This is a genomic window from Catenulispora sp. GP43 (assembly GCF_041260665.1).
Lineage (GTDB): Bacteria > Actinomycetota > Actinomycetes > Streptomycetales > Catenulisporaceae > Catenulispora.
Map to the genome: position 1 here is coordinate 230,687 of NZ_JBGCCT010000007.1, position 110,841 is coordinate 341,527.

105 protein-coding genes and 7 pseudogenes are annotated in these 110,841 nt (G+C 71.3%); 65 read left to right on the forward strand and 47 right to left on the reverse strand.

What is annotated here, in order from left to right:
• Window positions 1-425: 425 nt before the first annotated feature.
• The 3 genes from gap to ABH926_RS16835 all read right to left on the reverse strand — a co-directional run bounded on the left by gap (window position 426) and on the right by ABH926_RS16835 (window position 3,168).
• Entirely contained in the window at window positions 426-1,421 is a 996-nt protein-coding gene (gene gap / locus ABH926_RS16825; RefSeq protein ID WP_370366533.1) for a type I glyceraldehyde-3-phosphate dehydrogenase, read from the reverse strand.
• A 101-nt stretch (window positions 1,422-1,522) separates the two neighbouring features.
• Window positions 1,523-2,515, reverse strand: coding sequence for a GlxA family transcriptional regulator (locus tag ABH926_RS16830; RefSeq protein ID WP_370366534.1), 993 nt, complete (start codon window positions 2,513-2,515; stop codon window positions 1,523-1,525).
• Between the two features lie 59 nt (window positions 2,516-2,574).
• Window positions 2,575-3,168, reverse strand: coding sequence for a TetR/AcrR family transcriptional regulator (locus tag ABH926_RS16835; protein WP_370366535.1), 594 nt, complete (start codon window positions 3,166-3,168; stop codon window positions 2,575-2,577).
• 227 nt (window positions 3,169-3,395) lie between these two features.
• Here ABH926_RS16835 and ABH926_RS16840 point away from each other — a divergent pair, with 227 nt between their 5' ends.
• From ABH926_RS16840 to ABH926_RS16855, 4 genes are all read left to right on the forward strand, one after another.
• On the forward strand, window positions 3,396-3,917 hold the full coding sequence (locus tag ABH926_RS16840) for a SigE family RNA polymerase sigma factor (protein WP_370366536.1): 522 nt from the start codon (window positions 3,396-3,398) through the stop codon (window positions 3,915-3,917).
• A gap of 13 nt (window positions 3,918-3,930) precedes the next feature.
• On the forward strand, window positions 3,931-5,208 hold the full coding sequence (gene mltG, locus ABH926_RS16845) for an endolytic transglycosylase MltG (RefSeq protein WP_370366537.1): 1,278 nt from the start codon (window positions 3,931-3,933) through the stop codon (window positions 5,206-5,208).
• 146 nt (window positions 5,209-5,354) lie between these two features.
• The gene (locus tag ABH926_RS16850; RefSeq protein ID WP_370366538.1) at window positions 5,355-6,419 is read left to right on the forward strand and encodes a cobalamin-independent methionine synthase II family protein; all 1,065 of its coding nucleotides are present in this window, start codon (window positions 5,355-5,357) and stop codon (window positions 6,417-6,419) included.
• 2 nt (window positions 6,420-6,421) lie between these two features.
• The gene (locus ABH926_RS16855; protein WP_370366539.1) at window positions 6,422-6,997 is read left to right on the forward strand and encodes a carboxymuconolactone decarboxylase family protein; all 576 of its coding nucleotides are present in this window, start codon (window positions 6,422-6,424) and stop codon (window positions 6,995-6,997) included.
• Window positions 6,998-7,242: 245 nt separating this feature from the next.
• Here the strand turns inward: ABH926_RS16855 and ABH926_RS16860 are convergent, their stop codons facing one another.
• Window positions 7,243-7,611 carry a BlaI/MecI/CopY family transcriptional regulator gene (locus tag ABH926_RS16860; protein WP_370366540.1) on the reverse strand — a complete coding sequence of 123 codons (369 nt, stop codon included), beginning with the start codon at window positions 7,609-7,611 and terminating at the stop codon, window positions 7,243-7,245.
• Between the two features lie 84 nt (window positions 7,612-7,695).
• Here ABH926_RS16860 and ABH926_RS16865 point away from each other — a divergent pair, with 84 nt between their 5' ends.
• Window positions 7,696-9,066 carry a recombinase family protein gene (locus ABH926_RS16865; RefSeq protein ID WP_370366541.1) on the forward strand — a complete coding sequence of 457 codons (1,371 nt, stop codon included), beginning with the start codon at window positions 7,696-7,698 and terminating at the stop codon, window positions 9,064-9,066.
• A 102-nt stretch (window positions 9,067-9,168) separates the two neighbouring features.
• On the opposite strand, the gene ABH926_RS16870 is transcribed toward ABH926_RS16865, so the two are convergent.
• From ABH926_RS16870 to ABH926_RS16885, 4 genes and pseudogenes are all read right to left on the reverse strand, one after another.
• Window positions 9,169-11,535: a putative Ig domain-containing protein gene (locus ABH926_RS16870; protein WP_370366542.1), complete on the reverse strand. Its 2,367-nt coding sequence runs from the start codon at window positions 11,533-11,535 to the stop codon at window positions 9,169-9,171.
• 540 nt (window positions 11,536-12,075) lie between these two features.
• The gene (gene crcB / locus ABH926_RS16875; RefSeq protein ID WP_370366543.1) at window positions 12,076-12,447 is read right to left on the reverse strand and encodes a fluoride efflux transporter CrcB; all 372 of its coding nucleotides are present in this window, start codon (window positions 12,445-12,447) and stop codon (window positions 12,076-12,078) included.
• 17 nt (window positions 12,448-12,464) lie between these two features.
• Window positions 12,465-12,659, reverse strand: a pseudogene (locus tag ABH926_RS16880) (DUF190 domain-containing protein); the annotation flags it as partial.
• The gene (locus ABH926_RS16885) at window positions 12,656-13,258 is read right to left on the reverse strand and encodes a CrcB family protein (protein WP_370366545.1); all 603 of its coding nucleotides are present in this window, start codon (window positions 13,256-13,258) and stop codon (window positions 12,656-12,658) included. The gene ABH926_RS16885 and the pseudogene ABH926_RS16880, both read right to left, overlap by 4 nt.
• Before the next feature lie 246 nt (window positions 13,259-13,504).
• Between ABH926_RS16885 and ABH926_RS16890 the strand changes: the two genes are divergently transcribed.
• Complete coding sequence (locus tag ABH926_RS16890; RefSeq protein ID WP_370366546.1) at window positions 13,505-14,452, forward strand: YihY/virulence factor BrkB family protein; 948 nt, start codon at window positions 13,505-13,507, stop codon at window positions 14,450-14,452.
• On the opposite strand, the gene ABH926_RS16895 is transcribed toward ABH926_RS16890, so the two are convergent.
• The 3 genes from ABH926_RS16895 to ABH926_RS16905 are packed head-to-tail and all read right to left on the reverse strand — an operon-like array spanning window position 14,453 to window position 16,699.
• Window positions 14,453-14,749: a hypothetical protein gene (locus ABH926_RS16895; protein WP_370366548.1), complete on the reverse strand. Its 297-nt coding sequence runs from the start codon at window positions 14,747-14,749 to the stop codon at window positions 14,453-14,455. It abuts the gene before it with no gap.
• Window positions 14,750-14,804: 55 nt separating this feature from the next.
• On the reverse strand, window positions 14,805-15,863 hold the full coding sequence (locus ABH926_RS16900) for a 1-acyl-sn-glycerol-3-phosphate acyltransferase (protein ID WP_370366549.1): 1,059 nt from the start codon (window positions 15,861-15,863) through the stop codon (window positions 14,805-14,807).
• The gene (locus ABH926_RS16905; RefSeq protein WP_370366550.1) at window positions 15,860-16,699 is read right to left on the reverse strand and encodes a patatin-like phospholipase family protein; all 840 of its coding nucleotides are present in this window, start codon (window positions 16,697-16,699) and stop codon (window positions 15,860-15,862) included. Before ABH926_RS16905 ends, ABH926_RS16900 begins: the two co-directional genes overlap by 4 nt.
• A gap of 119 nt (window positions 16,700-16,818) precedes the next feature.
• On the opposite strand from ABH926_RS16905, the gene ABH926_RS16910 reads away from it, so the two are divergent.
• Window positions 16,819-18,357, forward strand: a complete 1,539-nt coding sequence (locus ABH926_RS16910; RefSeq protein WP_370366551.1) for an MFS transporter — start codon at window positions 16,819-16,821, stop codon at window positions 18,355-18,357.
• Window positions 18,358-18,389: 32 nt separating this feature from the next.
• On the opposite strand, the gene ABH926_RS16915 is transcribed toward ABH926_RS16910, so the two are convergent.
• Together ABH926_RS16915 and ABH926_RS16920 are read right to left on the reverse strand one after the other, a co-directional pair.
• Window positions 18,390-18,824: a DUF5709 domain-containing protein gene (locus tag ABH926_RS16915; RefSeq protein ID WP_370366552.1), complete on the reverse strand. Its 435-nt coding sequence runs from the start codon at window positions 18,822-18,824 to the stop codon at window positions 18,390-18,392.
• A gap of 38 nt (window positions 18,825-18,862) precedes the next feature.
• Complete coding sequence (locus tag ABH926_RS16920) at window positions 18,863-20,140, reverse strand: glycosyltransferase (RefSeq protein ID WP_370366553.1); 1,278 nt, start codon at window positions 20,138-20,140, stop codon at window positions 18,863-18,865.
• Between the two features lie 180 nt (window positions 20,141-20,320).
• Here ABH926_RS16920 and ABH926_RS16925 point away from each other — a divergent pair, with 180 nt between their 5' ends.
• Entirely contained in the window at window positions 20,321-20,998 is a 678-nt protein-coding gene (locus ABH926_RS16925; protein WP_370366554.1) for a hypothetical protein, read from the forward strand.
• A 166-nt stretch (window positions 20,999-21,164) separates the two neighbouring features.
• The gene (locus ABH926_RS16930; protein ID WP_370366556.1) at window positions 21,165-22,529 is read left to right on the forward strand and encodes an SIS domain-containing protein; all 1,365 of its coding nucleotides are present in this window, start codon (window positions 21,165-21,167) and stop codon (window positions 22,527-22,529) included.
• On the opposite strand, the gene hypF is transcribed toward ABH926_RS16930, so the two are convergent.
• The gene (hypF, locus tag ABH926_RS16935; RefSeq protein ID WP_370366558.1) at window positions 22,490-24,772 is read right to left on the reverse strand and encodes a carbamoyltransferase HypF; all 2,283 of its coding nucleotides are present in this window, start codon (window positions 24,770-24,772) and stop codon (window positions 22,490-22,492) included. The genes ABH926_RS16930 and hypF overlap by 40 nt on opposite strands.
• A gap of 144 nt (window positions 24,773-24,916) precedes the next feature.
• On the opposite strand from hypF, the gene ABH926_RS16940 reads away from it, so the two are divergent.
• The 12 genes from ABH926_RS16940 to hypE all read left to right on the forward strand — a co-directional run bounded on the left by ABH926_RS16940 (window position 24,917) and on the right by hypE (window position 34,985).
• Window positions 24,917-25,972 carry a hydrogenase expression protein HypE gene (locus ABH926_RS16940; protein ID WP_370366559.1) on the forward strand — a complete coding sequence of 352 codons (1,056 nt, stop codon included), beginning with the start codon at window positions 24,917-24,919 and terminating at the stop codon, window positions 25,970-25,972.
• A gap of 93 nt (window positions 25,973-26,065) precedes the next feature.
• Entirely contained in the window at window positions 26,066-27,850 is a 1,785-nt protein-coding gene (locus ABH926_RS16945) for a nickel-dependent hydrogenase large subunit (RefSeq protein ID WP_370366561.1), read from the forward strand.
• Window positions 27,847-28,431, forward strand: a complete 585-nt coding sequence (locus ABH926_RS16950; protein WP_370366563.1) for a hypothetical protein — start codon at window positions 27,847-27,849, stop codon at window positions 28,429-28,431. The genes ABH926_RS16945 and ABH926_RS16950 overlap by 4 nt, the downstream gene beginning before the upstream one ends.
• Window positions 28,428-29,063 carry a DUF5947 family protein gene (locus tag ABH926_RS16955; RefSeq protein ID WP_370366565.1) on the forward strand — a complete coding sequence of 212 codons (636 nt, stop codon included), beginning with the start codon at window positions 28,428-28,430 and terminating at the stop codon, window positions 29,061-29,063. The genes ABH926_RS16950 and ABH926_RS16955 overlap by 4 nt, the downstream gene beginning before the upstream one ends.
• Complete coding sequence (locus ABH926_RS16960) at window positions 29,060-29,704, forward strand: DUF6084 family protein (RefSeq protein ID WP_370366567.1); 645 nt, start codon at window positions 29,060-29,062, stop codon at window positions 29,702-29,704. Before ABH926_RS16955 ends, ABH926_RS16960 begins: the two co-directional genes overlap by 4 nt.
• On the forward strand, window positions 29,701-31,161 hold the full coding sequence (locus ABH926_RS16965; RefSeq protein WP_370366569.1) for a hypothetical protein: 1,461 nt from the start codon (window positions 29,701-29,703) through the stop codon (window positions 31,159-31,161). The genes ABH926_RS16960 and ABH926_RS16965 overlap by 4 nt, the downstream gene beginning before the upstream one ends.
• The gene (locus ABH926_RS16970; RefSeq protein ID WP_370366570.1) at window positions 31,158-31,670 is read left to right on the forward strand and encodes a hydrogenase maturation protease; all 513 of its coding nucleotides are present in this window, start codon (window positions 31,158-31,160) and stop codon (window positions 31,668-31,670) included. The genes ABH926_RS16965 and ABH926_RS16970 overlap by 4 nt, the downstream gene beginning before the upstream one ends.
• 124 nt (window positions 31,671-31,794) lie before the next feature.
• Window positions 31,795-32,196, forward strand: a complete 402-nt coding sequence (locus tag ABH926_RS16975; RefSeq protein ID WP_370366571.1) for a hydrogenase maturation nickel metallochaperone HypA — start codon at window positions 31,795-31,797, stop codon at window positions 32,194-32,196.
• A 3-nt stretch (window positions 32,197-32,199) separates the two neighbouring features.
• Window positions 32,200-32,475 carry a HypC/HybG/HupF family hydrogenase formation chaperone gene (locus ABH926_RS16980; RefSeq protein ID WP_370366572.1) on the forward strand — a complete coding sequence of 92 codons (276 nt, stop codon included), beginning with the start codon at window positions 32,200-32,202 and terminating at the stop codon, window positions 32,473-32,475.
• Window positions 32,472-32,738: a HypC/HybG/HupF family hydrogenase formation chaperone gene (locus ABH926_RS16985; RefSeq protein ID WP_370366573.1), complete on the forward strand. Its 267-nt coding sequence runs from the start codon at window positions 32,472-32,474 to the stop codon at window positions 32,736-32,738. Before ABH926_RS16980 ends, ABH926_RS16985 begins: the two co-directional genes overlap by 4 nt.
• Window positions 32,739-32,754: 16 nt before the next feature.
• Complete coding sequence (gene hypD, locus ABH926_RS16990) at window positions 32,755-33,879, forward strand: hydrogenase formation protein HypD (RefSeq protein ID WP_370366574.1); 1,125 nt, start codon at window positions 32,755-32,757, stop codon at window positions 33,877-33,879.
• A gap of 23 nt (window positions 33,880-33,902) precedes the next feature.
• A complete protein-coding gene (hypE, locus tag ABH926_RS16995) occupies window positions 33,903-34,985 on the forward strand; it encodes a hydrogenase expression/formation protein HypE (RefSeq protein ID WP_370366575.1) in 1,083 nt (360 codons plus the stop codon).
• A gap of 1,250 nt (window positions 34,986-36,235) precedes the next feature.
• Here the strand turns inward: hypE and ABH926_RS17000 are convergent.
• Window positions 36,236-36,514, reverse strand: coding sequence for a hypothetical protein (locus ABH926_RS17000; RefSeq protein WP_370366576.1), 279 nt, complete (start codon window positions 36,512-36,514; stop codon window positions 36,236-36,238).
• Between the two features lie 56 nt (window positions 36,515-36,570).
• Between ABH926_RS17000 and ABH926_RS17005 the strand changes: the two genes are divergently transcribed.
• The 7 genes from ABH926_RS17005 to ABH926_RS17035 all read left to right on the forward strand — a co-directional run bounded on the left by ABH926_RS17005 (window position 36,571) and on the right by ABH926_RS17035 (window position 41,910).
• Entirely contained in the window at window positions 36,571-36,714 is a 144-nt protein-coding gene (locus tag ABH926_RS17005) for a hypothetical protein (RefSeq protein WP_370366577.1), read from the forward strand.
• A 36-nt stretch (window positions 36,715-36,750) separates the two neighbouring features.
• Entirely contained in the window at window positions 36,751-36,915 is a 165-nt protein-coding gene (locus tag ABH926_RS17010; protein ID WP_370366578.1) for a hypothetical protein, read from the forward strand.
• Between the two features lie 177 nt (window positions 36,916-37,092).
• A complete protein-coding gene (locus ABH926_RS17015) occupies window positions 37,093-37,644 on the forward strand; it encodes a GNAT family N-acetyltransferase (protein WP_370366579.1) in 552 nt (183 codons plus the stop codon).
• A 16-nt stretch (window positions 37,645-37,660) separates the two neighbouring features.
• The gene (locus ABH926_RS17020) at window positions 37,661-37,852 is read left to right on the forward strand and encodes a hypothetical protein (RefSeq protein WP_370366580.1); all 192 of its coding nucleotides are present in this window, start codon (window positions 37,661-37,663) and stop codon (window positions 37,850-37,852) included.
• A gap of 25 nt (window positions 37,853-37,877) precedes the next feature.
• A complete protein-coding gene (locus ABH926_RS17025; protein WP_370366581.1) occupies window positions 37,878-38,063 on the forward strand; it encodes a hypothetical protein in 186 nt (61 codons plus the stop codon).
• Window positions 38,060-39,373, forward strand: a complete 1,314-nt coding sequence (locus ABH926_RS17030; RefSeq protein WP_370366582.1) for an alpha/beta hydrolase — start codon at window positions 38,060-38,062, stop codon at window positions 39,371-39,373. The genes ABH926_RS17025 and ABH926_RS17030 overlap by 4 nt, the downstream gene beginning before the upstream one ends.
• Window positions 39,370-41,910, forward strand: coding sequence for a bifunctional lysylphosphatidylglycerol flippase/synthetase MprF (locus tag ABH926_RS17035; protein ID WP_370366583.1), 2,541 nt, complete (start codon window positions 39,370-39,372; stop codon window positions 41,908-41,910). Before ABH926_RS17030 ends, ABH926_RS17035 begins: the two co-directional genes overlap by 4 nt.
• Window positions 41,911-42,214: 304 nt before the next feature.
• Here the strand turns inward: ABH926_RS17035 and ABH926_RS17040 are convergent, their stop codons facing one another.
• The 4 genes from ABH926_RS17040 to ABH926_RS17055 all read right to left on the reverse strand — a co-directional run bounded on the left by ABH926_RS17040 (window position 42,215) and on the right by ABH926_RS17055 (window position 47,998).
• Complete coding sequence (locus ABH926_RS17040; protein ID WP_370366585.1) at window positions 42,215-44,983, reverse strand: FtsX-like permease family protein; 2,769 nt, start codon at window positions 44,981-44,983, stop codon at window positions 42,215-42,217.
• The gene (locus tag ABH926_RS17045; protein WP_370366586.1) at window positions 44,980-45,714 is read right to left on the reverse strand and encodes an ABC transporter ATP-binding protein; all 735 of its coding nucleotides are present in this window, start codon (window positions 45,712-45,714) and stop codon (window positions 44,980-44,982) included. The genes ABH926_RS17040 and ABH926_RS17045 overlap by 4 nt, the downstream gene beginning before the upstream one ends.
• Window positions 45,711-46,322, reverse strand: coding sequence for a PadR family transcriptional regulator (locus ABH926_RS17050; protein ID WP_370366727.1), 612 nt, complete (start codon window positions 46,320-46,322; stop codon window positions 45,711-45,713). Before ABH926_RS17050 ends, ABH926_RS17045 begins: the two co-directional genes overlap by 4 nt.
• A 107-nt stretch (window positions 46,323-46,429) precedes the next feature.
• Window positions 46,430-47,998, reverse strand: coding sequence for a GGDEF domain-containing protein (locus tag ABH926_RS17055; protein WP_370366587.1), 1,569 nt, complete (start codon window positions 47,996-47,998; stop codon window positions 46,430-46,432).
• Between the two features lie 125 nt (window positions 47,999-48,123).
• On the opposite strand from ABH926_RS17055, the gene ABH926_RS17060 reads away from it, so the two are divergent.
• A complete protein-coding gene (locus tag ABH926_RS17060; protein ID WP_370366588.1) occupies window positions 48,124-51,195 on the forward strand; it encodes a SpoIIE family protein phosphatase in 3,072 nt (1,023 codons plus the stop codon).
• A gap of 12 nt (window positions 51,196-51,207) precedes the next feature.
• Here the strand turns inward: ABH926_RS17060 and ABH926_RS17065 are convergent, their stop codons facing one another.
• From ABH926_RS17065 to ABH926_RS17075, 3 genes are read right to left on the reverse strand one after another with little or no spacing between them, the layout of a single operon-like run.
• Complete coding sequence (locus ABH926_RS17065) at window positions 51,208-51,501, reverse strand: ribosomal protein L7/L12 (protein WP_370366589.1); 294 nt, start codon at window positions 51,499-51,501, stop codon at window positions 51,208-51,210.
• Window positions 51,502-51,542: 41 nt separating this feature from the next.
• Window positions 51,543-52,172 carry an MBL fold metallo-hydrolase gene (locus tag ABH926_RS17070; protein WP_370366591.1) on the reverse strand — a complete coding sequence of 210 codons (630 nt, stop codon included), beginning with the start codon at window positions 52,170-52,172 and terminating at the stop codon, window positions 51,543-51,545.
• Window positions 52,169-53,254 carry an S-(hydroxymethyl)mycothiol dehydrogenase gene (locus ABH926_RS17075; RefSeq protein ID WP_370366592.1) on the reverse strand — a complete coding sequence of 362 codons (1,086 nt, stop codon included), beginning with the start codon at window positions 53,252-53,254 and terminating at the stop codon, window positions 52,169-52,171. Before ABH926_RS17075 ends, ABH926_RS17070 begins: the two co-directional genes overlap by 4 nt.
• A 172-nt stretch (window positions 53,255-53,426) precedes the next feature.
• Between ABH926_RS17075 and ABH926_RS17080 the strand changes: the two genes are divergently transcribed.
• Entirely contained in the window at window positions 53,427-55,637 is a 2,211-nt protein-coding gene (locus tag ABH926_RS17080; protein ID WP_370366593.1) for a hypothetical protein, read from the forward strand.
• A 15-nt stretch (window positions 55,638-55,652) separates the two neighbouring features.
• Here the strand turns inward: ABH926_RS17080 and ABH926_RS17085 are convergent, their stop codons facing one another.
• Genes ABH926_RS17085 through ABH926_RS17100 form a run of 4 tightly spaced genes read right to left on the reverse strand, consistent with a single transcriptional unit; the run spans window position 55,653 to window position 56,943 of the window.
• Window positions 55,653-55,919: an Ig domain-containing protein gene (locus tag ABH926_RS17085; protein ID WP_370366594.1), complete on the reverse strand. Its 267-nt coding sequence runs from the start codon at window positions 55,917-55,919 to the stop codon at window positions 55,653-55,655.
• Window positions 55,916-56,308, reverse strand: coding sequence for a MauE/DoxX family redox-associated membrane protein (locus ABH926_RS17090; protein ID WP_370366595.1), 393 nt, complete (start codon window positions 56,306-56,308; stop codon window positions 55,916-55,918). The genes ABH926_RS17085 and ABH926_RS17090 overlap by 4 nt, the downstream gene beginning before the upstream one ends.
• A 38-nt stretch (window positions 56,309-56,346) precedes the next feature.
• Window positions 56,347-56,649 (reverse strand): hypothetical protein, encoded by a 303-nt coding sequence (locus ABH926_RS17095; RefSeq protein WP_370366596.1) that lies wholly within the window; start codon window positions 56,647-56,649, stop codon window positions 56,347-56,349.
• A gap of 9 nt (window positions 56,650-56,658) precedes the next feature.
• Window positions 56,659-56,943, reverse strand: a complete 285-nt coding sequence (locus ABH926_RS17100) for a hypothetical protein (protein ID WP_370366597.1) — start codon at window positions 56,941-56,943, stop codon at window positions 56,659-56,661.
• 72 nt (window positions 56,944-57,015) lie between these two features.
• On the opposite strand from ABH926_RS17100, the gene ABH926_RS17105 reads away from it, so the two are divergent.
• Window positions 57,016-57,462, forward strand: a complete 447-nt coding sequence (locus ABH926_RS17105) for an SMP-30/gluconolactonase/LRE family protein (RefSeq protein WP_370366598.1) — start codon at window positions 57,016-57,018, stop codon at window positions 57,460-57,462.
• A gap of 17 nt (window positions 57,463-57,479) precedes the next feature.
• Here ABH926_RS17105 and ABH926_RS17110 read toward each other — a convergent pair whose 3' ends face one another.
• Complete coding sequence (locus ABH926_RS17110) at window positions 57,480-57,872, reverse strand: MerR family transcriptional regulator (protein ID WP_370366599.1); 393 nt, start codon at window positions 57,870-57,872, stop codon at window positions 57,480-57,482.
• A gap of 59 nt (window positions 57,873-57,931) precedes the next feature.
• Here ABH926_RS17110 and ABH926_RS17115 point away from each other — a divergent pair, with 59 nt between their 5' ends.
• Window positions 57,932-58,807: an MBL fold metallo-hydrolase gene (locus tag ABH926_RS17115; RefSeq protein ID WP_370366600.1), complete on the forward strand. Its 876-nt coding sequence runs from the start codon at window positions 57,932-57,934 to the stop codon at window positions 58,805-58,807.
• 1 nt (window position 58,808) lies between these two features.
• On the opposite strand, the gene ABH926_RS17120 is transcribed toward ABH926_RS17115, so the two are convergent.
• On the reverse strand, window positions 58,809-59,600 hold the full coding sequence (locus tag ABH926_RS17120) for a BTAD domain-containing putative transcriptional regulator (RefSeq protein WP_370366601.1): 792 nt from the start codon (window positions 59,598-59,600) through the stop codon (window positions 58,809-58,811).
• Between the two features lie 172 nt (window positions 59,601-59,772).
• Between ABH926_RS17120 and ABH926_RS17125 the strand changes: the two genes are divergently transcribed.
• From ABH926_RS17125 to ABH926_RS17140, 4 genes are all read left to right on the forward strand, one after another.
• Window positions 59,773-60,456, forward strand: coding sequence for a hypothetical protein (locus ABH926_RS17125; protein WP_370366602.1), 684 nt, complete (start codon window positions 59,773-59,775; stop codon window positions 60,454-60,456).
• A gap of 159 nt (window positions 60,457-60,615) precedes the next feature.
• Window positions 60,616-60,948: a cupin domain-containing protein gene (locus ABH926_RS17130; RefSeq protein WP_370366603.1), complete on the forward strand. Its 333-nt coding sequence runs from the start codon at window positions 60,616-60,618 to the stop codon at window positions 60,946-60,948.
• 171 nt (window positions 60,949-61,119) lie between these two features.
• Window positions 61,120-61,551 carry an ATP-binding protein gene (locus ABH926_RS17135; RefSeq protein ID WP_370366605.1) on the forward strand — a complete coding sequence of 144 codons (432 nt, stop codon included), beginning with the start codon at window positions 61,120-61,122 and terminating at the stop codon, window positions 61,549-61,551.
• Between the two features lie 3 nt (window positions 61,552-61,554).
• Window positions 61,555-62,463, forward strand: a complete 909-nt coding sequence (locus tag ABH926_RS17140; RefSeq protein ID WP_370366606.1) for a SigB/SigF/SigG family RNA polymerase sigma factor — start codon at window positions 61,555-61,557, stop codon at window positions 62,461-62,463.
• A 24-nt stretch (window positions 62,464-62,487) separates the two neighbouring features.
• Here ABH926_RS17140 and ABH926_RS17145 read toward each other — a convergent pair whose 3' ends face one another.
• Entirely contained in the window at window positions 62,488-62,910 is a 423-nt protein-coding gene (locus tag ABH926_RS17145; protein WP_370366607.1) for a CBS domain-containing protein, read from the reverse strand.
• A gap of 160 nt (window positions 62,911-63,070) precedes the next feature.
• On the opposite strand from ABH926_RS17145, the gene ABH926_RS17150 reads away from it, so the two are divergent.
• Entirely contained in the window at window positions 63,071-65,065 is a 1,995-nt protein-coding gene (locus tag ABH926_RS17150) for an aconitate hydratase (RefSeq protein WP_370366608.1), read from the forward strand.
• Window positions 65,066-65,108: 43 nt separating this feature from the next.
• On the opposite strand, the gene ABH926_RS17155 is transcribed toward ABH926_RS17150, so the two are convergent.
• From ABH926_RS17155 to ABH926_RS17180, 6 genes are all read right to left on the reverse strand, one after another.
• Window positions 65,109-65,480: a hypothetical protein gene (locus ABH926_RS17155; protein ID WP_370366610.1), complete on the reverse strand. Its 372-nt coding sequence runs from the start codon at window positions 65,478-65,480 to the stop codon at window positions 65,109-65,111.
• A gap of 177 nt (window positions 65,481-65,657) precedes the next feature.
• Window positions 65,658-67,166: an amino acid permease gene (locus tag ABH926_RS17160; RefSeq protein ID WP_370366611.1), complete on the reverse strand. Its 1,509-nt coding sequence runs from the start codon at window positions 67,164-67,166 to the stop codon at window positions 65,658-65,660.
• Window positions 67,167-67,267: 101 nt separating this feature from the next.
• Complete coding sequence (locus ABH926_RS17165) at window positions 67,268-67,489, reverse strand: ferredoxin (protein WP_370366612.1); 222 nt, start codon at window positions 67,487-67,489, stop codon at window positions 67,268-67,270.
• Window positions 67,490-67,675: 186 nt separating this feature from the next.
• Entirely contained in the window at window positions 67,676-68,941 is a 1,266-nt protein-coding gene (locus ABH926_RS17170; protein WP_370366613.1) for an NADH-ubiquinone oxidoreductase-F iron-sulfur binding region domain-containing protein, read from the reverse strand.
• Complete coding sequence (locus ABH926_RS17175) at window positions 68,938-69,516, reverse strand: ferric reductase-like transmembrane domain-containing protein (RefSeq protein ID WP_370366614.1); 579 nt, start codon at window positions 69,514-69,516, stop codon at window positions 68,938-68,940. Before ABH926_RS17175 ends, ABH926_RS17170 begins: the two co-directional genes overlap by 4 nt.
• A complete protein-coding gene (locus ABH926_RS17180; protein WP_370366615.1) occupies window positions 69,501-70,481 on the reverse strand; it encodes an FAD:protein FMN transferase in 981 nt (326 codons plus the stop codon). The genes ABH926_RS17175 and ABH926_RS17180 overlap by 16 nt, the downstream gene beginning before the upstream one ends.
• A gap of 584 nt (window positions 70,482-71,065) precedes the next feature.
• Here ABH926_RS17180 and ABH926_RS17185 point away from each other — a divergent pair.
• The 6 genes from ABH926_RS17185 to ABH926_RS17210 all read left to right on the forward strand — a co-directional run bounded on the left by ABH926_RS17185 (window position 71,066) and on the right by ABH926_RS17210 (window position 76,225).
• The gene (locus ABH926_RS17185) at window positions 71,066-72,361 is read left to right on the forward strand and encodes an ATP-binding protein (RefSeq protein WP_370366616.1); all 1,296 of its coding nucleotides are present in this window, start codon (window positions 71,066-71,068) and stop codon (window positions 72,359-72,361) included.
• 3 nt (window positions 72,362-72,364) lie between these two features.
• Window positions 72,365-72,775, forward strand: a complete 411-nt coding sequence (locus tag ABH926_RS17190; RefSeq protein WP_370366618.1) for a roadblock/LC7 domain-containing protein — start codon at window positions 72,365-72,367, stop codon at window positions 72,773-72,775.
• On the forward strand, window positions 72,772-73,119 hold the full coding sequence (locus ABH926_RS17195; protein ID WP_370366619.1) for a DUF742 domain-containing protein: 348 nt from the start codon (window positions 72,772-72,774) through the stop codon (window positions 73,117-73,119). The genes ABH926_RS17190 and ABH926_RS17195 overlap by 4 nt, the downstream gene beginning before the upstream one ends.
• Window positions 73,097-73,690: an ATP/GTP-binding protein gene (locus ABH926_RS17200; protein WP_370366620.1), complete on the forward strand. Its 594-nt coding sequence runs from the start codon at window positions 73,097-73,099 to the stop codon at window positions 73,688-73,690. Before ABH926_RS17195 ends, ABH926_RS17200 begins: the two co-directional genes overlap by 23 nt.
• Window positions 73,687-74,910 (forward strand): cytochrome P450, encoded by a 1,224-nt coding sequence (locus ABH926_RS17205; protein WP_370366622.1) that lies wholly within the window; start codon window positions 73,687-73,689, stop codon window positions 74,908-74,910. Before ABH926_RS17200 ends, ABH926_RS17205 begins: the two co-directional genes overlap by 4 nt.
• A 76-nt stretch (window positions 74,911-74,986) precedes the next feature.
• Window positions 74,987-76,225, forward strand: coding sequence for a cytochrome P450 (locus tag ABH926_RS17210; protein WP_370366623.1), 1,239 nt, complete (start codon window positions 74,987-74,989; stop codon window positions 76,223-76,225).
• Window positions 76,226-76,241: 16 nt separating this feature from the next.
• Here the strand turns inward: ABH926_RS17210 and ABH926_RS17215 are convergent, their stop codons facing one another.
• Window positions 76,242-77,123 (reverse strand): LysR substrate-binding domain-containing protein, encoded by an 882-nt coding sequence (locus ABH926_RS17215; RefSeq protein ID WP_370366624.1) that lies wholly within the window; start codon window positions 77,121-77,123, stop codon window positions 76,242-76,244.
• Between the two features lie 125 nt (window positions 77,124-77,248).
• Here ABH926_RS17215 and ABH926_RS17220 point away from each other — a divergent pair, with 125 nt between their 5' ends.
• Window positions 77,249-78,241, forward strand: a complete 993-nt coding sequence (locus ABH926_RS17220) for an amidohydrolase family protein (RefSeq protein ID WP_370366625.1) — start codon at window positions 77,249-77,251, stop codon at window positions 78,239-78,241.
• Between the two features lie 52 nt (window positions 78,242-78,293).
• On the opposite strand, the gene ABH926_RS17225 is transcribed toward ABH926_RS17220, so the two are convergent.
• Window positions 78,294-79,604 carry an MFS transporter gene (locus ABH926_RS17225; protein WP_370366627.1) on the reverse strand — a complete coding sequence of 437 codons (1,311 nt, stop codon included), beginning with the start codon at window positions 79,602-79,604 and terminating at the stop codon, window positions 78,294-78,296.
• A gap of 98 nt (window positions 79,605-79,702) precedes the next feature.
• Here ABH926_RS17225 and ABH926_RS17230 point away from each other — a divergent pair, with 98 nt between their 5' ends.
• Window positions 79,703-80,800, forward strand: a complete 1,098-nt coding sequence (locus ABH926_RS17230) for a DUF5937 family protein (protein ID WP_370366628.1) — start codon at window positions 79,703-79,705, stop codon at window positions 80,798-80,800.
• A gap of 23 nt (window positions 80,801-80,823) precedes the next feature.
• On the opposite strand, the gene ABH926_RS17235 is transcribed toward ABH926_RS17230, so the two are convergent.
• From ABH926_RS17235 to ABH926_RS17245, 3 genes and pseudogenes are all read right to left on the reverse strand, one after another.
• Window positions 80,824-81,192 (reverse strand): winged helix-turn-helix domain-containing protein, encoded by a 369-nt coding sequence (locus ABH926_RS17235; protein WP_370366630.1) that lies wholly within the window; start codon window positions 81,190-81,192, stop codon window positions 80,824-80,826.
• Complete coding sequence (locus ABH926_RS17240) at window positions 81,189-81,983, reverse strand: hypothetical protein (protein WP_370366632.1); 795 nt, start codon at window positions 81,981-81,983, stop codon at window positions 81,189-81,191. The genes ABH926_RS17235 and ABH926_RS17240 overlap by 4 nt, the downstream gene beginning before the upstream one ends.
• 50 nt (window positions 81,984-82,033) lie before the next feature.
• Window positions 82,034-82,363 (reverse strand): annotated as a pseudogene (locus ABH926_RS17245) (response regulator transcription factor); the annotation flags it as partial.
• A 625-nt stretch (window positions 82,364-82,988) separates the two neighbouring features.
• Here ABH926_RS17245 and ABH926_RS17250 point away from each other — a divergent pair.
• On the forward strand, window positions 82,989-84,680 hold the full coding sequence (locus ABH926_RS17250; protein ID WP_370366728.1) for an FtsX-like permease family protein: 1,692 nt from the start codon (window positions 82,989-82,991) through the stop codon (window positions 84,678-84,680).
• Between the two features lie 140 nt (window positions 84,681-84,820).
• On the opposite strand, the pseudogene ABH926_RS17255 reads toward ABH926_RS17250, so the two are convergent.
• Window positions 84,821-85,945 (reverse strand): annotated as a pseudogene (locus ABH926_RS17255) (FUSC family protein); the annotation flags it as partial.
• Between the two features lie 121 nt (window positions 85,946-86,066).
• Between ABH926_RS17255 and ABH926_RS17260 the strand changes: the two are divergent.
• Both ABH926_RS17260 and ABH926_RS17265 read left to right on the forward strand, forming a co-directional pair.
• Window positions 86,067-86,507 carry a MarR family winged helix-turn-helix transcriptional regulator gene (locus tag ABH926_RS17260; protein ID WP_370366634.1) on the forward strand — a complete coding sequence of 147 codons (441 nt, stop codon included), beginning with the start codon at window positions 86,067-86,069 and terminating at the stop codon, window positions 86,505-86,507.
• 6 nt (window positions 86,508-86,513) lie between these two features.
• The gene (locus ABH926_RS17265) at window positions 86,514-87,053 is read left to right on the forward strand and encodes a GNAT family N-acetyltransferase (protein ID WP_370366636.1); all 540 of its coding nucleotides are present in this window, start codon (window positions 86,514-86,516) and stop codon (window positions 87,051-87,053) included.
• A gap of 52 nt (window positions 87,054-87,105) precedes the next feature.
• Here the strand turns inward: ABH926_RS17265 and ABH926_RS17270 are convergent, their stop codons facing one another.
• Window positions 87,106-88,122, reverse strand: coding sequence for an aldo/keto reductase (locus ABH926_RS17270; protein WP_370366638.1), 1,017 nt, complete (start codon window positions 88,120-88,122; stop codon window positions 87,106-87,108).
• 77 nt (window positions 88,123-88,199) lie between these two features.
• Here ABH926_RS17270 and ABH926_RS17275 point away from each other — a divergent pair, with 77 nt between their 5' ends.
• Window positions 88,200-88,865, forward strand: coding sequence for a TetR/AcrR family transcriptional regulator (locus tag ABH926_RS17275; RefSeq protein ID WP_370366640.1), 666 nt, complete (start codon window positions 88,200-88,202; stop codon window positions 88,863-88,865).
• Between the two features lie 207 nt (window positions 88,866-89,072).
• Here the strand turns inward: ABH926_RS17275 and ABH926_RS17280 are convergent, their stop codons facing one another.
• Window positions 89,073-89,738, reverse strand: coding sequence for a hypothetical protein (locus tag ABH926_RS17280; protein ID WP_370366642.1), 666 nt, complete (start codon window positions 89,736-89,738; stop codon window positions 89,073-89,075).
• A 66-nt stretch (window positions 89,739-89,804) separates the two neighbouring features.
• Between ABH926_RS17280 and ABH926_RS17285 the strand changes: the two genes are divergently transcribed.
• The 4 genes from ABH926_RS17285 to ABH926_RS17300 all read left to right on the forward strand — a co-directional run bounded on the left by ABH926_RS17285 (window position 89,805) and on the right by ABH926_RS17300 (window position 93,898).
• Window positions 89,805-90,713 (forward strand): aminoglycoside phosphotransferase family protein, encoded by a 909-nt coding sequence (locus ABH926_RS17285; protein ID WP_370366643.1) that lies wholly within the window; start codon window positions 89,805-89,807, stop codon window positions 90,711-90,713.
• A gap of 104 nt (window positions 90,714-90,817) precedes the next feature.
• Complete coding sequence (locus ABH926_RS17290) at window positions 90,818-92,233, forward strand: serine hydrolase domain-containing protein (protein WP_370366644.1); 1,416 nt, start codon at window positions 90,818-90,820, stop codon at window positions 92,231-92,233.
• Window positions 92,234-92,315: 82 nt separating this feature from the next.
• The gene (locus tag ABH926_RS17295; protein WP_370366645.1) at window positions 92,316-92,828 is read left to right on the forward strand and encodes a SigE family RNA polymerase sigma factor; all 513 of its coding nucleotides are present in this window, start codon (window positions 92,316-92,318) and stop codon (window positions 92,826-92,828) included.
• Complete coding sequence (locus tag ABH926_RS17300) at window positions 92,825-93,898, forward strand: hypothetical protein (RefSeq protein WP_370366646.1); 1,074 nt, start codon at window positions 92,825-92,827, stop codon at window positions 93,896-93,898. Before ABH926_RS17295 ends, ABH926_RS17300 begins: the two co-directional genes overlap by 4 nt.
• Window positions 93,899-93,978: 80 nt before the next feature.
• On the opposite strand, the gene ABH926_RS17305 is transcribed toward ABH926_RS17300, so the two are convergent.
• A complete protein-coding gene (locus ABH926_RS17305) occupies window positions 93,979-95,742 on the reverse strand; it encodes a cellulase family glycosylhydrolase (RefSeq protein ID WP_370366729.1) in 1,764 nt (587 codons plus the stop codon).
• A gap of 287 nt (window positions 95,743-96,029) precedes the next feature.
• On the opposite strand from ABH926_RS17305, the pseudogene ABH926_RS17310 reads away from it, so the two are divergent.
• From ABH926_RS17310 to ABH926_RS17350, 9 genes and pseudogenes are all read left to right on the forward strand, one after another.
• A pseudogene (locus tag ABH926_RS17310) lies at window positions 96,030-96,696 on the forward strand (GntR family transcriptional regulator).
• 35 nt (window positions 96,697-96,731) lie between these two features.
• Window positions 96,732-97,742, forward strand: coding sequence for a dihydrodipicolinate synthase family protein (locus ABH926_RS17315; protein ID WP_370366647.1), 1,011 nt, complete (start codon window positions 96,732-96,734; stop codon window positions 97,740-97,742).
• Entirely contained in the window at window positions 97,733-99,523 is a 1,791-nt protein-coding gene (araD, locus tag ABH926_RS17320) for an L-arabinonate dehydratase (protein WP_370366649.1), read from the forward strand. The genes ABH926_RS17315 and araD overlap by 10 nt, the downstream gene beginning before the upstream one ends.
• 201 nt (window positions 99,524-99,724) lie before the next feature.
• Window positions 99,725-100,957: pseudogene (locus ABH926_RS17325) on the forward strand (extracellular solute-binding protein).
• Between the two features lie 2 nt (window positions 100,958-100,959).
• Window positions 100,960-102,003 (forward strand): annotated as a pseudogene (locus ABH926_RS17330) (ABC transporter ATP-binding protein); the annotation flags it as partial.
• Window positions 102,004-102,452: 449 nt separating this feature from the next.
• On the forward strand, window positions 102,453-103,220 hold the full coding sequence (locus tag ABH926_RS17335) for a hypothetical protein (RefSeq protein ID WP_370366650.1): 768 nt from the start codon (window positions 102,453-102,455) through the stop codon (window positions 103,218-103,220).
• A gap of 712 nt (window positions 103,221-103,932) precedes the next feature.
• Window positions 103,933-104,286 carry an LPXTG cell wall anchor domain-containing protein gene (locus ABH926_RS17340; RefSeq protein ID WP_370366652.1) on the forward strand — a complete coding sequence of 118 codons (354 nt, stop codon included), beginning with the start codon at window positions 103,933-103,935 and terminating at the stop codon, window positions 104,284-104,286.
• A 160-nt stretch (window positions 104,287-104,446) separates the two neighbouring features.
• Window positions 104,447-105,445 carry a winged helix-turn-helix domain-containing protein gene (locus tag ABH926_RS17345; RefSeq protein WP_370366653.1) on the forward strand — a complete coding sequence of 333 codons (999 nt, stop codon included), beginning with the start codon at window positions 104,447-104,449 and terminating at the stop codon, window positions 105,443-105,445.
• Between the two features lie 137 nt (window positions 105,446-105,582).
• Complete coding sequence (locus ABH926_RS17350; protein WP_370366655.1) at window positions 105,583-107,133, forward strand: hypothetical protein; 1,551 nt, start codon at window positions 105,583-105,585, stop codon at window positions 107,131-107,133.
• A 61-nt stretch (window positions 107,134-107,194) separates the two neighbouring features.
• Here ABH926_RS17350 and ABH926_RS17355 read toward each other — a convergent pair whose 3' ends face one another.
• Together ABH926_RS17355 and ABH926_RS17360 are read right to left on the reverse strand one after the other, a co-directional pair.
• Complete coding sequence (locus ABH926_RS17355; protein ID WP_370366657.1) at window positions 107,195-107,854, reverse strand: GntR family transcriptional regulator; 660 nt, start codon at window positions 107,852-107,854, stop codon at window positions 107,195-107,197.
• A gap of 48 nt (window positions 107,855-107,902) precedes the next feature.
• Window positions 107,903-108,538 (reverse strand): annotated as a pseudogene (locus ABH926_RS17360) (cupin); the annotation flags it as partial.
• 29 nt (window positions 108,539-108,567) lie between these two features.
• Here ABH926_RS17360 and ABH926_RS17365 point away from each other — a divergent pair.
• Both ABH926_RS17365 and ABH926_RS17370 read left to right on the forward strand, forming a co-directional pair.
• Window positions 108,568-108,996 carry a hypothetical protein gene (locus tag ABH926_RS17365; RefSeq protein ID WP_370366659.1) on the forward strand — a complete coding sequence of 143 codons (429 nt, stop codon included), beginning with the start codon at window positions 108,568-108,570 and terminating at the stop codon, window positions 108,994-108,996.
• Window positions 108,997-109,247: 251 nt separating this feature from the next.
• Window positions 109,248-109,703 carry a hypothetical protein gene (locus tag ABH926_RS17370; RefSeq protein WP_370366660.1) on the forward strand — a complete coding sequence of 152 codons (456 nt, stop codon included), beginning with the start codon at window positions 109,248-109,250 and terminating at the stop codon, window positions 109,701-109,703.
• Window positions 109,704-110,003: 300 nt separating this feature from the next.
• Here the strand turns inward: ABH926_RS17370 and ABH926_RS17375 are convergent, their stop codons facing one another.
• Complete coding sequence (locus ABH926_RS17375) at window positions 110,004-110,342, reverse strand: hypothetical protein (RefSeq protein WP_370366661.1); 339 nt, start codon at window positions 110,340-110,342, stop codon at window positions 110,004-110,006.
• A gap of 243 nt (window positions 110,343-110,585) precedes the next feature.
• On the opposite strand from ABH926_RS17375, the gene ABH926_RS17380 reads away from it, so the two are divergent.
• The gene (locus tag ABH926_RS17380) at window positions 110,586-110,714 is read left to right on the forward strand and encodes a hypothetical protein (RefSeq protein WP_370366663.1); all 129 of its coding nucleotides are present in this window, start codon (window positions 110,586-110,588) and stop codon (window positions 110,712-110,714) included.
• Window positions 110,715-110,841 lie beyond the last annotated feature (127 nt).

Genomic DNA, 110,841 nt, shown 5'->3' on the forward strand with positions numbered 1-110,841 from the left:
GTGTTAGGTCGTTGTTATGCGGCCCTGCGATGCTGGGGTCAACCCATCCGGGTGTGTCACCCCCGATTCGACCGTCCGGCATGGTCCCCCGGGCCGTGCGGTGGCCTCCCCGTCGCCGCACGGTCTACTTATCGCACGCGTTTCGCGACGCCGGACTGCGAGGCGCGCTCGATGGTCGCGAGCAGCCGTTGGTGCGCGGCGGCGGTCGAGCTGACCGCCGGGCCCGGCACGCCGTACGGCTGCCTCAGTGTGAACAGCGCACAGGCCTGCGGCCCCGACGGCGAACCGGCCCGCCAGAAGGCACTCGCCGGGCGGATGGCCGGTGAGGCGGCGCTGTGCAGGCGGCGAGCGGCCAGAGCCGCGACCGGCTGGAGCGGGTGGCGGCTCTGGCTTTGCGCGGGTTGTTGGATCTGCTCGGCCGAAGCTCAGCGCGCGAGCAGCTCCAGGGTGTCGACCACCCGGTTGGAGAACCCGAACTCGTTGTCGTACCAGGCGACCACCTTCACGTGCCGGCCCTCGACCCGGGTCAGCGCCGAGTCGAAGATCGACGACGCGGGGTTGCCGACGATGTCGGAGGAGACCAGCGGGTCCTCGGAGTACTCCAGGATGCCGGCGAGCCGGCCCTGGGCCGCCTCGCGGTAGGCGGCCAGCACGTCCTCGCGGGTCACGTCGCGGGCGACCGCGGTGTTCAGCTCGACGATCGAGCCGACCGGGACCGGCACCCGGATCGAGTCGCCGGACAGCTTGCCGTCCAGGCGCGGCAGCACCAGGCCGATGGCCTTGGCCGCGCCGGTGGTCGTCGGCACGATGTTGACCGCGGCGGCGCGGGCACGGCGCGGGTCGCGGTGCGGGCCGTCCTGCAGGTTCTGCTCCTGCGTGTAGGCGTGCACCGTGGTCATGAAGCCGTGCTCGATGCCGGCCAGGTCGTCCAGGACGGCGGCCAGCGGGGCCAGGGCGTTGGTCGTGCAGGAGGCGTTGGAGACGATCGTGTGTGCGGTCGGGTCGTAGGCCTCGGTGTTGACGCCGTAGGCCAGCGTCACGTCGGCACCGTCGGACGGCGCGCTCACCAGGACCTTCTTCGCGCCGGCGGCCAGGTGGGCGCTCGCGGCCTTGGCCGCGGTGAACCGGCCGGTGGCCTCCAGCACGATGTCCACGCCGAGGTCGGCCCACGGCAGCTGAGCCGGTTCCCGTTCGGCCAGCACGGTGATCCGCCTGTTGTCGACGACCAGCACGTTGCCGTCGACGCTCACCGGGCGGCCGAGCCGTCCGGCGGTGGTGTCGAAGGCCAGGAGCCGGGCCAGGGCGGTGGGGTCGGTGAGGTCGTTGACCGCGACCACTTCCAGGTCGCTGCCCCGCTCCAGCAGGGCGCGGAGCACGTTGCGTCCGATGCGGCCGAAGCCGTTGACGGCGATGCGAGTCATGCGTGATGTCCTTTCGGTTTCTCAGTCATCACGAGTCTCGCCAACGCCGCGGCGCCGTGGCAGTGGCGCGGGCGCCATTGTTCGCAAGGATCGCGCCAGGACTATTCGCCCCGGGTGAAGGTGCGCCGGTATTCGCTCGGGGACGTGCCGAGGATGCGCTGGAAGTGCGAGCGCAGATTCGTTCCGGTGCCGAGGCCCACATCGTCCGCGATCTGCTCGATGCTGCGCTGGGACCGTTCCAGCAGCTCGCGCGCCAGATCGACGCGCGCCCGGGTGACCCACTGCATCGGGGTGTAGCCGGTGTCCTCGATGAAGCGCCGCGAGAACGTGCGCGGGGACACCGCCGCGTGCTCGGCGAGGGTCTCCAGGCTCAGGGGATCGCCGAGCCGGTGCAGAGCCCATTCGCGGGTGGCGGCGAAGCGCTCGCCCAGCGGCTCGGGCACGCTGCGCGGCACGTACTGCGCCTGGCCGCCGCTGCGGTAGGGCGCCGCGACCAGCCGCCGGGCCGCATGGTTGGCCGCGGCCACCCCGAGGTCGCCGCGCAGGATGTGCAGGCACAGGTCGATGCCCGAGGCCGCGCCGGCCGATGTCAGGACACTGCCTTCGTCGACGAACAGGACGTTCTCGTCGACGCGGATGTCCGGGTGCCGCCGGGCCAGGATGCGCGTGTAGTGCCAGTGCGTCGTGGCGCGCCGGCCGTCCAGCAGGCCGGTGGCCGCCAGCGCGAAGGCCCCGGTGGAGATCGCGGCCAGCCGCGCGCCCCGGCGGTGGGCGGCCAGCAGCGCCTCGACGACGGCCGGCGGCGGCTCGTCCCGGTCGGGATTGCGGTAGCCGGGGATGAAGGCGATGTCGGCCCACGCCAGCGCCTCCAGGCCGTGCGCCACGTGGTAGGCCAGGCCGTCGCCGCCGGCCACCAGCCCCGGCGCCGCGCCGCACACCCGGACCTCGTACGGCATGCTGGCGCGGGTGGTGAACACCTGCGCCGGGATGCCGACGTCCAGCGGCTTGGCGCCCTCCAGGACCAGGACCGCGATGCGGCGCAGGCGCGCCGGCGCAGCGGCCCGGTCCGCGTCGGACACCTCGCGATCGACCATGAAAGCCAGGTTAGCGCCGTTCGCCCGGCTCCCCGGTGTATGGCGCGGGACCTGAAACGCTAGCGCCCGGCGACCGGCCGCAGACCGTCCCGGATCACGGCGAACATCTGGTCCCGCCGCTCCGGCGGCCAGCCCGCGTCCTGCGCGGACCGGGCCACGCTGCACACGATCATCGCCACGTCCGAGTAGTCGGCGTCGGCCCGCACCTCCCCGGCCGCGACGGCGCGCTCGGTCAGCGACCGCCCGGCCTCCTTCAGCTCCATCAGCCGGGCGTGCAGCCTGGTCGTCTCGTCGCTCTTGAGCGCGTACATCAAGGACCTGAATATTCCGGGGGAGGCGGCGTTGTGCACCATGAACGTGTGCAGCCACGTCATGAGCGCCTCGCCCGGCGGCTCGGCCGTGGCCAACTCCCGCGCCACCGCTGTCAGCTTCTCGTACTCCTCGGAGAACACCGCGTCGGCCAACAGATCCCGGGTCGGGAAGTGCCGGTACAGCGTCCCGATCCCCACCCCGGCCCGCCGGGCGATGTCCTCCAGCGAGAAATCGGCCCCGTGCTCGGCGAACGCCGCTCGCGCCGCGGTCAGCAGCCGCTCGTAGTTCCGTCGCGCGTCGGCGCGCATCGGCCGCGGTTCCGCCGCCTTGGAGGTGGTCATGGGGTCTCCTCAGGAGTCTGATGTGCCGGACCGGGGGAGGCCGAAGTCCTTGCCGCTTGCCGGGCACCATTCTGGCGTACCCGCCGGGGCGCCTCCACCTCGCTTGTGCGCTGTGGAAGAACCCGGCCGCGGCTCTCAACTTCCGCGCCGGCCGGAGGCTCTACCCAGTGAACGTGCCGGGACGGCCGGTGCGTGGGGCGAGGAGAAGGAGAGCGGGGTGCCGCCGAATGGCGCTCACCGAGCGTGAGGAGCAGGAGTTCTGGGATTTCGTGGCGAGCCGCCGGCAGCATCTGGTGCGTACCGCGTATCTGCTCGCCGGGGATCACGGCCATGCCGAGGACTTCGTCCAGGACGCGCTGATCCGCGCCCATCGCAACTGGCGCCGCATCGAGCGGTCCGACCAGCCCGAAGTGTACGTGCGCAGGATCATCGTCAATCTCGCGAATTCCTGGTGGCGGCGCGCGGTCCGGCACCGGACGCACGTCGCCTGGGAGCCGCCGGACCGGCCGGACGAGCACGACGGCCACGCCGCGGTGGATCGCGAGGACGAACTGTGGCGCGCCCTGGCCACGCTGCCCGCGGGCATGCGAGCCGTGGTCGTCCTGCGCTACTACGAGGATCTTTCGGAAGCCGAGACCGCGGCGCTGCTGGGCAAGTCGCTCGGCACGGTGAAGAGCCAGGCCTCGCGCGGACTGGTGCGGATGCGCGAGGCGCTGTCCGAGTCCCGGGCCGACGTCCCGACACGATAGACAGGAGTAACCCATGATCGACGAGGAACCCGGAGGCCTCGGCGGGTTCGAGGAAGAGGTCTCCAGCATGCTTCACAACCGCGCGGCGCGGTACCCGGACCACACCGATCCGGTCGGGATCACCAAGCGGCATCTGAAAGCGGCCAGGCAGCGGCGGTGGACGGTGCTCGGGGCGAGCACCGCGCTGGCGGTGACCGGGGGCGCGGTGTTCGGGCTGTATCCCGGGAACTCGCCCTCCCAGGGCGTCGGCGTCGGCGTCAGCGCCGTCAAAACCCCCGGCGCCGGCCACACCACGGGCACAGGCGACACCTCGGCCATCGACTACACCGCTGGGAACGACTGCCCGAGCAACGAGAAGGTGCCGGTCGACGTCCCGCACGGCGCGACCAGCCAGCAGATCGCGGACGCGTTGGTCAACGCCGGCGTGGTCAAGAGCGCGCAGGCGTATCTCGACGCGGTGAAGCAGGATCAGAACTGGACCGACATCCCGCCTGGCACTTATGTGATCTGTCCGCGGATGTCGGGCTCGAACGCGGTGGCGCAACTGTCGAGGACGTCGAACCTTTCGAACGCCTCGCAGATCGTCGTGACCCCGAACGAGTACGCGAAGGACGTCATCGCCAGCCTGATCGACAAGCGCAAGTGGAGGCAGGCCGACTTCGACACGGCCGTCGCGGACAACACGATCGGGCTGCCGGCGTGGTCTGTCGACTCGACCACCCACAAGTTCACGGTCGAGGGGATGCTGGAGCCGGGCACGTACACGATCGCCGCCTCCGACACCCCGCAGAGCATCCTGCGGCAGATGGTCGCCAACCGGATGGACTTCCTGAAGAGCATCAATTTCGTGATGCAGGCCGGGTTCTTGGACTGCGGCACCGCCAAGTGCACGCCGGAGCAGGTCCTGACCGTCGCCTCGATCGCCCAGGGCGAGCTCCCGAACCCCATCCTGCCCGACGGCGCGCACGTGGCCGAGGGCGTGTACTCGCGCCTGAAGGCCGACGACTACTTGGGAATCGACTCCACGGCGCTGTACTACATCGGCCATCTCCCGGCCGGCCAGCTCCCGACCGCGAAGCAGGTGCAGGACCCGAACAACCCGTACTCGACCTACGCGCCGCACCACGGCCTGCCTCCGACGCCGGTGGCCGTCACCTCGGACGCCATGATCGAGGCGGCTCTGGCGCCGTCGCACGATGGCGTCTACTACTGGTGCTCAACTCACAACGGTACCGAGTTCTTCACGAAGAGCCAGCAGGCGGAGCACGACAAGGACTGCTCTACGCGGTAGAAATCAGTTATCTGATTCGCCGAGCCCGGACTCCCCTCGCGTCCGTCCGGGCTCGGCGGTCGCATACCCTGGAGTTGAGCTCTAGGTAGCTGATTCATCACTTTGGGTTATTGACGGCGTGGTACGGCGTCCCTACGTTTTCGCTTATGCCCATTCCCACTGAGCCGATCGGCAGTATTCCGCGCTCCGCCGAACTCCTGGCCGCCATGTCAGCCCACGAAGACGGAAGGCTGGACGCGCAGGGCCTGGCCGAGGCCGTCGACCAGGCGGTCGCCGTCACCATCAAGACCCTGGAGGCCGCCGGATCGCCGGTGGTCACCGACGGCGAGCAGGGGAAGCCGAGCTTCGCCACCTATCCGATCGCCGGGTTCGACCATCTGAGCCCGGATGGTGTCGTCATCCCCTTCGCCGACGGCCACCAGCGGCAGCTGCCGCACCTGACCTCCGGACCGTTCCGCTACCAGCAGCACGCCGCCGGCTACCTGAAGCAGGCGCTGAAGCACGCCGGCGTCCCGGTCAAGCAGGCCGTGATCGCCCCCTCGGCGCTGAGCCTGCTCTACCCGGCCCAGGGGATCGACGGCTATCCGCGCGAGCAGTTTCTCGCCGACCTCGTTGACCAGGCCGAGGCCGACATCCGCGGCTGTTTGGACGCCGGCGCGCACAGCGTGCAGCTCGACTTCACCGAGGGCCGGCTCTCGCTCAAGCTCGACCCCAGCGGGGGAGTGCTGGAGGACTTCATCGCGCTCAACAACCGCGTGCTCGACCGGTTCAGCGACGCCGAGCGGGCCAAGATCGGCGTCCACACCTGCCCCGGCGGCGACCAGGACTCCACGCACAGCCTCGACGTCGACTACGCCGGGCTCCTGCCCCAGCTGTTCCGTCTCAACGCCGGCTCGTTCTACATCCAGCTGGCCAGCGAGGCCGATCCCGACCGGGTGCTGGCCACGGTCGCCGAGCACCTGCCGGAGCAGGCCCGCGTGTTCGTGGGCGTCACCGACCCGATCGACCCCCGGGTGGAGACGCCGGAGGAGGTCAGGGACCGGATTCTCACCGCCGCACGGCACATCCCGGCCGACCGCCTGGGCACCTGCGACGACTGCGGCTTCTCGCCGTTCGCCGACGACACCTCCACGTCCCGGCAGACCGCCTTCGCGAAGGTCCGCGCCCGCGTCGACGGCACCGCGCTGGCCGCCGAGCAGTTGGGGGTGTAGCGGTGCCGCACATAGACCTGGGCAACGACGAGCCGGGCATCCGGTCGCTGTTCTACTATCGGCCGGAGACCGCCGCGCCGTTGAGCGAACTGGCCGAGATCCTGTTGCGCGGCCCCAACTCCCTGGAGCGCTGGGAACGCGAACTGATCGCCACGCACGTCTCCACGCTTAACGAATGCAAGTTCTGCTCCTCCAGCCACGCCGCCTTCACCGCGGCCCAACTCCCCGAGGGCCTGGACCTGCCGACCATCCGCGCCGACCTCGACGCGGCCCCGATCAGCGACAAACTCAAAGCCCTGCTGGACATCGCGGCCGCGGTCCAGCGGAGCGGGCGCGAGGTCACCTCCGACCTGGTGGAGCGCGCTCGCGCCGCCGGGGCCGGCGACGAGGAGATTCACGACACTGTGCTGATCGCCGCCGCGTTCTGTATGTACAACCGCTACGTCGACGGTTTGGCGACGGTCGCCCCGGACGATCCGGAAGGGTACGCCGCCGGGGCCACAGTGATCGCGGCCCAGGGATACCTGCCCACGATCGACGCCGCCCGGGCCCACCGGGAGAAGGCAGCGACGCGCTGAACGACGGACGCGGGGGGGGGGGGGGGGGGGGGGGGGGGGGGGGGGCGGCGCCCCCCCCGGCCGGGGGGGGGGCCCCCCCCCCCCCGCCCGCCGCGCCCCCGCCCGGCCGGGCGCGGGCGCGGGCCCCGCGAGGGGGGGGGGGGGGGGGGGGGGCCCCCCCCCCCCCCCCCCCCCCGGGGGGGGGGGCCCCCCCCCACCCCCCCCCCCCCCCCGCCGCGTGGTGCCGTCTGAAGAATGGTCGCCTGTTACTCAGGAAGCTGACGGACCTCCAGCGCCGTGCGCAGCGCATGCGACTCCTCGGTGGAGAGCTGCTCCAGGAAGTGGACGAACGAGACCGTCTGGTTGTCACTGGTGGCCAGGGCGTCGCACATCAGGCGCGCCGTGTAGAACTCGCGCGAGCCGACCGCCTCGTAGGCGTACGCCCGGCCGGTGCGCTGGCGGCGGAGCCAGCCTTTGCGGCGCAGCTTCTCCATGACGGTCAGCACCGTGGTGTAGGCGAGTTCCCGGTCCGTGTTCAGGTCGGAGAGGACCTCGCGGACCAGCACCGGTCGCTTGTACCGCCATACGCGGTCCATCACTTGAGCTTCCAATTCACCGAACTGCCGCAGAGCCACGACTGGCAGCGTAAACGAGTCGCGCAGGATTGTCGTGGGTCTTGTGACTTCATTATCTACTAGGTGCGGTAGTAGCTTGGCTGCATGGCTTTGCTGGACGAGGCTGGTGCCGTAGGAGCGTTCTACTGTTGTGTTCCGAGGCGGGGCGACGATGATCAGACTCCCGTCGACGTGCAGGAACGGCAGGGACGCAAGTACGCGGCGTCGATCGGGATCACGGTGCCGGCGCACCTGGTGTTCGCCGACCAGCGCCGCGCGGTGTGGAATCCGGGCGGTGCCCGGCCGGGGTGGGCGAGGCTGCTTACGGCTCTGCGTAGTGGTCGCGTGGCGGCTTTGGTGGTGATCAAACCGGCGATGCTGGTGCGCCACCGGGCGGCCGACGCGGTCGAGTTGCTGATCGCCGCGCAGGAGCACGGCGTGGATCTGTACTCGATGGGCGACGCGCTGGATCTGGCCGATCCCGGCGGCCGCGAGGCGGCGCTGACCCAGGCGCGCCAGCACGCGGGGAAGGCCGCCTCGCTGTCGAAGACGGTGCAGAAGTTGCGGCGTCAGAACGCTGACGACGGCCGGCCCCACGGCGGCGGCCGCCGGGCGTACGGCTACGGACCCGGCATGGACCCGCTGATCGAGGACGAGGCCCGTACGATCCGCGAGATCTACGCGCGCTACCTGGCCGGCGACAGCCTGCGCGCCATCGCCGGCGACCTGAACGCCCGCGCCATCCCGACCGTGACCGGCGCCAGTTGGACCACCGGCGGCGTCACCCGGATCCTGGTCGCCCCGCGCTACGCGGGCCTGCGCGTGTTCCAGGGCGGCGTCGAGTCGATCGACGGCCTGCGCCAGGCGGTCTGGGAGCCCTGCGTCGGCATCGAGGACTGGCAGCGGGCCCAGGCCGAGCGCGCGGCCCGCACCGCGGCCACCGACAACAGGCCGCGCGCGGACTACCTGCTGACCGGCCTCGTGGTGTGCGAGCGCTGCCGCGACCACATGGTGGGCTCGATCGTGGGCGACTACCGGATGTACGCGTGCCCCTCGAAGAACAAGCCGCAGCCCAACCGCTGCAACCGCTACATAGCCGCCAAGTCGCTGGAGCGGTACGTCCAGCAGGCGGCGATCGACCTGTTGCAGAACACCGGCGCGACCCCGGCGCCCTCGGACCTCCCGGTGACGGTCCGGCGCGGGCCGGTCGGGGCGCCTGGTCGCCCGGACCAGTTCCGCACCGGGCACGGCCGGGTCGAGACGCAGAGCGCGAATGTACTGGACGGCGTGGTCACCGGGCCGGAGGCGGGCGAGGCGTGGTCGCGGCTGCCGGAGGCGCGGCGGCGGGCGGTGCTGCGGTTCCTGTTCGCTTCGGTGGAGATCGGGGAGAAGACGACGAGCCGGAGCGTGTTCGATACGAGTCGGATCAACATTCTGCCGGGGGTTTCCTTGGACGAGCGGGTGGTGGGTGGCTGAAGGGTCGGGACCCCAACCGCCTCCGCACATGCCACGGGTGGCGGACCGAGGGAAGGTCCGCCACCCGCAGCTCAGTCAGTCAGGTGCTGACTCAGCCACCCGCTAGTTGACGTTCAGTGCCGTGTCATCCACGACGAACGACGTCTGCAGCGAGACATCCTCGCTGCCGGTGAACTTCAGGGTGACGGTCTGGCCGATGTAGCTGGCCAGGCTGAAGGAGTGCTGGGTGTAGCCGGTGTTGTGGTTGAGGTTGGAGTAGGTGGCCAGGGTGCCCAGGACGGTGCCGGAGGAGTTCAGGACCTGCACCGACAGCTTGTCGTAGGCGGTGCTGGTCGTGGTTTCGGCGGTGTCGATGTGCAGCCAGAAGGCGAAGTTCGCCGTCTTGCAGGTGGACGAGATGCTCACCTTCTGCGCGAGGGTGTCGGTGTGGGTGGTGCCGTAGCCGTCGAGCCAGGCGTCGTAGCTGCCGGAGTGGGCCGGCTCGGAGGTGGTGTCGTTGTTGATGACGCCGGCGGTCGCGGTCCACGGGGAGGCGCTACCGGTCTCGAAGCCGGGGTTGCCCAGCAGTTGGGTCGCGGTGCATCCGCCGCCGCCGGACGGGTTGACGGTCCAGGAGAAGGTGGTCGAGCCCGAGGCGGTGCCCGAGGACGCCGTCACCGTGACGCTGGAGGTGCCGGTGCCGGTCGGGGTGCCGGTGATGGCGCCGGAGCTGCTGATCGACAGGCCGGCCGGCAGGCCGGTGGCCGAGTAGGTCAGCGACTTGCCGGCGGAGTCCGAGCCGGAGATCTGCAGGGTGCTGATCGCGGTGCCCTGGGTCGAGGTCTGGGTGCCGGGGTTGTTGACGGTGACCGTCTCGGTCCCGCCCTGCGGGTTCACCGTCCAGGTGAAGGAGGTCGACCCCGAGGCGGTGCCCGAGGAGGCGGTGACGGTCACGGAGGAGGAGCCGGTGCCGGTCGGGGTGCCGGTGATGGCGCCGGAGCTGCTGATCGACAGGCCGGCCGGCAGGCCGGTGGCCGAGTACGTCAGCGACTTGCCCGCGGAGTCCGTCGCCGAGATCTGCAGGGTGCTGATCGCGGTGTTCTGCGTCGAGGTCTGGGTGCCCGGGTTGGTCACCGAGACGGTCTCGGTCCCGCCGCCGCCGGTCTGCAGGCCGGTGATGCCGTTCGGGGTGCCGATGCCGGTGGGGCCGTCGTAGCCGGTGCCGGCGGTGCACAGGTAGCTGGGGGTGCAGCTGCCGTCGTTGCCGGAGGTGACGTCGTAGAAGTTGCTGGTGTGCTGGTAGACGTCCTGCGCCGGGGTGGCGCCGGCGTTGCCGGCCAGGGCGTACATCGCGGCGACCATCGGGGAGGACGCCGACGTGCCGCCGACCTCGTTCCAGCCGGTGTTGCCGTTGGAGGTGTCGTAGACGGCGACGCCGGTGGCCGGGTCGGCGTCGGCGGCGACGTCGTTGTCGATGCGCTTGGAGCAGCCCGACGGGAGGTTCAGCGCGGTCTGCCAGGACGGCTCCGCCTCGTAGGCCGAGCAGCCCGAGCCGGTGCCCTCCGAGCCGGTGGAGGTGTTCCAGACGGACTCCGTCCAGCCGCGGCTGTTGGAGGCCGTCGCCAGGTTCGTGCCGCCGACCGACACCACGTTGGGCGAGGTCGCCGGGTAGCTGACGCCGTAGTCCGAGTCACCGGCGGACACGGTGGTCACGATGCCGGAGGCGTGGGTGAAGTACTGCGAGTCCATCGAGCTCTCGGTCGAGGACTCCGAGCCGCCCCAGGAGTTGGAGATATAGCCGGCCAGGCTCGCTGCCGTGTTCTGCGCGACGTACAGGCCGTCGCTGGAGTCGTCGTTCGCCTCGACCAGCACGATCTTGCACAGCGGGCAGATCGCGGAGGCCATGTCCAGGTCCAGCGACTCCTCCAGGGTCCAGTCGTCGCCGGCCGGCGGGGCCGAGGGCAGCGGGGAGGCCGCGCCGCTCTGGTTCACCTTGGAGAAGGTGCCCGCGGGCAGGCCGGCCGCCGAGCGGTAGGCCGCCAGGTCGGACGCGGCGTTGGCGTCGTCGTAGGCGTCGACCAGGGCGATGGTGCGCCCGGCGCCGTTCGAGGCCGAGGCCGAGGTCAGGTTGTAGGCCGACTGCAGCTGCGAGGGCCCGTAGCCGACCCCGGACGGGATGGCGTTCGGGGTGACGGCCGAGGGCTGCACCGCGTTCCGCTTCAGGGCGAAGCAGGACTGGTGCCCGACCACTATCACAGCGGGACAGGCGTGCGCCGAGCTCTGGTTCGCGGCCGTGAGGGCCGGCTGCGAGGCGTGCGCCGAACCCGCGGCCTCGGCGGCGATCATCGCGGTGGTCGCCGACGCGACCGAGGACGAGGACTGCGCGGCGGAGGCGGTGGCCCCCGACGCGGAGCCGATCGCGAGCGCGCTGCCCATGGCGACGGCTGTCGCCAGGCCCGCGAACGCGCGCAGACGTGAGCTGATTCTCACTGGGGTGGTTCCCCTCTCGAAGCGTGGGGAGGTGGCAAAGAACCTGTGCGGCCACCTGCGGTAGGGGTGTGGCAGCCCGGGGGGATCTGCAGATGGCGTCGTACGGGTACGCCCGATCCGGCCGTGCCGTGGTGCTAGGCCGTGCTCTGGTGACGGATACTACGGTGCGTAGTGCTGACCGAACGGTCGGTCCCTGAGGCCTCGAGTAGGCAAGTTAGCGCTGCGCACTTGGGAGGTCAACGGCGATTGGGACATACCCTCAAAAGTCTTTATCAGGCCTTCACGTTGGCCCGCGTCCGTGCGGCGCGTCCGTATATCAGACCTCTTACAAAGGACTCGATACCGCGGACCCCGCATGTTTTACGGTCCGTAGTACTGGTGCGCTCTGGACCTCCCGCACACCGGCCAGCCGACAGGGCCGCCAGCCGCCTGCGGACGCTCGATTCGTTCTCGACACCATCGGCGGACGGCATCTCGGCACGGGCGTGGTCGAGCTCTGAGTGTCATCGAGTGCTGAGTGTCATCGAGCTCTGATGCGGCTCACAGCAGCAGGGCGAGGCCGAGTCCGAGTGCCGCCGTCCCCATCCCGGCGACCAGGCTGACCGCGACGTTGCTGCCGGCCTCGGCGATCGAGCCGTCCTCGACCAGGCGTATGGTCTCGTAGGAGAACGTCGAGAAAGTGGTGTAGGCGCCGCAGAATCCGGTGCCGAGCACCAGCACGGCGGTCTTCGGCAGGCCGTGGTGCGCCGCGAGGCCGGTCAGCAGGCCGAGCAGGAAGGCGCCGGTGAGGTTGATGGCCATGGTGCCCAGCGGCAGCGCGGAGCCGCGGCGGGCGGCGATCGCCCGGTCCAGCAGGTAGCGGGCCGGGGCGCCGAGCGCGGAGGCGGCCGAGACGGCGAGCAGCGTGATCACGAGGACCGCCCCACGTAGGACAGCGCCAGGATCCGCGTGGTGTGGATGCGCGAGCTGGCGCCGAAGCCCTCGATGCCGCGGAAGACGCTGGCCCCGGCCAGCCTGGCCTTCTTCGCCCGGGTGACGATCTCGTGGTAGAGCGGGACGCGCCGGTACTGGTCGGTCTCGCTGATGAAGATGCTCAGGCGGCGCGAGGGGCCGGACAGCTTCATAGCCGTCCTCCGATCTCGGCGGGCGCCGACGATGCTGACGTCGCCGTCGCCGTCGCCGTCGCCGATGCCGGCTCTGCGGACGAGGCGTCGGCGTCGGAACCCCCGCCCCCGCCGCGCTTGATCCGCCAGGCGGCCAAGCCCCGGCCCACGCTCAGCCCCAGGCTGGTCGCCGCGATCCCGGCGGCCAGACTGAGCAGCACGTTCACCGCCGCGGTCCCGTACGCCCCGGCCGAGATCAGCCGGTCGGTGTCGACCATCCACGTGGAGAACGTGGTGTAGGCGCCGAGGAACCCGACGCAGAAGAAGGGGCGCACGTACGCGTTCGGCGGCCACACGTCGAGGATCAGCACCATCAGCAGGGCCAGCACGAACGACCCGGTGACGTTGATCGCGAACGTGGTGGCCGGGAAGGTGTGCGGTGCGGTCGGGAACGCCAGGCCCAGGCCGTAGCGCACAGGGCCGCCCAGGGCGCCGCCGGCTGCGATCGCGGCCAGGACCCGCCGCGGCGTACGGGACCGGCGCGGCCCGGGGGAGGGTTCTGCCACATCCGGATCGGTGGGCAGGCCGTCAGCCGGCTTCAGGGAGGCATCGGGGCTCACGGGGCGCGCTCCTACTCGTCGCGGGATGACGGCAGTATGCCGACATCGCAATTTGAGTAGGGACCGTTGGCCAAAAGTGATGGCGGTTATGCGGCGGGCCCCACCGCCGGTGCTACGGCACCACTATAGCGTGCACGGTGCGTTAACCCACATGGCGTACACAACCTGCTGTTTAGACCGCAGATCAGCGGATACCCGGAGCATTCCGAAGCGGCCACGTGGTCTCACCTCGGCGGGAGGACACCCATGCCGGATCTCCAACCGCTCCTGCGCAGGATCGACCGGTTCCAGCAACGTCACCCGGCGCTGGCCTATCCGATCGCGGTGTGGAAGAAGTTCAGCGACGACCAGGCCGGCTATCTGTGCGCCCTGCTGACCTTCTTCGCCTTCGTGTCGCTGTTCCCGCTGCTGCTGGTTCTGGTGACGGTGCTGGGCCTGCTCCTGCACGGCAACCCGGAGCTGCAACACCGGGTCCTGAACTCGGCCCTGGCCGACTTCCCGGTGATCGGGCAGCAGCTGAGGACGAACGTCAACGGCATCGGCCGCAGCGGCCTGGGACTGGCCGTCGGCATCATCGGCTCGCTGCTGGGCGCCAGGGGCCTGGCCGACGCGACCCAGTACGCGCTGAACAAACTCTGGGCCGTGCCCTACACGCGCCGGCCCGGCTTCCCGCACAACTGGCTGCGCAGCTACGGCATCATCGCGGTCCTCGGCCTCGGCGTGCTGGCCACGACCTTCCTGTCCGGCATCGGCGCCTGGGGCGGCCAGGGGGCGTTCGGCGTCGGCGTCCAGGTGGCCTCGGTGGCGCTGTCGCTGATCGTCAACGTGGGCCTGTTCTGGCTGGCCTTCCACCTGGCGACGGCCAGCGAGATCGGCTGGCGCGACCAGTGGCTGGCGGCGGCGCTGGCCGGCGTGGTGTGGCAGATCCTGCAGATCACCGGCGGCCTGATCGTCGCGCACCAGTTGCGCGATTCCTCGTCGCTCTACGGCGTGTTCGGGGTCGTCCTCGGCCTGCTGGCCTGGCTGTATCTGCAGGCGCGGCTCACGGTGTACGCGGTGGAGGCCGACGTGGTCCGGGTCAGGCGGCTGTGGCCCCGCAGCATGTTCCCGCCGCCGTTCACCGATGAGGACGCACGGGTCTACCACTCGTATGAGCGGATGGAGCAGCGGGTCGAGCAAGAGTCGGCGGATTGATTACTTGTTGAATTTCTCGGAGATCCGCGCGGAGGCCTTGCTCAGCTTCCCCCGCATGGTCATGTGGTTGTTCCCACTCGCCGAGCCGATGATTTCCTGAGTCCGGCCCTTGGCGGCCCTGCCCCTGTGTCGGAGCGTGGCCATGCCCTTTCCGGTGGTGTGCTTGATCCGCGCCGTCAGTTGTTCGGTCTTGCCTCGAGACGTCATCCGTCTGTTGCCGACGGCGCGGCCGACGATTTCCTTGACCTTGCCGCTGGCTGTTCGCGTGGTGTGCTTCAGCTTGCCCTGCGTTGTCATAGTCGTCCCTCCTATCTGGGTATCCCTTATAACCCGTTCATCGCAATTCACGCATTCACGACGCGGTCAGACTCCCCGTCCCGCGTGAAGCCGCCACCCAACCGTCGATCCGCGACCAGTTTTCCTCCAGCCAGCGGACCCGTGCCTCCTCCTCGCGCGGTATCTCCGCGGCCGGCACCGTCCACCACGTGAACACCACCGGTAGGCGCAGGGGCAGCGCGCGCCACATGTCGGCGGCCGACTGCACGTGCTCCAGTCCGGTGTGCGCCACGAAGACCACGTCCGCGTCCGGTGCCGCATCGAGGGCGGAGAACAGGCCGTCGGGGTGGGGCGGCAGGACGTGGCGGAGCTGCTCGGCGTGCGAGGCGGCCTTGGCCAGGCCGCGGCGGCGCAGTCGGTGGATGGCGCGGATGCGGCGCCGGGGCGTGAAGTTGCCGCCCTCGGGGAAGATCAGCAGGGCGTCGTCGGCGTCCATGCCCTCGGCCAGGACGCCGATGCGGGCGGCGGTGGCGCCCTGGTCGCCGGGCTGGGGGTCGATGAAGGCGTGCGGGATGCGGCTGAGGAGCGTGTCGATCAGCGGGTCCCAGGCCAGGGTCTGCTTCAGCACCACCCGGGGGAGACGCCCGAAGTCGGCGAGCAGGATCTGCGCCAGCAGGAATGCCCCGCCGACGCCGCCGTGGCGGCCGCAGACGATCAGCGGTCCGGCGGGGAGCGTCAGCGTGCCAGGGCCGTGCGATGCTGAATCAGGGTCATGCGTGGTCGGGCGCGCGAGCTTGACCTGGAGCCGTCCGTAGCGGCGTGCCGCCGCTCGCAGTGCGCTCAGCGATGCGGTCAGCGACCGGACGCGCGAGCGCCGATCCCGAACGTCGTCGCGGTCGAGGACGAAGCGAACCCGCTGCCATGCCGCGCGGGCCAGACCGACGATCTCAGTGACCGAATACACCGCCGCGACCGCCACGACCCGCCGGACCCGCCCGACGCGCAGATGCAGCGGCGAGGTGAGCGCGGTGAACACCGCGCACAAGAGCGCGATCGGCAGCACCACGACCGCCACGACCAGCACCAGAAGCACACCCGCCGTCCGGCGTCCGAAACCGCGCGCCGCCCCGGTCATGACGCGTGCTTCACGAGATAGGCCGAAGAAGCCTGATGCGCGCGCTCGATGCGCTCCTCGACCAGGCCCAGGCCGCGCCGTCCGTAGCGGGGCCGCAGATCGGTGGTCCCGCCCGGCGCCCCCGTGGGCAGCACGTGCACCTCGACCCCGTCCACCGGGTTGCTCAGCGCGTGCACCAGCCGGTGCCGCCGGGCGATCTCGAAGGCGACCACGGCCACCTCGCGCGGCGTGCGCGGGGGACGCAGCGGCTGGTCGATCCGCCCGACGTGCAGCACGTAGATGGTGCCGGCTCCCGAGGCCAGCGCCCGGCCGACCGGGACGCTGTCCACCAGCCCGCCGTCCAGGAAGTGTTCTCCGCCGATTGGGACCGGCGGCAGCAGGCCGGGCACCGCCGAGGACGCCAGCACCGCCTGGACCAGCGGGCCGGAGGTGAACCAGTGCTCCGCGGCCCGCTCGATCGAGGCGGCGACGCAGGCGAAGGGGACTTCCAGGTCCTCGATCAGCCGGTGCCCGAACTCGCGCTCCAGCAGCCCGCGCAGCGCCGCGTTGGAGAACAGGTGCGTCCGGCTGCGCAGCGCGGTCCCCATCTGGGCGAACAGGTTGTCCGCGAACACGCCGCGCTCCCGCAGCGAGACCCACAGGCTCTCCAGACGCGTCACGGCCTCCGGCTGCGGATCGGCGGCGATCGCCGCGCCGTTGAGCGCGCCGACGGAGGAGCCTAGGACCAGGTCCGGGCGGATGTCCCGCTCTATCAGGGCTTTGAGCATCCCCACTTCGTAGGCCCCCAGCGGCCCGCCGCCGCCGAGCACGAAAGCCACCGGTTTGCTCGTCACCATCCAGCACCTCCTCCGATCCGGCCCGCGCCGGGGCGTCCGCGTACCCACAGCACGCGGAAGCATGCGCGATCACAGCGGAGCCGGGATGATGGGAGGTCGGGAGCTATATGCCGCAGACCATGAGTGAGACACAGGACCGGCAGGCGTCCGGCCCGAAGTGGTGGACCCTGACCGCGGTCTGCCTGGGCACCCTCATGCTTCTGCTGGACATCACGATCGTCAACGTGGCGCTGCCGCAGATCCAGAGTTCGCTGGGGGCCTCGTTCTCCGACGTGCAGTGGGTGGTGGACGCCTACGCGCTGACGCTCGCCGCGCTGCTGCTGACCACCGGATCCCTCGCCGACCAGTTCGGACGGCGCCGGCTGTACCTGATCGGCCTGGCGCTGTTCACCGGGGCCTCGGTGCTGTGCGGAGCCGCGCAGTCCCCGCTGATGCTGGAGTTGTCCCGTGGTGCGCAAGGGGTCGGCGGGGCGGCGATGTTCTCGGTGTCGCTGGCGCTGCTGGCCACGGCGTTCCGCGGCAAGGACCGCGGTGTCGCCTTCGGGGTGTGGGGCGCGCTGACCGGGATCGCGGTGGCGGTCGGGCCGGTGGTCGGCGGGGTGCTGGTCTCCGGGCTGTCCTGGCGCTGGATCTTCTTCGTGAACGTCCCGGTCGGGATCGTGGCGCTGGTGCTGACCGCGCTGCGGGTGGCCGAGTCGCGGGAGAAGCAGGCCCGGCGGCCGGACTGGGCCGGCTTCGTGACGTTCTCGGCCGCGCTGGCCGCCCTGGTGTACGGCCTCATCGAATCCGGCCGTGTCGGCTTCTCCGACGCCAAGGTGCTGGCGTGCTTCGCCGGCTCGGCGGTGCTGCTCGTCGTGTTCGTGGCCGTCGAGAGGCGCAGCCGGCATCCGATGTTCGACCTGGGCCTGTTCCGGCTGCCCACGTTCGTCGGCGGCGACATCACCGCGTTCGCGATGTCGGCCGGGATGTTCTCGATGCTGCTGTACCTCGTGCTGTACCTGCAGGACGTGCTGGGCTACAGCGCCCTGCAGACCGGCGTGCGCCTGCTCGTGCTGTCCGGCGGCATGCTCGTGGCCAGCGCGGTGTCCGGCCGGCTGAGCGTCAAGGTCCCGATCCGCGCCCTGATCGGGCCGGGCCTGGCGCTGATCGGCGTCGGGCTGCTGCTGATGCGCGGGCTGGGCGCCACCTCGACCTGGACCCACCTGATCCCCGGCCTCGTCATCGGCGGCGTCGGCGTGGGCCTGGTCAACCCGCCGCTGGCCTCCACCGCGGTCGGCGTCGTCGAACCGCGCCGGGCCGGCATGGCCTCCGGGATCAACTCCACGTTCCGGCAGGTCGGGATCGCCACCGGTATCGCGCTGCTGGGCACGCTGTTCGCCAACCGCCTCACCTCGGCGGTGACCGAGCTGTCGGCCCGGACCCCGCTGGCCGCGCACAGCGCCGACATCTCCACGGCTCTGCGCAACGGAGACGCCAAGACCCTGTTCGCCACGACACCGCCGGAGCAGCGCGGTCAGCTCACGCTGATCGCCCGCGGGGCCTTCACCACCGGGCTGAACGAGATCCTGCTGGTCGGTGCCGTCACGTGCTTCGTCGCCGCGGTGCTGGCCGCGGTCCTCATCCGGACCAAGGACTTCCACACCGAGGACGCGGGCTGACACGGTCGGGCAACCGGCCGCCAGGCCCGTCCTCAGGGCCGCTCCTCCACGTCCACGACGTGCATGGCCGCCTCCTCGGCCGAGGCGGCGGCGCCGTCGATGCCCACGTCCCGGGCGACCATGTCCGGTTCGGCCTCGACGGCCCGGTCCTCGTCCGGCGAGACCAGGCGGCCCGCGCGCTCGTCGCCGACCTGGTCGTCCATCAGCTCGCCGTCGGTGTCGCGGGTGTCGCCGATCCCGTCCCAGTCGGCGTCGGTATCGGGGTCCGGCTCCTCTTCCTCCAGCCGGTCGCCGAACGTCAGCTCGGTGCGCATCCCCAGGGGGCGCTCCGGCGGCGAGTAGCCCGGATCGCCGGGATCACCCCCGCCGACCTGGGAATCGTCGGCTTCGAGCTGGTCCAGGTCCTCGGCCGCGTTGTACGCCTCCGGGTCGACCGGCCCGGTGGGCTCTACGGGTCCCGTGCTCATGGCGTACCTCCAGCTTCTACGTTGTCACAGAGCAGAGCTCACCGCTGGTAGGGGATGGGCAGCCGCTCCGGGCGCTTCCTGCCGACCGCGGTCCGGATCACCTCGGCGACCCGGTGCGCGACCACCGGCCACAGCAGCCCGGTGCCGGCCGCCTCGGCGGCACGCTCGGCGCGCGCCAGGCGTCCGGGCTCGGTGAGCATGCGGCGCAGCGCCGCCGCGTACGCCCCGGCGTCGCCGGGCTCGGCCAGCAGCCCGGCTCCGCCGGCGAGCATGTCCTCGGTGTAGAAGAACGACGTCGACACCACCGGGCGGCCGGCGGCCAGCGCGTACGCCAGCGCGCCGGAGCTGACCTGGTCGCGGGAGCGGTAGGGCGTCAGGAACACCGTGGTGTGGGCCAGCAGCTGCGCCAGTTCGGTGCTGGTGAGGAAGGAGTCCAGGAAGCGGACGTGGTCGGCGGCGTCCAGTTCGGCCACCAGCTTGCCGAGGTTGTCCCGGTAGCTCTCGCCGTACCGCCGGACGATCTCGGGATGCGTGGCGCCGGCGATGACGTAGCACAGGTCGGGCAGGTCGCGGGCCAGATCGGCGACCGCGGCGATCGCCGTGTCCAGTCCCTTGTCCGGGGACAGCAGGCCGAACGTGCTCAGCACGGTGCGGTGCGCGAGCTCCCGCAGGATCCTGGCGAGCTCGGGCCGGACGGATGCCTGCGACGGCCCGCGCGCCGGCTGGTGCAGCGCTTCCGGGACGCCGTGGGCGATGGTCTCGCACCACCCTGCCCCGATCCCCGCGGCCCCGGCCAGCCGCCGGGCGGTGGGGGACAGGACGGTGACCGCTGCGGCGCCGCGACAAAGCCGCCGCAGCACGTCGGCCTGGCCGCGGGTCGGCGCGGCGGGCACGGTGTGCAGCGTGACCAGGTAGGGCACCCCGGCCGCCGACAGTTCCGCGGCGAAGGAGGCGATCAGGGCCCCGTCCCGGCCGCCGTAGATGCCGAACTCGTGCTGGATCAGCACCGCGTCGGCGCCCGCCGCCGCCAGGTCCGCGGCCGTTCGGCGATAGGCCGCCGGATCACGCTGGTCCAGCACCCAGGCCACTTCCCGGTCGTAGCGGAGCCCTTCGTGGTCCACCGCGCACACCGACACGTCCAGGTCCGGTGCGACATCGTCAAGGCTCTTGCACAGGTCCGCGGCGAACACGCCGATGCCGCACTGCCTCGGCGGGTAGGTCGACAGCACCACGACGTTCAACCGCGCCCGTTCGCCGCGTACGGGATCGCGTACGGGATGCAGGCGTACACCCGGAAAGGTCAAAGTGGTTGTCATCTCTTTGTCTCCTGATCCGTGGGGTACGCCTCTTATGGGTCGTTTAAACGCTCCGGCGCGTCTGAGGTCGGCGATTCCGGGACCTGGGCGCCAATCGGGTACCGGCCGCACCATGCGCACCGCAAGTGGCGTTTATCGGTACCCGCCCCGGGCACACGCACGGCCTAAGGAGAACGGCTCATGCGCGACGAGAACTTCGAGATCGGCGACGAGGTCTTCTGTGAAGCGAAGGCCTGCGGCCGGCTGAGCGCGGTGACGGTCGTGCCGGCGAAAGCCAGACTCGCTCATCTGATCGTGGATTCGTACCCGCAGGGAGAACCGCGGCTCATCCCCGCGCGCCAGGCGCACGCCACCGCCGACGGCCTGGCGCTGGACTGTTCCCAGGACCAGTTCGACAGCGCCGAGGCGGCCACCGTCACCTACGTCGAGCCGGCCGAAGCGGCCGACTCCGTCGACGACGAGATGCACCGGCGTCATCACGACGGGATCTCCACCTGGCCGGCCGAGGGCCCGGGCCCCGGTATGCCCACGCCGAGCGTCGGCGCCCCGGCTCCGTTCCCGGGGCCCACGCCGCAGGTGGAGACCGAGACCCGGGTCCCGCCGGGCGAAGTGCGGGTCCACGAGGGCACCGGAGTGCACGTCATCGACGGCGAACTCGGCCTGGTGGCCGGCGTGATGGTGCGCCCGCGCGACAAGCGCCTGGAATACATCCTCGTCGACGCCGGCCACCTGTGGTGGCGCCGGCGCGTCGCGATCCCGATGGCGCTGGTCCGGGGCATGGACGACGCGGGGATCACAGTGCGGCTGTCGAAACGGCAGATCAGGGATCTGCGGCCGGTCGGCCACCGGCGCGGCTGAGGTCGGGTGATGGCTGACTTCGGGCGACGGCCGGCGTCGGGCACGGCTGATCCAGTGCGTGGCTGATCCGGGGCGTTGCCGGCCCAGGGCGCCGCCGGCCCAGGGCGTGGCCGGCCCAGGGCGTGGCGTGCCCGCGCCGATCGCGCCGATTGTTACGTTTTGATCCATGACCAGCGAACCGCCGGATCCCGCCGTGCTCGAAGCCCTCGACCGCCGCGTCGCCCCGATCGAGCGCCTGGCCGATGACGCCGACGCCATCGCCGAGGCCTGTCTGGCCGTGGCGCGTGCCTTCCGGGCCGGCGGACGGCTGCTGGTGTTCGGCACCGGGACCGCCGCCACCGACGCCCAGCACGTCTCGGTGGAGTTCATGCACCCGGTGATCGTGGGCAAGCGTGCACTGCCGGCGTTCTCGCTGGCCGCGGACTCGGCCACGGTGAGCGGCCTGGCGCAGACGCTCGGCCCGGACGCGGTGTTCGCCCATCAGCTCAGGGTGCTGGGACGGGCCCAGGACATCGCCGTCGGCGTCTGCGGGGACGGTGACAGCCCCGCCGTCGTGCAAGGCCTGGCCGCCGCGCGCGCCGCCGGCATGACCACCGTCGCGCTCATCGGCGGCGACGGCGGCCGCATCGCCGAGCACGGACTCGCCGACCACCGCTTCGTGGTCCGCTCCGACGACCACCGCGTGGTCAAGGAAGGCCACGTCACGCTCTACCACCTGCTGTGGGAACTGACCCACGCCTACCTGGAGCAGCCGCACGCGCTGGACTCCGGCGCCCGCGCCGGAGCTCCCACTACCGAGGCGGCGGGCGGCATCGGCGAGCTCTACCCGTTCCTGTATTCGGGCACGGCATCGCTGGAAGCGCTGACCGCCGAGGTGGCGGCCTCGGCCCGGGCGAAGATCGCCGAGATCGTGGCCCTGCGCCGGGCCGTGGGTCAGGCCGAAGCCGGCTCGCTCGCCGCGTGTGCCTCCGCCTTGGCCCAGGGCTTCAGCCAGGGCGCGACGCTGCTGGCCTTCGGCAACGGCGGCAGCAGCTCCGACGCGCAGGACATCGTCCACACATTCCTCGACCCGGGCCCGGGGCCGGGCTCAGGTGCCGGCACCGGCGCCAGCACCGGTGCCGGTACCAGCACCACCGCCCTGCCCGCGCTCTGCCTGACCAACGACACCGCGGTGGTCACCGCCCTGTCCAACGACGTCAGCTTCGACGTCGTGTTCGCCCGGCAGCTGCAAGCCGTCGGCCGCCCCGGGGACCTGGCGGTCGCGGTGTCGACCAGCGGCGGCTCGGCCAACGTCCTGGCCGCGCTGGCCGCCGCCCGCAAGAGCGGGATGACCACGGTCGGCTTCGCCGGCTACGGCGGCGGCAAGATGGCCGAGCCGGGCCTGGTGGACCACCTGTTCGCCGTCCCGTCCTCCTCCGTGCACCGCATCCAGGAGGTACAGACGACGCTGTATCACGTTCTGTGGGAACAAGTTCAGCGCGAGCTGCCGCCTCACCAGCGCCGGTCCCGCGCCCCGCACACCGCGGCCTGACCGAGACTGATCCCGCCGTCGTTCGGCGGCACGCGGCGGTGGGTCAGGACCCCGAATCCCGCCGCCTCCAGCCCGCTGACGCAGCGCTCGGCCAGCACCGTGTTCTGGAAGACGCCGCCGGACAGCGCCACCGTGTCCAAACGGGCATCGCGCCGGATGAGTTCGCAGACCTCGGTCACGATCGCCGCCAGCCCGTTGTGGAAACGGGCCGAGACGAGCGGTGTCGCGACCCCGGCGTGCACCTCCGCCGCGACCGCGTCCACCAGATCCGAGCCGTGGACCACCAGCGGGCTCCCCGACGTCCCGGGCTCGACCCGCGCGACATAGCACCCCGGCTCGGAACGGTCGGCCAACTGCTCGAACTCGATCGCCGCCTGCCCCTCGTAGGACACGGTGTCGCGCACGCCGGCCAACGCCGCCGCCGCGTCGAACAGCCGTCCGGCGCTGGAGGTGCGCGGCGCGTTCAGGCCGGCGCGCGCCGCCGCCACGACCTGCTCCAGCCGGCCGCCTTGCCGCGCCAGCAAATCCCGCACCGGCGCGATGTCCGGCCATTCGGTGCCGTACGCGGCGTCCAGGTAGGCCGCGCCCATCCGCCAGGGTTCGCGGACGGCGCTTGCGCCGCCGGGCATGGGAACGGCCGCCAGATGCCCGGCGCGGGTGAAGTCCACCAGGTCGGCGACGAGGAATTCGCCGCCCCACAGCGTGCCGTCCTCTCCCATGCCCAGACCGTCGAACGCGACTCCGATCACCGGCTCGTCCGTGCCGTTGTCGGCCAGGCAGGAGGCGATGTGCGCATGGTGATGCTGGACGGCGACCAGCTCAACGTCCGCGTAGTCGAGCGCGTATTTGGTCGACAGGTACTCCGGATGCAGATCGTGCACGACCACCTGCGGGGTGACGGAGAACAGGCGGCTGAAGTGCTCGACGCCCTCGGTGAAGGACTGCAGCGTCTCGTGGTTCTCCAGATCGCCGATGTGGTGGGAGACGAACGCGTGCCGGTCGCGCGCCAGGCAGAACGTGTTCTTCAGTTCGGGTCCGCAGGCCAGGACGTGGCGCGGGAACTCCCACGGCAGCGTCAGCGGCGCCGGGGCGAAGCCGCGCGAGCGCCGGATCGGCAGCGGCCCGCCACGGTCGGCGCGCAGCACCGAGTCGTCGACGCGGGTGTGGATCTCCCGGTCGTGGGTCAGGAAGGCGTCCGCGACCCCGGACAGGCGCTTGAACGCGTCGTCGTCGCGGTGCGCGATCGGCTCGTCCGACAGGTTGCCGCTGGTCATCACCAGCGGACCGGGATGGGCCGCGGCCAGCAGATGATGCAGCGGCGTGTACGGCAGCATGATGCCCAGGCTCCGCTGGCGCGGAGCGACCGACGCCGCGACCTCCGCGCCCGGTCGGCGCTCCAGCACCACGATCGGCCGCGCGGGATCGAGCAGGAACTCCTCCTCGACGCCGTCCACCTCGCACAGCCGCCGGGCCGCCTCCAGGTCGGCGACCATGAGCGCCAAAGGGCGTTCCTCGCGGTGCTTGCGCTGTCGTAGAGCCCTGACAGCGTTTTCGTTCCCCGCCGCGACGGCGAGGTGGTAGCCGCCCAGACCCTTGATCGCCACGATGGAGCCGTCGGCGAGCAGGCCGGCGGCGCGCGCCACCGGGTCGCCCGGCAGCACCGAGCCGTCGGCGGTCCGCAGCTCCAGGCGCGGCCCGCAGTCCGGGCAGCACACCGGCTGCGCATGGAAGCGCCGGTCCAGCGGATCGGCGTACTCGCGATCGCAGCGCTCGCACAAGGTGAACGCCGCCATGGTCGTCCCGGGCCGGTCGTAGGGCAGCTCTCGCACGATGGTGAAGCGCGGCCCGCAGTTGGTGCAGTTGGTGAACGCGTACCCGTGGCGCCGGTCGGCCGGGTCGGCCATCTCCGCCAGACAGTCCGCGCACGTGGCGGTGTCCGGGGCCACCAGGACGGTGCGCGGCCCGCTTGTGCCGCTGGCCGAGATCGAGAAGCCGGTCTGGCCGACCGCGGCGATCGGCTCGACCCGGACCTGCTCGACCCGGGCCAGCGGCGGCGCCTGGCCGGTCAGCGCCTCCACCAAACGGTCCAGCGCCGCGGGCTCGCCCTCGGCCTCGATCAGCACTCCCAGTCCGTCGTTGCCGACGAACCCGCCGAGCCGCAGGCGACACGCCAGGCCGTACACGAACGGCCGAAAGCCCACACCCTGCACGACTCCCTGGACACGAACCCGAATGCGCGTCATTTCCTCTCCCGGTCCCCGCGTGCGGCAATCCTCATGGACTACAAATACCGACGAACTCCCCGAAATCTGCGTAAGTTGGACGGCGCGTCGGCCCGTGCCGCGATCAGCGCACGTACGGGCCGTTCCGACGAACGGGAGGCGATCATGCCGGCAGCCCAAGCGGCCCCCGCTGAGGAGACCGTGATTCATGTCCTGTGGCTCAACGCCGGGCTCAGTTGCGACGGTGACTCGGTCGCACTGACGGCCGCGAGCCAGCCCAGCATCGAGGAGATCGCGCTCGGCGCGCTGCCCGGCCTGCCGAAGGTGGCGGTGCACTGGCCGCTGATCGACTTCGAGTGCGGGCCCGCCGGCGGCGCGGACGACTTCCTGGAGTGGTTCCGCAAGGCCGACCGCGGCGAGCTGGAGCCGTTCGTGCTCGTCGTCGAGGGCTCGATCCCGAACGAGGCGATCAAGGACGAGGGCTACTGGGCCGCGTTCGGCACCGACCCGAAGACCGGGCAGCCGATCACCACCTCCGAGTGGGTCACCCGGCTGGCGCCGAAGGCCACCGTGGTCCTGGCGGTCGGCACCTGCGCCACCTACGGCGGCATCCACGCCATGTCCGGCAACCCCACCGGCGCCATGGGCGTCCCGGACTTCCTAGGCTGGGACTGGACTTCCAAGGCCGGCATCCCGATCGTGTGCGTCCCGGGCTGCCCGATCCAGCCGGACAACCTGTCCGAGACCATCACCTACCTGCTCTACCAGGCCAGCGGCCAGGCGCCGATGATCCCGCTGGACGACGCGCTGCGGCCGGCCTGGCTGTTCGGCGCGACCGTGCACGAGGGCTGCGACCGCGGCGGCTACTACGAGCAGGGCGAGTTCGCCGACTCCTACGGCCAGCCGACGTGCCTGGTCAAGCTCGGCTGCTGGGGCCCGGTGGTGAAGTGCAACGTGCCCAAGCGCGGCTGGATGGGCGGCATCGGCGGCTGCCCCAACGTCGGCGGCATCTGCATCGGCTGCACCATGCCCGGCTTCCCGGACAAGTTCATGCCGTTCATGGACGCCCCGCCCGGAGCGGTCGTGTCCACCACCGCCTCCAAGGCCTACGGCAGGGTGATCCGCAATCTGCGCACGATCACCACCAAGACCGTCGACGCCGAACCGCGCTGGCGCCGTCCCGGACCCAAGCTGACCACCGGTGCCAAGCGCACCTGGTGACCGCCGGCCGGTGACCGTCAGCCCCCGCATCCCCTTCCGATCCCCGATCCCGACTCCGATCCCGACTCCCGACCACTCGATGGGACACGCCTGATGACCGCCACGACCAGCAAGGGCAGGAAAGCCTCCGGCGACGGCCTCGTGGAGATGGCCTGGGACCCGATCACCCGGATCGTGGGCAGCCTCGGCATCTACACGAAGATCGACTTCAAGAACGCGACCGTGGCCGAGTGCCACAGCACGTCCTCGATCTTCCGCGGCTACAGCCTGTTCATGAAGGGCAAGGACCCGCGCGACGCGCACTTCATCACCAGCCGCATCTGCGGCATCTGCGGCGACAACCACGCCACCTGCTCCTGCTACGCGCAGAACATGGCCTACGGCGTGAAGCCGCCGCACCTCGGCGAGTGGATCGTGAACCTCGGCGAGGCCGCGGAATACATGTTCGACCACAACATCTTCCAGGAGAACCTGGTCGGCGTGGACTACTGCGAGCGGATGGTCAAGGAGACCAACCCCTCGGTGCTGGCCAAGGCCGAGAACACCCCGGCGCCCGGCGCCGAGGCGCACGGCTACAAGACCATCGCCGACATCATGCGGGCCCTGAACCCGTTCAGCGGCGAGTTCTACCGCGAGGCGCTGCAGGTCAGCCGCTCCACGCGGGAGATGTTCTGCCTGATGGAGGGGCGCCACGTCCACCCCTCCACGCTGTACGCCGGCGGCGTCGGCACGGTGGCGACCGTCCAGTTGATGACCGACTACCTGTCCCGGCTGATGCGCTACGTGGAGTTCATGAAGAAGGTCGTGCCGATGCACGACGACCTGTTCGACTTCTTCTACGAGGCGCTGCCGGGCTATGAGAACGTCGGCCTGCGCCGCACCCTGCTGGGCTGCTGGGGCTCCTTCCAGGACCCCGAGTACTGCAACTTCGCCTACGCGGACATGAGCGACTGGGGCCGCAAGATGTTCGTCACCCCCGGCGTCGTGGTCGACGGCAAGCTCGTCACCAACGACCTGGTGGACATCAACCTCGGCATCCGCATCCTGCTGGGCAGCTCCTACTACGAGGACTGGAACGACCAGGAGACCTTCGTCAGCCACGACCCCCTGGGCAACCCGGTGGACCGCCGGCACCCCTGGAACCAGCACACCAACCCGCGCCCGGGCAAGCGCGACCTGGAGGACAAGTACAGCTGGGTGATGTCCCCGCGCTGGTACGACGGCAAGGACTACCTGGCCCTGGACACCGGCGGCGGCCCGCTGGCGCGCCTGTGGTCCACCGCGCTGTCCGGGCTCGTGGACACCGGGTACGTCAAGGCCACCGGCCACAGCGTGCAGATCGAGCTGCCCAAGACGGCACTCAAGCCCGCGGTGACCTTCGAGTGGAAGATCCCGAAGTGGAGCAACACCCTGGAGCGCAACCGCGCCCGGACCTACTTCCAGGCCTACGCCGCGGCCTGCGCGCTGCACTTCGCGGAGAAGGCGCTGGCCGAGATCCGCGCCGGACGCACCCAGACCTGGGAGAAGTTCGAGGTGCCCAACGAGGCGATCAGCTGCGGCTTCACCGAGGCCGTGCGCGGGGTGCTCTCGCACCACATGGTGATCCGCGACGGCAAGATCGCGAACTACCACCCGTACCCGCCGACGCCGTGGAACGCCAGCCCGCGCGACTCCTACGGGACGCCCGGGCCGTACGAGGACGCGGTCCAGGACCAGCCGCTGTTCGAGGAGAACAAGGGCGACGCGTTCAAGGGCATCGACGTGATGCGCACGGTGCGCAGCTTCGACCCGTGCCTGCCGTGCGGGGTGCACATGTACCTCGGCGGCGGCAAGACCGTGCAGAAGCTGCACACGCCGACGATGGCGACGCCCGAGTGATGGAGAACGCCGCCGCCACCGCATCCGCGGATACGGATGCGGACCGGCTCGTCGAGGTCGGCGAGCGGATCGAGCGGGTCCTCGAACAGGGGGACCCCGCTCGGCCGGTCGCCCGGGACGAGGCGCGGGACCTGCTGCGCCTCGTCACCGACCTCTACGGCGCCGGCCTCGAACGCCTCCTGGCGATCGCCGACGAGACCGGCGCCCTGGACGACGCCCTGCTGTCCCGCCTGGCCGCCGACCCGCTCGTCGGCAGCCTGCTGCTGGTCCACGGACTGCACCCGGACAGCGTCGAACAGCGGGTGGCCCGCGCCCTGGACGAGCTCCGGCCGCAGCTGGAGCGGCACGAGGTCGGGGTCGAGGCCGACGCGAGCCAGGGCGGCACGGTGCTCCTGCGCGTCACCGGGGCCGGCGGCTGCGCCTCGACCTCCGAGGCGCTCGTCGGCAGCATCCGAGCGGCGGTCGAGGACGCCGCGCCGGACGCGGTGGTGAAGGTCGAGACGGCGCGCGCCGCCGCGGAGACCTTCATCTCCCTGGACTCGCTGATGCCCGGCCTTACGAAGAAGCCGGTGCGCGCATGAGCCAACCGACAGCCGCGCCGGTCCAGAACACCGACGCCCTGGCCGCCCTGCGCAGGATCCGCGCGACCAGACCAAAGGCGCACCCCGAGGTCCCGACGGTCATCGAGCGCTGCGAACTGTGTGCCGTCCCGGTCCCGCCCGAGCACCGCCACGTCGTCAACCTCGACAGCCGCGCCCTTATGTGCGCCTGCCGCCCCTGCTCGCTGCTGTTCGAGCACCAGGGAGCCGAGCTGTCCTATCGCACCGTCCCCGACCGCCACCTCGCGCTCCCGCCGCTGCCCCGGCAGCAGTGGGACAGCCTCGAAGTCCCGGTCGGCCTGGCCTTCATCTTCCGCAACTCCCGGCAGGAGCGCACCGTCGTCTGCTATCCGGGCCCGGCCGGCGCCACCGAGGCCGACCTGCCCACCGACGCCTCCGAGGCGTTCGTCGAGGCCGTCCCGGACGTCGAGGCCGTCCTGGTCCGGGCGCGCGAGGACGGGTTCGACCGCTTCGTCGTCCCCATCGACGCCTGCTACGCCCTGGTCGGCCATCTGCGCGTGCTGTGGCGCGGCTTCGACGGCGGCTCCGAGGCCCATGCCCGGGTTGCGGAGTTCTTCGCCGACATCGAGCGCAAGGCGGTGCGACCGGCGTGAGCGAGCTCGCCTTCACCGTGCTGGACATCAGCCCGGAGCCGTACGCGGCCGCGCCGAACCTGGCCGCCCGCCTGCGGATCACCGAGGCCACCGGCGAGCGCGTCCACGCGATCGCGCTGCGCTGCCAGGTTCAGATCGAACCGCGCCGCCGTTCCTACAACGGCGAGGAGAAGACTGATCTCGCTGACCTGTTCGGCGCGCCGGCGCGCTGGGGCGAGACGCTGCGCCCGGTGGTGTGGACCCAGGCCTCGACGATGGTGCCCGGCTTCACCGGCTCGGTGGACGTCGACCTGCCGCTGCCGTGCACCTACGACTTCGAGGTCGCCGCCGCCAAGTACCTGCAGGCCCTGGCCGGCGACGACGTCCCGCTGACCCTGCTGTTCAGCGGCACGGTGTTCACCCGGGGCCTGGCCGGCTTCGGCGTGGAGCAGATCCCCTGGCACCTGGAGGCCTCGTACCGCATGCCGATCCGCGTCTGGCGCGAGCTGATGGACGCCCACTTCCCGAACACCGGATGGATCCGGCTGGACCGCGAGACGCTGCGCCGCCTGGGCCGCTACCGATCCGAGCGCGCGCTCACCGACTGGGGCCAGGTCTTCGACGCGCTGCTGCCGGCCGAGGAGTTGGAGGCTTCGCGATGACGTACGCCGATGTCGACGTCGCCGAACCGCGCGAGGAGGCGCGTCTGGCCGCCGCCCGCCGCGTGGCCGACGCGATCCTGTTCGAGGGCTACATCCTGTACCCGTACCGTGCCACCTCGGCGAAGAACCAGATGCGCTGGCAGTTCGGGATGCTCGGGCCGGACGGCGCCGCGCGGGCCGGGGTCGGCGAGGAGTCCGGGATGCGCGCGACGCTCCTGGTCCAGCCCGAGACCGACGCCGATGTCGGCGTGGATCTGAATCTCCGCTTCCTGCACCCGCAGTTCCGATCCGTCGAGCGGACAACCGGCGCCGGCTTCGAGCCGGCCGAGTCGCTGACCATCGCCGGCACGCACTGGATCCCCTGGCACGAGGCGGTGGTCTGCGAAGTCCCGCTGACCGGCATCACCTCCGACACCGTCATCCCCATCGAGATCGCCGGCTGCCAGGAGACCGAGCCCCTGCACGACGACGGCCGCCTGGCCGGACGCCTGGTCCGTACCCGCGAGCGCCTGCGCGGCCGGGTCAGCGTGTCCTGGCGGCGGTTGGACGCCGTCGCCGGCCGGCCCCTGCTGGCCGTCGACGTCGAAGTCACCAACCTCGGCCGCTGGGACCGGTCCGGCGCGGCCGACACCGCTCGCACCGCGGCGCGCGACCTGGCCGCCCGCACCTCCTTCGCCGGGGCCCATGTCGTGGCGCGCGCCGAGGGCGGACGCTTCCTGTCCCTCACCGACCCGCCCTCCTGGGCCTCGCAGGCCGCCGCGACCGGCGACCAGCACCGCTGCTGGCCGGTCCTGCTCGGCGACGAGGGAGGCCCGGACGATCTGGTCCTGGTCTCGCCGATCATCCTGTCCGACCGCCCCGCGGTCGCCCCGGAGAGCGCCGGCGACTTCTTCGACGCCACCGAGATCGACGAGATGCTCGCGCTGCGCGTGCGCACCCTGACCGACGACGAGAAGGCCCAGGCCCGCGGCACCGATCCGCGCGCCGCCGAGATCGTCGACCGCTGCGACACCATGACCGACGCGGTGCTCGCCGGGCTGCACGGCGTCGTGCGGGACTCGGCGGGCGGGAGCTGGGCCGACAAGATCTCCGCCGACAAGATCTCCGCCCACAAGATCTTCGACCAGCCGGACACCCCGGACATCTTCGCGACCTCCGACACCCCCTGGTGGGACCCCGAGGCCGACGCCTCCGTGGCCCCGGAGACCGACACCGTCGTGGTCGCCGGCGTCGCCGTCGGCAAGGGCAGCAAGGTGCGCCTGCACCCGCTGCGGCGCGCCGACGCCCAGGACATGTTCCTGGCCGGGCAGAGCGCGACCGTGGCCGCCGTCCTGCACGACGTCGACGACGGCGTCCACGTGGCCGTCACCCTCGACGACGACCCGGCCAACGACCTGCACGCCTGGTACGGCCGCTACCACTACTTCGCCCCCGAGGAACTGGAGCCGCTGCGATGAGCTCCGCGAACCCGCGTGTTCCGCGCGTCCTGGTCGCCGGCATCGGCAACGTCTTCCTCGGCGACGACGGCTTCGGCTCCGAGGTGGCCCGGCGCCTGGCCGCCGAGCCGCTGCCGGAGAACGTGACCGTGACCGACTACGGCATCCGCGGCATGCACCTGGCGTTCGACCTGCTCGACGGCTACGACGTGCTCCTGCTCGTCGACGCGCTGCCGCACGGCGCCGCGCCCGGGGACGTCACCGTCCTGGAGGTCGGCGAGGAGGACCTCGGCTCCGGCGAGTTCGACGCGCACGGCATGAGCCCGGTCGCGGTCCTGGGCTCGCTGGGCTCCCTCGGCGGCCGGCTGCCGCCGCGGACCTTCGTCGTCGGCTGCGAGCCGGCGGACGTCGGCGAGGGCATCGGCCTGTCCCCGGCGGTCGCGGCGGCCGTCCAGACCGCGCTTTCGGCCATCCGGGTGCTTATCCCCGGCGACCCGGTAGACCTCACCAGCATCGCGAAAGGTGTGTGACATGAAGGTATTCGGTGTTCTCAGCGCGACCGCCCTGACCGTGCTCGGCGTGGCGGCCTCGGTGCTGGCCGTGCGCTCGCTGCCCGACCTGGCGCGTTACCTGAAGATCAGGAGCATGTGACAGATGCACGAGATCGGATACTGCGCCGGGGTCCTGGAGGCCGTGGAGCGCCGTGCCGCCGGCCGGCCCGTGGCCCGGATCGGGGTCCTGGTCGGGGCCCTGCACCGGATCTCGCCGGCCGCGTTCGAGCAGTCGTTCCAGCTGGTTGCCGACGGCGGCGTGGCGGCCGGCGCGAGCACCGAGGTGGCGATCGCCCCGGTGCGGGCCAGCTGCACCGCGTGCCCGGCCGCGTTCGAGAGCACGGAGGCGACGCCCGCGTGCCCGGACTGCCACAGCACGGAGGTGGCCACCGAGGGCGGCGACGAGCTGGTGCTGCAGTGGGTGCAGTACACCGGCGAGCAGGACGGCGCCGCCGCGCGCGAGCACGCCGCCCCGGTGTCGGTCGCCGTGCGAGAGGACCACTGAGCCGTGTGCCTGGCGATCCCCGGACAGGTCGCGGAGCTGGTCCCCGACACCGATGAGCAGCTGGCCGTGATCGACGTGGTCGGCGTCAAACGCAAGATCAACATCGGCCTGCTGGAGCGCGGCACGCTGGCGCCGGGGGACTGGGTGCTGATCCACGTCGGCTTCGCCATGTCCAAGGTCGACGAGAAGGAGGCGGCCGAGGCGCTGGCGGTGCTGGAGATGATGGGCCAGGCCTTCGACGAGGAGCTGCAGGCCGTCGCCGAATCGGATCCGGTGTGAACGGCGGGCCCGACGCCGCGCCGCCGGGGTTCGGGGCCTGCTCCGGCGACGCCGACGGCGAGTGCCTGACGTGCGGCGACATCGCCGTCCCGCTGACCGTGGTCGCGCTCGCCGGCGACGGCGCCGACGCGCGCTGCCGCGACGCCGCCGGGCGGACCGAGACCGTCGCCGTGGAGCTGGTCGGGCCGGTCGCCGTGGGGGACCGGCTCCTGGTGCACGCCGGCGTCGCGATCGAGACGCTGCCGCCCGCCACGGAAGCCTAGGAAACAGGAGCCTGCGATGCGCTTTGTCGACGAATACCGCGACCCGGAGCTGGCCCGCGTGCTGTCGGCGCAGATCGCCGCGCTGGCCGAGCCCGGGCGGCACTACAAGTTCATGGAGGTCTGCGGCGGCCACACGCACGCGATCTACCGCTACGGCGTGCACGACCTGCTGCCGGAGAACATCGAACTCGTGCACGGCCCGGGCTGCCCGGTGTGCGTGATCCCGATGGGCCGCGTCGACGACGGCATCGCCCTGGCCGAGCAGCCCGGCGTGATCCTGACCTGCTTCGGCGACATGATGCGGGTGCCCGGCGGGCGCGGCTCGTTCCTGGAGGCCAACGCCCGCGGCACCGACATCCGCATGGTGTACTCGCCGCTGGACGCGCTGCGCATCGCCCGGGAGAACCCGGACCGGCAGGTCGTCTTCTACGCCATCGGCTTCGAGACCACCGCGCCCTCGACCGCGCTGACCGTCCTGCGCGCCGAGCAGGAGGGCATCGAGAACTTCTCGGTGATGTGCAGCCACGTCACGATCATCCCGGCGATCAAGGCCATCCTGGACTCCCCGGACCTGCGCCTGGATGCCTTCATCGGGCCCGGCCACGTCTCCACGGTCATCGGCTGCCGGCCGTACGAGTTCATCGCGCGCGAGCACGGCAAGCCGGTGGTCTGCGCGGGCTTCGAGCCGCTGGACGTGCTGCAGTCCGTCCACATGATCATGAAGCAGCTCGCCGAGGGCCGCAGCGAGGTGGAGAACCAGTACGGCCGCGTGGTCCGCTGGGACGGTAACGAGCTGGCACTGAAGTCGCTGAGCAGGGTCTTCGAACTGCGGCCGTTCTTCGAATGGCGCGGCCTGGGATCCATCCCGCAGTCGGCGCTGCGCTTCACCGAGGCCTACGCACGCTTCGATGCCGAACAACGCTACGCCCTGCCCGGGGTCCGCGTCGCCGACCCGAAGGCGTGCCAGTGTGGCGAGGTGCTCAAGGGGGTGCTGAAGCCGTGGGAGTGCAAGGTGTTCGGCACCGCCTGCACCCCCGAGACGCCGATCGGCACCTGCATGGTCTCCTCCGAAGGGGCCTGCGCCGCCTACTACAACTTCGGCCAGTACTCGCGGCAGCGCCTCGACCTGCAAGTGCTCTGAAGCGTTCTGAGAAGGAGAACCAGATGCCGAAGGTCCTCACCGAGGAAGAAGTCGGCGCCCGCATCGAGGAGATGCGCCGCCGCCCCCAGCGCTTCCGCGACGACCGCATCACCATGGCCCACGGCGCCGGCGGCAAGGCGAGCCGCGCTCTGGTCGAGGGCCTGGTGGTGCCGCTGCTGGGCGAGCAGGCCCCGACGGCCCTGGGCGACGCGGCCGAGCTGAAGGCGGACGGCACCGCGTTGGCGTTCACCACCGACTCCTTCGTGGTCCGCCCCCTGACCTTCCCCGGCGGCACCATCGGCGAGCTGGCCGTCAACGGCACCGTCAACGACCTCGCGGTCAGCGGCGCACGCCCCCTGGCCCTGTCCCTGGCGATGATCCTGGAGGAGGGCCTGCCGGCCGCCGTCCTGGAGGAGCAGGTGCGGGCCATCGCCGACGCCGCCGCGGCGGCCGGCGTCGCGGTCGCCACCGGCGACACCAAGGTCGTCGAGCGCGGCAAATGCGACGGCATGTACCTGACCACGGCGGGCATCGGCATCCAACGCCCCGACGCGACCCTGGGCCCCGACCGCGTCCGCCCCGGCGACAAGGTCCTGGTCTCCGGCGCCATCGGCGACCACGGCGTGGCCATCATGCTGGCCCGCGGCGGCCTGGACCTGGAAGCCCAGGTCCGCAGCGACACCCGCAGCCTGTGGCCGGTGGCCGCCGCCCTGCTCGACGCCTGCGGCCCGGCCGCGCACTGCCTGCGCGACGCCACCCGCGGCGGCGTGGCCACCGTCCTCAACGAGATCGCCACCGCCTCCGAGGTCGGCGTCCTGATCGCCGAGGACCGCCTCCCGATCCGCCCCGAGGTCACCGGAGCCTGCGAGATCCTCGGCATCGACCCCCTCTACGTGGCCAACGAAGGCAAACTCGTCGCCTTCGTAGCCCCCGAAGCCGCCGACGCCGCCCTGGAGGCCATGCGCCGCACCGAAGCCGGCGCCGACGCCGCCCTGATCGGCGAGGTGCGCGCCGAGCCCCCGGGGCGGGTGCTCGGGCGGACGGGGTTCGGCGGCCATCGGATTATCGATGTGCTGGTGGGGGATCCTTTGCCGCGGATCTGCTGAGGCGGTGGGGTGGGGTGGAGGTGATGGGGGTCCTGGTTTGCGCTGGTGGTGCGGTTCGCTGTCGGCTGCTGATTGGCTGTGGGTTTTAGAAGCTTTTTACGGCTTCGCGCAGGGTGTTGATGGTTCGGGGTTTGGTGGTGGCGGGCTGGTGTGTCGGGCGCCGGCTGCGGTGTTCACGGTCCCGGGGCTGGGTCAGGATCCTTCGGTTCCGGCTGGGTAGACGGCAGGTCTAGAGCAGACAAGAGCAAGAGCATGGTGAAGGGCCGGTGCCTCCGGCGGGCCTCGGCTTCCCTCGGGGAACTGGCGCGGCTTCCGCGGGTGGCCGGGTCGGGGCTTGGCGGCGGCGGTTTGTGGGGTGGTGGCGGTTTGTTCCCCTCGGTCGCGTCGTCAGCCCCAAGGGGTACAGCGCCGAACCCCGGGAGTAAAGTCCGCGCGCTGCGGTGTGCGTGTTGAGCTGCGGTTTCGTACAGCGCGAACTTGACTCCCGAGAACCGGCACTGTAGGACAAGCCCTGCCGACGCGACCGAGGGGAACAAACCGAAAACCAGGCAGGGGTTTGACGGGATCGGGGCGACGAGAGTGCGAGTTGGCGGGATCGGCTGCCTGCGGGGATGCCTTTCGCACTTGCAGCTGAGAGCCCCCGGCATGCTCTGGTCTGATCTTCATGGATGTGAAGAACCGGCCATCAGCAGGCCGGTTCTTCACATCCATGGGCTCAGATGCCCACTGCGGCAGCTGTGATCTGGGGCTTCACCGCTGAAGATTACTTACACCACGCCAGTGGACATAACCGGCGCCGGCAGCAGGCGCACCACATCGGGTGTCGGCGAGGTGAAGATGCATCGGCCCCTGATTCGGCGGCCCAACCACTCTCAACTGCTGCCAGGCCAGGCCGCCGCCGCGCCGACCGGTCCGCCCTCCAAGCTCAGGCCCGGCTTCTCTCTCGGCCGCAACCACCCCACAAACCGCCGCCGCCAAGCCCCGACCCGGCCACCCGCGGAAGCCGCGCCAGTTCCCCGAGGGAAGCCGAGGCCCGCCGGAGGCACCGGCCCTTCACCATGCTCTTGCTCTTGTCTGCTCTAGACCTGCCGTCTACCCAGCCGGAACCGAAGGATCCTGACCCAGCCCCGGGACCGTGAACACCGTAACCGGCGCCCGGCCCACCAGCCTGCCACCACCGAACCCCGAACCATCAACACCCTGCGCGAAGCCGTAAAAAGGCTTCTAAAAACCACAAACGAACCGCCACCCTAAAAGGCGGGCCCCAGCTCCTCCACCCGATACCCGTCCGGATAGCTCGGCGCCGTGCCCAGCGTGAGATACGGCTCGGTGCGTGGCGCCTTCCACGCCTCGGCCGTGGCGCGCACCCGAAGCAGCCCACCGACCAGCACCCGCACCGGCAGCGCCGGTTTCGGCGCGCCGACGGCCGTCCGCAGCGTCGGCGGCAGCAGTGTGTCGGCGACCGGGCCGGCCAGGCCCTTGAGCCGGTCGGGCAGGCGGCCGGCGAACAGGCCGCGGGTGGCGGTCATCAGTGCCTCGGCGGCGGCGGTGTACGCGAAGTGTTCGGCCTCGTAGGTGTCCGGGGATGTCGGTGACGTGCATCAGCTCGCCGAGCCGCCGGTGGAACTCCACGGTCGCGGTGCGCTCGTGGCAGCACAGCGGACGCCAGCCGGTGCGCGCGATCCAGCGCGTCGGCACGACCACGAACGTCGCCAGCACGTACCGGTAGTCCTCGTCGGCGATCGCGAAACGGCGGTGGATCTGGTTGAGGCGCTTGACCGCCGCCCGGCCCCGTTCGGACTCCAGGCCGTTGGTGATCAGCTCGTACATCAGCAGCCCGGTGTCGTCGGCGCGCTTGCGCGTCCGCTCGGTCATCTCCCCGGTCGAGTACAGCAGCTCGGCGATCGCCGGGATGCCGAACGTCGAGTAGAACGCCAGGTTCAGGCCGAGCATGGTCTCCCAGCCGAATTCGTACTGCGCGACCGTGCGATAGATCTCTTCGTGGTCTGCGACCGGATCCAGGGTGCGGATGTGCTTCAGGCGGGCCAGTTCGCGGTTGCGCATGGGCTCGGATCGTACTGGCCCGCGGCACCCTAGGCTGTGCGTCATGACCGAACGCCGGACCGAACTCCACACCGAGCGGCTGATCGTGCGCCGCTGGAAGGATTCCGACCTTGAACCCTGGGCCGCGATGAACGCCGACCCCCAAGTCCGCGAGCACCTCGGGGAGGTGATGACCCGCGAGCAGAGCGATGCCTCGGTGGCCCGTTTCCTGGAGGAGTACGACGCGCGCGGCTACGGCTGGCTGGCCGTCGAGGTCCGCGAGACCGGCGCCTTCATCGGCTTCGCGGGCCTGGACGAGGTCGACGAGGAGATGCCCTTCACCGGTGTGGAGATCGGCTGGCGCCTGGCCCGCGACGCGTGGGGGCACGGCTACGCCACCGAGGCGGCGCGCGCCGTCCTCGCCTTCGCCTTCGACACCCTCGGCCTGCCCGAGGTCCTGGCGCTCACGACGGCCGCCAACACCCGCTCCCAGTCGGTGATGAAGCGCCTGGGCATGACTTACGACCCGGCCGACGACTTCGAGGACCCGACCGTCCCGGAGGGGCCGCTGCGTGCCGGTGTCGTGTACCGGATCAAGGCCGGCGCCACCGCGTAGTCGTGGCACTCAGCGGATGCGCCCCGAGGGCGACAACACGATCGAGTTCCGCAAGCAGAAGTCCGAGGCGCTGCAGCAGACCACCACGCCGTCGTTGGAGGCGGTGGTCGACGCCGTGAACGCCTGGGCACGCGGCGAGGTCGCATGGCGCGGGGGCTTCGCCTGGCAGGAGGTCGCCGAGGTTCCTCCCGGCGCCGAAGCAACCTGAACCAGGCCTTAGGCATCTCCTTTACATGCCACCCAACGACGCCGACGACACGAAGCCGACAAGTCGGACATGCAAGGCTCCGACTGCCGCCTTCACCGCACAGGCGCCGATGCTGGCGGATGAGCCGGATGAGCCGGATGAGCCGGACGAGCCGGATGAGCCGGACGAGCCGGATGAGCCGGATGAGCCGGACGAGTCGGCCGCCCCGTGAAAAACCCCCTCGACTGGTCCCTCCTCAGCGGCCCCATCCCCGTCCTCCTCCTGCTCGCCACCGTCGCCGCCTTCGCCTTCCTCCTCGCCGACCGCAGCCGCGCCTGGTGGACCTGGCGCGCCCCGACCGCCCTGGCCGTCGGCGCCGTGCTCACCGCCGTGCTCGGCGTCGTCGTCGACCGGTGGTGGCGGCCGTTCCCGGAGGGCCTGCCCACCGAGGTCCTTCTGTGGCTGGGAGTGGCGATCCTCGGCCTGGCCGTCGCGGCCCTGCGCGTGCCGTCCCTGTCCTGGCGGCGGCGCGCCGTGGCGCTGGTCTGCGCGGTGGTCGTGGGCCTGACCGGGCTGAACCAGGTCAACCGCTACTTCCAGAGTTACCTGACCACCCGGGCGCTGCTCGGGCCCTGGCTCGACGCCGGCACTTCGTTCCACGCCGCCGCCGGGCGGCCGGCCGCCGAGGTCGTCGCCGCGCCGCCGGGCCGGATGCTCGCCGAGGTGTGGACGCCGCCGGCGCGGCTGCCCGCCTCCGGCACCGTGTCCGAGGTCACCATCCCCGGCAGGGTCTCGCACTTCAACGCCCGCAAGGCCTGGGTCTACCTGCCGCCGGCCTACCAGGCCACGCCGCGGCCGCAGCTGCCCGTGCTGGTCCTGCTCGCCGGGCAGCCGGGCTCGCCCCGGGACTGGATCGACGCCGGCGGGGTGCACAAGATCCTCGACGCGTACGCCGCCGCGCACCACGGCTTGGCGCCGGTCACGATCATGCCGGACGCGACCGGGTCCACCATCGGCAACACGCTCTGCATGGACTCCAAGCTCGGCAACGCCGAGACCTACCTGACCACCGACCTCGAAGCCTGGGTCACCGCCAACCTCCAGGTCACCCCGCCCCAGCGCGGCTGGACCATCGGCGGCTTCTCCTTCGGCGGCACCTGCGCCGTCCAGCTGGCCGTGCGCGCCCCGCAGCTCTACCGCACCTTCCTGGACCTGTCCGGGCAGCGCGAACCGACCCTCGGCAACCACAAGGACACCGTGAAGAAGGCCTTCAACGGCGACGAGGGCGCCTTCGCCCGCGCCAACCCCGTCGCCATCCTCACCAAGCAGCGGTTCCCCGAGCTCGCCGGCCGCATCGTCGGCGGGACCACGGACAAGGAGTTCACACCCCAGCTCACCATCGTCTACTGGGCCTGCCGCCACGCCGGCGTCGACGTCCGGATGAACGAGGTCCCCGGGGGCCACAGCTGGCAGGTCTGGCGCACCGGCTTCACCCAGCAGCTGCCCTGGATCGCCGAGCGCAACGGTCTGGCCCGCCAATGAGCGCCGAATACGCCCAGCCCGGCCGGCCGGGCCTGCCGGGCCTGCTCGGCGCCGTGCCGCTGCGCGTCGGCCGGGTCGCCGGCCGCGCCCCGCTCACCGCGGCGCTCGCCGCGCTGCTCGTCGTGGTCGCGCTGGTCGCGGGCAGTGCCGGCGGCGACGCCGACGACGCCCTGGACGGCCGGATCGGCACCGGCACCTCGGCCCTGGCCGCCGGCAAGTGGTGGACGCCCCTGACCTACGGCCTGTGGAGCGTCGGCCCCACCGCCCTGATCGCCACGCTCCTGCTCGCGATCGCCGTCCTGGCCCCGGCCGAGCGCCGCCTGGGCGCCCCGGCGACCCTCGGCCTGTTCGTGCTCTGCCAAGCCGGCGGCGCGCTGCTCGGCGCCGCCGTGATCGAGCTCGGCGCCGGCACCGGCGACGTGTGGCTGGCCTCGGACCGCGGCGACGCGGCCACCGGCGCCAGCGTCGGCGTCGTCGGCGTGGGCCTGGCGCTCAGCGCGCGCCTGTCGCCGCTGTGGCGCCGCAGGCTCCGGCTCCTGTTCGGCTTCGGCGTCCTGCTGTTCATGCTCTACGACGGCACCGCCCAGGACGTCCTGCGCTTCTGCGGCGCGACCGTCGGCTTCGCCACCGGCGTGCTCCTGTGGGGCCGCAAGCGCCCGCGCCGGGAGCGTGTCGTGTCCCACGCCGAGAGCCGCGTCCTGGTCGCGATCGCCGTCGGCACCTCGGCCCTGGGACCGCTGATCGCGTTCCTGACCAGGGCGCCATACGGTCCGCTGTCGCTGTATTCGGACCTGTTCGTGGGAAGCGGTCCCGGCGTCGAGGACCTGCGCAGCAGCTGCAGCGGCGTGGCCGACATGTCCGGCGACTGCCTTCAGGTGCGCTCGGAGTACCTGCTCGCCGGCAGTCCCGCGGTGTTGATGCTCTTCGTGCCGGCGATCCTGCTGCTGATAGTCGCCGAAGGGCTGCGCCGGGGACGCCGCCCGGCCTTCCTGTCCGCCGTCCTGATCGAGGCCGGAGCCGCGCTGGTCACCTGGCGGTACGCGGTGCAGGTGCTGTCGTCCCTGGACCCCTCGGACCCGGGCTACGCCGACGCCCACAGGTTCGTCATCCAGTACTCGATCGCCCTGGTGGCCATACCGTTGCTGGTCATCGCGCTGCTCCTGGCCAAGCGGCGCCACTTCGAGCTGCGCGTTCCGCGCAGAACGGTGCTGAAGGTGTCGGCGGCCGTGGCGGCAGCCTTCGTCGCCCTCGGCGCGGCCTACGTTCAGTTCGGCTACGCCGTGCGCGACGAGTTCACGCCGGTCCCCGGCATCGGCGGTCTGGCCGCCGACTTCGTCAAACGGCTGGTCCCGCCGGTCTACCTCGGCATCCTGGACGCGCCGTCAGCCCACTTCCTTCCCCAGGGCGGCGCCGCGAGGATGCTGTACGTCTGGGCCGGTCCGGTGTTCTGGGCCGTGACGCTCAGCGGCCTGCTCCTGGCCTTCTGGCGGTCCCCGACGCGCCACCCCACGGCCTCGGAAGCCGAGGCGCGCGCACTGCTGACGACGTACGGCGGATCGACCCTCTCCTACATGACGACCTGGCCCGGCCACGAGTACTGGATCACGCAGGACGGCCGGGCCGCCGTCGCCTACCGGGTGATCGGCAAAGTCGCGCTCACCACCGGCGACCCCTTCGGCGACCCGCAGGCCCGCGACGCCGTGCCGGGGGAGTTCGCAGAGTATTGCGACCAGCAGGGGTGGACGCCGTGCTTCTACAGCGTCACGTCCGAGACCCTGGACGCCGCCGCCCGGCTGGGATGGAGCGGCATCCAGGTGGCCGAGGACACCGTGCTCGCCCTGCCCGGTCTGGCCTTCACCGGCAAGAAGTGGCAGGACGTCCGGACCGCCCTGAACAAGGCGGGCAAGGAGGGGATCACGGCCTCGTGGGTCTCCTTCCCGGACGCGCCGCAGGCCCTGCGCAAGCAGGTGCGCGACCTGTCCCAGGAGTGGGTCGCCGGCAAGGGGCTGCCGGAGATGGGGTTCACCCTCGGCGGCCTGGACGAATTGGACGATCCGCACGTGCGCTGCCTGGTCGCCGTCGACGGCGAAGGCCGGCTGCACGGCGTCACGAGCTGGCTGCCGTGCTACCACGACGGCGAACCGGTCGGCTGGACGCTGGACTTCATGCGGCGCAGCTCGGAGGGCTTCCGGGGGGTGATGGAGTTCCTGATCGCCACGGCGGCCCTGCGGTTCCAGGACGAGGGCGCGGAGTTCGTGAGCCTGTCCGGCGCCCCGCTGGCCCGCACCGGAGGCGGCCCACAACCCGACGGCCTGCAACGGCTGCTGGACGGAGTCGGGCGGGTCCTGGAGCCGGTGTACGGGTTCCGCTCCCTGCTGGCGTTCAAAGCGAAGTTCCAGCCGCAGTACCGGCCGCTGTACATCGCCTATCCCGACCCGGTCGCGCTGCCCGCGATCACGAACGCGATAGGGCGGGCCTACCTGCCGCGCACGACGCCGGGCCAGATGCTGCGGCTGAGCAGGCGCCTGCTGGGCTGAGGGCGCGGGCGGGCGTGCCAGGTGCCCGGACTGGCCGGACGCCGGTTCGCCCGAGGCGCAGAAGGGCCAAGGCGGGATCGTCGGCGTTCAGGACGGCGTGCTGAGCGACCCGTTCGCCGGCGGAACCTTCTGCGACGCCGCCGCCAAGACCGCCGGGAAGTGCGGCGAATAGCGATGCCCCCGGCAGACTGAGCTGCCAGGGGCTTCCTGAGCTGCCAGGGGCTTCGCCTCGCCGCCGGTACGGAGCGGCCGTACTCGGATGTGCGGCGGCCGCCGCCTGGCGTTCAGCAGCCGCCGCCCCACCTCACCCGCGCCGCCGCCGCATCTCGATCCGCGACCGCGTGAACCCGGCGGCCCCGACCGCCGCCAGCACCGGCAGCGCCACGACCACCGCGCCGAGGTACAGCCAGGGCGGCGCGAACTGCGTCTGCTGCGCGTTCAGCGTGTTGTTCGGATTCGCCGCGATCTGCTGGGCGCCGGCCTCGATGATCCCGATCGCCGGCAGCAGCCCGAACGCCACGCCCAGCACCGCCCCCAGCCCCGCGGTGACCGCGGCCTGCGAGCCGGCCAGCAGCCGCCGGACCCGGGGGCGCGCGCCGATCGCGGCCAGCGTCTCCAGGTCGGCCTGGGCGTCGGTGATGGCCAGACCGGTGGCCACCGCCGCCGCGCCAAGCATCACCACCCCGGCCACCGCCGCGAGGGCGAGCAGGCCCACCCACGTCTGGCTCTGGTAGCCGCGCTCGACGTAGAACCGCTGCTGGATTCCCGCCGCCCCGACGAGGTTGTCGGCGTGTTGCTCCTCCTGAGAGGTCGGCATGCGCGTGGTGTCGAACAGCAGGGCCATCGGCGTGAACGTGACCCCGAGCTTGCTCAACGTGCCCGGCGCCACCACGACCGACACGTCCCAGCGCGGGCTGTCCACGAACGCCGCGGGCAGCGTGGTTTTCGCGGTGGGCCCGGGGCACGTCTGCTGCTGTTGGCAGCTCGCGTTGACGGCGATCTCGACGGTCGGCTTCGGCCCGCTGTCGGCCAGGTCGTACTTGTCGAAGACGACCGCGCCGCCCGCCGCCAGCGTCGCCTCGGCAGCCGGATCCGTACGGTCCAGCAGTACTCGCAGCAGCTCGGGGCCGCCTGACACCACCCGTGCGGCACCTGTATCGAACTGCTCCGACCCGCCGTGCGAGCTACAGCGCGGATCCTTGGCTATCGCCGCACCGTTCAGATTCTCCGGGCACATGTTCTCCGGTGTGCGGACCACGTCCGGTGTCGCGGGCTGCGTCTGGCCGTCCCCGTAGCCGACGCCCTGCAGGATCGCGGCCTGCCTGGTCGGCAGCACCGTGCTGATCTGCCCGAGCAGACGGTCGGCCGCCGCCGGGGTGACGCTGGTCGCGCCGCCGTCGAGCGAGGCCACGGCCTGCCCCGCGCGCAGCTGGCTGGTGTAGTAGTGCCGCTGCTGCGCGTCGTCGGAGTTGATGACCATGGCCACCGTCGTGGCCCCGGCCACGGCGGCCATGATCGCGGCCACCGCCGGTGCGGTGCGGCCGCGGTTGCGGGCGCCGTCGCGCAGCGCCAGCCGGCCGGTCAGCGGGAGCAGCCGGGCCAGTCTGCCCGACCACGCCACCAGCACCGGCGTGCAGGCCACCAGGCCCAGCTCGGCCAGGAACACCCCGGCCGCGACGATGACCGCGTTGCCGTGGTGCCACGCCCCGAACAGGATTAGGGCCGTGCCCAGCAGCGCGCCGACCAGCCCGATCAGCGGCAGCTTCCACGGTGGGGCCGACTGTCCGCGCCGTCCGGTCAGCGCGACCAGGACGTCCTGGCGCGCGGTCGCGATGGCCGGGGCCACCGCCGCCGCCAGCCCGGTGAGGACGCCGACCGCCGCCGCGGCCAGCAGCTCCAGCGGCTTGAGCCGGAACCCGCCCAGCGCCTGCTGCGAGTAGTGCCCGAACCACGGCAGGACCGCCGCCGCGCCCGCGATGCCGGCCACCGTGCCGATCACGCCGCCGGCCGCGCCGAGGACCACGCCGTCGGCGAGCACGATCCGGCGCAGCCGCCGGCTGTCCGCGCCGGCCGCGCCGAGCAGGCCGAAGTCCCGGCGTCTGCGGCGCGCGCTCACGGCGAACGCCGGCCCGGCCAGCAGCACCACTTCCAGCAACACGATGGACAACGCGATCACGAGCACGGCCAGCGTCGACTTGTCACTGCCGCCGCTGAATCCGCCGTCGGGAAAGGCCGTGTAGTACGGGACCTGCGACCGGGGCGGCGGATCGGCCAGAAGCAGTTTGGAGGTCACGAGGAAGCCCTGCGCGTTCAGACGCTTTGTCAGATCCCAGCCGACGCCGCCGGACACCGCGATGGGGAAGGCCGTCTGGCCGGAGGACTTCTGCGAGGCCAGCACCCCGGGCTGGGCGAAAACGATGGTGTCGTAGGGATTCTGCCTGCTGTTGTATATCCCGGTCACGCGCATGGGCTTCGGCTGCGGGATCGTGCCGCTGTCGGACTCGGAGGGACGGACGGCGACGGTGTCGCCGACCCCCTTGTGCAGCTGCCCGGCCAGCGCGCTGCTCAGCGCGATCTCGTCGGCGGAGGCCGGCGCGGCGCCGGCGACCCGGTCGACGGTGCCGGCCAGCTTCGGATCAGCGAGGTCGGCGTCCTCCAGCTGCCCCCACGCCCGGCCCGAGTCGTTGACGATCTGCACCTGCGATCCGTACAGCGACTCCGGCCGGCCGACGTGCGACCCGGCGGGCAGTAGCGCGGCCAGATCGGCCACGCTCGCCGGCCCCGTGCGCAGCGGCGGCGGGGTGTTCCCGGACGCGTCCTGTACCGGTCCGGACCTGTTCGAATCAGGGGTCTGGTACGTTGCGATGCCGACGTCGGTGACGAGGGCGTCGTAGCTGCCCATCTGCCAGACGGCCTTTTGTTCGGCCGTGATCTGCGAGCTGTGCCACAGTGTGTCGGCTGCTGAGGCGCCGGCGACCGGTAGTGCGAGCATCGCCACCACCAGGGCTGAGCGTTTCTTGTTTCGCCACGCCTCCCGGCGGGCCACCCGCAGTGCCAGTCCCCAGCTGCTCATGCCTGGGCCTCGCCGCCGACCAGCAGGTCCTCAGGACGCTGCGATGGTGCGGATTCGTCGACGATGAGGCCGTCGCGGATGAACACGATGCGGTCGGCCCAGGCGGCGTGTCGGGCCTCGTGGGTGACCAGGACGCCGGCGGCGCCTTCGTCGCAGCGTTTGCGCAGTAGGCGCAGCACCGCCTCGCCGGTCTCGGTGTCCAACGCGCCGGTGGGTTCATCGGTGAGGATCAGGCGCCGCTGTCCGATCAGCGCCCTGGCGATGGCCACCCGCTGCTGTTGGCCACCGGACATCTCGTCGGGGAACCGGTCCGCCTCGGCCTGTAGCCCCACTTCCCCCAGTGCGGTAAGGGCTTCCTGTCGTGCTTTGCGGGCTGGGATGCCGTCCAGTTCCCGGGGCAGGGCCACGTTTTCGGCGGCGGTCAGCGCTGGAATCAGGTTGTAGTCCTGGAAGACGTAGCCGACCGAGCGCCGCCGGATCGCGGCGAGCTGTGCCTTGGACTGGGAGGCCAGCGGTGTCTGCTCGACCAGTATGTCGCCGCTGGAGGGGGTGTCCAGGCCGCCGGCCAGTGACAGCAGTGTGGACTTGCCTGAGCCGGACGGGCCCATCACCGCCACCAGTTCCCCGGCCTGCACGGTCAGGTCCACACCGCGTAGCGCGTGTACCTCGGCGGGGCCTTTGCCGTGGGTCCGGGTGACCTTGCGTAGTTCCAGAATCGCTGTGCTGCTCATGTGGTTTTCCCCTCCTTGGTGGCATTAGCCGGTGCGCTGTCGCCGCGCCCGGCCCCGGTGCCGGTCTGATCTGCGGGCCCGGTGGCCCGGCCCTGCTGTGCGTGTCGCAGCACCCGGGCCTGGACGTGGTCCAGCCACCGGATCTCGGCTTCGCACTGGAAGATCATCGATTCCAGCACCAGCGCGGCGGCCAGTTCCCCGGCATCCAGCCGCGCCTTGACCCGCGTGTAGTCCTGCAACGCCGCCAGCGCGTGCTTGCGCTGACCGTGCACGATCGCGGCCACGTCGACCCCGGCCACCGTGACCGCCAGCGCCAGCTTCACCGCCAGCTCGTCCCGGGGCCGCTCGGCCCGCGTCACCGGCCGTGCGAACCAGGCGAACAGCTCGGCCCGGCCGGCCACGGTGATGCGGTAGAAGACGTGGTTCGCGGCGTCCTGCCCGGCAGGCTCGACCAGACCGTCGCGCTCCAGACGGTTCAAGGTCGTGTACACCTGCCCGATGTTCAACGGCCAGGTCGCCCCGGTGCGCTCCTCGAACTCGGCACGCAGCTGGTATCCGTAGCGGTCGCCGCCGGCCAGGACGGCCAGCAGGGAGTGTTTGACGGACACGACATCACGTCCGTACATACTCGGTATGGTTGCGGGTCACGGCTATATAGATACCCGGTATGCATGGGGAGGGCAAGTGGGCCGATGAGGGTCCGGCGACAGCCCGGCTAACCCCGCGCCCCCTGCTTCCCCTTGGCCTTGAGCATCAGCAGGTCCGCCTCCCGGAACGCCTCCGCCAGCCCCTGCCCCGCCAGCGCCGTCAGCCCCATCGTCAGCGACACCGGCGTGCCGGGCGCCAGATCGGCCCAGTCGTGGGCCGCGACCGCCGCGGTCAGCCGCGCGACCACCTCGGCCGACTCGGCCAGCGCCGTGCCCGGAAGCACGATCACGAACTCGTCGCCGCCGTAGCGCGCCAAGAAGTCTCCGGCGCGCAGCGTGCGCGACAGCACCGCCGCCACCTGTTGCAGCACCTCGTCGCCGACCAGGTGGCCGTGGACCGTGTTCACCTCTTTGAACCCGTCCAGGTCGGCGACGCCCAGCACTCCGGACCCGCCGCGCGCGGTCAGATCCGCGACGTAGCGTTCCAGATGCCGCCGGTTCGGCAGGCTGGTCAGGGGATCGGTCTGCGCCTCGTCGGCGTAGCGGCTGACGTTGCGGCGCAGTTCGTCGAAGTCCAGACGCGCGGTGATGCCGTCGACGAACAGGTCGTAGACCTGGTCGCTGGCGCGCGCCAACAGGTAGGTCACCTCCCGGTCGGCGGCGTGCGCGGCCGCGTGGTCGCCGCAGGCTATGTACGCCAGGGCCTTCAGCCGCGGCACCTCGGCGCGGCCCAGGCGGGTCTGCGCCGTCCGGGCGTCGCCGAGCAGATCGAGCGCGTGCTGTGGCCGGCCCTCCACGATGTGCAGCGCGGCGTCGCCGAGCCGGGACAGCTCGACGCTTTCCGGGAACTCCTGATGACGCAGGCGCAGCAAACGCCGTGGGTCTCCTTCGTAGCTCCCGCCCAGGACCGCGTACCGCGCCATCGCGTACCCCAGATAGGGGACCTCGATCGCGATCAGGTCCGAGGCGTTCAGCCGGTCGACCAGGTCGCCGAGCACCGCCTTGGCGGCACCGGTCTCGCCGCGCTGGTCCAGGAACACCGCCTGCCGGACGCGGATCTCCGGGTGCGCCGTGAGCCGGCGGTCCTCGGCGGTGCCGAACCGGGCTATGTCCTCGGCATGCCGCTGCGCCGCGACCGCGTGCCGGTGGAAGCCGATCAGCGAATAGGTGACGGCCATCGAGATCCAGGGCCGGACCGCGCGCCGGTCGGCGGTCGTGGCCTCCAGGGCCTGCGCGCCGCGCACCAGGTCGGTGATGCAGCGTTCCAGGGAGCCCCGGCGATAGGAGAAGAACGCCGCGACCGCGTGGAATTCCCCGACGTCGGCCGGCCGGGCGCCGTGCTCCTGGATCAGCGCCCAGGCCGCGTCGATGATCGGTGGGCAGTCCCGGAGCCGGTCCATGTTGAGCAGCGCCGACAGCTTGGCCAGCAGGACGCCCAGCACGTCCTGCGGAGCGGTGAGTCCGGCGAGCAGCCGGTCGGCCGTCTCCACGGCCTCGATCTGCCGGTTGGCCCAGTTCAGGCGGGCCACGGCCAGCCGGGGCTCGTCCTCCCCCGAAGAAAGGTCGCCCGAGGACAGGTCGCTCGAGGACAGGTCGTCCGAAGGCAGTTCGTCAGCGGGCAGGTCGTCAGCTCTCATCGCCCCCGCCCCCCGACGATGATCAGGACCTGCACCTTCCCATCATCAAGGAGGGACCGCTGCGGCGCACTGCCCGAACCCGGTCCGACTCGCGTTCGGGCCGCCATCTGAGGGACCCTGTAGGGGTGAACGCCCGGAGCGTGGAGCAGAACCAGCCGCCCCGGCGCCATCCTGTCGTGGGCGTGGCCACCGCACTGCTGGAGGCCGACGGCCGCATCGTCCATTGGAGCGCTGCCGCCGAGGCGATGCTCGGCTATTCCGCCGCCGACGCCGAGGGGCGCTACGCGATCGACCTGCTGGCAGCCCCGGAGTACCGGGCCGACATCCTGACCATCTACGAGGGCATCCTGCGCGGCGAGGATTGGACCGGCGTCTTCCCGGTACGCCACAAGAACGGCAGCATCGCCGAGCTGGAGATGCACACCTACCGCGTCGACGCCGGCAGCCCGCCGCCGATGGTGCTGGCCACCGCGGTGGACGTGCGCGCGGTCCGCTCGGTCGAGGCCGACCTGGCCGTGCTCGACAGCTTCTTCAGCCAGTCGCCGGTCGGGATGGCCGTCTACGACACCCGCATGCGCTTCGTCCAGGTCAACTCGGCCCTGGCGGCCACGCACGGGATCCCGGTCGCCGAACACCTCGGGCGCAAGGTCCGCGACGTGCTGCCCGGCGAGGAGGGCGCCCGGATCGAGGCGCAGATCCGGCAGGTGCTCGCCACCGGCGTGCCGATCGTCGACGCCCGCTGGGCGGGCCCGGCCGACGGCGACGCCGAACACGGCCAGGCCGTGCACGACCACACCTGGTCGGCCTGGTACTCCCGGCTCCAGGACGCCTCCGGGCACGTGTTCGGCGTCAGCTCCACCGTCATCGACGTCACCGAGCGTCACGCGGCCGAGGAGCAGGCCGTCCGGGCCCGGCGGCGGCTGGCGCTGCTGGCCGAGGCCAGCGCCGCCATCGGCGCCACGCTGGACGTCCGGCAGGCGGCCCGGGAACTGGTCAAGGCGATGGTCCCGGAGATCGCCGACGTGTGCGGCGTCCACGTCCTGGAACAACAGTCCCGGCACGGACCGGCCGCGATGCGGACCGAGCCGGATGCCTTCGTGGTGCGCCGGGTGGCCTTCGACGCGGACAGCGACGACTTCCCCTACGACGACGTGCCGATCGGGCAGCTGCAACGCCTGGACACGGACTCCCCGTACGCCGACGCCATGCGGCTGCGCCAGACCGTCGTGGTCGCCCCGTCGCAGATGCCCTCGATCATCGCCAAGCCGTCCGGCCGGCTGAGCACCTTCTACGCCCGCCAGGCCCAGACCGTGCGGGTGTCCCCGCTGGTGGCGCGCGGCGCCGTGCTCGGCTTCGTGTCCTACGCCCGCAGGGCCGAACGCGAGCCCTTCGACGACCAGGACATCACCCTCGGCGAGGAGCTGATCGCCCGGGCCGCCACCGCGTTCGACAACGCCCTGCTCTTCCAGAGCGAGCGCGAGACCGCCCTGGCCCGGCAGGAGACGCTGCGCCAGGCCAACGCGGCGCAGGGCCGGCTGGCGCTGCTCAACGACGCCAGCGTGCGCATCGGGACCACGCTGGACCTGCAGCGCACCGCCGAGGAACTCATCGAAGTGGTGCTGCCCCGCTTCGCCGACTTCGCGACCGTCGACCTGCTGGCCTCGGTGATGCGCGGCGACGAGCCGGGACTGCCGCCGCCGGGCGAGCCGGTGGTCGTGCAGGCCGTCGCCGTCGCCGAGTCGTTCCCCTCGGGACTGACAGAGGTCGCCGACGCCGTCGGGAAGACCTCCACCCGCGACGCGTCCAAGGGCTACGCCCGGAGCCTGCGCAGCGGACGCCCCATGGTCATCCCCATCGTCGACGAGGAATCGCTGGCCGCGCTCGCCACCTCCCCGGAACGCGTGGCCGGCGGACTGGCCGCCGGCATCCACTCCTACCTGATGGTGCCGCTGCTGGCCCGCGGCATCGTGCTCGGCGGCGCGGAGTTCATCCGCATGCAGGACCGCGAGCCCTTCGGCCGCGCCGACGTGGCGCTGGCCGAGGAACTGGCGGCGCGCGCGGCGCTGTGCATGGACAACGCGCGCCTGTATCGCAGGGAACGCAGAACCGCGCTGACCTTGCAGCGCAGCCTGCTGCCGCAGAACGTGCACCACACGATCGGCATGGAGATCGCCCACCGCTATCTGCCGAGCAGCCGGGTCAGCGAGGTCGGCGGCGACTGGTTCGACGTGGTCCCGCTGTCCTGCGGCAGGGTCGCGCTGCTGGTCGGCGACGTGATGGGGCACGGTATCCGGGCCGCGGCCACCATGGGCCAGCTGCGCACGGTGGCCCGGACCCTGGCCACCTTGGACATGGAGCCCGAACAGGTGCTGACCCGCCTGGACGCGACCGCCGCCAGCAGCGGCGAGGACCAGTTCGCGACCTGCGTGTGCGCGGTCTACGACCCGGTGGAGCGCTCCGGCGTGATCGCCTCGGCCGGGCACCTCCCGCCGGTGATCGTGGCCCCCGACGGCACCACCACCGTGCTCCACGTCCCGCCGGGCCCGCCGCTGGGCGTCGGCGGCGTCCCGTTCGAGAGCGTGGAGTTCGTGCTGCCCGAGCACAGCGTGATGGCGATGTACACCGACGGTCTGGTCGAGCGCCGCGGCCGCGACCTCGACGAGGGCATCGGCCTGCTGCGCCAGGCCCTGGCTCAGCGCGGCCGGCCGCTGGAGGAGGCCTGCGACGCGGTGCTGGCCGCCCTGGTCCCCGGCGGCGCCGAGGACGACGTCGCGCTGATCATGGCCAGGACGGTGACCCTGACCGGCGACCGCGTCGCCACCCTGGCCCTGTCCGGCGACCGCCGCATGGCGGGCCAGGCCCGCATCTTCACCCGCGGCAAGCTCCGCGAGTGGGGCCTGTCCGGCCTCATCGACCTGGCCGAACTCCTGGTCAGCGAACTGGTGACGAACGCGCTCACGCACTCCGGCCGCCCCCGCCAGCTGCGGCTGTTCTGCGACCGCACGCTCACCGTCGAGGTCGCCGACTCCGATCCCCGCGCCCCGACCGTACGCGGGTTCACGGAGTACGAGGAGAGCGGACGCGGGATCCGGCTGGTGGACGAGCTGGCGCACCGGTGGGGGAGCAGGATCACGCGGCACGGGAAGGTGGTGTGGTTCGAGCTGGAGCTGCCGAGCGGGCCGCCGGTGGAGCGGTGACGGGGGTGACCCCTACCGCCGGCCCCCGTTGGCCCGCATGCTCCGCTCCATGAACTCGACCGCGTCCTTCGCGTCCTTCAACCCCTGGCCGGTGGCCTCGCGGTAGGCCTTGATCGCCTGGATCTTCTTGCCCGCCAGGATCAGGGCGCTGACCTGTGCCTCAGTATTCGCCTGTGCTTCGGTTCGCCCCGGCACGGCCGTTGCCGGACCGTCGCCGTCCAGGCCGAGGTGCGCCAGCAGCCGGTCGAGCTTCTCCTCGATCGCCGCGAGCCGCATCTCCACTGTGATCTGGTCCCCGGAATCCATACCCCGACGCTAGCGCCTGCGGGCCGTTCGCGGGTAGCCGGTCAGAACCCGTGCTCGCGCTCCGCCCCGATCGTCGTGTCCGCACCGTGCCCGGTGTGCACGACCGTCTCGTCGGGCAGCGCGAACAGCTTGGCGCGGATCGAGTCCTCCAACGTCGGCCGGTCGCTGTACGAACGCCCCGTCGCCCCCGGCCCGCCCTGGAACAGGGTGTCGCCGGTGAACACGCACCCGAGGTCGGGCGCGTACAAGCAGACGGCGCCGGGCGCGTGCCCCGGCGTGTGCAGCACCTGCAGCGTGATGTCTCCGACAGTGAGCGTCTGACCGTCGCTCAGATCCGCGTCCCACAGGGTGGCTTCCGGGTCGTCGGGCCCGCCATGCGTGAGTTCCCACAGCGGGCGGTCGTCAGGGTGCAGCAGGATCGGGGCGCCGGTGCGCTCGCGCAGGGCCGGGGCGACGCGGACGTGGTCGTCGTGCGCGTGGGTGCACACGATGCCCAGCACCCGCCGTTCGCCGACGACGGCGAGGATGCTCTCGACCGAGTGCGGGGCGTCGATGACCACGCACTCCGTCTCGTCGCCCACGACCCAGACGTTGTTGTCGACGTCGAAGGTCTGCCCGTCCAGGGAGAAGGTGCCCGAGGTGACGCCGTGGTCGACGCGGACCGCCGTCACAGGATCACCACCGAGCGCAGCACCTCGCCGCTGTGCATGCGGTCGAAGGCCGCCTCGACGTCGCCCAGGCCGATCTCCTCGCTGACGAAGGCGTCGAGGTCGAGCTTGCCGCGCAGGTACAGGTCGACCAGCGTCGGGAAGTCGCGGCTGGGCAGGCAGTCGCCGTACCAGCTGGACTTCAGCGCGCCGCCGCGGCCGAACACGTCGATCAGCGGCAGGTCCGGCAGCTTCATCTGCGGGGTCGGCACGCCCACCAGCACCACGGTGCCGGCCAGGTCGCGCGCGTAGAACGCCTGCTTCCAGGTCTCCGGGCGGCCGACCGCCTCGATCACCACGTCCGCGCCGAAGCCGCCGGTCAGCTCCTGGATCGCGGCGACCGGGTCGGTGGCCGAGGAGTCGACGGTGTGGGTGGCGCCGAGCCGGGTGGCGGCGTCGAGCTTCTTGGCGTCGATGTCCACTGCGATGATCGGATCGGCGCCGGCCAGGGCCGAGCCCGCGACGGCGGCCACGCCGACCCCGCCACAGCCGATCACCGCCACGGACTTGCCGCGCGTGACGCCGCCGGTGTTCACGGCCGCGCCGATGCCCGCCATCACCCCGCAGCCGAGCAGCCCGACCGCCGCCGGACGCGCACTCGGGTCCACCTTCGTGCACTGGCCGGCCGCCACCAGCGTCTTCTCGGCGAACGCCCCGATGCCCAGGGCCGGAGTCAGCTCCGTGCCGTCCTCGAGCGTCATCTTCTGCTTGGCGTTGTGTGTGGCGAAGCAGTACCAGGGCTCACCGCGGCGGCAGGCCCGGCACTGGCCGCACACCGCGCGCCAGTTCAGCACGACGAAGTCGCCGGGCTCCACCTCGGTCACGCCGGGCCCGACGGCCTCGACGACGCCGGAGGCCTCGTGCCCCAGCAGGAACGGGAACTCGTCGTTGATGCCGCCCTCCCGGTAATGCAGGTCGGTGTGGCACACGCCGCAGGTCTGGACCCGGACCACGGCCTCGCCGGGACCGGGGTCCGGGACGGTGATCGTGACGATCTCGACCGGCGCGCCCTTGGCACGTGCGATTACTGCCTTCACCTGTTGCATTGCACTCCTTTGTGGAACCCCCGCTGAGAAAGCGGTGATGGACAGTGATGATATGGACAGGTTGTCGGCGCGTGAACCGCGCCACACCGTGTTCGGGCCGACGGCACCACCGTCGTGCGCACCATCGGCCTGGACCGGGAGAGATGTCGCCGCCTTCTGACATCATCCGCTCATGACGTTGGACATCCCCGCCCTCGCCGGCCTCGACGATGTCGCCTGGGACTCCTTGGAGCACGCCTACGGCCCGGCCGGCGACGTCCCCGAGCTGCTGCGGACCCTCGCCGGCGGCGACGCCGAGCAGGCTGAGGAAGCGGTGTACGAGCTGTACGGCACCATCTGGCACCAGGGCTCGGTCTACCCCGCGACGGTCCCGGCCGTCCCATTCCTGGCCGCGATCGCCGCCTCAGGCGCGGCCGGCACGCAGACCCCGCGGGTGCTGCGCCTGCTCGGCGACATCGCGGCCAGCAGGGACCCGCGCGGCGTCGAGGACCCCGCCGCCGTGCGCTCGGCGGTCGCCGCGCAGGTCGAGGTCGTCGCCGGGCTGCTGGACGATCGCGAGGCCGAGGCGCGCGCAGCGGCGCAGTTCGTGCTTGTGCACGCGGGGGAGCGGCAGCGTGTGCGGTCACTGATACTCGAGCACTGGCATGGCGACGCCGAGGCGCTGCACGCGATGATGCGCGTGGACGCCGAGAAGGCTGCGGACTTGGCTGATGAGGTGGTGTCGGACGACCCGCTGCTGACGGTCAGCTGCGCTCTGGCGTGGATACGCGCCGGGCGGCCGGTGGACGAGCGGGTGCGAGAGGCTGCGCTGACGCCGATTCCCGCGGATTCCGAGCTTTGGTGTTGGAACGATGAGGGGGAGTTGTTCGATCAGGTCATCAGCGCTTTGGCCGAGCGTTTGGGGGCGCGCGCTGCGGTCGAGTTGTTGACCGAGGCCTTGGATCGGATCGGTGATGGGCCCGCGGAATCTGTCGACAGCTATCTGTCCACCGCGCGATGGCTCATCGTCTCCTACCGCAGCGCGCCTGCCTTGTTGGCCGAACCACTTGCCCGCCTGCTGGCCGAAACCGTTGCCCGCCCTGATCTCGCGCGCCGCGTCGTCGGACTGCTCGAACTGATCGGCCCGCCCACAGCCCGCGACCGCCTCGTTGCTTTGGCCGCCGCCGACGATGCCTTACTCGCCGCCGCCGACTCCCTGCTCGCCGACGACGCCCTCGCTTGCCTCGCCCGCTGGAACGATCCGGCCGTCCCCGCTCTGCTCGCCCTCGCGCTCACCGACCGGCCGCATACCCTCAACGTCATCGCCGCATCCGGTATCGGAATACCCTTTGACACAGACCTCCTCGCCGCGATCCGCCAGCGCCTGGCCGAGATCTGCGATGCCGAGAACGATCCGCCGGCCGAGCCCGACAACCCCTTCGCCGCCGTCCGGGACCGCAGCGAACCCGGCCGCCTCGCCGGGATCCTCACCGGCTGGGGCGACCACGCGGCCCCGGCCGTCCCCGAACTGGTCCGGCTGCTCGCCATCAGGCCCACCGTCGCCGCCCCGGCCCTGGCCGCGATCCATCTGCTGTCGCTGGAGGGCATGGCGATGCTGCGCCGTGTCGCGGCGACCGCCGAGGAAGGCGACGCCGTCCGCGCGCGCCTGGCCGCCGCCCAGGCCATTCGTGCCCTGACACAGGATCCGGCCCCGCTCCTGGCCGCCGTCCACTTCGGTCTCACCACGCCGACCAAGAACCCCGACGACCGCGCCGTCGTCGCCGAAGCCGCGACCGAGCTCCCGGACCACGCCGACAGCCTGATCCCGTTGCTCCGCCAAGCACTGCGGGCCATAGCGGTCCCGACACCGAGCCTGCCGGCGCACCAGGCGCGCATGAAACTCGGCCGCGCGCTCTGGCAGCTGACCGGCGACCCCGACGACGCGATCGACGTCCTGCGCGCCACCCTCGCCCTGGCCGGCGAACTCTTCACGGCCTGGACCGTCGCCACCGCCGCCGACCTCGCCGCCGAACTCGGCCCCGCAGCCCGCGACCTCGCCCCCGCACTCGAAGCGGCCCTGTCCGAACCCGCATCCTGCCCGGCCGCCACCCAAGCCCTGCTCGCCATCGACCCCGACGGCCCCTGGTCCGGCCCGCGCCGCGAAGAACTCGCCGACCGACTCCTTGCCACCCTCGACGGCACCAACTCGCCGATAACCCGCGGCCGCGCCCTCGACGCCCTCAGCGCCCTCACCGCCCTGGCCCCACTGCCGCCGAGCACGGCCGAGAAGCTCCGCGCCTTCGCCGATCAGGACGAACGTTTCCCGATCGGCGTCCACGACATCGAGCAGCTGCGCGGCGATGAGGAGATTCGGGAGCGGATACGGGCTCTGCTTCAAGGGTGAGCGCGCCCCGAAGGGTCAGGACTTGGTCACCGTCACCGTCACCGTCACCGACCCGCCGACGCCGCCCGAGGAGACCGAGATGGTCGCCGTGCCTGGTCGGCGTGCGTGCACCGCGCCGGTGACCGGGTCGACGCTCGCCACGCGAGGATCAGAGCTCTGCCACACATGCGAGGCGGGATCGGCGATCGGCACGCTCAGCGCGGGCAGATCGTCGGGGGCGGCGATCCGGGGGTGGACGTGCACCGGATCCTGGCGCCGCGCCGTGGGCCCAGGCTCCGTCATCCGGCGTAGAGGTCGACGATCTCGTCGAGGAGGACCAGTACCCCGGCACCGAGCACACCCGTCACTGCGCTCAAGGCCCATGCGGGTGCCGAGACACCTGCGCCGCCCTCCTGGTGCGCTCCCGCCGTCCCCGCCAGCCCGATCAGCGCGACCGCGCCGAGCAGCACGTCGCGCGCCACGTGCCGGATTCCGAACTCCCGCTGCGTGCCGCCGAAGCACATGCACGCGGCCGACGTCCCGCTCCGCAGCACCCTGACGATCACCGCGAGGAAGCCCGCGTCCAGGACCACGGCCAGCGCGAAGCCCCGCACATCGCGGGCCTTGTCCACCACCGCCGCCAGGAACACCAGGCCGATCAGGACTCGGGCCGCCGAGGTCACCAGGTCCATGCCGCACCGCCGTTCCGTTTCCGTCGTTCCGTCGCCGATCACGCCTTGAGCTCACGGAACGGTATGCCGGGGGCGTACACGCCGGATACAGGCGAAATACTTCGTATGCAAATCAGGGCTCGGGCATAGTTGCGTGCCATGAAGACGAACCGCATCATCGCCCTGCTCGCCGCCGTCGCGGCCGTGACCACGGTGTCCGCGAGCGGCGAGGCGCTGGCCACATCAGGGTCCTCATCCTCGCCGTCCGCGTCGCTCACCACCGCGACGCTGGTCGCCAAGGTGGCCGATCCGCAGCCCGGCCCGTTCGGCACGAGCCTGGAGGGCGCGGCCTTCGACAGCAAGTGCGCGTTCTACTTCGTCGACACCACCGCCGCGCCGAACCAGCCCATGCTGATGACGATGGACCTCGCCACGGACCAGGTCAGCACGCTGTACGCGAACGCCCCGGGCCAGACCACGATGCTCAACTGCGTCGGCTTCGCCCCCGGCGGCGCCATGTACCTGTGCGACCTGCGGGGGCGGATCGTCACGTTCGACCCGGCCACCCGGCAGCTGAGGACCGTGCTGGACCGGGTCGGCGGCCAGTCGATCGTCCCGGACGATCTGACGATCGCCCCGAACGGCGACATGTACATCGCCGACTACAAGGGCACCCCGGCGCACCGACCGGACGCGTCCTGCTGCGTCCGGCGACCGGCAGGCCGAGCGTGGCCGCCACGGGCCTGGTGCATCCGAACGGGATCGTGCTCACCGGGAAGCTGGACGGCGTGTGGGTCGACGAGGACCTGGCCGGCCGGCTCGACCACATCGGCCCCGGGTTCTCCTCGCCGGCCTCGACGACTCTGGAGAACGTCGTGCACACCGTCGCCTACCTGGGCCTGGGCGCCTCCGCCTTCACCGACTCGCTGACCATCGACGGCGCCGGGAACATCTACATGGCCGTGTACGGCGGCAGCGAGGTGCTGGAGTTCGACCCGGACGGCGTGCAGATCGGCCACGTGGTGGTTCCCGGCGACGCGCCGAACGTGACCCACGTCGCGATCCAGCCCGGCACGCAGAACGCCTACATCACCGCCTCGGGGAAGGACGGCGGCTACATCTACCGCTTCACGGCTCTCGCGCCTGCGCCGGCGAACACGCCCAACGGAGGCTGAGGTGGCGATTCGGTGGGCTAACCACCAGCGTTCAGCGTCTGCTTGAACTCCGGGCACGCGACCAACGGCTCGTGATCGCACTCCACCGCGTGCCGCAGCCCGGACCGCATGCGCGTCAGGCGCGCGATCAGCACGTCCAACTCGTCGGCCTTCGCCGCCATCCGATCGCGCAAGTCCTCGTCTCCCGGCCCGGCGGCGAGGAACCGCGCGATCTCGGCGATGCCGAAGCCGGCCTCGCGGGCGCAGCCGATGAGGGCCAAGCGATCCAGGACGTCTGCGTGGTACGTGCGCCGCAAACCGTTGCGCCCGGACGAGGCGATCAGGCCGCGCTGTTCGTAGAACCGCAGTGCCGACGGCGCCAGCCCGGTGTGCGCCACGACCTCGCCGATGTCCAACGCCGTCTCGGCCATGGGCCCTCCTCCCCGCGCGTGCTTGACCTCAAGCGCGCTTCAAGTCGCAGTGTAGACGCATGCGAATCCACCACATCAACTGCGGATCGATGCGCGCCATCGAGGACGAAGCCGGATCCAGCCTGCCCGCGGTCTGCCACTGCCTGCTGATCGAGACCGAGGCCGACGGCCTGGTCCTGGTCGACACCGGCCTGGGCACCGCCGACGTCGCCGACCCGCAGCGCACCCTGAGCCAGGAGTTCATCGGCCGCGCGCAGCCGGTACTCGAACTGGAAGAGACCGCGCTGCACCAGGTCAAGGCCCTGGGATACGACGCGGGCGACGTGCGGCACATCGTCCTGACCCACCTCGACATCGACCACTCCGGCGGCCTGCCCGACTTCCCCGACGCCCGCATCCACGTCCTGGACGCCGAGCAGCGCACCGCGCTGGCCGGCACCGGCAGCCACCCCGAAGACCGCGTCCGCTACCGTCCGGCGCACTGGGCGCACCAGCCGCTCTGGCAGACCTACACGCCCACGGTCGGCGAGTCCTGGTTCGGCTTCGACACGGTCCGGCCCCTGGAGGGCCTGAACGCCGACATCGCCCTGATCCCGCTCGGCGGCCACACCGCCGGCCACAGCGCGGTGGCCGTCAGGGCCGCCGACCGCTGGCTCCTGCACTGCGGCGACGCGTACTACTTCCACACCGAGATCGACCCCGACCGCCCGCGCGGCCACCCGGGCATGGACATCCTGCAGCAGATCACGGAGGTCGACCGCCCGCTGCGGATGGCCAACCACGCGCGGCTGCGGGAACTGGTGCGGCTGCACGGGGACGAGGTCGCGGTGTTCGCGGCGCACGATCCGTGGGAGCTGGCGCGGCTTGCGGGCGCGAGCATGGCGGGCGGGAGCACGGCGGGCGCGAGCACGCCGGGTGCCGAGCCGGGAAGCTGATTCAGCGCACCACGATCTCGTATTCCAGGAATGCCCCGACCAAATCCTGATCCTGCGCTACAACCGCCTCCTCGCCACCGCGAATCCGCCGGGCCTCGGGGTGCAGACCCAGTCCCAGATACAGACTCAGGGCTCGACGAAGGTGCTCCTCGCCCTCCTGGATCCGGCCGCGCCGCACCAGAATCGCGCCGAGCCCCTCCAACGCCGTGGCCTCATCGTCGGGCCGGATCGCCGCCACGTCGCGCAGGACCGCCGCGGCCTCCGCGGGCCGGCCCGTCTCCAGCTCGATCTCGGCCAGCAGCATCGCCGCGTCCCGGCGCTGACGCCCCAGCTCGGCGGCGCGGTGCCGCAGATAGGGGGTGTCGAGCCCGTCGAGCGGACGGCCGCGCCACAGGCCTAGCGCCTCCCTCAGCCGCTGCGCCGCGATCTGGTGCTCCTGCCCGGCGCGGGCGTCGCGCGCCCGGCCCAGCAGCACGCCGAACCGCTCGGCGTCGATCAGCCCGGGGTCGGTCAGCGCGGTGTAGCCGGGGCGTCGGGCAACCAGCCGCACCCGGTCCTCGATCGGCTCCAGGGCCTTTCGCAGGGCCGAGACATAGTTCGCGATCTGCCGGTCGACGGTGTCCGGCGGCGAGGAGGGCCAGGCCCATTCGGCCAGGTCGCCGCGGAAGATCGTGCGGCCGTGGTTGAGCACCAGGACGGCCAGCAGGCACAGCCGGCGCTGGCCGTCCAGGGGGAGCGGAGTGCCGCGGTGGTGCACGGTCAGCCCGCCGAGCAGCCGGATATCGGGATCCATCGGTCCATCCCCTGCGGAGCGGAAGATAGGGACGTTCGGGATGGCAAGGCTACTCACCGTGTCAGTACGTTCACAACGCCGACGTGCGGGACCGGTCCTCCATCGAGGCCTGTTTGCCTCTTGCGGTCCGGGACATACGTGGTAGCTACCGACGATCGAGAGGATTTGCGAGATGCAGGACACCCTCGAATACGTGATAGGCAGCCGCGTCCGGTGCGCCGGGGAGGAATGCGGCGAGGTGGCGTTCGTGGTCGTCGACCCGGTGGCCGACAAGCTCACCCACCTGGTCGTGCAGCCCGACGACGACAGCTCGCAGGGCCGCCTGGTGCCGGTGCACATCGCCATCCCCGGGCCGGAGGGCGTCGACCTGAACTGCACGCGGGCCCGCTTCGACGAGTTCGAACCGGCGGTCCGGACGTACTTCATGCCCGAGATCGAGGCCGTCGGCCCGGCCCGCGGCGAGCGCGTCCTGGCCTGGCCGCTGTACGGCCTGGTGATGACCCCGACCGCGCTGACCGGCTTCGTCCCCGGCGTGGACCCGCAGCTCGCGGCCACGACCGTGGAGCACCTCCCGGCCGGCGAGGTCGGCGTGCGGCGCGGGGAGCGTGTGCACGCCGAGGGCGGTGAGATCGGGCGGGTGCAGGGCCTGGCGGTGGTCCCGCCGGACAGCGAGGTGTCCCATGTGCTGCTGGACGAGGGGCACCTGTGGGGGCGCAAGCGGGTCGCCATCCCGATCCGGGACGTGATCGGGATCGACGCCGACGGGGTGTCCGTGGGCCTGACCAAGGACCAGATCAAGGACCTGCCCCCGGTGGACGTCGCGGGCCTGGAAGCGTCGGCGGCCCAGACGGCCTAGACGGCGTACGGCCCAGACGGCCCAGACGGCCCGGCAGCGATCCGCCCGCGCGGGGCCGGAGCGGCATGACCGCGCCGGCCCTGGGTAGGCCGTAGGCGGACCCGGATGCGACCGATCGTCCGGCCGAACAGGCCCTGAAACGTAAACGGCGGAACCATCATGCAGAAGCTTTCGCTCGAAGCGCTCTCCCGGCAGCACCTGGAGCGCGCCGCGGCGTCCTCGACCGGCCGCAGTTCGCAGTCGATCTACGGCGGCCACGAGCACGTCCTGCGCCAGACGCTCATCGCCCTGCGCGCCGGCAGCACGCTGGCCGAGCACGAGAACCCCGGCGAGGCGACGGTGCTGGTGCTGCGCGGCCGGGTCCGGCTGGTGTCCGACGACGCGTCGTGGGAGGGCATGGCCGGCGACCTGCTGATCGTGCCGGAGGCCCGGCACAGCCTGGAGGCGCTGGAGGACGCCGCGTTCGTGCTCACGGTGGGCAAGACCCAGTGAGTGCGGAAATGCCTTGAGTGCGGAAATGCCTTGGGCCTCACCCGGTCGGCGGCATCGCCTCCGAGGGGCCCCGTTTGATCGTCTCGGAACTGGTCACCCGTAAAAACGTGAGCAATATCCGCTGATCACACGAAAGGCCGCAGCCGGGGGAACGGTCGAGGGAGTGGAGCCATGGCACAGCGCATCGAGGTGGCGCGAGCCGGCCGGATCACCGTGCCCGAGACCGCGTCCGTGCAACTCGCCGTACCGGCTGACAAGCACTACATCGTGCTGGTCCGCTCCGCAGTGGCCCAGCTCGGCGCGTGTTTCGGCTTCACCATGGGCGACATCGGCGACCTGCGCCTGGCGGTGGACGAGGCGTGCAACCTGCTCGTCGCCGGCGGCCCCGACCCGGCCGTCAGCGGCCTGGAGTGCCGGGCCGTGGTGCGCGGCGACCTGCTGCGGGTGACGCTGTCCGCCTCGGCCGTGGCCGCCGCGCCGCCGGACACCGAGGGCTTCGGCTGGACCATCCTGGCCGCGCTGGTGGATGCGCTGGCCTGGGAGCAGAGCGAGAACGTGGTGCGCGTCGAGATCGAGAAGCGCCGCGGCACCCGCGGCGGCTGAGCCGTGGCCACGGACGACGTCCGCGAGGGGCGGCCCGACCGGTCCGATCGAGCCGACCGGCCCGACCGGCCCGACGGGCCCGACCAGCCCCACCAGCAGCCCGACCGGCCCGACCGGCTCGGCGCGTACGCCGCGGCCCTGGCCGCGCTGCGCAGGCTGGGCACGCTCGCGCCGTCCGATCCCCAGCGGCCGGCGCTGCGCGAGTTCGTGATCGGCGAGTACATGTCCTACGCGCGCTACGTCGCCGGGCGCTTCCGTCGCCGCGGGGAGGCCCCGGAGGACCTGGAGCAGGTGGCGTACGTCGGCCTGGTGAAGGCGGTCGACAGCTACGACGCGGCGTTCGACACCACGTTCCTGACCTACGCGACGCCGGTGATCGCCGGCGAGATCAAACGGCACTTCCGGGACACGACCTGGGACGTCCACGTGCCGCGCCGGATGCAGGAGCTGTCCGGGGCCCTGCGTCAGGCCCGCGAATCCCTGGCCCAGACGCTGGGACGCGACCCGACCGTCACCGAGCTGGCCGAACACCTGGACGCCGGCACCGAGGAGATCGTCGACGCGATGGAGGCCTCGGCGGTCTACAACACCGGCTCCCTGGACGTCTCGCTGGGCCTGTCCGACGGCGAGGGCGCCACCCTCGGCGAGCTGATCGGCGACGACGACCCCGGCTACGGCTTGGTCGTCGACCGCGAGTCGCTCAAACCGCTGCTGGCCGAGCTCGACGAGCGGGACAAGCGGATCCTGCTGCTGCGCTACTTCCGTAACATGTCGCAGACCGAGATCGGCGAGGAGATCGGCGTCTCGCAGATGCAGGTGTCGCGGTTGCTGACACGGATTCTCGGGCGCCTGCGGGAAGGGCTGGGTCTCCAGGAGACCGCCGGCGCGACGAACCCTAAGAAGGCTGACTAGCACCCTCGTATGTCATGAATACCCTTATATATCCTGGATGATCGCGTTCTCGACCAGGCCGCTGATCCCCGGCGGCAGGACCCGGGCCAGGTCGGACTGGCTGACGATGCCGACCAGGTGCGGCCCGTCGACCACCGGCAGCCGGCGGATCCGGTGGTCGGCCATGGCACGCTGGGCGGCGTGGATCGGGTCGGACGCGCGCACGCACACCGGTGGCTTGGACGCCAGCGTGGACGCCGCCACCCGGCCCAGGTCCATGCCCTCGGCCACGCCGCGCACGGCGATGTCCCGGTCGGTCAGCATCCCGGTCAGCTCGCCGTCCGCGCCCCGGACCGGGACGGCGCCGATGCCCTTGTCGCGCATCAGCCGGGCGACGTCTTCCAGGGGCTGGTCACCGTCGACGCACTGGACGGGGGTGGTCATGATCTCGGAGATAGTCGTGGCCATGAAAACTCCTTTCTTTGCGGAGTACCGGTTTCCCAGTGTGCCGCCTCTGTGACCCCGCTGACCGGTTCGCGCGAATCGAAACCCTTATGTGTCCGCCGCCTGCCCTCATCAGTCAGTGGTTCGCGTTCGAGCCACGTGCGTACCCGGGATTATGGGGGTTATGCACCCCTGGAGTGGGTTTGCGCCGCGGATCACCGGGCAATCGGTCGAAGTGGCCGGAAAGAACTTGGCGCGCAAGCTGATCGAGGCACATCTCGTGGACGGCGAGACGACGCCGGGATCCGAGATCGCGCTGCGCGTGGACCAGACCCTGACCCAGGACGCCACCGGGACCCTGGTGATGCTGGAGCTGGAAGCCCTCGGGCTGAAACGGGTCCGCACCGAGGTCTCGGTGCAGTACGTCGACCACAACCTGCTGCAGACCGACGAGCGGAACATGGCCGACCACCTGTTCCTGCGCTCGGCGGCGCAACGCTTCGGCCTGTGGTTCTCCCCGCCGGGCGGCGGCGTGTCGCACCCGGTGCACATGCAGCGCTTCGGGATCCCCGGCAAGTCGCTCATCGGTTCGGACTCCCACACCTGCGCCGCCGGCTCGCTGGGCATGCTGGCGATCGGCGTCGGCGGCCTGGAGGTCGCCCTGGCGATGGCCGGGGAGCCGCTGTACTTGACCATGCCCAGGATCTGGGGCGTCCGGCTAAATGGGGAACTCCCCACTTGGGTCAGCGCCAAGGACGTGGTGCTGGAGATGCTGCGCCGCCACGGTGTGAAGGGCGGGGTGCACCGGATCATCGAGTACCACGGGCCGGGCGTGGCGACGCTGACGGCGATGGACCGGCACGTCATCGCCAACATGGGTGCCGAGCTCGGCGCGACGGCGACGGTGTTCCCCTCCGACGAGCGGGTGCGCGAATTCCTTCGCGCAGAAGGCCGGGAGGACGCGTATGTACCACTGGAGGCAGACCCGGACGCAGACTACGACCTCACCGAGGAGATCGACCTCAGCACCCTGGAACCCCTGATCGCCAAACCGAGTTCGCCCGGCAATGTAGTACCGGTGCGAGAAGTGGCCGGCACCGAGGTGCACCAGGTGGTCGTCGGCTCCTCGGCCAACCCGGGCCTGCGCGACTTCGCCGTCGTCGCCGCGATCCTGCGCGGCCGCCGCGCCGACGGGCAGGTCTCGCTCGACATCAACCCGACCTCGCGCGAGATCCTCGCCGACCTGACGAAGTCCGGCGCCACCCTGGACCTGATCCACGCCGGCGCGCGCCTGCACCAGACCGGCTGCCTGGGCTGCATCGGCATGGGCCAGGCCCCCGCGAAGGGCCGCAACAGCCTGCGAACCTTCCCGCGCAACTTCCCCGGCCGCTCCGGAACCGACGACGACCAGGTCTGGCTGTGCTCTCCGGAGACGGCTGCCGCGGCGGCGCTCACCGGCCGCATCACCGACCCGCGCGAACTCGGGTTCGCCTACCCGGACGTGCGGCTGCCGGAGTCCTCGTCGGTGGACGTCGTGGTGCTGGAGCACCCGCTGCCGCCGGGCCTGGCCGCGGAGGTCGAGCTGGTCAAGGCCGAGAGCATCGGCGGCCTGCCGGAGCTGGACCCGCTGCCGGACCGGCTGGACGTCCCGGTGGTCCTGAAGGCCGGCGACAACGTGTCGACCGACGAGATCCTGCAGGCCGGCGCTGCGGCGCTGCCCTACCGCAGCGACATCGAGAAGCTCGCCGAGTTCTCCTTCACCCGCCTGGACCCGACCTACCCGCGGCGTGCCCGCGAGGCCGGCGACCACGCGGTGATCGGCGGCGAGAACTACGGCCAGGGCTCCTCGCGCGAACACGCCGCCCTGGCGCCGCGCTCCCTGGGACTTCGGGTCGTGATCGCCAAGTCGTTCGCGCGCATCCATGCCTCGAACCTGGTGAACTTCGGCGTCCTGCCCCTGGAGTTCACCGACCCGGCCGACTACGACGCTGTGCGGCCCGGCGACGAACTCCAGCTCGAGGACCTGAGCCGACACCTGGCCGACGGCGAGTTCACGGTCGGCAACTTGTCGCAGAACACGACGTTCGGCGTCCGGCACCGGCTCTCGCCCCGGCAGATCGCGACGATCCTGGCCGGGGGACGGATCGCCGAGCATGCGGGCAAGGGGAGCGGGAGCTGAGGTTGTTCAGGGTTCGATGATCGGCTCAGGGTTCGACGATCCGTCACCAGCCGATGACCCGCCGATCGTCCTGGGCCTGGCGATACCGCATCCGGGTGGCGCACAGCCAGTTCTCCAGCTGTTCGGCCAGCAGATCGCGCGATTCGGAATACGTGTCCAGCGCGGCGATACAGGCTTGTTCGGCGTCCCGCAGCCGGCGCGCGGTCTCCTCGATCGCCGGCGGATCCCCGACCCGCCGGGCGACGTGGAGCCGGTCGGCCAGCTGCTGCCGGGCCCGCGTGCAGATGTCCACTGTGGCGTGCGCTTCGTATTCGGCCGCCAGGAGCTGCCTGATCCAGGCGTCGCTCACCGCCTGCTCCGCACTGCGCACGGCTGCGCGCTGGTCCGCGCCGTGGCCGTCCCGGTCTGTTTCCATGTGTTGTCACCTCCAACACTTTCGACTTGACCATTCTGCTCGGATCGAAACGGGGGAGTAGGCGGGTTTTCACCCTTTGAGAACTTGCTGGGAACGACGAGCCGGACGCCCCCGGCGAGCAGTCGTCGCGGGGCGCGTCCGGCGCGGCGAAGAAGGACTCTGATTTGTGGTCGCGCCCTACCCGACTGTCTCGACTTCGGGTTCCTGCACAGCGTGGACGGCGTGGCGGCGGCTGTAGCCGAAGTACACGACAAGCCCGACCGCCATCCATACGCCGAACCGGATCCAGGTGTCCACCGGCAGGTTGAGCATCAGCCACAGGCAGGCCAGGATCGCCGCGATCGGGACGAACGGCACCGCCGGCGTGCGGAAGGCGCGCGGCAGGTCCGGGCGCGTGCGTCGCAGGATGATGACACCGAGCGAGACCAGGATGAAGGCCGCCAGGGTGCCGATGTTCACCAGCTCGGCCAGCGCCTTGAGCGGGATGACGGCGGCGAAGCAGGCCACGACCCCGCCCAGCAGGATGGTCGACCGGTACGGCGTCTTGAACCGGGGGTGGACCCGGGAGAAGCTCTGGGGCAGCAGGCCGTCGCGGCTCATGGCGAAGAACACCCGGGACTGGCCCATCAGCAGCAGCAGGGTGACCGAGGTCAGGCCCAGGACCGCGCCGGCGCTGATGAAGCCGCTGAGCCAGTGCGCGCCGGTGGCGTTGAAGGCGTCGGCCAGCGGGGCCTTCTCCGACAACGCCGTGTACTTCTGCATGCCGGTCACGACCAGCGTCACGGCCACGTAAAGCACCGTGCACACCGCCAGCGAGGCCAGGATGCCGCGCGGCAGGTCGCGCTGGGGCTTCTTCACCTCCTCGGCGGCGGTGGCCACGACGTCGAACCCGATGAACGCGAAGAACACGACGGCGGCGGCGGTGAAGATGCCCATCACTCCGAACGAGCCCGGCGCGAAGCCCAGGTGCTGGATCAGCGGCTGCGAGCCGCCGGAACCGGTACTCGTCGCCTTGGAGGTCGGCGGGATGAAGGGGTGGTAGTTCGAGCCCTTGATGTAGAACAGGCCCGCGAAGATGACCAGCAGCACCACCGCCACCTTGACCGTGACGATCACGGCGGTGAACCGCGCCGACTCCTTGACCCCGGCGACCAGCAGCGCGGTCACGGCCAGCACCAGCACCGCGGCCGGGATGTTCAGCCCCCAGTGCTGGTCGGTCCCGCCCCCGATCGAGGCCGGGATGTGGATGCCGATGTCGCCCAGCAGCGTCTGGATGTAGCCGGACCACCCGACCGCGACCACCGCCGCGCCGAGCGCGAGCTCCAGGATCAGGTCCCAGCCGATCAGCCACGCCGGGAACTCGCCGATCGAGGAGTAGGAGAAGGTGTACGCCGACCCCGCGACCGGCACGGTCGAGGCGAATTCGGCGTAACACAGGGCCGCGAGTGCGCACACGATCCCCGCAGCGGCGAAGGACAGCGCGACGGAGGGCCCGGCGTAGTCCTTGGCGGCGGTTCCCGTCAGCACGAAGATCCCGGTACCGATGATCACACCGATGCCGTAGACGGTCAGGTCGAACGCCGACAGCGCGCGTTTGAGGCTGTGCTCGGAGTCGTCTGTGTCTTTGAGGGTGTCTTCGATGCTTTTTGTGCGGAATAAGCCCTTCGTAGCGTTCTGAGCGTTCATTCGGACCGGCTACCCCGAAATCCGGATCTCTATCGCGGTGGTATCGAGAAAATGGGCGACGCTATGGAGTTGCTTGACTACGGGGCGACGCCGTAGCCTGATCAGCTCCGAAGAAGCAGCGCCAGTGCGGGGCACTCGGAGACGGCTTTCCGGGCCCGGCGCCGGGCCTGCGCCGGCACGGGCCGGTCCTGGATGATCGGGTAGCCCCACTCGTCCAGGGAGATGACTTCCGGGAGGAGATCGGCGCACGCGCCGTGGCCTCGGCAGGCGGTCCAGTCGACGGCCGCGCGCGGCGGCGGGGGCGGGGGCGCTTGTTCGGGCATGGTCGGGCTCCTTGGGCGGGGGATCGGTGTGCTTCGGCGAATCGGTGGCGGTCGGGGGACCCGTGCCGGCCGGGCAATCGGCGGCAACCAGGGAATGGGCGGCAACCAGGGAATCGGCGGCGGTCGAGCAGTCGGTGTCGGCATGGCAATCAGCGGTGGTCGGCAATCAACAGCGGCCGGGCATGGTCAAGCCCCGCGTCCCTCGGCAGGCAGCATCGCCGGTCGACCGGGCGCGGTGCAGCGTCCTCGAGTGTGCGCGTCCGCCTCCGCCGCGAAGGTGATCAGGGCACTGCGGGCCAGGCGTGCCGAGCCGTCGGGGTGGCGGCACGCGCCGCGGCCGGTGATCAGGCCGGCCCAGCGTGCCAGGTCGGTGTGGAGCCGGCGGAAGTCGGTGCGCGGCGTCGGATTCGCCAGTTCGGCGAAGGCCGTTGCCATGCGCGGCAGGCCGTTCAGGCACGGTCCGCACTGGCCGGCCGATTCCAGCGCCAGGTAGCGCAGGATCGAGGCGGTCTCGGTCAGGCCGCAGCGATCGTGGGGGAGGACTGCCAACAGGCCCGCGCCCAGCGGAGCGCCGAGTGCGTCCAGGCTCCTCGGCGCCGCGTCGGCCAACGGCAGCCAGGTGCCGTGGTAGCCGCCGACCAGGATCGCCTGGCCCGCGCCCGGATCGGCGAAGTGGCGCAAGGGTGTGCTCGGCATGGCCTCGATCACGGCCGGTGTGCGGTCCGCGTGCCGCACCGTGAACAGTGACGTGGCCGCGCCGGCCCGGTACCACCCCGGGCCGTGGCGGGCGATCAGTGCCAAATGGGCCAGTGTCTCAACGTTCTGAACCAGTGTGGGGTCGCCGCCGACGCCGTGCTCGTACACCGGCCGGGCTTGGAACCGTGGCCTGGCCGGACCTCCGTTCAGGAACGACACCAGCGCGGACTCCTGGCCGGACAGGAACCCGGGCGGCACCTCGACGACCGTGACGGTGACCGGCGCCGCTGACGCTGCCGACGCCGGCCGCTGCCGGCTCGCCTCGGTCAGATACCGGCCCAAGCCGCGGCCGGCCTCCACGGCCAGGAAAGCGCGGTCGGCGCCGACCGCCGCCGCCGCGAGCGCCACCCCGTCCAGCACCAGGTGCGGCGCCGAGGAAAGCAGGGCTTTGTCTTTCGCGCTGGCCGGCTCGCCCTCCGTGCCGTTGGCCACCACCACGGCTCCGCGCCGGGCCCGCCGAGCCGCCTCGCGCACCGCGCTCATCTTGCGGTGAGTCGGGAACGCCGCGCCGCCGTGCCCGCTCAGGCCCGCCAGTTCGGCGGCCAGGATGATCTGCGCGCCGTCGAGGTACGACAGGCCGCCGTAGACCGCGCAGTGCGCCTCGTAGGTCAACGGTTCTGAGGGAAGCAGCCGCCTCGCCGCGCTCGTGGCGTACGAGCGGACGCGCACCGGCAGGGCAGTCACAGTCGTGGTCATCGTCGGGCTCCCGCCGCGAGAAGGTCAGCCGGTGTCACGGGATTCCGCCCGGCCAGGAAACGCTGTGCGGCGGCGGCCAGCACCACCGCGACGCAACCGAGGGTCGCCCCCAGGGCCCAGCCGTTCATCGGATGCCCCGTGCCGCTGCCGAGCGTCACGCCGTGCACGACCGCCACCGGCCAGCAGGCGTAGGCCAGCCAGTGCACGGCCCGCCACGTCCGCCGGCCCAGCCGGGCCCGCAGCAGGCTGGTGACCGTCACCGCCAGGATCAGATCCAGAGCGACCGCGCCCAGGCCCACCCACAGCGGCGAGTAGGACGAGGAGAAGGGCACCAGGACTGCCAGAGGACTGATATCCACGTAGGAATCGACGACCGCCGTCAAGATGTGCACAGTCAGGAATGCCACGGCCAGCAACGAGATACTGCGGTGCAGTGCGACCGCCGCCAGCCGCGGCATCCCCGGTATCCGCACTTGGCGCCGCACGCTGATCCCCAGCACCATCACGATGCTGAACAGCACCAGGCACACGATGCCCGTGGCCTGCCCGGCGTACCAGATCACCGCGGAGTCCACGACCGCACCTCCTTCGGATCCAGGGAGTAGGTGAAGCCGCTGCTGCGCGGCGCGGCGGGCCAGCGGCCGACCGTGCACACCGTTCCGTCCTCGGCCAGCAGTCGGGCGTCCAGGCCGCACTCGGCGAGCCAGGCCGGGGCCCGCCCGCCGCGGATGACGGCGGCCGTGCTGGCGATGTTGGCGTCCAGGCAGCTGGCGGCCGTCACGCTGACGGTGCGCCACGGGGTGCGCGCCGACAGGCCGGTGGCCGGATCGACGATGTGATGCAGGGTTCTGCCATCGCGGGTCCAGCGCCGGGCGGCGGTGCCCGAGGTGGCCAGCCCGCCGTCGCGGATCAGGACGCTGGTATGTGCGGCATCCGAGCTCGGATCATCGGTCCGATCCTGGACGCGGATCGCCCAGCCGTCCTCCGGCGCCGGCCCGGCCACGGCGATGTCGCCGCCGAGACCGACCAGCACGCCGCAGCCGAACGTCGCGGCCAACTCCGCGGCAGCACGGTCGGCGGCCCACGCCTTCGCCGTCGCCCCCAGGTCCAGCCGGACCCCGGCGGGCACCGCCAGCGTGCGCCCTACGGCGTCGAACCGGATCCGCCGCCAGCCCGGCACCGGCCGTACCACCAGCTTCACCGGGCTTCCGCCGTGCTGCACGAGGTCGAAGTCGCGGTCGTAGCCCAGGCCGGCCAAGGCCGAGCCGACCGTGGGGTCGACGTCCCCGCCGCTGAGTTCCGCACCGCGCAACGCGGCCGCAAGCGCGTCGGCCAGCACCTCGCTGACCGGCATCTCGCGTCCGGCCGAGCGGTCGAGAGCGCATATCTCGGAGTCGTCGCGGAACCGGCTGCAGGCCAGATCCACCATGGCCAGCCAGGTCACCAGCGCCTGCCGGGCGTCGGTCAGGGCTTCCGGATCGGTGACCGCTAAGCGGACCGCGCAGCCCAGCGCCCGCCAGTCAACCGCAGCGCTTCTCATGACGCACCCGAGGTCGCGTCGTGGCCGGACGACGACGAAGACGACGATGATGACGTTGACGAGGATGGCGATGAGGATGAAGACGGCCGCGATGAGGATGAGGAAGGCGCAGAGGAATTCGAAGAAGTCGTGCCCTTGGTGCCCGTGGTACTCGGCGCGGATGTCGCCGGCCGCAATCCCGAGCTGCCCGGGTTCGCGTGCGCGGCCCGCGGCACCGTCGCGGCGATCGCCACCCCGCCAGCCACGCTCGCTGCCGTGACACCCCAGGTCACCGCCGAAATCCGGACCAACCTGCGCCGTGCTTCGCGCTCCATGACACCACCTCCACAACCGCTGAATGGATCACCACCCACGGTGGCTTCGCAGAGTGAGAGAGCGATGAGGGACGCATCAACGTCCACTTTGAGAAAGAACTCAGAAGGTTCTGTCAGAACAAATAGTCGAATGCTCGTCCGGTCGGCGGGTCACACCCCGGTGCGGTACTGTCATGGCCCGTAGATCTGGCGCGCGCAAGCGGGTCAGTATCAGGCATTGAGGAATCAGCGTGCCGTTTCGCTTCGCACCAGACCTGATTGAGAAGACGGATGAATGCTGATATAGCACTGTGGTGCACGGCTGCCGCTCTGGTCGTCGCGATAGCCGTCGCCGTGTACATGGCCCGTGGTGCCGGACGGCTGCGGGCGCAAGTCGCCGGCCTGGAGCAGGCCTGTGCGGCCCGGGATGCCGCGGTGGCACAGCTGGTCGCCATCGGGCTCCCGTCGGCGGCCGAGCTGGTGGGCGATTCCCCCGCGGCCCACTCGGCCCACTCGGCCCACTCGGCCCATCCGGCCCCGACCGTGGCGCCGGTCCTGGAGCGGACGGCCTTCGCCGGGAACGTCCAGGTCCTGACACAGCGCTACGGCGCCGGCGTCCGCGATCTGCAGCGCGACGTGGCCCGGTCGGTGCGCGAGCGCGTCGAGGAAGAGGCCCACCAGACCACCGAGTCGGCCGTGCGGTCCTTCGCCGAGACGGTGGTGAGCCTGGGGGCGAACCTGAGCAAGGTGGTCGCCGAGGCCATGCGCCGGCACCGGGGGGACGAGACCTTCGAGACCCTCACGCTGATCGACCACACCGTCCAGCAGATGATCCGCCAGGCCCAGTCCTACGTCGTGGTCTGCGGCGGCCTGCCGGGCCGGCGCTGGCCGGCCCAGCCGATGACCGACGTGGTGCGCGGCGCGATGGGCCGGATCCAGGACTACCAGCGGGTCCGGCCGCGCGAGCTGAGCCGCCAGGTGGTCGGCCAGGCCGTGGAGCCGGCCGTGCACGCGGTGGCCACGCTGCTGGACAACGCCGCCCGCTACTCCCCGCCCGGGTCCTTCGTCGACGTGACGTTCCAGGAGGGCCACCACGGGGTGACCATCATCGTCGACGACGCCGGCGTGGGCATGAACAGCGAGCAGCTGGACTCCGCGCGCCGCATCCTGTCCGGCCAGGAACCGGTCGATCTGCACGCCCTGGGCCCGCACCCGAAGATCGGCTTCCCGACGGTGGCCGCGCTGAGCCGGCGCTACGGCTTCCAGGCCTCCGTCGACGGCTCCGGCAGCCCGTTCGGCGGGACGCGCGCGGCGCTGTTCATCCCCGAGTCCCTGCTCGCCGCGGAGGCCCCGATCGACGACGATCACAGCGCCCCGCCCGCGCCGGCCGATCTCGTGGAGACGGAGACGACCGACGCCGGGCTGCCGCGCCGCCGGCGGCACAGCGCCACGCAGGACACCCAGCCCCTCCCGCCGGTGCTCAGCGCCTCGCAGCCGCGGCCCGGCATCGCCGCGGCGTGGCAGAGCGGCGCGCACCGCACCGACGGCGGGTCCACGCCCTCCGCCCCCGCAGAAGGGACCCGATAGCCCGTGAGCACCACCGCCCCGCCGGCTGACGCCAACAACAAGCTGACCTGGATGCTCAGCAGCCTGGACATCGAAGGGGTGCGCTATTCGGTCCTCATCTCCGGGGACGGGCTGCGCATGGCGCATTCGGACACGATCTCCCGCGACGAGGCCGACGCGTTCGCCGCGGCGGTCAGCGGGGTGCAGTCCCTGGGCAAGGCGCTGGCCACGCTGACCGGGGACGAGGACAACCGGCTGCGGCAGAACCTGATCGAGTACGACCAGGCCCTGGTCCTGGTCACCGCCGCCGGGCAGAACGCGATGCTGGGGGTGTGCGCGGAGCCCACCGCGGACGCCGGGCTGATCGTGCACCGGATGAACGATCTGGCCTCGCGCCTGGGCAACGAACTCACCAGCGAGACCCGCCGGCCATGAGCCGGCCGCGGCGCGACCCGGACCTGGTGCGCGCGTACGTCGTGACCGGCGGCGCGGTGCGCCCCAGCCGGAAGCTGGGGCTGGTGACGCTGCTGATCGCGCAGGACGTCCCGGTCCAGGGGCTGGCCCCCGAGCAGCGCCGGGTGCTGGGCGTGTGCAGCAGGCACGGCGCCCTGTCCGTCGCGGAGATCGCCGCCCACCTGGATCTGCCGCCGTCGGTGGTCACGATCCTCGCCTCGGCGCTGATGGACTCCGGACACCTCGCCGTCCCCGCTCCGACCGCCGACGTCCCAGAGATCGACGTGCTGAAAGAGGTTCTCCGTGGTCTCCGCCAACTTGTCTGAGGTCGCCTACCTGCCCGGCACCGTCACCCGGTCGGTGAAGCTGCTGGTGGCCGGCCATTTCGGGGCCGGCAAGACCACGTTCGTGGGCAGCGTCTCGGAGATCAGGCCGCTGCGCACCGAGGAGCCGATCACCGAGGCCAGCCTCGGCGTGGACGACCTGGCCGGGCTGCCGAAGAAGACCTCGACGACGGTCGCGATGGACTTCGGCCGCCGCACCTTCGGGGACGTGGCGCTGTACCTGTTCGGCACGCCGGGGCAGCACCGGTTCCTGCCGATGTGGGACGAGCTGGCCCGCGGCGCGGCCGGCGCCCTGGTGCTGGTCGACACCCGGCGCCTGGACCACTCCGACGAGATCCTCAGCGCCGTGGAGAAGCGCGGCCTGCCCTACACGGTGGCCGTGAACGAGTTCGACGGCGGGCGCCGCTATCCGGCCGAGGAGATCCGCGAGGCCCTGGACCTGGCGCCGACCACCCCCCTGACCGTCTGCGACGCCCGCGACCAGACCTCGTCCATCAAGGCCCTGATCGTGCTCGTCGAACACCTCACCAGCCGACCGGAGACGCTCGCGTGACGACCCAGACCGCCCCCCAGGGCTCCACCGCCATATCGCGCATCCCCATGTACACGCCCGAGTTCGCGGCCGACCCGCACGCCGCGTACGAGCGGATGCGCAACCTGCACGGATCGCTGGTCCCGGTCCTGCTCGACCCGGACGTGCCGGCCACGCTGGTGATCGGCTACCAGACCGCCATCCGGATCCTGCACGACCAGGAGCGCTTCCCGGCCGACCCGCGCCGCTGGCAGGAGGGGAACCTGTCCCAGACCTGCCCGGTCCGGCCGATGATGGAGTGGCGGCCCAACGCCCTGCGCAGCTCCGGCGCGGAGCACGCCCGCTACCGCAGCTCCAACGTCTACAGCCTGAACGGTGTCGACCTGCACGCCCTGCGCCGGGTGGTCCAGGACGTGGCCGGGGACCTGATCGCCGGCCTGAGCCGGGCCGGTCAGGCCGACCTGATCACCCAATACGCGTTCCCATTGGCGTTCCGCGTCCTCAACACCATGCTGGGCTGTCCGCCGGAGATCGGCGAGCGGGTGGCGATCGGGATGGCCAAGATCTTCGAGGGCATCGACGCCGAGGCCGGCAACGCCATGCTCGCCGCGGCCCTGGCCGAGCTGGTCATGATGAAGAAGGAACGCCCGGCCGACGACATCACCAGCCGGATGCTGGCGCACCAGTCCGCGCTGGAGGTCCCGGAGATGGTGCACCAGCTGGCCTGCGTCTACGGCGCCGGCATCGAGCCCCAGCAGAACCTGATCGCCAACGCCCTGCTGCTGATCCTGACCGACGAGCGGTTCTCGGGGGACGTACTCGACGGCAACCTCACCGTCCGCGACGCGCTGGACGAGGTGCTGTATCAGGACCCTCCGATGGCCAACTTCGGCATCTCCTACCCGCCCTACCCGGTGCAGATCGACGGCGTCTGGCTGCCCGCGGAACAGCCGGTGGTCATCAGCTTCTCGGCGTGCAACAACGACCCGGCCATCGCCTCGGACCAGCGCGCCGGCAACCGCGCGCACCTGGCCTGGAGCGTGGGCCCGCACGCCTGCCCGGCCCAGTCCGCCGCCTACCTGATCGCCCAGGCCGCGATCGACCAGATCCTGGACGCGCTGCCCGAGATGGAGCTGGCGGTCCCCGAGAAGGACCTGGTGTGGCGGCCCGGCCCCTTCGCCCGGGCGCTGGCCGCGCTGCCGGTCACCATCCCCGGTCCGGCGCCGATCCCTTCGCGGTGAACGCCTGACCCGCCCCGGCCGCTGTGAATCAGTAGCCTGTCGTCGCCCGTACTTGTCCGCCACGGAAGGCCCCAGCATGGACCAGCACGTCCTGACCCTTGATCCCACCGGCGCGAACCGCTACGCCGAGGACGCCCACCTCAGAGCCAACGGCCCCGCCACGCGCGTGGATCTGCTGGGCCAGCAGGCGTGGGCGATCGCCGATCCCGCCGTCCTCAAGACGCTCCTGGTCGACCCCCGGGTGTCCAAGGACGCGGCGCGGCACTGGCCGAAGTTCCCCGACGAGATCGTCGGCAAGTGGCCGCTGGCCCTGTGGGTCGGCGTGAGCAACATGTTCACCGCCTACGGCGCCGACCACCGCCGGCTGCGCCGCCTGGTCAGCCCGGCCTTCGCCGCCCGCCGGATGGCGGCGCTGGCCCCGGCCGTCGAGGAGATGACCGCGGCGCTGCTCGACGACCTGGCGGCCACCCCGCCCGGGCAGAGCGCCGACCTGCGCGAGCGCTTCGCCGTCCCGCTGCCGATCCAGGTCATCGGCTCCCTGATGGGCCTGCCCGAGGAGGCCCGGCAGGCCTTCCGCAGCTGCGTGGACGCCGTCTTCGACACCACCTTGTCCGCCGAGGAGGCCACGGAGAACGCCACCAAGGTGTACGGGATCCTGGCCGGTCTGGTCGCCGACAAGCGGCAGAACCCGGGCGACGACATGACCTCGGTCCTGATCGCCGCCCGCGACGACCAGGACGAGGAAGGCGACGGCTCGGCCCTGACCGAGCAGGAACTGCTCGACACCCTCCTGCTGGTCGTCTCCGCGGGGTATGAGACCACTGTCAACCTGATCGACCAGGGCATCACCACCCTGCTGGCGCATCCCGCCGAGCGCGCCAAGGTCGACGCCGGCACCGCGCAGTGGCGCGACGTCGTCGAGGAGACGCTGCGCTTCGAGGCGCCGGTCGCGCACCTGCCGCTGCGCTACGCCGTGGAGGACATCGAGCTGCCCGGCGGCGTGACGATCCGGCAGGGCGAGGCGATCCTGGCCTCCTACGCCGCGGTCGGCCGCCACCCGGACCTGCACGGCCAGAGCGCGGACGTCTTCGACGTCACCCGCGCCGGCCAGGACCACCTGTCCTTCGGCTACGGCGTGCACTTCTGCCTGGGCTCGCAGCTGGCCCGGATGGAGGCGGAGACCGCGCTGCGCATGCTCTTCGAACGGTTCCCGGACCTGGCACTGGCGCCGGACACCACGTTGCGGCCGCTGGGGTCGTTGATCTCCAACGGGCACGACGCGCTGCCGGTCGTGCTCCAGCCGTCGGCTGAGTAGGGCTCGCCCTCCGCGGCTATGTAGCACTGCGCAAGAACGCCGCGACGGCCGGATCGGTCTCGGTCACCCGGTAGAGGAGATGGAACTCCACTGCCAGGCCCGGTCCGGCCAGCGGCCGGTAGACCACGTCCGGCACCGCCGCCCGATGCACGCCCGCCGGCACCACGGCGATGCCGGCGCCCGCGGCGACCAGCGCGAGGACGGTCAGCGTGCTGTCGGCGCGGTGGCGGGCCCGCGACGGCGGCGGAGCCAGGCCCGCGCGGCGCAGCGCGTCCGGGACCTGATCGTCCGGGTCCGTGCCGACCGCGTACTCGATCAGCTCCTCGCCGGCGATCTGCTTGGCCGTCAGCTTCTCGTGGCCGGCCAACCGATGCCCGGCCGGCAGTGCGACCACGAACGTCGCCGAACTGACCGGCACCGACGCCAGCCGGGGCTCGTCGCGCGGCGCGGGCAGCGCGCTGTAGCCGACGTCGAGCTCGTTGGCGAGGATCGCCGCACGCTGCCGCAGCGGCGTGGTCTCCCGCAGCTCGATCCGCACCAGCGGCCGGGCCCGGTGGAACCCGCGGATCCGGTCGGCCAGCATCCCGCCGAGCACCGCGGCGCCCGCCACGCCGATGCGTACGCCGCCCGAGCGTCCCTCCAGTGCCAGCCGCGTCGTGGCCTGGGCCCGCTCGGCCTGCGCCAGCACCTGCCGGGCCTCGGCCAGGAACACCTCCCCGGCTGCCGTGAGCGTGGTCAGCCGCGCGCCCCGGTCGAACAGCGGGCCGCCGAGCTCGTTCTCCAGGTCCCGGATCTGCATGCTCAGCGTGGGCTGCACGACGTGCAGCCGGCGCGCGGCGCGGCTGAACCCGCCCTCCTCGGCCACGGCGATGAAGTACTTCAGGTGTCGGAGTTCCACGCGGCACGTCCCATCAAGAGAACTGATGGCTGCATCATAAACAAGTGTTTGAACTTATCGCTGGTCGGGACCATCGTGGACGGCGACATCGAATCGAGCAGACCGAGAAGGCAGGGGTGACAGCGATGCGCATCGTCACGCTCGAAGAACACTGGTCCGACCCGGCGATCGCCGCGGCGACGGCGCCGGCCATGAACGCACTCGTCCCCGCCAACGCGGAGCTGTTCACCCCCGGCAATCCCTACACCGAGCGGCTTCAGCTGTTGCGGGACATCGGCGCCGCCCGGATCGCCGACATGGACCGCAACGGCATCACCACGCAGGTGCTCTCCTGCCTGAACATGTTCCTGCCCGCCGACGTGGCCCCCGCCCTGACCCGGACCGCCAACGACGCCGCGGCGCGGGCGGTCCGGGAGCACCCCGGCCGGTTCGCGGCGTTCGCGACGCTGCCCACGGCCGTCCCGGACGCGGCGGCCGACGAACTGCGGCGGTGTGTCAGCGAGCTGGGATTCGTGGGGACGATGATCATGGGTCGCACCGACGGCGAGTTCCTCGACGAGCCCCGGTTCGATCCCATCCTGCGCGCCGCCGACGCCCTGAACGTGCCGATCTACCTGCACCCCGCCCCGCCGCCGCTGGCCGTAGGCGAGGCCGACTACGGCCGCGGCCTCTCGCCGGTGGTGTCCTCGCAGTTCCGCCTGGCCGCGTGGGGCTGGCACCAGGAGACGGCCGTGCACTTCCTGCACCTGGTCCTGGCCGGCGTCCTCGACCGCTACCCGGGACTGCGGTTCGTCCTCGGGCACTGGGGCGAGTTCATCCCGTTCTACCTCGACCGGCTCGACGAGGCCATGCCCCGGCACCTGACCGGGCTGGACCGGACGTTCGCCGAGTACATGCGCGACAACGTCTTCATCACGCCGAGCGGCATGTTCAACCAGGCGCAGCTGCGGTACTGCGTCGAGACGGTCGGTGTGGACCGGATCATCGACGCGGTCGACTTCCCGATGCTCGGCAACGAGGGCGCGGTGGCGTTCCTGGCCGATTCGTACCTGTCGGAGCAGGACCAGGCGAAGATCGCGCACGGCAACGCCGACAAGCTGCTCGGCTTGTCGGGTTAGGGCTGGTGCAGGCCGAACTCGCCGCCTGGCAGAGCCGTACCGATTGACCTCCTCACTCCTGTTCCTCGTCCGACAACCGCCGTACCGACCACGCCGCGAGCAGCGTCGCCCCGGTCAGCGGCAGCCACAGCGCGGCCGAGCCGTGCGCGGCCAGGACCGTGATGACGGTCGGGGAGACGGCCAGCCCCACGCCGTTGGACAGCTGGAAGCGGGCCAGCGCGCGGCCCAGGACCGGAGCCGGGGCGATCGCCATCAGCAGCGGGCCGACGGCCCCGGCGTACATGATCTCGCCGATGGTGCAGAGCACTGATACGGCGGCGACCGCGGGGGCGGCCAGGCCGTGGCCGAGGCCGGACGCGAGCAGGAAACCCAGATAGGACACCGAGATCACCGCCCCGGCCGCGGCCAGCGCGACACTGCGCGGCCAGCGTCCCAGCCACACCGTCACCGGGACCTGGAGGGCGACCACGAGCGCGGTGTTGGTGACGAAGATCCCGGCGGCCCAGGCGGGGGAGGCGTGCAGCATCCGCACCACGATCAGCGGCAGCGCGATCTCCGGGACGTTGAGACAGAACACGTATATGACGTTGGCGGCCACCAGCCTGAGCATCGCCGGGGCGGGCGCGGCGCGGACGCCGGATCCCTTGACCGCCGCCGCCCGCGCCCGGATGTGGACCGTCCAGGCCAGCAGCGCCGAGACCAGGAAACTGGCCCCGGTGGCCGCGGCCAGCCACCGCATCGCGGTCGGCCCGCCGGCCAGGCAGGCGGTGGCGGCCAGCGCCCCCAGCCCCATGCCGCCGTTGCGGACCGAGCGGGCGGCGGCCGCCGCCGCGTCGCGCTCGCGGCCGGTCGCGATGGTGGCGATGAGCGCGGAGTGCGCGGTGGGCATGCTCTGGTTGCCGATCCCCAGGAACAGCGCGGCGGCGGTGAACCAGACGACGCTGCCCGCCGGGGCCGCCAGCAGCACCAGCGTGCCGAGCACCCGGACCAGCATCGAGGCGGCCACCACCGTGCTGCGCGCGCCGCGATCGAGCCACCGGCCGGTGAACGGGGCGGCGCAGAGCCCTGCGATGATGCCGACGGTCATGGCGGTACCGGAGACCGGGGCGGACAGGCGCAGGACGTCGATGCCGTAGAGCAGCAGGAAGGGGCGCAGCATGCCGTTGCCGAAGGAGTCGACGAGCAGCGCGACGGCGTAGCGGGGGCCGCCGGTGGCGCGCAGCAGTGCCCGCGCGCTGACGCGGGGGCGGGCAGCCTGCCCAATGGGTTCCTGGACTGCTTTGTCGGCGGGTGCCCGGACTGCTTCGTCGGCGGGTGCCCGGACGGTGTCCTGCGGCGCTCGCGGGGGCGCGCTCATGGTCATGGGTCAACGGTGGACAGCGCACGGCGGCCCGTCACGTGGATTGACGAAAGGCGTCAACCGGCGTGCCGCCCAGCGGCCCCACCAGCGACAATGGCCGGGTGGCCTTGCGCATCGACATCACCGGCCTGCCGCCCGAGCGGCTGCGGTTCGCCGTCTCGCCGCTGGCCGAACTGGCCGCGATGCTGCACGCGCTGGCGGGCACGGCGCATCACCCGCGCTTCGCGGCGTGGGCGGCCGGGGTGCGCGGGGCGCTGCGTCCGGAGCTGGCGGAGCGGTTGCAGGAGGCCGAGTTCCTGTGGCGCTCCTCGCGCGCGGACTTCCTGCTGCCGGCCCGGCCGAAGGGGAGCCTGAAGCAGGAGCTGGACGACGTCGACATGATCGACGACGAGCGGTATGTGCTCTCGGCCCTGGTCACCACCTGCGGCAGCAACCGCGTCCACTTCGGCGACGCCTCGCCGCTGACCGACGCCGGCGCGCGCGAGCGGGCCCTGGAGCAGGCCCAGGCGCGCGGGGCGGTGCAGGAGGCGTTCGCGGAGCGGCTGCTGGCCGATCCCGCGGTGGTGCGCCGCAGGGTGCGCGCGACGTTGGAGCAGTGCGGCGAGGCCTTCTTCGAGGCCGCGTGGGCCGACGTGGTCCCGCGCCTCGCGGCGGACGTGCAGGTCAAGACCAGCCTGCGGGAGCGCGAGGGGATCGGCCCGGCCCTGGCGTCGGTGTCGGCCGCGGTGGCACTCGCCGCCCGCGGCGACGGCCCCGAGTCGATCGTCGTGGACAAGCTCCAGGACAACGCGACCAGCGCCGGAACCGACGGCGTGACGCTCATCCCCACCGTCTTCGGCAGCCCGCACCTGGTCGCGGTCCACGCCCGCGGCTGGCGTCCGGTGATGCAGTACCCGGTCGCCGAACCGGGCGCCGCGGAGCCCGCGGTGTCGATGGACGTCATCGAACGGCGGCTGCAGGCGCTGGCGCACCCGGTACGGCTACGGCTGGCGCGAACACTGGCCCGGAGCCCGCACACCACGGGGGAGTTGGCCGGCGCCTGGGAGCTGACGGCGCCGGAGGTCTCGCGGCACCTGGCGGTGATGCGGAAGGCGGGGCTGCTCGTGGCCGAGCGCAGGGGGCGGTACGTGTACTACTCGCTGGACGCGTCCGCACTGACGGCGCTCGGTACGGATCTGTTGTCGGCGATGCTGCGGTAGGCGCTTCGCGGCCGAGCCCGGGTTCACGCGCCGGGGCCCTCCACCTGGCTGATGAGGCGTTTGAGCTGTGCGATCTCCGCGGCCAGCGCGGCGCGGCCGGCGTCGGTCAGCGTGATCCAGGTGCGCGGGCGCCGGCCCTCGTAGCCCTTCTCGACGCCGACGAGGTCGGCCTTCTCCAGGACGGTCAGGTGCTGGCTGAGGTTGCCCGCAGTGAGGTCCAGGGTGGTGCGCAGGAAGCCGAACTCGGCGCGGCGGGCCTGGTGCGCGACGGTGAGGATGCCGAGGCGGACGCGTTGGTGGACGACGTCGTCGAGGCCGGTGGCGGGGTGCGGGGGGTCGGTCGGGGACGTATCGGTCTGCGCGGCGTCGGCTGGCGCGGGCTGGTCGGTCACGGCGCCGTCGGCTCAACGGGCTCAACGGGCTCAACCTGTTCGGACCGGCCGACCCCGGAGGCGCGCGTCGTCTCAGGCCGCTGCGCCACCGCGAACCCGAGCGCACCGAGCAGCAGGAACGTCGTCGGCACCGCGAGCCCCGGCAACGCCGACCACGGCGACGTCACACCGAGCCCTCCACCGTCGACGGTGATCGGCACCACCTCGATCGCCAGATACACGACCGTGAACCCTAGCAGCGCCCGGTTCCGCTCGATCCACGACAGCACGAGCAGCGGCACCCCGACCGACACCCCACGCCCGGTGAGCCGCCCCAGAACACCGTCCACCCCACCGGAGGCCTGGAAGTGCAGCCCGAAGAAGTCCACCGACGCACCGGGCCCGGTCACCCCGCCGGTCCAGAACCGGGTCGGCGCCACCACCAGGACGATGACGAGCCCGGCGACGACATACGGCCGCACGACACTCCCCACACCTCGCCGCCGCGCACGCAGCACGTAGAAGAACCCTGTCGCGGCGTAGACGAGCACGAGCCCCACCGTCCAGTACACCGGCGACCCCTGCGTGACGTGCACGCACTGAACGCGAGCGTTGACCACCGCCGGACACCGGAAGATCTGTGCGCTGAACGTGAGCCGATCGACGACGATCCCACCCGCCAGCAGAAGACCAAGCAGGAGCAGGGGAAACCAGGTGCCGCGCTGCGCGGTGCGGACGCGGCGGGTCAGGGCACTGAGTCCGGCGAGGACTTCGCCGGGGTTGGGCGGCGAGGGGACTGAGGCTTCTGTCATGGAGTCAGCTTTGCATTACAAACTAGTCATGACAAGAGAGGAGTTTGTGATCATCGCCAGGCTGCGCTTTGCCCGCTCACCCCGACCAGCCCGTTCTCGTAGGCGATGATCACCAGCTGCACCCGATCCCGGGCATCCAGCTTCACCAGCAGCCGCGTCACGTAGGACTTGACCGTCGAGCCGCTGATTCCCATCGCCTCGGCGATCTCAGTGTTCGTCAGGCCGCGGGCGATGAGGGTCAGCGTCTCGAGTTCGCGGCCGGTGATCCCCAGGTGCCGGGCCTGGTCGGCCGGGGGCTGGCCGGCGCGGGTGCGGTGGGCGGTGAAGTGCTCGATCAGGCGGCGGGTGACCTTGGGGGCGATGAGGGCGTCGCCCGCGGCGGCCGTCAAGCGCCGCAGGCTCCAGACCTTCGTCCTGGCCGTGGTGGTCCTGCTGTCCACCGGAATGGCCGTCGTCACCCTCGGACTGCTCGCCGCCGTATCAGGCCCCTTCGACAAGGTCTACGCCGCGGCGCACGGCGCGCACATCGTCGCCGAATACGCCGACTCCAAGGCGAGCACGGCCCAGATCGCCCAGACAGCTCACGCCCCCGGCGTGGTCGGCTCGGCCGGACCGTATCCGGTCGCGTTCCTCCATCAGCCCACTGAGACCGGCACCCCATCGATCGGGCTGTCCGGGACGTTCACCCTCGTCGGCCGCGACCGCCCGGACACGGCGGTCGACACGCTGAACCTGGCCTCCGGACACTGGCCCACCGGCCTCGGCGAGATCGTCCTCAACCTCCCGCGGGGGAACGACCGCGGCACCGTGAAGCTGATCGACATCGACCACCACGTCGTCACCGCGGACGGCGTCGACCTGAAGGTCGTCGGCTACGCCAGGTCCGTCAGCGACTCCGCCGACGGCTGGGTCACCCCGGCGCAGGCCCAGGCGCTGGGCGCCCCCCAGACGCAGATGATGTACCGGTTCCGGCAGGCGGGATCGGATGCCTCCCTGCGGGCCGACATGGCGGCCGTCACCGCCGTCGTGCCGTCCGGATCGCTGATCGGGACGAGCTCCTACCTCACCATCAAGGCCCACCTGGCCACCGGTCCCGACACCTACGTACCGTTCCCGACCGCCTTCAGTGTCCTCGGTCTGGCCGTATCCGTCGTGATCGTCGGGACCGTCGTCAGCGGCGCCGTGGTCGCCGGCTACCGGCACATCGGGATTCTCAAAGCCCCGGGATTCACGTCGGGCCAGGTGACGTATGTCTACATCCTGATGGTCATGGTGTCGGCTGCCATCGGGTGTGTGCTCGGCACCGTCATCGGCTCGGCGTTCGGGTCCTCGATGGTCAGCCAGGCCTTCTACGGCATCTCCGGCAGCGACGTGCTCAGGGGGAGCGAAGCCCTTCCGGCGTGGGTGTGTCCGGCCGTGCTGCTCGGCATGCCGGCCCTGGTCGCGCTGTCCGCCCTCCTCCCCGCGACGAAGGCCCGGCGCCTGCCGGCCGCCGCGGTGATCAGCGCCGGCTCGGTACCGCAGACCGGACGCGGGTTGAGGATCCAGCGCGCGCTCGGCGGCTCGCGCCTGCCGCGTTCGGTGAGTCTGGGCCTGGGCTGGCCGTTCTCGCGGCCGGGGCGCACCGCGCTGACGCTGACGACCGTCGTGCTCGGCGTGACGACCGTGACGTTGGCGGTCGGCCTGGCGGCGACCGTCGTGAAGTACGACCGGACGACCACCGGCCAGGACAAGATCCAGGTGACGGTCACCGTGGACAACCCGGCCGCGCCGTGGCATCCGGTCGCCCCGGTGCACACCGACAGCGAGCTGTTCAGCTTGTTGCGGGCCCTGCCCGGGACCGCCCACGTCGCAGCCGACGCGCCGTTCCACACGCACTTGGCAGGCAGCACCGACGTCGTGGCCATGGACGTGGAGACCGGGGACACCGCGGCGCTGCACCCCGATCTGGTACGAGGACGCTGGATCGCGGGCCCCGGCGAGGTCGTCGTCGGGTCGGAGTTCTGGCACCAGCACCGACTGGCCCTGGGCCAGACCATCGTCCTGGGCTCCGGTGAAGGTCAGGTCTCTGAGAAGGTCGTCGGCGAGGAGTCCGGCGGCTGGGACGTCACGAGCACCGACTGGAACCGCTTCGTGGGCCTGCGTTCCACCCGCCGTGCCATGACCTTCTCCATAGGCCTGGCCAAAGGAACCGACCCGCACGCCTACGCCGCGATGGCCGCCGGCATCGACCCCGGTGTGCAGCCGGCGCTGAACGACGGCATCGACACCACCGAGAAGGTGATGATCAGGGTGATCTCGACGCTGACCGGCATGCTGATCGCGGTCTCGGCGCTGGGGGTGTTCAACGCGGTCGTCATGACCACCCGCGAGCGGCGCAAGGATGTCGGGGTCCTGAAATCGATCGGGATGACGCCGCGCCAGGTGATCGCGCTGGTGGTGACCGCGATGGCCGCGCTGGGCCTGCTCGGCGGCCTGATCGGGCTGCCCGCCGGGATGCTCGGGCACCGGATCGTGGTCCCGGCCACCGGTCACGGCTCGGGCCGCGACCTGCCCGCCTCGCTGCTGCACGGGTGGGCGTGGCCGACGGTGGTCGCGCTGGCGCTTTCCGGGGCGGCGATCGCCGCGGTCGGCGCGTTCCTGCCGTCCGTTCGCGCTTCGCGTTCGTCCGCCGCGGAGGTGTTGCGCACGGAATAGAGCCCGGACCCCGCATAGAGCCCGGATTCGGCATAGAGCCCGAACTCCGCGAGCGCCCTGACCGGCTCGACGCAGCTGTGCACGACGTCGATGGCGTCGGCCCGGGCTGCGCGGCCGGTCAGCATCCGTTGAGCACGCAGCGGTTTGGCGATCTGCTCCAACTGCGCGACGGCGTACTGGAAGCGGGCCTGGCGGCGGCGGATCTCGGCCCGGTCGTCGATCGGGGCGTCGAGGCAGGCGGTGAGGGCCGCGAGCGCTTCGGCCATGCGCCGTCGCAGGACGTCCGCGGTCCGGACCGGCAGCACGAACCAGGATGCTGCGATACCTGGCACCGCGCCGACCACGATCGCCTCCAGCCGGGTGGTCAGCAGCGATGTCGCGTTCTGCCCGAAGTAGCCGTAGAGCAAAGACAGGGCCGCGGTGACGCTCCCGGCCCAGAACGCGTAGCTGATCTCCCGCAGCCAGCTCGCCACGCCCAGCACGGCGAAGATGATGACGACCGACCAGCGGTCCGCCGGCGGGAAGGTGCCGGCGATCGCCGTCGCGACGACGGTTCCGGCGGTGGCGCCCGCGGTCCGCAGCACGCCCTTGTGCAGGACGTCGCCCCGGCCGCGTGCGCCGCTGCCCACGATGTAGGCGGTGAGCACGGCCCACGGCCAGTGGTCGTGGAAGGCCAGGTGGCCGACGGCGAAGGCGGTACCGAGGGCGACGGCCGTCTGGCAGGCCATGCGGGTGCCGGCCGGTATGCGCTTGGCGCCGGATGGGGCGATGAGGGGCCGTGGTGCCGGCGGATGCCTGCGTTGCTCGCGCATGCCCAACGCGGCGGCGCCCAGCTGGTACACCGCCACCCAGAACGCCGCGACCAGCGCGATGAGCGCGCACCACAGGTCGTCGGCGGCGGTGTGCGGGGGACCGCCCTGGCCTTGCGTGACCAGCAGTGTGATGAACGGCAGGGCCCCGACCGTCCCGGCCTTGGTGGCGCGCGGCCCGAAGCGCCGGATCCAGATCGCGGCGGCCATCGCGGCGGTGAAGGCGGCACCGCCGAGGAAGGGGTGCAGCTGGAGCAGAGAGCTGACTTCCGAAGCGGTCGCCGCCGATGCGGCCAGGACCGCCGCGCCGATCAGGCGGTCCCGGGGATCGGCGCCGCGCTGGACGCGGGCCAGCGTCATCGTCATCGCCACCGCGGTGATGACGATGTCCAGGTGCAGGTGCGCGCGGTGCTCGATCCAGATCGCCGAGCCGTACGCCGATAGGACCGCCGCCATCAAGACGGCCGCGGCGCGCAATTTAGTACTCAATGTGTACTACCCTGAAGAGTGGAATGCAGTACATGCTTGCGATTCAATCGCTCAGTGTCTTCGCAATAGTAAGTGATAGCGTAGTAATATGACAACCGCCCCGGACCAGCCGGACCTGCTTGAGGCCGCCACGGCGATCCGTCAGGGCACGCAGCGCCTGGCTCGCCGCGTCCGCACCGTCCGTTCCGCCGGCGCGCTGAGCACCAACAAGATCAGTGTGCTCAGTCACCTGGCACGACTCGGGCCGTCCACGCCCGGCGAGGTGGCGGCCCTGGACCGGCAGCAGCCGCAGTCGCTGACCCGGGTGTTCGCCGACCTGGAGCGGGACGGCCTGGTGGTCCGGTCCGCCGACGCCGGGGACCGCCGGCAGTCGATCATCGCCATCACCGACACCGGCCTGCGGGAGTTGCAGCGCGACGTCGCCGAACGCGACGCCTGGCTGGCCGGGGCGCTGGTCGGGCTGAGCGAGACCGAGCGTCAGGTGCTGGTGTTGGCCGCGGCGTTGATGGAGCAGATCGCGGACGGCTGAGGCAGGATGGTGCGGGTGAGCGAACCGAAGATCCGCGAAGCGACGATCGGTGACGTCCCCCGGATCGTGCACCTGATCGAATCGGCCTACCGCGGCGACTCCAGCCGCGCCGGCTGGACGACCGAGGCGGACCTGCTCGACGGCCGGCGCACCGACGAGGCCGACGTCACGGCCGCGGTGGCCGACGAGGACAGCCGGATGATCCTCGCCGAGGACGGCGCCGACCTGATCGCCTGCTGCCTGGTCCGGCACCGCGGCACGCACGCCTACTTCGGCATGTTCGCCGTCAGCCCGGCCGCGCAGGGCGGCGGCCTGGGCAAGCGGCTGCTGGCCGCGGCCGAGCGGCTGGCGCACGACGAGCTCGGCCTGGCCACCATGGAGATGACGGTCATCCGGCAGCGCGCCGACCTGATCGCCTGGTACGTCCGGCGCGGCTACACGCAGACCGGCCGGATGCAGCCGTTCCCCTACGGCGACATCCGGTTCGGCGAGCCTCGTCGGGACGATCTGGAATTCGAAGTGCTCGTCAAGGATTTGGCGGGCTGAGCGAGATCTGACGCGCTGAGGTCGAACCTGGGGGAGGACGGCGCGCCGCCGCCTACCGCCGCGGCTCGAAGCGCTCCACGCTCGGACCGTAGGTGAACTCCCGGGTCATCGCGATGAAGTCCTGAGGGAACCCGAGCTCGAAGGACGCGGCCTCGTCCAGCTTGGCCAGTGCTTCGGCCGGCAGTTCCACCTCGAGCGCGGCCACGGTGTCCGTCAGCTGCTCGATGGTGCGGGCGCCGATGATTGGGTGGATCCAACGGTGCCGCGCGCGGGTCCAGGCCACGGCGGCTTGCGAGGAGGAGACGCCGAGGTCGTCGGCGACGGTGTCCAGCACGGCGGCGACGCGCAGGTCGCGTTCGGAGAGCTTCTCGCGGGAGGTGCGCGAGCCCGCGGCCGCGCCCTCGCGGGTGAACTTGCCGGTGAGCACGCCCCGGGCCAGCGGCGCCCAGGCCGCGACCGACAGGCGCAGGGCCTCGGCCATCGGGAGCAGTTCGCGCTCGATGCCGCGCTCCAGCAGGCTGTAGTTGAGCTGCAGGCCCGCGAAGGGGGTCCAGCCGCGCAGCTCGGCCATGGTGTGGGCGCGGGCGGCGACCCAGGCCGGGGCGTCGGACAGGCCGATGTAGAGGACCTTGCCGGCGCGGACGAGGTCGTCCAGGGCCCGCATGGTCTCCTCCAGCGGCGTGTTCGGGTCCCAGATGTGGACCCAGAGCAGGTCGATGTAGTCGGTGTCCAGGCGGCGCAGGCTGTCCTCGACCGAGCGCCGCAGGTTCTTGCGGTGGTTGCCCGAGGCGTTGGGGTCGGCGCCGTCCATGGTCAGGGTGTACTTCGTGGCCAGCACGAAGCGCTCGCGGTCCGGCCCGAGCAGTTCCCCGACGATGCGCTCGCTGGAGCCGTCGGTGTAGCGGTTCGCGGTGTCTATGACGTTGCCGCCGGCCTCGGCGTAGGCGGTGAAGATCTTCCGGCAGTCCTCGACGGAGACGCCCCAGCCCCAGTCCTCGCCGAACCCCATGGTGCCGAGGAAGGCCTCTGATACCCGCAGGCCGGTGTTCCCGAAGGTCGTGTATCGCATGGCACGAGCATACATACTGTCTAGACACATCGTCTAGACAGTATGTCCAGGCGCCGTGTCTCGCTACCATGGCCGCCATGGCACAGGAGGAGGCGATCCCGGCACGCCGGGCAGCAGCAAGTCGGGCGGCCCGCGACGACCGGGAGGTGCGCGAGGCCATCCTCACCGCGACGCGCCGCCTACTGGACGAGCGCCGCTTCGACGAGCTCAGCGTGGCCGACATCCTGGCCGCCGCGGGCGTGGCGCGGGGGAGCTTCTACTTCTACTTCGCCGGCAAGCACCAGGTGCTCGCCGAGCTGACCCGGCGCGCCGTGGCCCGCGGCCAGACCGCCGCCGAACCCTGGCTGGCCGCCACCGACGACCCGCGCGAGACCATCCGGCACGGCATCAGCGAGGGCGCGAAGCTGTGGCGCGCCGAGGCCCCGGTGCTGCGGGCGGTGGTCGAGAACTGGCGCAGCGATCCGGAGCTCGGCGAGCTGTGGCTGAGTCTCATGGCCGGCTTCACCGGCGCGACCGCCGAGCGGATCGCTGCGGATCAGGGTGCTGGTGCTGGTGCTGGTGCCGGTGCCGACACCTCTGCCGGCGTCGACACCGAACACCTGGCCGCCGCTCTGACGTGGCTGGGCGAGCGTCTGTACTACCTCGCGGCGATCGGGGTCGAGCCGTTCGCCGACGAGGAGGCACTGGTGGACGTACTCACCCACATCTGGATGAGCGTTCTGCACCCGACCGGTCATCGTTAACCTTCCATCGGGGGTGGTGGGGATGTTCTATAGCGCCTGGACCAACCCCGAGATCGGCATCATCGCCCCGGCGGCGGCCGGGTGCTGCCGAGCGCCTACGGTAAGAACGACGAGAGCCGCCCCGTGAGCGTGCCGCCGTTCCGGGGGGCTGCGGCCGCTCAGCGACGACGACCAGGTTGTCGACGGGTCCTGATCGGCTGGCATCGTCTAGCGGGGAGTCGCGTCGCGCCTTTCCTCGGCCAGGTCCATCGCCAGCTGGATGGTCTCGGTCTCGATCCGGAAGACCGGGGCGCATCCGCGGCTCTGCAAACCGTTCATCTGCTCGGTCCGGTGTTCGGAGGTGTCCTCTTGGGGGAGAAACGGCCCTTCCACTGCCAAGCTCTCCCCGTCTTGCCTGATGCCGCAGTAGTAGACGAAATCGGTGCGGCCGTCCGTGCGCCGGGCCGCGAGGCCGGTGCGTTCGTCCTCGTCGGTGAGCCTGGCCAGGGCGTCCGGGTCGCCGTCGGCGGCAGCGAGCCGGCGCAGCGCGGCGTTGGCCTCAGTGTGGTCATCGAGGTCTGATTCGCAGTCCAGGGCCCGCTCGTACAGCTGTTGTGCGCCGCGCAGGTCACCGAGGAAGACCATGACCTCGGCCAGGGTGAGCGCGTCGAGATAGCGCTGTTCCGGAGCGGCGCGGTCGAGCGCCCGGTGGAACGTCGCCCTGGTGCCGGCCACGTCGTCGTGGACCGACTGCCAGATCCCGTAGTTCAGGAACGCCTCGCGGGCGTAGCGGTCGTCGTCGGAGTCCATCAGTACCCGGAATGCCGCGCCGGCTTGCTCCCACAGCTCGTCGTCGGGGGTGTCCGCCCGCCGAAACGACATCTGGGCAGTCATCGCGCATCAGTGCGCAGCGCCGAAATCCCCTTGCGAAGGCCCCCGCGCTCCGATCAGGATCGCGCCATGACAACCTCCGCACCCGACGGGCGCGCCGGCATCGATGCGGCTTTGGTCAAGCGCCTGCTCACGGCGCAGTTCCCACAGTGGGCGCAGCTGCCGGTGACGCCGGTGGAGGTCGACGGCTGGGACAACCGCACCTACCGGCTGGGCACCGACATGACCGTGCGCCTGCCGACCGCCGCCGGGTACGTCGCCGGCGTCGCGAAGGAGAACGAGTGGCTGCCGCGGCTCGCCCCGCAGCTGCCGCTGCCGATCCCCGAGGTGATGGGGGTCGGGGAGCCGGGGGAGGGCTACCCGCATCCGTGGTCAGTCCGGGGCTGGCTGCCGGGAACCACCCTCGACATCGGGGAACTGGCTGATCCGGAGCGCTTCGCCACCGATCTGGCCGCGTTCCTGCACGCGCTTCAGGCTGCTGACACCACCGGCGGCCCGATCGGCGGGGAGCACAGCTTCTACCGGGGCACCTCGCCGGCGTACTACGACGCCGAGACCCGCAGCTGCCTGGCCGAGCTGGAAGGCCGCATCGACACCCGCCGCGCCGCAGAGGTCTGGGAAGCGGCGCTGAAGGCCGAGTGGGACGGCGATCCGGTCTGGTTCCACGGCGACATCGCCACCGGCAACCTGCTCATCGACGGCGGACGGCTGGCCGCCGTGATCGACTTCGGCACCAGCGGCGTCGGCGACCCGGCCTGCGACCTGGCCATCACCTGGGTGACGCTGACCGGCTCGGTCCGGGAGACGTTCCGCGCCGCGGTCGCACAGGATCCGGCCACCTGGGCCCGCGGCCGGGGCTGGGCGCTGTGGAAGGCGATGCTCCAGCTCAGCGGCCGGTCGCACACCGACCCCGCGCTGGCCCCGGAGTTCGAACGGGTCATCGGCGACATCCTCGACGACCACGACCGGCACGGCTGAGCCGCTTGCGCACATTTTCCGGATTCCGGTAGGGAAGGTCCAGGACTGGACACACACAGTCCCGGACCGCATGTCATTCCCGTAGACCACAGACCGGAGTCGCGATGACCGCCCTGCCCCGCTCAACGCCCACGTCGCAGGCCACTGACGCGCACGGCATCGTCGCCTTCCTCGACGCCGTCGACGGCGTGGCCGGCATCGAGCCGCACAGCGTCATGCTGCTGCGCCACGGCCACGTCATCGCAGAGGGCTGGTGGTCGCCCTACAGCGCGCCGGGGCTGCACCAGCTCTACTCGCTGAGTAAGATCTTCACCTCCACCGCCGCCGGACTGGCCCGCGCTGAGAAGCTCCTGGACTTCGATGCCACGGTCCTGTCCTACTTCCCGGAGCTGGACGCCGAGGTCACCGACCCGGCCAGCCGGTCGATCCTGGTCCGGCACATCGCGACCATGTCGGCCGGGCACACCACCGAACAGTGGAACCGGGCCCTGGCCATAGACCACACCGAGCCGGCGCGGGGCTTCCTGCTCGACCCGCCGGACGGCACCCCCGGCGTCACCTTCGCCTACAGCCAGTCGACCACGTACGTGCTCGGCGCGATCATCCAGCGAGTCACCGGATGCACGCTGACGGAGTACCTGCGCCCCCGGCTGTTCGAACCGCTGGGCATCGACGGGATCGATGAGATGTTCTGGCTGCAACACCCGCCCGGCCGCGACATCGGCTTCGCCGGCCTGCACGCCACCACCGAGGCCGTGGCGCGGCTCGGCCAGTTGTATCTGCAAGGCGGTGTCTGGGAGGGGCGGCAGCTGCTGGCGCCGGAGTGGGTCGCCGAAGCCACCGTGACGCAGGTGGCCAACGGTAACTGGGGCGGCCCGGAATCGGATTGGGCGCAGGGCTACGGCTACCAGTTCTGGATGTCCCGGCACGGCTACCGCGGCGACGGCGCGTACGGACAGCTGTGCGTCGTCCTGCCCGAACACGACGCGGTGCTCGCCATGACCGGCGAAGCCGAGGACATGCAAGCCGTCCTCGACGCGGCGTGGACACACCTCCTGCCCGCCTTCGACCGCGAGGCCTCACCGGCGGCCGACGAAGCGCTGGCGCACCGCCTGACCGACCTTCAGCTCCCGTTCCCCGCCGGCGACGAGGCCCCCGAGGCCGAGTTCACCGCCGGCACATCAGTGCTCCGCAAGCTGGAACGCATCAGCCTCACGCCCCACACCCTGACTCTGCGCGAAGAAGACGGCACCACCACACTGCCCCTCACTCTCGGCTCCTGGCCCCCGCCGACCGGCCACCTGACGGCGCGCGCCGCCCGCACCGGCGCCGACACGGTGACGGTGCACCTGCAGTTCACGCAGACCCCGCACAAGCTGCGCATCACCTGCGATCTGCGCACCGGCACCTTCGATGCCCAGTGGCGCACCGTGCCGCTGATGGCCCGGTCGGTGAGCTCGCTGGCCTCCGTCGCCGATCCCGGGCGCCGGGGGAGTGAGTGGCCGGGGCGGCGGAGCTGACGCCGGGATTTCGAACCCTTGCATTGATTCGGCGGCTGCCGGTGCTCTTTGGGGATGGAAGCACACCGCCGAGGGGGGATCGATGCGAGCGGACAAGGACGGCCACGACGCCGAGTTCCACGATTTCATGGTCGGCCGCTGGCCGTCGCTGGTCCGGTTCGCCTACGGCCTGACCGGCGACCACGGCCACGCCGAAGACCTGGCGCAGGCCGCGCTGGCCAAGGCGCTCGTGGCGTGGCCGCGGGTCCGCCGCGCGGACGATCCGGACGCCTATGTCCGCAGGATCCTGATCAACCTCAATCTCCGGCGGTTCCGCAAACGCCGCGTCGCGGAGAACCTCGGCGGCGACGTGCCGGAAGCGGCCACCGGCGACAGCACAGACCGACTCGACCAGCGCGCGACCCTGATCCCGGCCCTGATGGAGCTGCCGCCGGGTCAGCGCGCGGTGGTCATCCTGCGGTACTGGGACGGCCTGACCGAGACCCAGGCCGCCGCGATCCTGGGCTGCTCGGTCGGCAACGTGCGCAGCCAGGCATCCCGCGCGCTGGCCCGCCTCCGCACCGACCCGCGTCTGCACGATTGGAGCGCGTCATGACCGACGACGAACTGGCCTTGCGGCGGCACCTCGACGAGGAACTGAACCGGCTCCAGCCCCGCCCGGTCCCCACAGAGGCGGTCTACGGCCGCGCGCGGGCTATCCGGCACACGCGGCGCGTGTGGGCTGCCGGGGCGTTGGCGGTCGCGGCGGTGCTGGGGACGAGCCTGCCGGTCCTGGGCTCGATGGGGTTGCGGCACAGTGCCGCCGGCGGGCCCGGGGTCACGGTGAATGCGCCGCACGTTGACTCGAAGGGGCGCTACGTGTTCTCCGGGAGCGCGGCAGGCAAACGCTGGACTGTCACCGCCCCTCCCGGTGAATGCCCCTCCGGAGTGGACTCCACTGTGGTGTGCGCCGGGAGTCCTGGGCCTGATCCCGCAGACTTCTCCTTTACGGCGTCTGCTGGGTCTCCGACGGTCTACACAGTGTTCTTCGGCGCGAAGACCACCCGGGTCGACATGGCTTTCAGCGACGGTGAAGAGGTGGTGCTGCTGCCGGGGGTCCTGTCAGGTAGGCAGGTGGCCATGGTGGAGGTGCCGCCGCAGCTCGGGATCGCCCGTGTCGAAGCCTATGCGGCGGACGGGAGCCCTCTCGCGTACTCCATACCGTTCCAGGCCAACGGTATGGCCCACTTCGCCACGTGGTACCAGCCGGGCCAGACGCCGACACAGGCGGAGGCCTCCGGGACGATCACCGGCACCACCCAGTCGGGCACGTACGCGTCCGTCGAGGTCCGGATCGGACCGTTCGGGGTCTGCTACACCGTCGCGCAGCCTCCCGCAGCCGGCTCGGTGCCCACGACGAATTGCCGACGGCTGTCCGCGTCGGAGTCCGATGGTGTGCCTCCCCGTGCCTTCGAATGGGTGGCGCTCGGCGGACAGGTGGACAACCGGGTCGACCACGTCGACTTCGCGCTGAACACGGGCACGATCCATGTGAAGGCCGTGCGCATCGGCGGCTACTCCTTTGCGGTGGGCTTCACGAACTACGGCTTCGAGGCGCTTGGCCGGACCGAATACGACGCCTCCGGCCACGCCATCTCCACCGGGCAGACGTCGGCCAAGCCCTGAGGCCGGCGCACGACATCGGCCCGGATCGAGGCTCACGAAGAGCACGGTCGTCCGGGCCGATGTCGGCTCCCCCCGGCTACTCAGCTAGCCGTACACACCGGCGTCGGCGCCGGATTACTCCCGCTGTAGCTAGCCTGGAACCCGAACGACGTACTCGCCCCCGCCGCCACAGCCGCATCCGAGCTCACCGCCGTGAAGGTCTCGCCCTGCCCGCTGTGCGCCTCGGTCGCGTTCCACGCGTTCGTGACCTGCTGGCTGCCCGGCCACGTCCACCCGACCTGCCAGCTGTGCGTGGCGGCGGTGCCGGTGTTGGTCACCGTGACGGTGGCGGTGAAGCCATTGTTCCACTGGTTCGTCACCGTGTAGGCGGCGGTGCAGCCGGAGTTGCTGCCCGTGCCCTGCGTCGTCGCGGTCGCCGCGGCCGAGACCGGGGAGAGGTTGCCTGCGGCGTTGAACGCCTTGACCGTGTACGTGTAGGCGGTCGAGGGGCTCAGGCCGGTGTCGGTGAACGTCGTGCCGGCGGTCGTCCCGGCCAGTGTGCCGCCCCGGTACACGTCGTAGCCGGTGACGCCGACGTTGTCGGTCGACGCCGTCCAGGACAGCGACACCGAGGTGGACGTCGTCGATGTCGCCGCCAGGTTGGCCGGGGCCGTCGGCGGCGTGGTGTCCCCTCCGCCGCCGCCTCCGCCGGCGAAGCCCGGGGCCTTGATCGAGGTCAGATACCCGTCCTTGACGGTGTTGACCGTGCTCCAGTCGTCATCCAGGATGCCGCCGGTGTCGCCGGAGTCGGGGTTCCAGGACCAGAAGGTCCATTGGTAGGAGTCGGCGCCGTAGGTACTGGTGGGCCTCAGATACGACACCAGGGCCTTGAGCCAGACCTGGTCTGTGGTGGAGGCCAGGGTGGTGCCAAACTCGCCGACCCACACCGGTGCGGTGTTCGAGTCGAACAGGTAGCCCCAGTTCTTGTCCCAGATCCCCGGCATGTTCGAGGGGAAGGTGGGGTCGGTGAACCAGGGCTGGCTGGCCACGCTGGTGGCGTAGTCGTGCGCCGAGTACACCAGCTGGTTCGGGACGTTCAGCTGGACCGGGTAGGTCTTGGCGCCCTGCAGGTTGCCGCCCCACCAGTAGGAGCTGCCGTTGTAGGTCTGCACGCCCTCGACGAAGATCAGCAGGTGCGGGTTCGCCGCCAGCACGGCGTTGCCGGCGCGCTCGGCGGCCAGCCGCCAGTCGATCGAGACGTCCCCGCAGCCCCAGCACGCCGGGTCGTGCGGCTCGTTGTGCAGGTCGATGCCGACCACCGCCGGGTTGCCCTGGTACCGGGTGGCCAGTGCCGTCAGGTCGGTGATCCAGGTCGACTCCGGGACCGTGGAGGTGTACCACAGCGCCGACTGTCCGCTGGAGTCGGGACGGTGCCGGTCCAGGATCACCTTCAGACCGATGGAGCCGGCGTAGTCCACGATCTTGTCCATCACCTGCAGCGAGGTCAGGCCCTGCAGGTCGGTGTTCATCTGGTAGAAGTTGATGCTGTTGGGCATGGTGCCGGGCTTGAAGATGTCGTCGCTGTACGGCAGCCGGATCGTGTTGTAGCCCAGCGATTTCATCTGGTCCATCATCGACTTGTAGTCCCGGGACCACAGGCCGTGCACGACGTAGTTGCTCGTCTCGAAGCCGAACCAGTTGACGCCGGCGATGCGGACCGGCTGGTTGTTCGAGTCCAGGATTTCGCGGCCGCTGGTGTGCCAGTAGCCGGCGCCGGCAGCCGCGAACGGTTTGGCGCCCGCGCTCGCACTCGTAGCCGCGCCCACGGCCGTCGCCGGCTGCGCGAGCGCCGCGGCGATGACCATGAACAGTGCCGAGAGCAGAGCTCCGGCCGCTCGCCGTGCGGACAGACATCGAAGGCTGGTTCGGCGCATGGTGACTCCCGTCTGCGTGGACCGTCGCGGTGAAGCTACTCGGCGGCAGCCCCGGCGCGCGCGACGCAGCGTCCTGACGTCGGGAACTGGCGCGTCAGATATGAAAGTTTCATCCGTCCCCGCCGCCGGGCCGCCCGAAGTGTTGACGGGCCAGGCAGCCGGGCTTAGGCTCCCACAGCATCTCATATATGAGATCTGACAAACCTTCTGGAGCCGCGATGCCTGATCTGGCCCTGTCGTCCCCCACGGGATCCCCGCCCGGCGCCCTGCCGTCCCGCACCGAGGCGGTGCTGGAGGCGATCAAGCGCGCGATCCTGACCGGCGAGCTCAAGCCCGGCCAGCCGCTGGTGGAGACCGAGCTGGCGGCCAAGCTCGGGGTGTCCAAGACCCCGGTGCGCGAGGCGCTCAAGACGCTGGCCGGGACCGGGCTGGTGACGATGAGTCCTTATAAGGGCGGCGGTACGGGAGATGGACCGTGCCCACGCGCGCTGCATCTACGACATGCGCCTTCTGTTGGAGCCGGTCGCGGCCGGGCGGACCGTCACGGCCCGGGGCGACTGGTCGGCGGCCCGGCGCGCGCTGGAGGCCGCCGACCGGTCGGCCGATGCCGCCGAGCGCTCGTTGGCCAACCGGGTGTTCCACCGCGAGATGTACCTCGGATGCGGCAATCCGTTGCTGGTACGGACATTGGACGACCTGCGGGACCAGACGGCTCTGGTCTCCGCCGCCGCGTGGGCCCAGCGGCCGTCGTGGGAACGGGAAGCCGGGGAGCACCGGGCGATCCTGGCGGCGGCCGTGCGCGGGAAGGCCGAGGAAGTCAGGGACCTGATGCGCAGCCACATCAGCTCGTTCGTGGCGCGCAACTTCCCCGAGGACGAAGCGTGAGCCGGGGCCGGCCCGGGGAGACGGAGCAGATATCCATGACCACCGCATCCGAAGCGGCTACGTCGGCTACGTCGGCTACGTCGGCTACGTCCGCCACGTCCGCCACGTCCGCCACGTCGGCCACGTCGGCTACGCCGCTGACCGCTCTGCGGGCCCGGCTGGCGACGGTGGTGGCGATCCCGGCCACCCCCTTCACCCCCGACGGCGGCGTCGACTGGCCCGGGCACGCCGCGCTGATCCGCCGCCTGGTCCACCACGGCGTCCAGGCCGTGACGCCCAACGGCAACACCGGCGAGTTCTACACCCTCAACGAGCCCGAGAAGCGCCGGGCGGTGGAATCCACGGTCCAGGCCGTGGACGGCCGGGCCGAGGTGGTGGCCGGCGTCGGCCTGGACATCGCCAGCGCCGTCGACGCCGCCCGGCACGCGGCCGGCGTCGGTGCCAGCGCCCTGATGATCCACCAGCCGGTGCACCCCTATCGCTCCGCCGAGGGCTGGATCGAGTACCACCGCGTCATCGCCGACGCGGTGCCCGAGCTCGGCGTCATCCTCTACGTCCGCGACGAACGCGTGGCCGGGGAACACATAGCCACGCTGGCCCGGCACAGTCCGAACGTGATCGGCGTGAAGTACGCCGTCCCGGACCCGGTACGCTTCGCCTCGGTGGCGCGCGACGCCGGGCTGGAGGCCTTCGCCTGGATCGCCGGGCTCGCCGAGCTGTCCGCGCCGGGCTACTGGGCCGTCGGCGCGACCGGGTTCACCTCCGGGCTGGTCAACGTCGCGCCCCGGCTGTCCGCGGCGATGCTGGACGCGCTGCGCGGCGGCGACTTCGCCAAGTCGATGCTGCTGTGGGAGACGGTCCGGGAGTTCGAGGAGCTGCGGGCCGCCGACGCCAGCGCCGACAACGTCAGCGTGGTGAAGGAGGCGCTGGCCCAGCTCGGGTTCATCGGCCGCGACGTGCGTCCGCCGTCCCGGGCGCTGCCGCAGAACGTGCGGGACCGGATCGCCGCCGTGCTCGACCAGTGGCGGAGCGGGGGATGGCTGTGACCGGTTCTCCTGACCGAGCTCCATACGAGGCCGGAAACCCTTCAGGCGCCTCGGATCGGCTGCGCAGCGCGGCTTGGTTCGGCCAGGGCGCGACCGGCGGCCACCTGCGCGCCTTCAGCCACCGCTCCCGCATGCGCCAGCTCGGCTACCTGCCGGAGGAGCACCTGGGCAAGCCGGTCATCGCGATCCTGAACACCTGGTCGGACATCAACCCCTGCCACATGCACCTGCGCGAGCGCGCCGAGCAGGTCAAACGCGGGGTGTGGCAGGCCGGCGGGTTCCCGCTGGAGTTCCCGGTGTCCACGCTGTCCGAAACGTTCCAGAAGCCAACCCCGATGCTCTACCGCAACCTGCTGGCGATGGAGACCGAGGAGTTGCTGCGCTCCTACCCAGTGGACGGCGCGGTGCTGATGGGAGGCTGCGACAAGACCACACCGGCGTTGCTCATGGGCGCGGCCAGCGCTGGGATCCCGGCCTTGTTCGTCCCCGCCGGACCGATGCTGCGCGGCCATCATCGGGGCAAGACGCTCGGCAGCGGCACCGACCTGTTCGGGTACTTCGACGAGTACCGCGCCGGGCGGGTGGGGGAGTGCGAGATGGCCGAGGTCGAGTGCGGCCTGGCCCGCTCGCCCGGGCACTGCATGACGATGGGCACGGCCTCGACCATGACCGCCTGCGCCGAGGCGCTGGGCATGACCCTGCCCGGCGCGTCCTCCATCCCGGCCGTCGATTCCGCGCACCACCGGATGGCCGCGGCCTCCGGCATGCGCGCGGTGGCGATCGCGCTGGAAGGGATCACGCCGCAGCAGATCATGACCCGCGAGGCGTTCGAAGACGCGGCGGCCACTGTGCTCGCCCTCAGCGGCTCCACCAACGCCCTGATCCACCTGATCGCGATGGCCGGGCGGCTCGGCGTGGAGCTAGGTCTGGACGACTTCGACGCCATCGGGGAGCGGGTCCCGGTCCTGGCCGACGTCCGTCCGGTCGGACGGTTCCTGATGGAGGACTTCTACTACGCCGGCGGTCTCAGGGCTCTGCTGCGCCAGCTGGCCGAGGTCCCCGGGGCGTTGCACCCGGACCGGCCGACCGTCGCCGGGAGCCCGTTCGGCACGTACTACGCCGAGAGCCAGACCCACGACCCCGAGGTGATCCGCACGCCGCGGAACCCGGTCGCCGAGCACGGCGGCGTCGCTGTCCTGCGCGGCAACCTGGCCCCGGACGGCGCGGTCATCAAGCACGTGGCCGCCGAGCCGCGCCTGCTCACGCACAGCGGACCGGCCGTCGTCTTCGACTCCTACCCCGACCTGCAGGCCCGCATCGACGATCCGGCGCTGGGCGTCACCGAGGACACGGTCCTGGTGCTGCGCGGCGCCGGTCCCCTCGGCGGGCCCGGCATGCCGGAGTACGGGATGCTGCCGATTCCCGCCTACCTGCTCAAGAAGGGCGTGAAGGATCTGGTCCGGATCTCCGACGCGCGGATGAGCGGCACCAGCTATGGGACCTGTGTCCTGCACGTCGCACCGGAGTCGCACGCCGGCGGGCCGCTGGCGCTGGTGCGCACCGGGGACGTGATCACCCTCGACGTCCCGGCCCGTACGCTGCGCCTGGAGGTCGACGACGCCGAGCTCGAACGGCGCCGCGCGGCCTGGGAGCCGCCGGCGCCACGGTTCGAACGCGGCTACGGCTCGCTGTACGCCGAGCACATCACGCAGGCGAATCAGGGCTGCGATTTCGACTTTCTGGCCCGGCCCGGTGTGAACCCGGCGCCGGATCCGCACTGACGATCCACCGCAAGGCAACGAAGCAGGACGCAACACTTCAAGGCAACGAAGCAGGACGTACCACTTCACGGCCACCGTCGCGGCCCGAATCCGCCCGCCGGTCTCCGCATCACCGCTCCCGCATCACCGTTCCCGCATCACCGCCCCCGCCGCACCTCAGCGGCGCCGGCTCCGCACTCTCACCAAGCGAAGGACACCCCTATGTCCGTGCGCAATACAGCCATGTCCCGGCGCAGCCTGCTCAGCTCGCTGGCCGCCGGCGCCGCCACCGCGCCCCTGCTCTCCGCGTGCGGCGCACCGGGATCGTCGAGCTCTGCCAAGGCCGCGCCGCCGAGCACGCTGGCCACCGTGCCGTCCAAGCCGGTGGCGCTGAACATCCTGGACGTGGCCGGGAACCTGCAGCTGACCCAGCCGATCCTGGACGCCTTCAAGGCCCAGCACCCGCAGATCGTCTCCGGCATCACCACCAGCACCGGCACCGCGCCGGAGCTGGCGCCGAAGGTGCAGGCGCAGCAGCAGGGCGGGAACGTGCAGATCGACCTGGTGCTCACCGGCACCGACGGCCTGGCCGCCGGGATCGAGAAGCAGCTCTGGTACGACCTCAAGCCCTACTACGACACCTTCTTCCCGAACCTGATGGCGAACTACCAGCCCGCCGCCGCCTCCATGGCCGCGCTCGCGCAGGACCAGGGCATCGAACTGGTGGTCACCCCCTCCGGGCCGCTGCTGGAGTACGACCCCGGCAAGGTCGCGGCGCCCCCGACCACGCCGGACGCGCTGCTGGCCTGGGCCCAGGCGCACCCCGGCAAGTTCCAGTACGCCCAGCCCCGCAACTCCGGCCCCGGCCGCACGTTCCTCATGGGCCTGCCGTACCTGCTCGGCGACTCCGACCCCAGCGATCCGACCAACGGCTGGGCCAAGACCTGGGACTACCTGGCGTAGCTGGGCAAGTACGTCGAGAGCTACCCGACGAAGACCTCCGCGACGATGACCGGCATCGCGCAGGGCACCGTCTGGATCATCGCCTCCACGGCCGGCTGGTACATCAACCCGCGGGCCACCGGCACCGTCCCGGCCGGCGTCAAGGTCGCCAAGTTCGACAACCTGACCTGGGTCAGCGACGCGCAGTACGGCGTGATCCCCAAGGGGATCCCGGCCGACCACCTCACCGCGGTGCTGCGGCTGCTGGCCTTCGCCCTGACCCCGGATCAGCAGGCTGCGACGTACGACCAGGGCTACTTCTACCCCGGCCCCGCGGTGAAGGGCGTGACCCTCTCCCAGGCGCCGGCCGCCTCGCAGCAGGTCGTCCAGAAATACGGCGACCCCGACTTCGACGCCTGGACCTCCTCCGGTCCGATCCGCAACTCGCTGCCCGCCCAGGCCCAGGTCACCGCGTTCGACTTGTGGGACAAGAAGATCGGCGCGGCGAAGTGACGATGACCGCCGCGCCCTCCCCCTCCCCGCAGGCCTCGCCCCCGCGCCGGCCCGCCTCCCAACTCGGCCGGCTGAGCCTGCGGGGCGTCAGCCGGGCCTACGGGACCCACACCGCCTTGCACCCGCTGGACCTGGACATCACCGGCGGGGAGTTCATCGCTCTGCTCGGGCCCTCGGGCTGCGGCAAGACCACGGCGCTGAACTGCCTGGCCGGGCTGCTGCCGCTGACCGCCGGCGAGATCGAGCTCGACGGCCGCCGCGTGGACACGCTGCCGCCGGAGAAGCGCGGGTTCGGCATGGTGTTCCAGAACTACGCGCTGTTCCCGCACCTGACCGTGCGCGCGAACGTCGCCTTCGGCCTGAAGATGCGTGGCGTGGCCAAGGCCGAGACCGAACGGCGCGTCGCCGACGTGCTGAGCCTGGTCCGGCTCACCGAGCACGCCGCCAAACACCCGGCGCAGCTGTCCGGCGGCCAGCAGCAGCGGGTCGCCATCGCCCGCGCCATCGTGACCGAACCGGCCCTGGTGCTGATGGACGAGCCGCTGTCGAACCTGGACGCGGCCCTGCGCCTGGCGATGCGCGGCGAGATCCGGCGCATCCACCAGGACTTCGGACTGACCACGGTCTACGTCACGCACGACCAGGAGGAAGCGCTGTCGCTGGCCGACCGGCTGGTGGTGCTGCACGACGGCCGGGTCAGCCAGATCGGCACGCCCGCCGAGCTCTACGAACACCCCGCCGATCCGCACGTCGCGGCGTTCATGGGCTATCGCAACCTGCTGCCGCTCGCGGTGACCTCGGCCGATCGCACGACGGCGCTCGCCGAGGGCGACGGGCTGCGGATCGTCGGGACCCCGGCCGGCACTCCCGCCAACGCCCGCGCCGGCATCCCCGCCGGTACCTCTGCCGGCGAACCGTTGTCGGCCGGGCAGCCGGTGCTGGTCGCGATCCGCCCGGAGGACCTGCGGGTCGCCGCCGAGGGTGAGACCGCGATCGGCGAGGCGGTCGCGGAGATCGTCGAGTACCACGGCCGGGTGCTGCACGTGATGGTGTGGCGCAGGACGCCGAGGACCCAGGCCGGATCGGTCGCGCCGCCGCGCAGGGCCCGCAGTGCCGCCGTGGGATTGCGGAACGCGCGGTCCGCGATCCACCTGCGCAGGACGCGTCCGCGCGGTGCCTTGGCGCACGCGATGTCGAGGACGTCCTGGCCGACCTCGTCGCGCTGCATGATGGCGAACGGGATGGTCGTCTGCTCCGTCCGCTCCAACAGCCGGTGCAGGATCGAGTCGGGAGTGGCCTCGTTGGCCGCCAGGTTCTCGCGCTGCGGGACGGTGCCGCGAGCCAGGACGTACTCCACCAGCGCGCGGCATAACGGGGCCTCTTCGGTGAGCTCCGTGATGGTGCGCTTCATGTTCCGGGTGAGCAGGGCCTTTTCCGCGACCTCGGGCGGTGCTGTCGCGAGCAGGATGTTGGCGGCGTCCAGCCGGGTGTAGAGGTGCGCGCCGACGTGGCCGGGGGTCCAGCGGTCGTGGGCCGCGCCGGGATCGGCGAGCAGGTCGACGAGGGTGCCCGAGTACTGGTTTACCTTGCTGACGGCTTGCGCCCAGCGTCTCGGATCATCCGCCAACCGCTCGGTGGCGTAGTGCTCTATAAGGGCTCGTATATCGTCCGCCGCCCGCCGTTCTCCCGGCCGCGTGGCCTCCGAGACCTCGCTGACGGCGAGCAACGCGGTGAGGCCGGCCGGGCGCGTGTGCTCCAGGACCTCGGTGGCCGACATGGTTCCGGCGCGCAGCGCGTACAGGGCCGTCTCCCGTATTCGCTCCAGTCCGTTGGAGACAGGATACTGACAGCTGTCGACGATCTCGCGGTACATATCGACGGACACCGGCTTCGTGCTGCCGTCCGGCGAGGCGTCGAACGTCTCGCGCAGCGCGTATCTGAACGGCAATCCGTCGAAGCGCCGGAACCCCAGAAAGGTGAAGTCGCCACCCCGGCCGGCCCACAACGCGCGATGCTTCTTCGCCTCCTTCTTCAGGCCGTGGTCCGCCAAGGTCGTGATGACGCTCGCCGCCTCAGCCGCGTCGAGCTGATCGGCGTACGGCATCAGGGCCAGGACCAGGTCCGGGTCATCGGCAGCCGCCAGCAGGTGAAGCAGATCCTTGTCGAGCCTCCCGCCGGAGCCGGCCGCCACGGCATCCAGCAGCATCCGCTTGACCCGCCGCGGGATGACGGTGCGACGGTCGGGCCCCTTGCGTTCCCGTAGGATCGCGCGGCGCGCCCTGGTCGCCGGGAAGGTCGCGGGCTCGTCCTCGAAGAACGCCGCGTCGGCCTCCGGATCGAAGCGCATCAGGATGCGATCGACGGTGTTCGCCCCTTCCGCGTCGCCGTACAGCAGCACTTGGCGGACCAGCGCCGCCAGCGCACAGGAGGGCCCCTCGGTCAGGATGTACTCGCGAAACGGCACGCTGAGCCGGCCGTGCAAGACCTCGACGGCCGCGGCGAGCTCGGCCTCGGGCAGCGCGGACGCGACGGCCGATATGTCGGTCGGCCGCGCCGATTCGAGCAGCCGCAGGAGTCGGCCGAGGGCCGCCGCGCGTTCGGGGCTCACAGCCGGCGACGACTCGGTCGGGGAGCTCGTCGGGGAGCTGGGGATCATCCGTACCACACGCCTTTCGCCCGAGCCCGAAACATCAAGGCTAGGGGATCGGTCGGCGGCGCGGTACGGGTGCCCGGGAGCGGTCGATGTCGGGGGTTTTATATGAACATCCAGATGCCTCTTGCGCAGGAGAGCGAAATCAGAGATGGTCTATCCGCCGCTGCGGGAGGCACCGCGGGACCGCGGTCTCTACACCGCAGCGGACCAACTTCCCCTGCGTCGCCCCAGGCGTATCGCCGCCGATTCACGCTGCCCCGAATGTGAAGATCAAGAGCGAAGATAGCCACTTTCGGACATCTCGGGACGGCGGGACGGCACCATGCGGGTTCATGCGGAGGCGGCGTCGCTGGCGGTCGCTGTGATGACTGCGGCAGCGGTGTTCGCACCGGTGCGGGCCTTCGCCGATCCTGATCCGAAGCCCCCGCTGTCGATCACGTATGTCGCGCGCAACACGATGCGCCGGCCGACGCCGCCCCCGCCGCCGGGCCCGCCCCCGCCGCCGGCGCCTCCGCACAAGTGGCCCACGCCGCACGTGCCGCCGCGTGTTCCCACGCTGCCGCGCACCGGGATGGAATTGTCGGCTGCGGCGCTGGCGTTCCCGATGGTCTTGCTGGGCGCGGTCCTGGTGTTCGTCGGGCGGCGGCGGACTCAGGGCTCGTCCCCGCGATCCTAAACAAACCCTGAGAATCCGAAATCGGTGCCCACCGTTTGAGCTCCGACGGGGCTTTAGAAGTCAGACGCTGCTCGACCGCTTCTCGGCTCAGTAGCAGTCGCCACACCTTCAGCCACCGAAGGGGTTCTGTAATGACGCGAGGTCGAATCGGGGGATCCGCATGCCTTATACGTGCCTTGATTTAGGGGACGCGACGCGCCTGCGGATCAGCGTGGTGCGCGACCCGGCACCCACTCTGATATCGCTGGTGGCCGACGTCTTCGGCCGCAGGCCGCAGGGAGTGAGCGAGCCCTGGCGCCGGCTGGTTCGCAGCACAGCGCCTCCCGACGCGGCCGCGGTGCTCCATCCGCTGTTCGCGCCGACCACCGCGGTGCTGCCGGACTGCATCAGTCCGGAGGTTCGCAACCGGGCGGACGGAGGCGGTTTGGCCGAGTACCTCACTCGGATCCGGGACACCGCGCCTGAGGCGCTGCTCGACGAGCTCCACACCTTCTTCGGTGCGGACCTGCCACGGCAGTGGCGCCCGGTGTCGGCGGCCCCGGCACGCTGGTTGAACCGCGTAGCGGACGTCATGGCGAGTGCCTGGGAGGGGTTCGCGCCGGTTTGGAGCAGCGCATCAGTGCTCTTCGACCGGGAGTTCGAGCGCGTCGGCACCGCGGTGGTCCGCGGGGCGACGGAAGCGATCCTGCTCGGGTTCGGCTCCCGTCGGCATCGGTATCAGGGCGGCCGGCTCTACATCGAGGACCGGTTTCCGGAGGCGTTCGTGCTCGGCGACCGCACCCTCGCCTTGACCCCGATCGTCTCCAGTTCCACGCCGCTGCTGTGTGAACTCGACCGGCCGGACAAGGTGTGGCTCGGCTACGCCATGCCCGGGCAGCGGAGACTGTGCGACTCGGACGCCGAGCAGCCTCGGCGCGACACCCTCGCCGTCGCCGTGGGCCCGGCCCGCGCGGTCATCCTGCGGATGCTGACGGCGCCGGCGACGATGTCCGACGTCGCCAAGCGGCTCAACGTCAGCCCGCCGGCGGCCACCTACCACTGCCGGCAGTTGGAGGACGCCGGCCTGCTCGTCCGGCGGCGAAACGGATCACACATCCATGTTCAGCGGACGGTCCGCGGCGGGGCTTTGGTGGACATCTTCTCCTCGTCGGCATTCTGAGTTTTATCGAACGGCCTCGCAACTACTTAAACTTCCCTTGAAGTAAGCGCCGCCACCTGCGGATATAGCCCGTCTGGAACGACAGGTCGGGCTGTTCGCGCTGTTCGCAAATTGATTCGGCTTCAACGATTACTTAAGTGTTTGTCCAGCCTTACTGCGAACTCGATACTCGGGGTTCAGTCGATTTCAGCGGTTCCTGGAAGGCACTCATGCTCCTGCGTCGAATACGCGATCGTGGCTTCATCGCCGCGAACCTTCCTGTGCTCACGGCCACGGTCGCAGTGATCGCCGTGATCCTCGTGAACAGCTGGCGCTATCGGCATACCGCCGTCGACGACTCGCTGATCTACGATCGATACTTCCGGAACTTCTTCGACGGCGACGGACTCGTGTACAACCGGGGCCAGCGTTTCAACGGGCTGACGGCGCCGTTCTACGCGTACGTGATGCTCGCGTTCGGATGGTTCTTCGACACGCCGGTGCATGAGGCGTGGGTGTTCTCCACGGTGTTCATGCTCGCCGCCGCCGTGCTGGCGATCCAGTGGGGCCGGCTGCGCGGGCAGGGGCTCGGTATCTCGCTCGGCCTGTGTGCCGGCTTCTCGCTGCCCTACTTTTACAGCACCTACGGGATGGAGACCGGCCTCTTCCTGTTCTTGATCGTCGCATGCCTCTACCTGTATGAGACCAAGCGCTATCAAGCATTGGCCATCGCCGGGGCGTTGACGGTTCTGACCCGTGGAGAGGGTTCGATCCTGCTCGTCATGCTCGTCGCGGACCATCTGATCCGCAGGCGGCCCCTGCCCTCCTGGCGGATCCTTATCGCTCCCGCGCTGATCCTCCTCACGCATTACACATTCAACTGGCTGTACTACGGCACATTCGAGCCGGCCACCGCGCATGCGAAGATCTGGCAGGGACAATCAGGCCTGTGGGACGACGAGCAGTTCCTGGACGCGCGCCGCTACATGCAGTCCTGGTTCTTCGAGGACAAGTCCTGGTTGTGGCAGGGGCTCGCGGCGCTTGCGATCGTCGGCGTACTCGTCCGAATCCGGCAGACGCTACCGATCCTGGCGTTCGCCGTCGGCTATTCGTCCTTCTTCTATTTCCTGCACATCCCTGACTACTTCTGGTACTACGCCCCACTCCTCTTCCTCTACTTCTGCTACGCAGGGCTGGGAATCACCGACGTGGCCTCGCTGTTCGGCCGCGGCCTGGCCGGAGCCAGGGCCGCCGGGTCGACTCAAGTCGGGGCGGCGATGGCGATCGGCACGCTGGTCACCGGACTCGCGCTTCTGAATCTTCCCGCGCAGGGCGGTGGTCCAGACCGGTATCAGTCGGCTGCGAAGTGGTTGGTGAACAACGTGCCCGCCGATTCGACGCTGGCGGCGGACGAGATCGGCACCCTGGGGTACTACTCGCATCTCAATATCGTCGACATCCTCGGCCTGGTGAACCCGGACAACGCCCGCTACATAGGCGAGCGCCACTTCGATGCCTGGACCGACGAGTACCACCCTGACTACTACCTTGTTCACAGCACCGGCGTCGGTGCCCCGATGTGGACGATGGAGCACGGGGTGCAGAAGCTCGTGGAGCAGCACAAGCTCTGGGTGGCGACGGGCTTTCCCCATTTGCCCGGGCTGGTTCTGTACTGCCGCGAGGGTGCGCCGGCCTGCTCGCCGATCTGATTCTGATCAGCCGTGTGAAGATCCCGATCTCATGTGAAAGTCCCGATCCCATCTGATCCGATCACACCGGCAGCCCGAGCAGCGCCTCCCGCGTCCCCCGCAGATGCTCCTCGGCGGCCTGCCTGAACTGCTCGGTGGTGCCGGTCGCGATGAGCTCGGCCAGCCGGGCGTGCTGCGCGGCGATGCTGTGGCGGCGTTCGGCGGTGCGGCGCAGTGCGTGGCTGCCCATGCGGAGCTGGCGGTCGCGGAGGACGTCGTAGAAGTCGGCGAGCAGGTCGTTGCCCGCCGTGCGCACGATCAGCTCGTGGAAGGTCCGGTCCTCGGCGACGAAGCCGGTGTGGTCTCCGGCGGCGGCGAGTTCCTGCTGGCGGTGCATCGAGGCGGTCAGTTCCGCGGCCAGCTCGGCGCGGGTGTCGGCGTCGGCGGCGATGACCTGTTCGGCGGCGAAGGCCTCGATCAGCAGGCGGGCCTGGAGCACCTGCTGGATCTCGGCCACCGAGACGGGGACGACGAGCGCGCCGCGTTTGGGGTGCAGGCGCAGTGCGCCCTCGGTTTGCAGGCGCAGGAACGCCTCGCGCACCGGGGTGCGGCTCAGGGCGGTCGCCGAGGCGATCTCGCCCTCGCTGATCAGATCGCCGGCGGCGAAGGCTCCGCTGAGGATCTGCTGCCTGGTGTAGGTGTATGCGCGCTCGGCCGCTGAGGCCTTGCCGGTGTCGGTCATCCCCGCCTCTCTCGTGCTCGTGCTGCCTGTTCGGGTGCTGACAGGGCTTCAGCGACGGTCGCTGAAGCGGATGTCCAGGGAACGAAGGTAAGTATGGAGCCCGGCGTCCTGGATCGGGATCAGGTGCGCGTCGGTGCCGGTCTCGTTGACGTGCGCGTGCCACTTGCCGGGCGGTGTGATGAACGCGCCGCCGGGGACCCAGTCCACGCGCACCGGGTCGATGATCTCGCCGCGGTCGTCGAGGCGGTCGCCGAGCAGGGTGTAGCAGCCTTCCGGGGTGTCCAGGATCAGGTCCAGCGCGACCGACTGGTGGCGGTGCGGACGCTGGATCTGGCCAGCCGGGAGCAGGCCGAACATCGCCCAGAGGGTGTGCGTGATGGTCAGGGTCTGGGTCTGCTCGGCGTTGGCCAGCAGGACGCTGACCCGGTTCTTGGCGTTGGCGCCGGGGCGTCCGGCGATCGCCGCGAGCTCGTCGGTGAGGCGCTGGCGGGGGAACTTGGCCGGGCGGAAGCGTGCGGTCTTCGGGGTGACGCCGAGGTGGCGCAGCAGGGGCTCGTCCGTGACCCAGTACAGCGCGGCGTCGGTGAGGCCGTGGTGGGTGGCCGGGGTGTGGGCGGGGAGGGTGAGGACGTCGCCCTTCTCCCAGGTGACGACGTGCCCTGAGATCTCCGACCAGCCGCGTCCGGAACCGAGCCCTGACGGCGCACGGGATCGTGCAGAACACGCTGCCGCGCGGCGGCGTGCCGGGTCTGCGGTCGCTCACGGCGTGGCTGTCCGTCCCGCATCCCCGCCACCGTTCGGCAGGCCGCGGACCGGTCCTCGGCCCCGGCGCCGGGAGCACCGAGGCCGACGCGGCCTACGCCGAGCTGCGGCTGGCGGCCGCCCTCCGCGACGCCGACCCGGTCGCCCGGGCCGCCTACGCGCTGCTCGTCCTGGAGGGGCTCACCAACCGCCAGGCTGAGACGGTGCTGGCCCAGGCCGGAGTCGTCAACCACCGCAACGGCGTCGCCGCCGGGCAGCGCATGGCCCTGATCCACCCGGCCGAAGTGGCGTCGTCCAGCGAGTTCGACCCCTGCACACTGCGCACCGGACCGGTCGATCTGCCGCGGCGCCGGCGCCGGCGGCCGTCCGCTCGGTCGTGACGACGCCGAACGGGACCATCACCCTCACACAGGTCCCCGCCGACCTGTGGCTGCACACCGCCCGCCCCGATTTCAGCGCCTGGCCCGACCGCAGCCCGGCCGGGGCCGATGGCTCCGCCGTGACGGCCGCCCTCGCGGCCCGGACCAGTTCTACCTCTGGTCCTACTTCTGGTTCTAGTGCCGCGGCTGGCAACGTTTGCCTGGTTGTTCACGGGGCTCTTCTGTCGGCGCATTCGGCTACCGTCTGCGCCGTGGGGTATCAGACGGAATTTGTGGGCGCTTTCGCTGTCATGCCGCCGCTGACCGCTGACGAGGTCGCCTTCCTGCGGCGCTTCGCTGAGACCAGGCATGGCGATGGCCTGCCAAGCCGGTGGTGCCACTGGGAGGCCACGGGCGAGGGGAACGTCATCCGGTGGAACGGGGGGCCGCAGTTCTACGAGCCCGAGAAGTGGATAGCGTATCTGATCAGCCACTTCCTCCTGCCCGGCCACGTGGTGAACGGCGCCGTCGACGCCCGGGGCGAGGAGGCCGGCGACGTCTGGCGGCTCGTCGTCACCGACAATGTGGTGACCGTGCGCGCCAACGGATGGGAATACGGCCCTATCACCGAAGCCACCCCTGACCGCACGCCTGGCATCTACCAGAACCCGGAGTGCTGGCCAGACGACCAAGTCTCACCCCTCGATGAGAACCGATCCGCTGGCTAGTGCCACGGCTGATAACGCTCGCTCTCAGTGTCCCGCGACGGCACCAGCCGGGGCGGAACCCGTCCGGCGCGCCGCGAACTACCGGGCAAACGCTGCCAGCCGCGGCACTAGGTCCGGTGCGGCCTCCGGTTCTAACTCCGGTTCTAGTTCTGGTTCTAGTTCTGGTTCCAGCTCCGGCATCGTGCAAGCCGGGCCCGGAACCTCGGCCGCGGCCCCGGTCGCGCCGGTGCGGGTGCTGTGGAACGGCCGGCTGGACGGCGCCACCGTCGTCCTCCTCGCCGACGCCACCCGGCTGGCCCGCTACACCCGCCCCGACAACCCCAGCGCCGAGGACCCGGTGCGGCTTGACCTGACCCGCGCCGACGACTCCGACGTCACCTCCGGCGGCGCCGTGCTGCTGCGCTCGACCGGGGCCGGCGACCGGTGGCTGGTCGCGCCGTGGGTCGTGGAGGTCGCCGCCCGCGACTTCCGGCAGCCGGACGTGCTGGCCCGGACGGTCGGCACCGTGAACGGCGTCACCGCCGAGGTGCCGCGCCCGCCGGCGACCGGCTGTGCGAACTGGCCGGCGCTCCAGCTGCGCTCCTCGCCGCTGGTCGCCGAACACCACGCCTTCCTGATCACCGATCTGGGCGGCGTCACCGGCGCGCACCTGACCTTCACCCCGGCACCCTCACACGGCGCCGCGCAGTCGCCGCGCGAGGCCACACCGGCTCCACGGCCACCACGTTCCTGCCGCCGGGCAGCGCGCCCGGGCAGCAGACCGGATCGGAGGCCGAGGGCCGCACGTGCAGCCGGTTCTCGCAGCACATCGTCGCCGACATCCGGTGGCGCTCGCCGCAGGGCAAGCAGTACCTGCTCTCCGGATCGCGGCACGTTACCTCGATGCAGGTCGGCTCGGCGACCGTCGCAGCACCCGATCACACGGCCGCGCTGCCCGCCGAGGGCGCCTCGGCGCCGGCGATCACCGGGGTGCTGGACATCGGTGGGACCGTGGCGCCGTTGGCGCGCTGAGAGCGGCGCTGCCCTTTTACACCCCCGCCGGAAACGGTCAAGCCAGACGTCTTGACAGCCCCACAGGTCTAGTCCAATCTGCGTGCTAGCCGCAGCTCCGGAGCAGCAGGCGCATCCGCCCACTCGC

What these genes read in the sequence shown, in the direction of transcription:
- gap (WP_370366533.1), bottom strand. Translation starts at nt 1,421, where the DNA reads ATGACTCGCATCGCCGTCAACGGCTTCGGCCGCATCGGACGCAACGTG.
- ABH926_RS16830 (WP_370366534.1), bottom strand. Translation starts at nt 2,515, where the DNA reads ATGGTCGATCGCGAGGTGTCCGACGCGGACCGGGCCGCTGCGCCGGCG.
- ABH926_RS16835 (WP_370366535.1), bottom strand. Translation starts at nt 3,168, where the DNA reads ATGACCACCTCCAAGGCGGCGGAACCGCGGCCGATGCGCGCCGACGCG.
- ABH926_RS16840 (WP_370366536.1), top strand. Translation starts at nt 3,396, where the DNA reads ATGGCGCTCACCGAGCGTGAGGAGCAGGAGTTCTGGGATTTCGTGGCG.
- mltG (WP_370366537.1), top strand. Translation starts at nt 3,931, where the DNA reads ATGATCGACGAGGAACCCGGAGGCCTCGGCGGGTTCGAGGAAGAGGTC.
- ABH926_RS16850 (WP_370366538.1), top strand. Translation starts at nt 5,355, where the DNA reads ATGCCCATTCCCACTGAGCCGATCGGCAGTATTCCGCGCTCCGCCGAA.
- ABH926_RS16865 (WP_370366541.1), top strand. Translation starts at nt 7,696, where the DNA reads ATGGCTTTGCTGGACGAGGCTGGTGCCGTAGGAGCGTTCTACTGTTGT.
- ABH926_RS16890 (WP_370366546.1), top strand. Translation starts at nt 13,505, where the DNA reads ATGCCGGATCTCCAACCGCTCCTGCGCAGGATCGACCGGTTCCAGCAA.
- ABH926_RS16895 (WP_370366548.1), bottom strand. Translation starts at nt 14,749, where the DNA reads ATGACAACGCAGGGCAAGCTGAAGCACACCACGCGAACAGCCAGCGGC.
- ABH926_RS16900 (WP_370366549.1), bottom strand. Translation starts at nt 15,863, where the DNA reads ATGACCGGGGCGGCGCGCGGTTTCGGACGCCGGACGGCGGGTGTGCTT.
- ABH926_RS16905 (WP_370366550.1), bottom strand. Translation starts at nt 16,699, where the DNA reads ATGGTGACGAGCAAACCGGTGGCTTTCGTGCTCGGCGGCGGCGGGCCG.
- ABH926_RS16910 (WP_370366551.1), top strand. Translation starts at nt 16,819, where the DNA reads ATGAGTGAGACACAGGACCGGCAGGCGTCCGGCCCGAAGTGGTGGACC.
- ABH926_RS16915 (WP_370366552.1), bottom strand. Translation starts at nt 18,824, where the DNA reads ATGAGCACGGGACCCGTAGAGCCCACCGGGCCGGTCGACCCGGAGGCG.
- ABH926_RS16920 (WP_370366553.1), bottom strand. Translation starts at nt 20,140, where the DNA reads ATGACAACCACTTTGACCTTTCCGGGTGTACGCCTGCATCCCGTACGC.
- ABH926_RS16925 (WP_370366554.1), top strand. Translation starts at nt 20,321, where the DNA reads ATGCGCGACGAGAACTTCGAGATCGGCGACGAGGTCTTCTGTGAAGCG.
- ABH926_RS16930 (WP_370366556.1), top strand. Translation starts at nt 21,165, where the DNA reads ATGACCAGCGAACCGCCGGATCCCGCCGTGCTCGAAGCCCTCGACCGC.
- hypF (WP_370366558.1), bottom strand. Translation starts at nt 24,772, where the DNA reads ATGACGCGCATTCGGGTTCGTGTCCAGGGAGTCGTGCAGGGTGTGGGC.
- ABH926_RS16940 (WP_370366559.1), top strand. Translation starts at nt 24,917, where the DNA reads ATGCCGGCAGCCCAAGCGGCCCCCGCTGAGGAGACCGTGATTCATGTC.
- ABH926_RS16945 (WP_370366561.1), top strand. Translation starts at nt 26,066, where the DNA reads ATGACCGCCACGACCAGCAAGGGCAGGAAAGCCTCCGGCGACGGCCTC.
- ABH926_RS16955 (WP_370366565.1), top strand. Translation starts at nt 28,428, where the DNA reads ATGAGCCAACCGACAGCCGCGCCGGTCCAGAACACCGACGCCCTGGCC.
- ABH926_RS16965 (WP_370366569.1), top strand. Translation starts at nt 29,701, where the DNA reads ATGACGTACGCCGATGTCGACGTCGCCGAACCGCGCGAGGAGGCGCGT.
- ABH926_RS16970 (WP_370366570.1), top strand. Translation starts at nt 31,158, where the DNA reads ATGAGCTCCGCGAACCCGCGTGTTCCGCGCGTCCTGGTCGCCGGCATC.
- ABH926_RS16975 (WP_370366571.1), top strand. Translation starts at nt 31,795, where the DNA reads ATGCACGAGATCGGATACTGCGCCGGGGTCCTGGAGGCCGTGGAGCGC.
- hypD (WP_370366574.1), top strand. Translation starts at nt 32,755, where the DNA reads ATGCGCTTTGTCGACGAATACCGCGACCCGGAGCTGGCCCGCGTGCTG.
- hypE (WP_370366575.1), top strand. Translation starts at nt 33,903, where the DNA reads ATGCCGAAGGTCCTCACCGAGGAAGAAGTCGGCGCCCGCATCGAGGAG.
- ABH926_RS17000 (WP_370366576.1), bottom strand. Translation starts at nt 36,514, where the DNA reads ATGACCGCCACCCGCGGCCTGTTCGCCGGCCGCCTGCCCGACCGGCTC.
- ABH926_RS17005 (WP_370366577.1), top strand. Translation starts at nt 36,571, where the DNA reads ATGTCGGTGACGTGCATCAGCTCGCCGAGCCGCCGGTGGAACTCCACG.
- ABH926_RS17015 (WP_370366579.1), top strand. Translation starts at nt 37,093, where the DNA reads ATGACCGAACGCCGGACCGAACTCCACACCGAGCGGCTGATCGTGCGC.
- ABH926_RS17020 (WP_370366580.1), top strand. Translation starts at nt 37,661, where the DNA reads ATGCGCCCCGAGGGCGACAACACGATCGAGTTCCGCAAGCAGAAGTCC.
- ABH926_RS17025 (WP_370366581.1), top strand. Translation starts at nt 37,878, where the DNA reads ATGCCACCCAACGACGCCGACGACACGAAGCCGACAAGTCGGACATGC.
- ABH926_RS17035 (WP_370366583.1), top strand. Translation starts at nt 39,370, where the DNA reads ATGAGCGCCGAATACGCCCAGCCCGGCCGGCCGGGCCTGCCGGGCCTG.
- ABH926_RS17040 (WP_370366585.1), bottom strand. Translation starts at nt 44,983, where the DNA reads ATGAGCAGCTGGGGACTGGCACTGCGGGTGGCCCGCCGGGAGGCGTGG.
- ABH926_RS17045 (WP_370366586.1), bottom strand. Translation starts at nt 45,714, where the DNA reads ATGAGCAGCACAGCGATTCTGGAACTACGCAAGGTCACCCGGACCCAC.
- ABH926_RS17055 (WP_370366587.1), bottom strand. Translation starts at nt 47,998, where the DNA reads ATGAGAGCTGACGACCTGCCCGCTGACGAACTGCCTTCGGACGACCTG.
- ABH926_RS17065 (WP_370366589.1), bottom strand. Translation starts at nt 51,501, where the DNA reads ATGGATTCCGGGGACCAGATCACAGTGGAGATGCGGCTCGCGGCGATC.
- ABH926_RS17075 (WP_370366592.1), bottom strand. Translation starts at nt 53,254, where the DNA reads ATGCAACAGGTGAAGGCAGTAATCGCACGTGCCAAGGGCGCGCCGGTC.
- ABH926_RS17080 (WP_370366593.1), top strand. Translation starts at nt 53,427, where the DNA reads ATGACGTTGGACATCCCCGCCCTCGCCGGCCTCGACGATGTCGCCTGG.
- ABH926_RS17085 (WP_370366594.1), bottom strand. Translation starts at nt 55,919, where the DNA reads ATGACGGAGCCTGGGCCCACGGCGCGGCGCCAGGATCCGGTGCACGTC.
- ABH926_RS17090 (WP_370366595.1), bottom strand. Translation starts at nt 56,308, where the DNA reads ATGGACCTGGTGACCTCGGCGGCCCGAGTCCTGATCGGCCTGGTGTTC.
- ABH926_RS17100 (WP_370366597.1), bottom strand. Translation starts at nt 56,943, where the DNA reads ATGTACATGTCGCCGTTCGGGGCGATCGTCAGATCGTCCGGGACGATC.
- ABH926_RS17110 (WP_370366599.1), bottom strand. Translation starts at nt 57,872, where the DNA reads ATGGCCGAGACGGCGTTGGACATCGGCGAGGTCGTGGCGCACACCGGG.
- ABH926_RS17115 (WP_370366600.1), top strand. Translation starts at nt 57,932, where the DNA reads ATGCGAATCCACCACATCAACTGCGGATCGATGCGCGCCATCGAGGAC.
- ABH926_RS17120 (WP_370366601.1), bottom strand. Translation starts at nt 59,600, where the DNA reads ATGGATCCCGATATCCGGCTGCTCGGCGGGCTGACCGTGCACCACCGC.
- ABH926_RS17125 (WP_370366602.1), top strand. Translation starts at nt 59,773, where the DNA reads ATGCAGGACACCCTCGAATACGTGATAGGCAGCCGCGTCCGGTGCGCC.
- ABH926_RS17130 (WP_370366603.1), top strand. Translation starts at nt 60,616, where the DNA reads ATGCAGAAGCTTTCGCTCGAAGCGCTCTCCCGGCAGCACCTGGAGCGC.
- ABH926_RS17135 (WP_370366605.1), top strand. Translation starts at nt 61,120, where the DNA reads ATGGCACAGCGCATCGAGGTGGCGCGAGCCGGCCGGATCACCGTGCCC.
- ABH926_RS17145 (WP_370366607.1), bottom strand. Translation starts at nt 62,910, where the DNA reads ATGGCCACGACTATCTCCGAGATCATGACCACCCCCGTCCAGTGCGTC.
- ABH926_RS17150 (WP_370366608.1), top strand. Translation starts at nt 63,071, where the DNA reads ATGCACCCCTGGAGTGGGTTTGCGCCGCGGATCACCGGGCAATCGGTC.
- ABH926_RS17155 (WP_370366610.1), bottom strand. Translation starts at nt 65,480, where the DNA reads ATGGAAACAGACCGGGACGGCCACGGCGCGGACCAGCGCGCAGCCGTG.
- ABH926_RS17160 (WP_370366611.1), bottom strand. Translation starts at nt 67,166, where the DNA reads ATGAACGCTCAGAACGCTACGAAGGGCTTATTCCGCACAAAAAGCATC.
- ABH926_RS17165 (WP_370366612.1), bottom strand. Translation starts at nt 67,489, where the DNA reads ATGCCCGAACAAGCGCCCCCGCCCCCGCCGCCGCGCGCGGCCGTCGAC.
- ABH926_RS17170 (WP_370366613.1), bottom strand. Translation starts at nt 68,941, where the DNA reads ATGACCACGACTGTGACTGCCCTGCCGGTGCGCGTCCGCTCGTACGCC.
- ABH926_RS17180 (WP_370366615.1), bottom strand. Translation starts at nt 70,481, where the DNA reads ATGAGAAGCGCTGCGGTTGACTGGCGGGCGCTGGGCTGCGCGGTCCGC.
- ABH926_RS17185 (WP_370366616.1), top strand. Translation starts at nt 71,066, where the DNA reads ATGAATGCTGATATAGCACTGTGGTGCACGGCTGCCGCTCTGGTCGTC.
- ABH926_RS17195 (WP_370366619.1), top strand. Translation starts at nt 72,772, where the DNA reads ATGAGCCGGCCGCGGCGCGACCCGGACCTGGTGCGCGCGTACGTCGTG.
- ABH926_RS17210 (WP_370366623.1), top strand. Translation starts at nt 74,987, where the DNA reads ATGGACCAGCACGTCCTGACCCTTGATCCCACCGGCGCGAACCGCTAC.
- ABH926_RS17220 (WP_370366625.1), top strand. Translation starts at nt 77,249, where the DNA reads ATGCGCATCGTCACGCTCGAAGAACACTGGTCCGACCCGGCGATCGCC.
- ABH926_RS17225 (WP_370366627.1), bottom strand. Translation starts at nt 79,604, where the DNA reads ATGACCATGAGCGCGCCCCCGCGAGCGCCGCAGGACACCGTCCGGGCA.
- ABH926_RS17240 (WP_370366632.1), bottom strand. Translation starts at nt 81,983, where the DNA reads ATGACAGAAGCCTCAGTCCCCTCGCCGCCCAACCCCGGCGAAGTCCTC.
- ABH926_RS17250 (WP_370366728.1), top strand. Translation starts at nt 82,989, where the DNA reads ATGGCGGCCGTCACCGCCGTCGTGCCGTCCGGATCGCTGATCGGGACG.
- ABH926_RS17260 (WP_370366634.1), top strand. Translation starts at nt 86,067, where the DNA reads ATGACAACCGCCCCGGACCAGCCGGACCTGCTTGAGGCCGCCACGGCG.
- ABH926_RS17265 (WP_370366636.1), top strand. Translation starts at nt 86,514, where the DNA reads ATGGTGCGGGTGAGCGAACCGAAGATCCGCGAAGCGACGATCGGTGAC.
- ABH926_RS17270 (WP_370366638.1), bottom strand. Translation starts at nt 88,122, where the DNA reads ATGCGATACACGACCTTCGGGAACACCGGCCTGCGGGTATCAGAGGCC.
- ABH926_RS17275 (WP_370366640.1), top strand. Translation starts at nt 88,200, where the DNA reads ATGGCACAGGAGGAGGCGATCCCGGCACGCCGGGCAGCAGCAAGTCGG.
- ABH926_RS17280 (WP_370366642.1), bottom strand. Translation starts at nt 89,738, where the DNA reads ATGACTGCCCAGATGTCGTTTCGGCGGGCGGACACCCCCGACGACGAG.
- ABH926_RS17285 (WP_370366643.1), top strand. Translation starts at nt 89,805, where the DNA reads ATGACAACCTCCGCACCCGACGGGCGCGCCGGCATCGATGCGGCTTTG.
- ABH926_RS17290 (WP_370366644.1), top strand. Translation starts at nt 90,818, where the DNA reads ATGACCGCCCTGCCCCGCTCAACGCCCACGTCGCAGGCCACTGACGCG.
- ABH926_RS17295 (WP_370366645.1), top strand. Translation starts at nt 92,316, where the DNA reads ATGCGAGCGGACAAGGACGGCCACGACGCCGAGTTCCACGATTTCATG.
- ABH926_RS17300 (WP_370366646.1), top strand. Translation starts at nt 92,825, where the DNA reads ATGACCGACGACGAACTGGCCTTGCGGCGGCACCTCGACGAGGAACTG.
- ABH926_RS17305 (WP_370366729.1), bottom strand. Translation starts at nt 95,742, where the DNA reads ATGGTCATCGCCGCGGCGCTCGCGCAGCCGGCGACGGCCGTGGGCGCG.
- ABH926_RS17315 (WP_370366647.1), top strand. Translation starts at nt 96,732, where the DNA reads ATGACCACCGCATCCGAAGCGGCTACGTCGGCTACGTCGGCTACGTCG.
- araD (WP_370366649.1), top strand. Translation starts at nt 97,733, where the DNA reads ATGGCTGTGACCGGTTCTCCTGACCGAGCTCCATACGAGGCCGGAAAC.
- ABH926_RS17340 (WP_370366652.1), top strand. Translation starts at nt 103,933, where the DNA reads ATGCGGGTTCATGCGGAGGCGGCGTCGCTGGCGGTCGCTGTGATGACT.
- ABH926_RS17345 (WP_370366653.1), top strand. Translation starts at nt 104,447, where the DNA reads ATGCCTTATACGTGCCTTGATTTAGGGGACGCGACGCGCCTGCGGATC.
- ABH926_RS17355 (WP_370366657.1), bottom strand. Translation starts at nt 107,854, where the DNA reads ATGACCGACACCGGCAAGGCCTCAGCGGCCGAGCGCGCATACACCTAC.
- ABH926_RS17380 (WP_370366663.1), top strand. Translation starts at nt 110,586, where the DNA reads ATGCAGGTCGGCTCGGCGACCGTCGCAGCACCCGATCACACGGCCGCG.